Origin of the sequence: Streptomyces iranensis (genome assembly GCF_017874715.1) — a bacterium.
Lineage (GTDB): Bacteria > Actinomycetota > Actinomycetes > Streptomycetales > Streptomycetaceae > Streptomyces > Streptomyces iranensis.
Map to the genome: position 1 here is coordinate 172757 of NZ_JAGGLR010000020.1, position 86571 is coordinate 259327.

At 71.3% G+C, this 86571-nt stretch carries 63 protein-coding genes and 2 pseudogenes (1 of these 65 running past the window's edge); 40 read left to right on the forward strand and 25 right to left on the reverse strand.

The genetic code is table 11. The features are described from left to right. The 3 genes in view from fdh to nrfD are tightly spaced (each overlapping or abutting the next) and all read left to right on the forward strand, a layout consistent with a single transcriptional unit that may run on beyond the window. Positions 1 to 1291, forward strand: the 3' end of a protein-coding gene (fdh, locus tag J2Z30_RS33045; protein ID WP_044567678.1) for a formate dehydrogenase. Its footprint begins 1973 nt before the window's first position; only the last 1291 of its 3264 coding nucleotides appear in the window; its start codon lies beyond the left edge, outside the window; it ends in the stop codon at positions 1289 to 1291. Then, positions 1288 to 2307, forward strand: coding sequence for a 4Fe-4S dicluster domain-containing protein (locus J2Z30_RS33050; protein ID WP_044567681.1), 1020 nt, complete (start codon positions 1288 to 1290; stop codon positions 2305 to 2307). The genes fdh and J2Z30_RS33050 overlap by 4 nt, the downstream gene beginning before the upstream one ends. Further along, on the forward strand, positions 2307 to 3356 hold the full coding sequence (gene nrfD / locus J2Z30_RS33055; protein WP_044567683.1) for an NrfD/PsrC family molybdoenzyme membrane anchor subunit: 1050 nt from the start codon (positions 2307 to 2309) through the stop codon (positions 3354 to 3356). Before J2Z30_RS33050 ends, nrfD begins: the two co-directional genes overlap by 1 nt. A 302-nt stretch (positions 3357 to 3658) precedes the next feature. On the opposite strand, the gene J2Z30_RS33060 is transcribed toward nrfD, so the two are convergent. Next, complete coding sequence (locus J2Z30_RS33060; protein WP_044567685.1) at positions 3659 to 5698, reverse strand: sulfatase-like hydrolase/transferase; 2040 nt, start codon at positions 5696 to 5698, stop codon at positions 3659 to 3661. Between the two features lie 216 nt (positions 5699 to 5914). On the opposite strand from J2Z30_RS33060, the gene J2Z30_RS33065 reads away from it, so the two are divergent. The 4 genes from J2Z30_RS33065 (at position 5915) to J2Z30_RS33080 (ending at position 7692) form a co-directional block, all read left to right on the forward strand. Further along, the gene (locus J2Z30_RS33065; protein WP_044567687.1) at positions 5915 to 6286 is read left to right on the forward strand and encodes a MerR family transcriptional regulator; all 372 of its coding nucleotides are present in this window, start codon (positions 5915 to 5917) and stop codon (positions 6284 to 6286) included. A gap of 19 nt (positions 6287 to 6305) precedes the next feature. After that, positions 6306 to 6656: a VOC family protein gene (locus tag J2Z30_RS33070; RefSeq protein WP_044567689.1), complete on the forward strand. Its 351-nt coding sequence runs from the start codon at positions 6306 to 6308 to the stop codon at positions 6654 to 6656. A 42-nt stretch (positions 6657 to 6698) separates the two neighbouring features. Next, a complete protein-coding gene (locus J2Z30_RS33075; protein WP_044567690.1) occupies positions 6699 to 7214 on the forward strand; it encodes a DinB family protein in 516 nt (171 codons plus the stop codon). Positions 7215 to 7347: 133 nt separating this feature from the next. Further along, a complete protein-coding gene (locus J2Z30_RS33080; protein ID WP_044567692.1) occupies positions 7348 to 7692 on the forward strand; it encodes an NADase-type glycan-binding domain-containing protein in 345 nt (114 codons plus the stop codon). On the opposite strand, the gene J2Z30_RS33085 is transcribed toward J2Z30_RS33080, so the two are convergent. Continuing rightward, positions 7619 to 8377 (reverse strand): GntR family transcriptional regulator, encoded by a 759-nt coding sequence (locus tag J2Z30_RS33085; RefSeq protein ID WP_107073237.1) that lies wholly within the window; start codon positions 8375 to 8377, stop codon positions 7619 to 7621. The genes J2Z30_RS33080 and J2Z30_RS33085 overlap by 74 nt on opposite strands. A gap of 107 nt (positions 8378 to 8484) precedes the next feature. Between J2Z30_RS33085 and manD the strand changes: the two genes are divergently transcribed. The 6 genes from manD to J2Z30_RS33115 all read left to right on the forward strand — a co-directional run bounded on the left by manD (position 8485) and on the right by J2Z30_RS33115 (position 18013). Then, positions 8485 to 9702, forward strand: a complete 1218-nt coding sequence (gene manD / locus J2Z30_RS33090; protein WP_044567693.1) for a D-mannonate dehydratase ManD — start codon at positions 8485 to 8487, stop codon at positions 9700 to 9702. Beyond that, a complete protein-coding gene (locus tag J2Z30_RS33095; RefSeq protein ID WP_044567695.1) occupies positions 9699 to 11138 on the forward strand; it encodes a mannitol dehydrogenase family protein in 1440 nt (479 codons plus the stop codon). The genes manD and J2Z30_RS33095 overlap by 4 nt, the downstream gene beginning before the upstream one ends. 33 nt (positions 11139 to 11171) lie before the next feature. Further along, on the forward strand, positions 11172 to 12551 hold the full coding sequence (locus J2Z30_RS33100) for an MFS transporter (RefSeq protein ID WP_044567697.1): 1380 nt from the start codon (positions 11172 to 11174) through the stop codon (positions 12549 to 12551). Positions 12552 to 12676: 125 nt separating this feature from the next. Continuing rightward, complete coding sequence (locus J2Z30_RS33105) at positions 12677 to 13882, forward strand: RNA-guided endonuclease InsQ/TnpB family protein (RefSeq protein WP_044567699.1); 1206 nt, start codon at positions 12677 to 12679, stop codon at positions 13880 to 13882. A gap of 48 nt (positions 13883 to 13930) precedes the next feature. After that, the gene (locus tag J2Z30_RS33110; protein WP_044580856.1) at positions 13931 to 14353 is read left to right on the forward strand and encodes a YchJ family protein; all 423 of its coding nucleotides are present in this window, start codon (positions 13931 to 13933) and stop codon (positions 14351 to 14353) included. A gap of 153 nt (positions 14354 to 14506) precedes the next feature. Continuing rightward, positions 14507 to 18013, forward strand: a complete 3507-nt coding sequence (locus J2Z30_RS33115; RefSeq protein WP_044567701.1) for a phosphodiester glycosidase family protein — start codon at positions 14507 to 14509, stop codon at positions 18011 to 18013. 84 nt (positions 18014 to 18097) lie between these two features. Here J2Z30_RS33115 and J2Z30_RS33120 read toward each other — a convergent pair whose 3' ends face one another. Further along, positions 18098 to 18652: a tyrosine-type recombinase/integrase gene (locus J2Z30_RS33120; RefSeq protein WP_308280183.1), complete on the reverse strand. Its 555-nt coding sequence runs from the start codon at positions 18650 to 18652 to the stop codon at positions 18098 to 18100. Between the two features lie 96 nt (positions 18653 to 18748). On the opposite strand from J2Z30_RS33120, the gene J2Z30_RS33125 reads away from it, so the two are divergent. The 4 genes from J2Z30_RS33125 (at position 18749) to J2Z30_RS33140 (ending at position 22000) form a co-directional block, all read left to right on the forward strand. After that, the gene (locus tag J2Z30_RS33125) at positions 18749 to 19252 is read left to right on the forward strand and encodes a metallophosphoesterase family protein (RefSeq protein WP_044580857.1); all 504 of its coding nucleotides are present in this window, start codon (positions 18749 to 18751) and stop codon (positions 19250 to 19252) included. Positions 19253 to 19340: 88 nt separating this feature from the next. Further along, positions 19341 to 20732: an MFS transporter gene (locus J2Z30_RS33130; protein WP_044567705.1), complete on the forward strand. Its 1392-nt coding sequence runs from the start codon at positions 19341 to 19343 to the stop codon at positions 20730 to 20732. A 91-nt stretch (positions 20733 to 20823) separates the two neighbouring features. After that, entirely contained in the window at positions 20824 to 21387 is a 564-nt protein-coding gene (locus tag J2Z30_RS33135; RefSeq protein WP_044567708.1) for a DoxX family protein, read from the forward strand. A 121-nt stretch (positions 21388 to 21508) separates the two neighbouring features. Further along, positions 21509 to 22000 (forward strand): hypothetical protein, encoded by a 492-nt coding sequence (locus J2Z30_RS33140; RefSeq protein ID WP_044567710.1) that lies wholly within the window; start codon positions 21509 to 21511, stop codon positions 21998 to 22000. Positions 22001 to 22300: 300 nt separating this feature from the next. Here J2Z30_RS33140 and J2Z30_RS33145 read toward each other — a convergent pair whose 3' ends face one another. After that, entirely contained in the window at positions 22301 to 23365 is a 1065-nt protein-coding gene (locus tag J2Z30_RS33145) for an alpha/beta fold hydrolase (protein WP_044567714.1), read from the reverse strand. Positions 23366 to 23603: 238 nt separating this feature from the next. Here J2Z30_RS33145 and J2Z30_RS33150 point away from each other — a divergent pair, with 238 nt between their 5' ends. From J2Z30_RS33150 to J2Z30_RS33160, 3 genes are all read left to right on the forward strand, one after another. Beyond that, the gene (locus J2Z30_RS33150; protein WP_308280185.1) at positions 23604 to 24278 is read left to right on the forward strand and encodes a response regulator transcription factor; all 675 of its coding nucleotides are present in this window, start codon (positions 23604 to 23606) and stop codon (positions 24276 to 24278) included. Continuing rightward, positions 24275 to 25321 (forward strand): sensor histidine kinase, encoded by a 1047-nt coding sequence (locus J2Z30_RS33155; RefSeq protein ID WP_044567716.1) that lies wholly within the window; start codon positions 24275 to 24277, stop codon positions 25319 to 25321. Before J2Z30_RS33150 ends, J2Z30_RS33155 begins: the two co-directional genes overlap by 4 nt. 254 nt (positions 25322 to 25575) lie before the next feature. Beyond that, positions 25576 to 26571, forward strand: coding sequence for a TerC family protein (locus J2Z30_RS33160; protein WP_044567718.1), 996 nt, complete (start codon positions 25576 to 25578; stop codon positions 26569 to 26571). A 373-nt stretch (positions 26572 to 26944) separates the two neighbouring features. On the opposite strand, the gene J2Z30_RS33165 is transcribed toward J2Z30_RS33160, so the two are convergent. After that, on the reverse strand, positions 26945 to 27844 hold the full coding sequence (locus J2Z30_RS33165) for a MurR/RpiR family transcriptional regulator (protein ID WP_063790849.1): 900 nt from the start codon (positions 27842 to 27844) through the stop codon (positions 26945 to 26947). Positions 27845 to 28196: 352 nt separating this feature from the next. Here J2Z30_RS33165 and J2Z30_RS33170 point away from each other — a divergent pair, with 352 nt between their 5' ends. Beyond that, complete coding sequence (locus J2Z30_RS33170) at positions 28197 to 29081, forward strand: polysaccharide deacetylase family protein (RefSeq protein ID WP_044567722.1); 885 nt, start codon at positions 28197 to 28199, stop codon at positions 29079 to 29081. Positions 29082 to 29112: 31 nt separating this feature from the next. Next, positions 29113 to 30048, forward strand: coding sequence for a polysaccharide deacetylase family protein (locus J2Z30_RS33175; protein ID WP_052701185.1), 936 nt, complete (start codon positions 29113 to 29115; stop codon positions 30046 to 30048). Between the two features lie 92 nt (positions 30049 to 30140). Here J2Z30_RS33175 and J2Z30_RS33180 read toward each other — a convergent pair whose 3' ends face one another. From J2Z30_RS33180 to J2Z30_RS33200, 6 genes are all read right to left on the reverse strand, one after another. Beyond that, complete coding sequence (locus J2Z30_RS33180; RefSeq protein ID WP_044567723.1) at positions 30141 to 30809, reverse strand: ABC transporter ATP-binding protein; 669 nt, start codon at positions 30807 to 30809, stop codon at positions 30141 to 30143. Next, positions 30802 to 31779, reverse strand: a complete 978-nt coding sequence (locus J2Z30_RS33185) for an ABC transporter ATP-binding protein (protein ID WP_044567725.1) — start codon at positions 31777 to 31779, stop codon at positions 30802 to 30804. Before J2Z30_RS33185 ends, J2Z30_RS33180 begins: the two co-directional genes overlap by 8 nt. Further along, positions 31776 to 32621, reverse strand: coding sequence for an ABC transporter permease (locus J2Z30_RS50010; protein ID WP_044567727.1), 846 nt, complete (start codon positions 32619 to 32621; stop codon positions 31776 to 31778). Before J2Z30_RS50010 ends, J2Z30_RS33185 begins: the two co-directional genes overlap by 4 nt. Next, positions 32614 to 33579 (reverse strand): ABC transporter permease, encoded by a 966-nt coding sequence (locus J2Z30_RS33190; RefSeq protein ID WP_044580864.1) that lies wholly within the window; start codon positions 33577 to 33579, stop codon positions 32614 to 32616. The genes J2Z30_RS50010 and J2Z30_RS33190 overlap by 8 nt, the downstream gene beginning before the upstream one ends. 17 nt (positions 33580 to 33596) lie before the next feature. Then, positions 33597 to 35186, reverse strand: coding sequence for an ABC transporter substrate-binding protein (locus tag J2Z30_RS33195; protein ID WP_209468936.1), 1590 nt, complete (start codon positions 35184 to 35186; stop codon positions 33597 to 33599). 157 nt (positions 35187 to 35343) lie between these two features. Further along, entirely contained in the window at positions 35344 to 35550 is a 207-nt protein-coding gene (locus tag J2Z30_RS33200; protein ID WP_245388712.1) for a hypothetical protein, read from the reverse strand. An 86-nt stretch (positions 35551 to 35636) separates the two neighbouring features. Here J2Z30_RS33200 and J2Z30_RS33205 point away from each other — a divergent pair. The 3 genes and pseudogenes from J2Z30_RS33205 to gnd form a co-directional block, all read left to right on the forward strand. Beyond that, positions 35637 to 35879 (forward strand): annotated as a pseudogene (locus tag J2Z30_RS33205) (MFS transporter); the annotation flags it as partial. A gap of 227 nt (positions 35880 to 36106) precedes the next feature. Then, entirely contained in the window at positions 36107 to 36586 is a 480-nt protein-coding gene (locus tag J2Z30_RS33210) for an HIT family protein (protein ID WP_044567729.1), read from the forward strand. 265 nt (positions 36587 to 36851) lie between these two features. After that, entirely contained in the window at positions 36852 to 38306 is a 1455-nt protein-coding gene (gnd, locus tag J2Z30_RS33215) for an NADP-dependent phosphogluconate dehydrogenase (RefSeq protein ID WP_044567732.1), read from the forward strand. A gap of 84 nt (positions 38307 to 38390) precedes the next feature. Here gnd and J2Z30_RS33220 read toward each other — a convergent pair whose 3' ends face one another. Beyond that, complete coding sequence (locus J2Z30_RS33220; RefSeq protein WP_044567734.1) at positions 38391 to 39734, reverse strand: MFS transporter; 1344 nt, start codon at positions 39732 to 39734, stop codon at positions 38391 to 38393. Positions 39735 to 39811: 77 nt separating this feature from the next. Further along, positions 39812 to 40963: an XdhC family protein gene (locus J2Z30_RS33225; RefSeq protein WP_044567736.1), complete on the reverse strand. Its 1152-nt coding sequence runs from the start codon at positions 40961 to 40963 to the stop codon at positions 39812 to 39814. Positions 40964 to 41013: 50 nt separating this feature from the next. On the opposite strand from J2Z30_RS33225, the gene J2Z30_RS33230 reads away from it, so the two are divergent. The 5 genes from J2Z30_RS33230 (at position 41014) to J2Z30_RS33250 (ending at position 46446) form a co-directional block, all read left to right on the forward strand. Further along, positions 41014 to 41601 (forward strand): (2Fe-2S)-binding protein, encoded by a 588-nt coding sequence (locus J2Z30_RS33230; protein WP_044567738.1) that lies wholly within the window; start codon positions 41014 to 41016, stop codon positions 41599 to 41601. Further along, positions 41598 to 42599 (forward strand): FAD binding domain-containing protein, encoded by a 1002-nt coding sequence (locus tag J2Z30_RS33235; RefSeq protein WP_044567739.1) that lies wholly within the window; start codon positions 41598 to 41600, stop codon positions 42597 to 42599. The genes J2Z30_RS33230 and J2Z30_RS33235 overlap by 4 nt, the downstream gene beginning before the upstream one ends. After that, the gene (locus J2Z30_RS33240) at positions 42596 to 44758 is read left to right on the forward strand and encodes a xanthine dehydrogenase family protein molybdopterin-binding subunit (protein ID WP_044567741.1); all 2163 of its coding nucleotides are present in this window, start codon (positions 42596 to 42598) and stop codon (positions 44756 to 44758) included. Before J2Z30_RS33235 ends, J2Z30_RS33240 begins: the two co-directional genes overlap by 4 nt. A gap of 10 nt (positions 44759 to 44768) precedes the next feature. Continuing rightward, positions 44769 to 45416: a TetR/AcrR family transcriptional regulator gene (locus tag J2Z30_RS33245; protein WP_044567743.1), complete on the forward strand. Its 648-nt coding sequence runs from the start codon at positions 44769 to 44771 to the stop codon at positions 45414 to 45416. 82 nt (positions 45417 to 45498) lie between these two features. Continuing rightward, the gene (locus J2Z30_RS33250; protein ID WP_245388713.1) at positions 45499 to 46446 is read left to right on the forward strand and encodes a lysozyme; all 948 of its coding nucleotides are present in this window, start codon (positions 45499 to 45501) and stop codon (positions 46444 to 46446) included. Positions 46447 to 46457: 11 nt separating this feature from the next. On the opposite strand, the gene J2Z30_RS33255 is transcribed toward J2Z30_RS33250, so the two are convergent. The 3 genes from J2Z30_RS33255 to J2Z30_RS33265 all read right to left on the reverse strand — a co-directional run bounded on the left by J2Z30_RS33255 (position 46458) and on the right by J2Z30_RS33265 (position 50661). Then, positions 46458 to 47063, reverse strand: a complete 606-nt coding sequence (locus J2Z30_RS33255) for a hypothetical protein (protein WP_044567745.1) — start codon at positions 47061 to 47063, stop codon at positions 46458 to 46460. A 170-nt stretch (positions 47064 to 47233) separates the two neighbouring features. Beyond that, positions 47234 to 48484 (reverse strand): acyltransferase family protein, encoded by a 1251-nt coding sequence (locus J2Z30_RS33260; protein WP_044567747.1) that lies wholly within the window; start codon positions 48482 to 48484, stop codon positions 47234 to 47236. After that, positions 48481 to 50661 (reverse strand): glycosyltransferase, encoded by a 2181-nt coding sequence (locus tag J2Z30_RS33265; RefSeq protein WP_308280186.1) that lies wholly within the window; start codon positions 50659 to 50661, stop codon positions 48481 to 48483. Before J2Z30_RS33265 ends, J2Z30_RS33260 begins: the two co-directional genes overlap by 4 nt. 884 nt (positions 50662 to 51545) lie before the next feature. Here J2Z30_RS33265 and J2Z30_RS33270 point away from each other — a divergent pair. After that, positions 51546 to 52727 carry an FAD-dependent monooxygenase gene (locus tag J2Z30_RS33270; protein WP_044567748.1) on the forward strand — a complete coding sequence of 394 codons (1182 nt, stop codon included), beginning with the start codon at positions 51546 to 51548 and terminating at the stop codon, positions 52725 to 52727. Between the two features lie 83 nt (positions 52728 to 52810). On the opposite strand, the gene J2Z30_RS33275 is transcribed toward J2Z30_RS33270, so the two are convergent. Together J2Z30_RS33275 and J2Z30_RS33280 are read right to left on the reverse strand one after the other, a co-directional pair. Continuing rightward, the gene (locus J2Z30_RS33275) at positions 52811 to 53674 is read right to left on the reverse strand and encodes an ABC transporter permease (RefSeq protein WP_044567750.1); all 864 of its coding nucleotides are present in this window, start codon (positions 53672 to 53674) and stop codon (positions 52811 to 52813) included. Next, positions 53671 to 56475 (reverse strand): alpha/beta fold hydrolase, encoded by a 2805-nt coding sequence (locus J2Z30_RS33280; RefSeq protein WP_044567752.1) that lies wholly within the window; start codon positions 56473 to 56475, stop codon positions 53671 to 53673. The genes J2Z30_RS33275 and J2Z30_RS33280 overlap by 4 nt, the downstream gene beginning before the upstream one ends. 168 nt (positions 56476 to 56643) lie before the next feature. Here J2Z30_RS33280 and J2Z30_RS33285 point away from each other — a divergent pair, with 168 nt between their 5' ends. Together J2Z30_RS33285 and J2Z30_RS33290 are read left to right on the forward strand one after the other, a co-directional pair. Further along, entirely contained in the window at positions 56644 to 57912 is a 1269-nt protein-coding gene (locus J2Z30_RS33285; protein ID WP_044567754.1) for a VWA domain-containing protein, read from the forward strand. Further along, positions 57912 to 58787, forward strand: a complete 876-nt coding sequence (locus J2Z30_RS33290) for a hypothetical protein (protein ID WP_044567756.1) — start codon at positions 57912 to 57914, stop codon at positions 58785 to 58787. Before J2Z30_RS33285 ends, J2Z30_RS33290 begins: the two co-directional genes overlap by 1 nt. A 114-nt stretch (positions 58788 to 58901) precedes the next feature. Here the strand turns inward: J2Z30_RS33290 and J2Z30_RS33295 are convergent, their stop codons facing one another. Further along, the gene (locus J2Z30_RS33295) at positions 58902 to 59483 is read right to left on the reverse strand and encodes a TerD family protein (protein WP_245388714.1); all 582 of its coding nucleotides are present in this window, start codon (positions 59481 to 59483) and stop codon (positions 58902 to 58904) included. Between the two features lie 107 nt (positions 59484 to 59590). Here J2Z30_RS33295 and J2Z30_RS33300 point away from each other — a divergent pair, with 107 nt between their 5' ends. Further along, complete coding sequence (locus tag J2Z30_RS33300; RefSeq protein ID WP_044567759.1) at positions 59591 to 59959, forward strand: BlaI/MecI/CopY family transcriptional regulator; 369 nt, start codon at positions 59591 to 59593, stop codon at positions 59957 to 59959. A gap of 230 nt (positions 59960 to 60189) precedes the next feature. Then, positions 60190 to 60873 (forward strand): M56 family metallopeptidase, encoded by a 684-nt coding sequence (locus J2Z30_RS33305; RefSeq protein ID WP_308280189.1) that lies wholly within the window; start codon positions 60190 to 60192, stop codon positions 60871 to 60873. Between the two features lie 77 nt (positions 60874 to 60950). Here J2Z30_RS33305 and J2Z30_RS33310 read toward each other — a convergent pair whose 3' ends face one another. The 4 genes from J2Z30_RS33310 to J2Z30_RS33325 all read right to left on the reverse strand — a co-directional run bounded on the left by J2Z30_RS33310 (position 60951) and on the right by J2Z30_RS33325 (position 63391). Further along, on the reverse strand, positions 60951 to 61619 hold the full coding sequence (locus J2Z30_RS33310; RefSeq protein ID WP_044567763.1) for a DUF305 domain-containing protein: 669 nt from the start codon (positions 61617 to 61619) through the stop codon (positions 60951 to 60953). A gap of 71 nt (positions 61620 to 61690) precedes the next feature. Continuing rightward, the gene (locus J2Z30_RS33315; protein ID WP_052701186.1) at positions 61691 to 62245 is read right to left on the reverse strand and encodes a hypothetical protein; all 555 of its coding nucleotides are present in this window, start codon (positions 62243 to 62245) and stop codon (positions 61691 to 61693) included. A 99-nt stretch (positions 62246 to 62344) separates the two neighbouring features. Next, positions 62345 to 62824: a YflT domain-containing protein gene (locus tag J2Z30_RS33320; protein ID WP_044567765.1), complete on the reverse strand. Its 480-nt coding sequence runs from the start codon at positions 62822 to 62824 to the stop codon at positions 62345 to 62347. A 261-nt stretch (positions 62825 to 63085) separates the two neighbouring features. Beyond that, positions 63086 to 63391, reverse strand: coding sequence for a hypothetical protein (locus J2Z30_RS33325; protein ID WP_044567767.1), 306 nt, complete (start codon positions 63389 to 63391; stop codon positions 63086 to 63088). A gap of 122 nt (positions 63392 to 63513) precedes the next feature. Here J2Z30_RS33325 and J2Z30_RS33330 point away from each other — a divergent pair, with 122 nt between their 5' ends. After that, entirely contained in the window at positions 63514 to 63882 is a 369-nt protein-coding gene (locus tag J2Z30_RS33330) for an arsenate reductase family protein (RefSeq protein WP_044567769.1), read from the forward strand. Positions 63883 to 63984: 102 nt separating this feature from the next. Here the strand turns inward: J2Z30_RS33330 and J2Z30_RS33335 are convergent, their stop codons facing one another. Continuing rightward, entirely contained in the window at positions 63985 to 65619 is a 1635-nt protein-coding gene (locus J2Z30_RS33335) for an AMP-binding protein (protein WP_078956470.1), read from the reverse strand. A gap of 337 nt (positions 65620 to 65956) precedes the next feature. Here J2Z30_RS33335 and J2Z30_RS33340 point away from each other — a divergent pair, with 337 nt between their 5' ends. Continuing rightward, positions 65957 to 67990, forward strand: coding sequence for a M6 family metalloprotease domain-containing protein (locus tag J2Z30_RS33340; RefSeq protein ID WP_044567772.1), 2034 nt, complete (start codon positions 65957 to 65959; stop codon positions 67988 to 67990). Between the two features lie 79 nt (positions 67991 to 68069). Here J2Z30_RS33340 and J2Z30_RS33345 read toward each other — a convergent pair whose 3' ends face one another. Then, a complete protein-coding gene (locus tag J2Z30_RS33345; protein ID WP_044567774.1) occupies positions 68070 to 69467 on the reverse strand; it encodes a M28 family metallopeptidase in 1398 nt (465 codons plus the stop codon). A gap of 257 nt (positions 69468 to 69724) precedes the next feature. On the opposite strand from J2Z30_RS33345, the gene J2Z30_RS33350 reads away from it, so the two are divergent. The 3 genes and pseudogenes from J2Z30_RS33350 to J2Z30_RS33360 all read left to right on the forward strand — a co-directional run. Further along, positions 69725 to 70384, forward strand: a complete 660-nt coding sequence (locus J2Z30_RS33350; RefSeq protein ID WP_052701187.1) for a hypothetical protein — start codon at positions 69725 to 69727, stop codon at positions 70382 to 70384. Positions 70385 to 70425: 41 nt separating this feature from the next. Beyond that, positions 70426 to 84750: a type I polyketide synthase gene (locus tag J2Z30_RS33355; RefSeq protein ID WP_044567775.1), complete on the forward strand. Its 14325-nt coding sequence runs from the start codon at positions 70426 to 70428 to the stop codon at positions 84748 to 84750. A 47-nt stretch (positions 84751 to 84797) separates the two neighbouring features. Beyond that, positions 84798 to 86571, forward strand: a pseudogene (locus J2Z30_RS33360) (type I polyketide synthase); the annotation flags it as partial.

Genomic DNA, 86571 nt, shown 5'->3' on the forward strand with positions numbered 1-86571 from the left:
CACCAACCGGATGCTGCAGTGGCATTTCGCCGCCAAGGAGCCGGACGGCGAGGCGCGCAGCGATCTGTGGTTCATGTACCACCTGGGGCGGCGGATCAAGGAGCGGCTGAAGGACTCCACCGACCCGATGGACCGGGCCGTCCAGGATCTGGCCTGGTCCTACCCCACCGAGGGGCCGCTGGACGAGCCCAGCGCCGAGGCGATCCTGGCCGAGATCAACGGCCATGACGCGCGCGGCGAGCCGCTCGGCGCGTACACCCAGCTGAAGGACGACGGCTCCACCTCCTGCGGCTGCTGGATCTACTGCGGGGTGTACGCCGACGGCGTCAACCAGGCCGCCCGCCGCAAGCCGCACACCGAGCAGGACTGGATCGCCGCCGGATGGGCCTGGGCCTGGCCCGCCAACCGCCGCATCCTCTACAACCGCGCCTCGGCCGACCCCGACGGCAACCCGTGGAGCGAGCGCAAGGCGCTGGTGTGGTGGGACGAGGAGCGGGAGCGGTGGACCGGCCATGACATCCCGGACTTCATCCCCGACCGGGCGCCGTCCTACCGCCCGCCCGAGGACGCCCAGGGCCCGGACGCGCTCAGCGGAGTGGATCCGTTCATCATGCAGGCCGACGGCAAGGGGTGGCTGTACGCCCCGGCCGGGCTGGTCGACGGCCCGCTGCCGACGCACTACGAGCCGCAGGACTCGCCGGTGCGCAATCCCCTCTACCCGGAGCAGCAGCGCAACCCGGTCCGGGAGGTGATCTCCGATGAGCACAACGTCTTCCACCCCAGCGGGGGCGAACCGGGCAGCGAGGTGTTCCCGTACATGATCACCACCTATCGGCTCACCGAGCACTTCACGGCGGGCGGGATGAGCCGCTGGACACCGTATCTGGCCGAGCTGCAGCCGGAGTTCTTCTGCGAGGTCTCCCCCGAGCTGGCCGGTGAGCGGCATCTGGAGCACACCGGCTGGGCGACGCTCATCAGCGCGCGCGGGGTGATCGAGGCCCGGGTGATGGTCACCGAGCGGATGTCCCCGATCAGGGCCGGGGGCCGCACGGTGCATCAGATCGGGCTGCCGTACCACTGGGGTCCCAATGGCTACACCCGCGGGGACGCCGCCAATGAGCTGTCCGCCATCGCCCTCGACCCGAATGTCCACATCCAGGAGGTGAAGGCGCTGAGCGCCGACATCCGTCCCGGCCGCCGCCCCCGCGGCCCGGAGCTGACGGCCCTGCTCGAAGAGTACCGGCGGCGCGCCGGTATCACGGTGCGGACCGGAACGGAGGTGCGGGGATGACCGACACCTCGAAACGCTCATCGCTGATCGGCCGCAATCTGCTCGCCGGAGCCGAACCGGATGTCGCCGGAGACGCCGGGCACGAGGACCATCCACCCCGGGTCGGCTTCTTCACCGACACCTCGGTCTGCATCGGTTGCAAGGCGTGTGAAGTGGCGTGCAAGGAGTGGAACGCCGTCCCGGAGGACGGCCTGGACTTCACCGGCATGTCCTTCGACAACACCCAGGGCCTCTCCGCCTCCACCTGGCGCCATGTGGCCTTCATCGAGCAGAACAAGCCGCTGGGCCGGGCCGAGACGGGCGTCGACCACGGCGACGTCGATGTGCTGGCCCTCGCGGCGCGGGGCTCCGGGACCCCGGTCGGGGAGGCGGCGATCACCCCCACCTCCCCGGCGTCCCCGTCCGACGCCGGGCAGAACGGGCTGCGGTGGCTGATGTCCTCGGACGTGTGCAAGCACTGCACCCACGCGGCGTGCCTGGACGTGTGTCCGACCGGTGCGCTGTTCCGCACCGAGTTCGGCACCGTGGTGGTCCAGGACGACATCTGCAACGGCTGCGGCTACTGCGTGCCCGCCTGCCCGTACGGGGTCATCGACGTACGCCCCGAGGACGGCGGGGCCCACAAGTGCACCCTGTGCTACGACCGGCTGGGCGCCGGACAGGAACCCGCGTGCGCCAAGGCGTGCCCCACCGACTCCATCCAGTTCGGCCCCCTGGACGAGCTGCGCGAGCGCGCCGCCGCCCGGGTCGAGGAGCTGCACCGGGTGGGGGTCGAGGACGCGCGGCTGTACGGACACGACCCGGAGGACGGCGTCGGCGGCGACGGCGCCTTCTTCCTGCTGCTGGACGAGCCGGAGGTGTACGGGCTGCCGCCGGACCCGGTCGTCACCACCCGCGACCTGCCCTCGATGTGGCGGCACGCGGGTGCCGCGGCCCTGACCCTGCTCGGTGGCGTGGCCGCCGTGTTCGCGGCCCAGACCGGCGTCAGCGGGCGCCGTACCGGAAGGAGGCGCTGATGAGCGAGTCGGACGTCACCCGTGACGGCATCCGCGGCGCCCGGCCGGGCCGGGACGCTCAGGTCGGCAAGGGGATGGGGGACGGCAAGCGGCGCGGCCGCAAGGGCGGGAAGGGCCGCAAGGGCGATCAGCCGATGGTCCCCCGGGCGGAGTTCACCTCCTACTACGGGCGGCCGGTGCTCAACCCGCCCACCTGGCGTCCCCTGGACATCGCGGGCTACTTCTTCCTCGGCGGGCTCGCGGGCGCCGGGTCGGTGCTCGCGGCGGGCGCCGAACTGACCGGCCGTCCGGCCATGGCCCGCGCGCTCAAGGTGTCCTCGATCGCCGCCCTGACCGGCTCCACCGCCGCCCTGATCCACGACCTCGGGCGCCCCGGGCGGTTCGCCAATATGCTGCGGGTCTTCAAGCCCACCTCGCCGATGAGCGTCGGCTCATGGCTGCTGGCGGCCTACGGCCCGATGGCGGGTGCGGCCGCCGCCTCGGACCTGGCCGGGCGGCTGCCGCGGGCCGGCCGTGCGGCCACGGTGGGGGCGGCGCTGCTGGGCCCGGCGGTGGCCTCGTACACGGCGGTGCTGGCCGCCGACACGGCCGTCCCCGCATGGCACGACGGCTATCGCGAACTGCCGTATCTCTTCGTCGGCTCGGCCGCCATGGCGGCGGGCGGTATGGCCCTGCTGGCCTCGCCGGTCGCCGAGAACGCCCCGGCGCGGGGCGTGGCGCTGCTCGGCACGGCGGTGGAGACCGCCGCCGTCAAGGCCATGGAACGGCGGCTCGGGGTGGTCGCCGAGACCTACCGCGAGGGCCGGGCGGGCAGGCTGATGCGCGCCGCCGAGGCGCTGTCGGTGGCGGGCGCGCTCGGCGGCGCCCTCCTCGGCCGCCGCAGCCGCGCCGCCGCGGCCCTCAGCGGTGCCGCCCTGCTGGCGGCCTCCGCGTGCACCCGTTTCGGGGTGTTCCACGCCGGGATGCGGTCGGCGGAGGACCCGAAGTACACGGTCCTGCCCCAGCGGGAGCGGCTCGAGGCGCGGCGGGAGCGGTCGGAGGACGACTGACCCCGCCGCGCCGTACGGCCTTCCGCGGTCTCTACCTCAGCGACGAGACCATTCGATTTCCCCCTCCCCGACGCCGACCACCGCTGTCTGCTGTGGGACCGCTCCCTGGGCACCGTCCTCCCCCGCTCCACCGATCTGGACCTGGACTTCTGCGCCGAGTCCTTCGAGCTGGCCGGCGGGCCGACTGACCCTGGCCTCGGAGTTCGGCCCGTACACGTCCCTGCTGACGGACTGACTGACGGGCTGACGGGCTGACGGGCTGACGGGCTGACTGACGGACGGGCGCAGTGCCGCGTCGAGGGCTATCGCTCAGCCGAAGCCGACGGTGAGGTCGACGGCCTGGTCGACGGCGAAGCGGGGGCGGTTCCGCCGCCGGGGTTCGGACCGTAGGCGTCCAGGAAGCGGTCGCGGAAGGAGCTCATCTTCCACACCGGGGCCTTCGCGCCCGGCATCAGACCGTCGTCCCAGTCCCAGTGGGAGATCCGGTCCAGTACCGCCTTGTCGTGCGCGACGATCGCCACCGGCACGTCCCGGCTGGCGTTGTCGCCGCTGACCCGGGCGAGCGGCTGGTGGTCGCCGAGGAAGACCAGCACCGTGTTCTTGTTGCCGTACTTCAGCACATAGTCGATGAGGCTGTTGACCGAGTACTGGATGGACCTTCCGTACTCGGTCTTCACCTTCTTGGAATCGGTGAACACGTCCGCGGGCTTCTTGCCCGCCTTCTGGATGGCCTTGTAGACCGAGCCGTTGCCGACCTCGCTCCAGGGGACCGTCTTGGGGATGGGCGCCCAGGGCTGGTGGCTGGAGGTCAGGATGATCTCCGACATCAGCGGCTTGTCGTGCTTCTTGCCGTGCTCCAGGCGCTGGAACGCCTTCAGGGCGTACTGGTCGGGCATGGTCGACCAGCTGAACTTCGGGCCCTTGTAGCCGAGTTCCCGGGAGTCGTAGACGTGGTCGAGGCCGTAGAACTTGCCCTCCGGCCAAGCCTTCTGCACCCCCGGCATGATGCCGACGGTCCGCCAGGCGCCGGTGCGCTGGAAGGCGCGGGTGATGGACATGTGGTCGCCCGCGGTGACGGTTCGGTAGCGGTTCTGGTTGTCGATCCACAGGCCGGTGAGGAAGGTGGAGTGACCCAGCCAGCTGCTGCCGCCGTACGTGGCCGAGGTGAGCCAGCCGCTCTTGGCGGCGAACCCGGCCTTGCCCAGCCGCTTGGTGGCGTTCTTGAGCGTCTTGTCGACACCGGGCGCGATCGCCGGGTCCTCGATGGCCGAGCGGCCGTAGCTCTCGATGAAGGTGAAGATCATGTCCTTGCCGCGCAGCCCGGTCAGCAGCTGGTCGCCGGGGGTGTCGCCGTAGGTGTCCACGGCGGCCACCTTGGCGAACTCCCGCTCGTCCCTGAGGGTTTTGCGCACCCGCTCGGCCCGGTCCTGGAGCAGCGCGGTGGTGCTCCTGGACGCGAACGGCGCCCCGGCCACCTGCACCCCGAGCGCCGCGCACATCACCCAGACGGTGCCGAGCACCAGGGTGGTACGGGTGGCCACGGCGATGTTCCGCGCCATGACATTGCTGACCCGCAGGACGGCGAGCGCCATCAGGACGAGCAGTGCGACGGCGAGCACCACGACCCCGATCACGGCGACGGTGGCGGCCGTCCCACCGACCGAGTCCTTGAGGTACGACTCGGCGTCGTCCAGCAGTATCCAGTCGAGCACCACGTTGAACCCACGGCCGAGGAACTCGTTGAAGCCGATATCGAGGAGGTTCAGGATGGTCAGCGCCCCGAGGGCCGCCCCGGCGAGCACCGCCACCACCCGCCGCGCCATCGTCGGCAGCATGAGCAGCAGCGTGGCGCCGAAGATGCCCTCCACCGGGATGCGCATGAAGGCGCTGGGTTCGACGAGGGTGAGTTTGGTCGGCAGGAGGAGAGCGATGAACACGAGGGCGAGGGACAGTGTCGTGACCGTCCACGCCACCGTCCGTGCCGCGACGGGGTACTTGGCGCGCCATCCCTTGCGGGCGGGGGCCGCGTCGGGGGCGGTGCCGACCAGGGGGCCGGTCACGGTGGTCTCCTCCGGGTCCTCCTCCGGGTCCTCCTCCACGTCCGCGACCGCGCCCTGGGCGGTGTCGGCGCCCCGGGCGGTGTCCGCGCCCTGGGCATCCGCGGCGGTGTCCGCCGCCTGGGCGGGGGCCGTATCCGGCTCCCCCGCGTCATCCCGCCCCTGGACGGGGACATCCGGTGTGCGCTCAGGTGGACCCTCCGGTGACGGGCCCTCCGTCAGGCCCTCCCCCGTGGTTCCCTTGTCCGATTCCGACCGCTGACGAGAGCTCGATTGGCGCGACAACCCGAAGGTCCTTCCCTGCGAAGCCCGGTGGTGGCACGGCGGACCCGGCTCGGGTGGCCGGTGCCCGTCGTTATCCGTACGGCGTGCCAGGGGTCCGCGTTCAATCACCTGGCACTTTTTCCCGGCGCCTCCCGCCCCTCGCGAGCGCATCCACCCCACGATACGCTGACTCCTTCACATGGATGTGAAGGATGCGGGGGTGAGAGGACGGGGCATATGCGCATCGGAGAGCTGTCGGAGCGCACCGGCACACCGCGCCGGCTGCTGCGCTACTACGAGGAGCAGGGGCTGATCCTGCCCGACCGCTGCGCGAACGGCTATCGCTCGTACGACGAGCGTCTCGTCGACCGGATACTGCAGATCAGGGGCCTGCTCGACGCCGGGCTCCCCACCCGCATCATCAAGCAGATCCTGCCGTGCCTCGACAAGCCCCGGCTCATCCACTTCTCCGATGCCACACCGGAGATGGTCGCCACGCTGGAGAACGAGCGGGATCGCATGACCCGGCGCATCGAGTGCCTGACCCGCAACCGGGAAGCGATCTCCCAGTATCTTGACGCCGTGCTCGGCAACCACGCCACCAGCTGACTCACCCAGGGAGCGCGAGATGACCGTCCGCCGTGTCGTACCCAACATCCGGTCCGAAGCGATGCGGGAGAACCGGGAGTTCTACGGCCTCCTGGGCTTCGAAGAGGTGATGAACCAGGGCTGGATCATGACGCTCGCCTCCGCCACCAACCCCACGGCCCAGATCAGCGTGCTGACCCATGACGAGACCGGTCCGGTGGTCCCCGATGTGAGCGTCGAGGTGGACGACGTGGACGCGGCCTACGCGGCGATGTGCGACAGCGGCGCCGAGATCGTGCACTCCCTGCGGGACGAGGAGTGGGGCGTCCGCCGCTTCTTCGTCCGCGACCCCAACGGCCGCGTGATCAATGTGCTGAGCCACCGCCGATAACCCGCTGCGTGCCGCCCGCACACCGCGCTAGCGTCATCCCTCATGACGACGCCACCGCGCATCCGCCCGCACCGCTCCGCCGATGAGCGCACCCAGCTGCTGGGCTGGCTCGATATGCAGCGCGCCATCATCGCGTGGAAATGCGAGGGCCTGTCCGAGGCGGACGCCCACCGCTCCCTCCTCCCCGCCTCGCCCCTGATGACTTTGGCCGGGATCGTCTCCCATTTACGCTGGGTGGAGCACCTGTGGTTCGAGATCGTCCTGCTCGGCCACCCGGCCCAGGGACCCCGGTTCGACGATGACGTCGAGCACGCCGGCATGAGAGTCGAGGGCATCCCGCTCGCCCAGCTCCTCGAGGACTACGCCCAGCAGTGCCAGGTGTCCAACGAGATCACCGCGACCCACGCCCTGGACGACACCGGCCGCCACCCGGACTCCAGCGCCACCTCCACCAGCCTGCGATGGATCCTCTTCCACATGATCGAGGAAACCGCCCGCCACGCCGGCCATATGGACACCATCCGGGAACTCGTCGACGGCGAGAAGGGCTACTACTGACGCCCGGCTACGGTGGCCGGAAGACGTACAAGGAGCGCGTACGGGCGGACATCCGGCACGCCCTGGACTGTCCGACGTCTTCACCTTCACCCAGGACCAGACCGGCGATCCGCAGGCGCTGCACCCCTCGACCGTGCGCGGCTCCAGCCAGGCGCCGGCCACCGCGGGCCCCGGTACGGGCGAGTATCCGGAGGCCGACTTCGACCGGCCGGTGCGGCTGCGGAAGCCGCTGATCACCTCGGGGCGCGCGGCGAAGGCGGATGAGTTCCTGACCCAGGCGCGGCCCTCGGAACTCGCCCTCACACTGGTCGACTCCGGGGGCGAGCGCACCCCGAAGGGCGTCAACCTCCAGGACCGGGCCGGTCAGCAGAGTTTCGATGTAGGCCCGGCGCGCGGCGGCCGGGTCAGCGGTCCCCCCGGGCGGCGGTGCGCCGGGCGCTGTCGCGGCGGGGCCGCAAGGGAGCGTCCTCGTCGCTGAAGAGCTCGGGGTGCTTGGTGCGGATCTTCTCCACATCGCTGAAGACCAGCCGCAGATGGGAGCGGAGCGACTCGTCGGCGCGGTCCAGATCGCCCGCCTCCAGCAGGTCGACCACCTCGCGGTGCTGGCCGATGAGCAGGGACATCTGCTGGGTCATCGGCAGTGACAGCCTGCGGGCCCGGTCCAGCTGGGCCTTGGCCTGGCTGACGACCGGCCAGGCCGAGGCGTGTCCGCTGACGGCCATCAGGCGGGCGTGGAACTCCTCGTCCAGCTGGAAGAAGCCCTCCATGTCGGACTGGCGGTCGGCCTCCTCCTGCGCGGTGAGCAGCACCCGCAGCTCGGCCACGTCCCGCGCGCCGGCCTTGCCGACGGCCTCCCGCAGCGCGGCGCACTCCAGCGCCTCCCGGATGAACTGGGCGGAGGCGACAGCGCGCTCCCGGATGCGCGAGACGAACGTGCCCATCTGGGGATAGATGTCCACCAGCCCCTCGTCGGCGAGCAGGATCAGGGACTCGCGGACGGGAGTGCGGCTCACCCCGAGCTCGGCCGCCAGATCGTTCTCCGAGACGGCGGAGCCAGGCTCCAGCTCCAGGCCGACGATGCGCGAACGCAGCACCTCATGGACCAGTTGCCGGGTGTTACGCCCCCGGGAGCGTGCCGTGTGCAGTCCCTCCGCCGATACCATCCGGCTCCTTCCGAACCCTTGACTCCGCTTGCTGACGTACTTGTATGGTAGCCGACCGACAGCCCGGACTCCACCCCGGGAGCCCGCTCAGTGAGGAGCACGCACGCATGGCCACGATCACGGAGGCCAAGGTCATCGTCACCTCGCCGGGTCGCAATTTCGTGACCCTGAAGGTGACCACCTCCGACGGCGTGACCGGTCTCGGTGACGCGACCCTGAACGGCCGCGAGCTCGCGGTCGCCTCATATCTGGAGGACCACCTCGTACCACTGCTGATCGGGCGCGACCCCGCCCGCATCGAGGACACCTGGCACTACCTCTACAAGGGGGCCTACTGGCGCCGCGGCCCGGTGACCATGACCGCCATCTCGGCCGTGGACACCGCACTGTGGGACATCAAGGGCAAGGTCGCGGGCCTTCCGGTGTACGAACTGCTGGGCGGCAAGGCCCGCGAGGGCGCCCTGGTCTACGGCCACGCCAGCGGCGGCGACGTCCCCGAGCTGCTGGACGACGTGGCCCGCTTCCAGGAGATGGGCTACCGCGCGATCCGCGCCCAGGCCGCCGTCCCCGGCTCACCGGGCACCTACGGCATCCGCCACGGCACGGTCGCCACCGTCTACGAGCCGGCCACCGGCGCGCTGCCCGAGGAGCAGCCGTGGTCCACCGAGGCGTATCTGGACTTCGCACCGCGCTATCTGGAGGCGGTCCGCGAACGGTTCGGCTTCGGCTTCCACCTGCTGCACGACGTCCACCACCGGCTCACCCCCACCGAGGCGGGGCGGCTCGGCCGCAGCCTGGAGGAGGTGCGGCTGTTCTGGATGGAGGACCCCACCCCCGCCGAGCTCCAGGAGTCCTTCCGCCAGATCCGCCAGTCCACCACCACCCCGATCGCGGTCGGCGAGGTCTTCAACTCCATCTGGGACTGCCAGCAGCTCATCACCGAGCGGCTCATCGACTACATCCGCGCCTCGGTGGTGCACGCCGGAGGCATCACCCATCTGCGGCGGATCTTCCACCTCGCCGAGCTGTACCAGGTGCGCACCGGTTCACACGGCGCCACCGACCTGTCCCCGGTGAGCATGTCGGCGGCCGTCCACCTCGATGTCACCGTGCCCAACTTCGGCATCCAGGAGTACATGGCGCACGACCCGCTCACCCACGAGGTGTTCCGGCCCGGCTACGAACTGATCGACGGCGCCCTGCACCCCCAGGCCGTGCCCGGCCTCGGCATCGAGCTCGACGAGCAGGCGGCCGCCCGCTTCCCCTACGACCCGAAGTACCTCCCGGTGAGCCGCCGTACCGACGGGTCGGTGCACGACTGGTGACCGCCGACTCCCCGCCGCGCCTGTCGCTGGCCACCCTGCCCCGCGTCCCCGCCGAGAGCCGCCCGCCCATCGACCCGGGGGCGCTGCGCCCCCGGATCGTGCACCTGGGCATCGGCGCCTTCCACCGCGCCCACCAGGCCCTCTACACCGAAGCCGCCGAGGCCGCGCACGGCGGCGGCTGGGGCATCGCCGGCGTCACCCAGCGCAGCCGGTCCGTCGTGGACGCGCTGCGCCCACAGGACGGGCTGTACTCCTTCACCGAACGGCGCCCCGACGGCCCGGCCACCCGCGTGGTCGGCACCGTGACCGAGGTGCTGCACGCCACCGACGACGGCACCCGGCTCGGCGCGCTCCTCGCCTCCCCCGAGGTCACCGTCGTCACCCTCACCGTCACCGAGAAGGGCTACCGGCGCGACGCCGCCACCGGCGGACTCGCCCTGGACGACCCGCTGATCCGGGACGACCTGGCGGGACGGCCCGCGCCCGTGAGCGTGGCCGGGCAGCTCGCCGCGGGGCTGCGCGCCCGGCTGCGGGCCGACGGCGCCCCGGTGTCGCTCGTCTCCTGCGACAACATGGCCGACAACGGCGCGGTACTGCGGCGCCTGGTACGGGAGTTCATCGCCGCCACCGCATGGGACGACCGCGACCGCCTGCTGGACTGGATCACCGGCTCGGTCGCCTTCCCCGCCACCGTCGTCGACCGCATCGTCCCCGCCACCACCGACACCGACCGGCGGACCGCCGCCCGCGCCCTGACCCTGGACGACGCGGGCGCGGTCACCGGCGAACCGTTCACCCAGTGGGTCCTCCAGGACATCTTCGCCGCCGACCGCCCGCACTGGGAGGCGGCCGGGGTCCGCTTCGTCCCCGATGTGAGCCCCTACCAGCTCGCCAAACTCCGGCTGCTCAACGGCGCCCACTCGCTCATCGCGTATCTCGGACTCGGACTCGGACACGGATGCGAGACCGTCGCCGATGTCCTGGCCACCCCCTGGGGCGAGGAGACCGTACGCGCCTACTGCGCCGAGGCCGCGCAGAGCCTGCCCCCCACCGAGGGTCTTGACCTCCCCGCCTACATCGACAGCCTGGTGGACCGCTTCGCCAACCCCGCGATGCACCACCGCATCCAGCAGATCGCCATGGACGGATCCCAGAAGATCCCCGAACGGTGGCTCGCCCCGCTGCGCGAACTGCGCGCCGCCGGACGGGACACCCCGCTCCTGGCCACCGCCCTCGCCGCCTGGGCCCGCCGCACCCGCGACCGCCCCCTGGACGATCCCCGGGCCGAGGAGCTGCGCCGCGCCTGGGACGGCCCGCACACCGAGGCCCCGCGCCGGCTGCTGCGGCTGCTGGGCGCCGAAGACCTCGCCGACGACACCGCCCTCGTCGCGTCCGTACGGGCGGAGCTGGACCCCGGCGCCCGGCCACCGCGCTGACCCCACGCACCGCCCCTTCAAAGGAGAGCCGCCTTGAAGACCCCCAGAGCCGTCCCCGCCACCGACCAGCCACCCGCAGCCCAGGACGAGGCCACGACCGGACCACCGCGCCCCCGCGGACTGCGCCACAACACCCGCTGGCTGATGGTCTTCCTCTGCTTCCTGGGCATGACCGTCAACTACGTCGACCGCGCCACCATCTCCATCTCCCTGCCCTATATGACCGATGACCTGCACATCGGCCCCGAGTGGCAGGGCGTCATCCTCAGCATGTTCTTCGTGACCTACGCGCTGGGCCAACTGCCCGCCGGGGCACTCATCGACCGCTACGGCGAGAAGCGCATGTTCGCCATCGGCGGGCTGATCTGGTCACTGGTCACCGTGAGCACCGGATTCGTCCGGGGCATCGGCAGCCTGCTCTTCGCCCGCCTCGCCCTCGGCGCGGGCGAGGCCCCCGCGTACCCCTCGTGCGCCAAGTCCGTCTCCCGCTGGTTCCCGGTCCGCGAACGGGCCCTGGCCAACAGCGTCTGGGACAACGGCGCCCGCGCCGGCACCGCCGTCGCCGCCCCCGTCGTGACCGCGCTCATCGCCTGGCAGGGCTGGCGGATGGCGTTCTGGGTCACCGGCGCCGTGGCCCTGCTGTGGGTGGCGCTGTGGCTCAAGACGTACCGCGAACCCTCCGCGCGCGGCGGACTCAGCGCCGAGGAACGCGCCTACGTAACGGCGGGCGGCGCCCGGCTCGAGGAGAACCCCGCCCAGGAGACGGCGGCGCCCCAGGAGCCCGCCGTCCGCTGGCGCGACCTGTTCCGGCACCGCACGGTCTGGGGCATGATGATCGGCTTCTTCTGCCTCAACTACGTCATCTACTTCTTCATCACCTGGTTCCCCAGCTACCTCGTCGACGCCCGCGGCTTCGACCTGCTCAAACTGGGCTTCTACGGCGCCCTGCCCGGCATCGTCGCCATCGGCGGCAGCCTGCTCGGCGGCTGGACCAGCGACACCCTGCTGCGCCGCGGCTGGTCGGTGACCCGGGCCCGCAAGACCTGTCTGGTGTGCGGGATGCTCTTCTCCTCCGTCATCGCCTTCGCCGTGCTCGTCCCCGGCGCCATGTGGGCCCTGGCCCTGCTGTCCGTCAGCTACGCCAGCCTGGCCTTCTCCGCCGCCTCGGTGGCCAGCCTGCCCGCCGACGTCGCGCCCACCCCGCGCCATGTCGCCTCGCTCGGCGGCATCCAGAACTTCGCCTCCAACCTCGCCGGGGTGCTCGGCTCGACCACCACCGGACTGCTGCTGGGCTTCTTCAACCACTCCTTCGTCGCCCCGCTGATGCTGTCCGGCGCGCTGTGCATCGTCGGCGCCCTCACCTACGGCCTGGTCATCAAGCGCGTCGAACCGCTGCGGCTGACCGCCGCCTGAGCCCCCCTCCCCTGGTTCCTCCGAGGGCACCCCGGCCTTCACTTCAGGCCGGGAATCGGACTCCTGCGAGGCAGGGCGCACAGACCGGAATCCAACTGTCGTACCTCTCGGTTAGATTGGCGATTGTGACGTCGGAAGCGAAGACAAGCGAGGGCACTGGGTATGCCCGGTGTACCTACCGGCTTCGTGTATCCGCCTGCGCTCGCGCGGCGCTTGAGGCAGAGTGGGGCCGGTGCCGGTGGGTGTGGAACGAGTGCGTTGCCCGTTCAAAGAAGGCCCACCAGGGCAGGGAGACGTGCGGATCGGCCGCGCTGGACAAGATGCTGACCGAAGCCCGCCGCATCACCCACTGGCTGAGGGAGGGCTCCTCGGTTCCTCAGCAGCAGGTCATCCGCGACTTCTGCAGGTCCCGCTCGAAGGCGCTGAAGGACATCACAGACCGGCTGCCCATGCGCCGGCGGGCGGGGATGCCCAGCTGGAAGAAACAGCGGGACGCCGCCCCGACGCTGAACTACACCCGGCGCGGCTTCCGGCTGAAGGGCGGATGCCTGCATCTCGCGGGCGGCATTGTGGTGACGGTCGTGTGGTCACGCGAGCTTCCCGCCGACCCGTCCAGCGTGCGCGTCTACCGGGACAGCCTCGGCCATTGGTACGCGTCGTTCGTCGTCCCCGCCCAGGTCGAGCCGCTTCCCGGAACCGGCCGCGTGCTGGGCGTGGACTGGGGCGTGCGCGAGACCGCCACCACCACATCCGACGCCCACGACCTCCCCTACGCCGGACACGGCAGGAAGGCCATGGCGAAGCTGGGCCGCTACCAGCGGATGATGGCCCGCCGCCGCGCGCCGAAGGACAAACCCCGGTCGAACGGCTACCGCGCCGCCAAGCGGCAGGTGGCGAAGCTGCATAGGAAGATCGCCCGGCAGCGGCAGGACACCGCTCGTAAATGGGCCAAGAAGGTGGTCCGTGACCATGACGCGGTGGCGGTGGAGGACTTCCGTCCGAAGTTCCTCGCCAGAACGTCGATGGCGCGTAAGGCGGCCGACGCCGCCATCAGCGCCACCAAGGCGGCCCTGATCGAGATGGGCCACAAGCACCAGCGGGATATCCGGCTGGTGCACCCTGCGCGCACCACCATGGAGTGTGCGCGGTGCGGAGCGGGAACCAAGCACGCACTACCTCTCTCGGAACGTACCTACACCTGCACCGTGTGCGGAGCCGTGTCCCCCAGGGACAAGAACTCCGCCCGCGTGATGCTCGTCCGGGCTGGTCTGAACCCGGCTGGTGTCGAGGGCGTAAGACCTCCCGGGCCGCCGGTCCGGAAGGCAGCCTGAGCCAGGAATCTCCCGCCTTCAGGCGGGGGAGCAGTCAAAATGGGGATCATGTCCCGACGTACCCGACGCCCGCGGCCGACCAGCACCACCCCGGCCTCCTGCCCCTGCGGGCTGCCCGCGGCCTACGACGACTGCTGCGGCCGACTGCACCGCGGCCAGGCCCCGGCGGCCAACGCCGAGCAGCTGATGCGCTCGCGCTACAGCGCCTTCGCCGTCGGGGACGAGGCGTATCTGCTGCGCAGCTGGCACCCCACCACCCGGCCACCCGGCGCGGACCTCGACCCGGGGCTGCGCTGGGTGCGCCTGGAGATCCTCGGCACCACCGAGGGCAGCGCGTTCCACACCACCGGCACCGTCGAGTTCCGCGCCCACTACACCCAGGGCGGCCGCGCGGGCTCGCTCCACGAGAACAGCCGCTTCGTACGCCACGAGGGCGCCTGGGTCTATCTCGACGGTGTGACCGAAGACTGACCCCACCCCGCGTCAGCGATCACCGTCCGCACCGACTTGGTCATTTGTTTCCCGTGTCGTCGCCGACGCCTTCTGGTGCCCGGTCAACTCCAGGGCGATGCTGGGGCGCTGTGCGTGTGAACCACGCGTGTCCCCTGGCCCCAAGGAGTTGCCGTGCCTCCTGTCGCGTGTCCCAGACCACTGGCGGCCCTGGTCGCGGTGTCCGCCCTCGTACTGGGCGCCGCCGGCCAGGCCACCGCCGACAACACCCCCGCCCCGGCGCCCGAACCCGCCCCCAGGTCGTCCTCGGAGATGCTGCGCCCGGTCGCGCCCCCGGCCGCCAGCGGTGCGACCGGCACCCGGTCCGTGGCCGACGGGGACGGGGTCCAGACCGCCCGCTCCTCCCGGCCGGTCGCCCCGGGCGTTCGGCTCACCTCGTACGACCGGCTGGAGTCGGACAAATGGCTGCGGGTCGACTCGCTGTCGGTGGACCTGGCCGGCGGCACCAAGGTCGACTACCTCCACCCCGACAAGGTCGCCAAGCGCCAGACCGTCTCCCAACTGGCCGCCGAACACGACCCCGGGCCGGGGCGCCGCACCGTCGCGGCCATCAACGGTGACTTCTTCGACATCAACCAGACCGGCGCCCCCGAGGGCAACGGCATCGGCGACGGCCGCCTCGTCAACTCCGCCTCCGCGGCCGGGCCCGCACGGGCCGTCGGCATCGGCCCGGCCGACGCGGGCCGCGTCCTCCAGCTCTACTTCGACGGCACCCTGACCCTCCCCGACGGCCCCCACCCGCTCGCGGCGCTCAACGCCGCCAACGTCCCGGCCACCGGGATCGGGGCGTACACCGCCCAGTGGGGCGAGGCGGACCGCGCCCAGACCGTGGACGGCGCACGGCGCACCGCCGAGGTCACGGTCGCGGACGGCAAGGTCACCCAGGCGGCCGGCGCGCCCGGCAAGGGCCCGGTCCCGGACGGTGCCACCGTGCTGGTCGGCCGGGACGCCGGGGCCGACACGCTGTCCGAACTGGCCGTCGGCGACGCGGTGTCGATGGAGTACCGGCCCCGCACCGACGGCGGCGACCTGCCGAGCACCGCCCTCGGCGGCCGGGAACTGCTGGTGGTGGACGGCAAGGCGGTCGGCCACGAGGGCGAGGGCAACAACGTCACGGCGCCGCGCACCGCGGTCGGCTTCTCCCGCGACGGCCACACCATGCGGATCCTCACCGTGGACGGACGGCAGGCCGACAGCGGCGGCGTCACCCTCACCGAGCTGGGCCTGATGATGAAGGACGCGGGCGCCTACAGCGCGCTCAACATCGACGGCGGCGGCTCCTCCACCCTCGTCGCCCGCGAGCCGGGCAGCGACACCACCCGGGTGGAGAACAGCCCGTCCGACGGGGCCGAGCGCACCGTACCCAACGGCCTGGCCCTCACCGCCCCCGACGGCAGCGGCCGCCTCAAGGGCTTCTGGGTGGACACCGCGATGGACCGCGGGTCCGCGCCCACCGCCGATCCGGTCCGGGGCGGCCACCCCGAGCGGGTCTTCCCCGGGCTCACCCGCCGCCTCACCGCCGCCGGTTACGACGAGACGTACGGCCCCGCCGAGGGCGCGCCGCAGTGGCGGACGGACGATTCCCATATCGGCCGGGTCGATTCCGACGGCACCTTCACCGCCCGCCACGGCGGCGACACCACCGTCACCGCCCGGCGCGGCGCCGCCCATGGCGACCTCGGCCTCACCGTCCTGGACCGGCTGGACCGGATCCAGCCCACCAGCCGGCTGGTCGGCCTGGCCGACGCCGAGGCCACGGGCCGGTTCGGCATCGTCGGCCTGGACGCACACGGCACCAGCGCCCCCGTCGAACCGTCCGATGTGCGACTGTCGTACGACCACGCGCTGTTCGACATCGCCCCGGACCCCAGGACCGGCACCTTCACCGTCAAGGCGCGCCACGACCAGGCCGCGGGGCAGGTCAAGGCCGCCGTCGGCGGCACGACCACGGTGCTCGCCGTCACCGTCGGCCTGACCGAGCGGCAGGAGGCGTCCTTCGACGACGCCGACCGCTGGACCTTCAGCCAGGCCCGCGCCTCCGGTTCCGCCGAGGCCACGCCCGACGGACACACGAGCACCGGGCTCAAGCTGGACTACGACTTCACCCAGTCCACGGCGACCCGCGCTGCCTATGTCACCCCGCCCCAGCAGATCGCGGTGGACGGACAGCCGCAGTCCTTCGGCCTGTGGATCAAGGGCGATGGCAAGGGGGCATGGCCCACCCTGCACCTCAAGGACGCGGCGGGCTCGGACCAGTTGCTCCGCGGGCCGTATGTGACCTGGACCGGATGGCGACATGTCGACTTCGCCGTACCGGCCGGGGTCGCCTACCCGCTGAAGGTCAACCGCTTCTACCTCGCCGAGACCTCCGCCACCCGCCAGTACACCGGCAGCGTGGTCATCGACGACCTCACCGCCCGGGTGCCGCCCTCCGTCGAACTGCCCACGGAGAGCGTGCGCCCCGATCCCCTGATCTCCACCGCCGCCCGGACGCGGGGACGCGACTGGCGGTTCGCGGTGATGTCCGACGCGCAGTTCGTGGCCCGCGACCCGAACAGCCCGATCGTCGCCCAGGCCCGCCGCACCCTCCGCGAGATCAAGGCGGCCGAGCCCGACTTCCTGGTGATCAACGGGGACTTGGTGGACGAGGGCTCCCCCGCCGACCTCTCCTTCGCCCGCACCGTGCTCAAGGAGGAGCTGGGCGATGAGCTGCCCTGGACTTACGTCCCCGGCAACCACGAGGTGATGGGCGGCTCCATCGACAACTTCACCGCCGAATTCGGGCCCGCCCACCGCACGTTCGACCACCGGGGCACCCGCTTCCTCACCCTGGACACCTCACGTCTGGGGCTGCGCGCCGGTGGCTTCGACCAGATCAAGGAGTTGCGCGCCCAGCTGGACGCGGCCGCCGAGGACCCGGACATCGGCTCGGTGATGGTGATCGAGCATGTGCCGCCGCGTGACCCCACCCCGCAGCAGGGCAGCCAGCTCGGCGACCGCAAGGAGGCGGCGCTGCTGGAGGGCTGGCTGGCCGACTTCCGCCGCACCACGGGCAAGGGCGCGGGCCTCATCGGCAGCCACGTCGGCACCTTCCACGCCTCCCGGGTGGACGGCGTGCCGTATCTGATCAACGGCAACTCGGGCAAGAACCCCGCCACCCCGCCCGGCCAGGGCGGTTTCACCGGCTGGTCGATGGTCGGCGTGGACCACGTCCCGGCGCGGGATCAGGCGGCCGCGCGCCACGCACCGTGGCGGGGCGGCCCGGACTGGGTGTCCGTGCAGACCCGCGCCCATGTGGACGGGCTGACCGTCACCGCCCCGGCCGAACTGCGCACCGGGCAGGACGCGGATGTCAGCGCGACCGTCCTCCAGGGCGAGGGAACCGCTGCCCGCCGGGTGCCGGTCGGCTTCCCGCTCAGCGCGGACTGGACCGGCTCGCCCAACCTCCACATCGGCGATCCGGCCGACGCCGGGCGCCGCGATGTGGCGGCGTACGACCCGGCGACCGGCAGGCTGACCGCGCTGCGCCCGGGAACGGCCACTCTCGCGGTGAGCGTGAACGGCGCCATCGCACAGGCGCGGTTCACCGTCACCGCGACGGCCGCGGCACCCGCGGCCTAGCCGGACCGGTGGGGGCGGGGCCGCCTGAGCCCCCCGCCCCCACCGGGCCCAGTCGCCCTGCGGGGCCCAGTCGCCCCGCCAGGCTCAGGTGTCCCAGACGCGGCGGACCTGCTCGAAGCGGGTGGGCAGCGGAGGGCGGCGAGCGGCGTACCGGGCGTTCGTACGGTGGACGAACCGGCGCCAGGAGAGCACCAGCCCCTGCCGGGTGATGGGCAGTCCGGCGGCCACGGTCACGCCGTTGTCATGGGTGTGGTGCACCGTCAGCAGCAGCGCGGCCGGCACCGAACCCTCCAGCTCGGCGCAGAGCTCCTGACGCACCCGCAGCCAGCGGCGCAGCATCAGCACGGTGCCGCGGTCCAGTCCGTGCCGGCGCGGCACGCGGTGTTTGCCGTGCTCGATGGTCACCCATCCGGAGTCCAGGTCCAGCGCCGACAGGGTGCAGCGCAGCAGCCCGCCGTACCGGGCGCCACTGGCCCGCGCCAGGCCCACCACCACGGCGAGCCGTACGGTCTCCGGCTTCGCGCCGTCCTCCATCGCCTCCACCGACAGCCGGCGCCAGATCCACTCCGCCTCCGCCGTCGTCACCACCGGTCGCGGATAGCGGTCCTGCGCCGCTTCCCTCGCCGTCCGCGCTGCCACCTCTACCCCCTGGAAACCTTCCGATTGAGCCGCTTGGCACACTATTTCTCCCGTTGCCGCCCTCGTCAAGGGATGCGCGGCGGTACGGTCGTCCGTGTGCGTCTTCTGCTGATGTCCGACACCCATCTCCCCCGGCGCGCCAAGGCGCTTCCCGAGGAGCTGCTGGAGCGGCTGCCGGACGCCGATGTGGTGATCCACGCGGGCGACTGGGTCGACCTCGCCACCCTCGATCTGCTCGAGGAGCGCTCGCGGCGGCTGATCGGGGTGTACGGCAACAACGACGGGCCCGAGCTGCGGGCGCGGCTGCCCGAGGTGGCCCAGGCCGAGCTGGCGGGGGTGCGGCTGGGTGTGGTGCACGAGACGGGCCAGTCGAAGGGGCGGGAGCGGCGCTGCGCCGAGCGGTTCCCCGACCTCGATGTGCTGGTGTTCGGCCACAGCCACATCCCGTGGGACACCACGGCCGAGGGGCGGCTGCGGCTGCTCAACCCCGGCTCCCCCACCGACCGGCGCCGGCAGCCGTACTGTACGTTCATGACGGCCGCGATCGAGGCCGGGCGGCTGACCGCCGTGGAGCTGCACCGGCTGCCGCCCCGCCGCTGACCGATCGCCGTTTCCCTCTTCAACTCGCTCGTCTCACTCTTCAGCCCCGGTATCCGACCTGTCCTTTTGGGGTGCCGAGGAGTGAGTGATGACGACGGCGAGCGGTGGACCCGCATGGCGATGGGCGTCGGCGGCGGTGGCCGCGACCGTGTTCTGCGTGCAGTTGGACGCCTTCGCGCTGAACCTGGCCCTGCCCGGGATCGGGCGCGATCTGGGGGTGGCGGGAGGCGGCCTCCGGTGGGTGGTGAGCGGGTATCTGCTCGCGGCCGGCTCGCTGATGGCGGGCGCGGGGCGGCTCGGCGATCTGTACGGCCGCCGCCGGTTGCTGACGGCGGGCCTGGCGGTGTTCGGCGGCGCGTCGCTGGTGTGTGCGCTGGCCCCGTCGCTTCCGGTGCTGGTGGCCGCGCGAGTGGTGCAGGGTGCGGGTGGTGCGGTGGCCATGCCGGCCGGGCTCGCCCTGCTGACGAACGCCTGCCCGCCCGGTTCGCGGGCGCGGGTCATGGGGCGGGCGCTGGGCATCGGGGGCGTGGCCACCGTATGCGGGCCGTATGTGGGCGGGGTCCTCACCGAGGCGGTGTCCTGGCGGGCGGTGTTCTGGCTGAACGTACCGGTCGCGCTGGTCGCCGGGGTGTGCGCGGCACGGGCCGGGGAGTCGCGGGACACCACCGCGCCGCCGTCCGTGGACGTGGCGGGGCTGGTCACGGCCACTGGCGCACTGGCGGCGCTCGCGGTCCTGGTCGACCGGGGGCCGCTGTGGGGCTGGGCGTCGGGCCGCTCGGCGGCGGCCCTGGCACTGGCCGTCGCACTCGGGTACGTCTTCGTACGGCATGAGCGGGCGGCGGCGGATCCGCTGGTGGATCTCGCCCTGTTCGGCAACCGGCCGTTTGTGGCTCTCACGGTGGCCGGGGCGGCGGCCAATGCGGCGACCGTGATCGTGCTGTTCGCCGTGCCCCTGGCGCTCCAGGGGCCGTGGGGGCTGTCGGCCACGGGCGCGGGGGCCGCCTTCCTGGCCCCGGCGGCGGCGATGGCCGTGGCCGGGCCGGTGGCAGGGCGGATCCGCACGGCGGACGCGGTGCGGGTGATGGCCGGGGCCCTGGGGCTGGGGGCGGCGTCGCTCGGCGCCGCCCCCATCGCGACGACCCTGCCGGTCTTCCTTCTGGCGATCACGGGGTGCGGGGCGGCGCTCGGGGTCGCGGGCGCCCTGACGCTCATCGCCACCCAGGCCGTGGTGCGGCCCGAGCGCGCCGGGGAGGCGTCGGGGGTGACCAAGACGGTCATCACCACCGCGGCGGGGCTGGGGGTGGCCCTGTCCCAGGATGCCGCCGGGGCACGGAGCAGCGCTGCCGTCGACGCGGCCCTGATGGCGGCCGGGGGCTGCTGTCTGGCCGGGGCCGCGCTCCTGGTCATCACGCTGCTGACGCGGATACGGCCCGGAGGCTCCCCCGGAGGCCGGTCCGCCGCCGACGGGCGTCCGGATTGAACCCGGCACCCCGGTGGAATAAAGAGTACTTAAGGTGCATATCGCATATCGGCTCGGCGATCCGCGCCGAGCCCGACCAGACGAGGGCGCCATGTCTCATTCCCGCTACGACAACGGCCCGGAGAACTCCTCCGCACCCGCCCCACACTCGCCCAGGTCCGCGGCGCACGTACTCCTCGCCCATGACGTGGGGCTGCTGGTCATCCGGCTAGGCGTCGGGCTGGTCGTCGCCGCGCGCGGCGCACAGCACCTCTTCGGCTGGTGGGGCGGCCTCGGCCTCGACAAGACGGCGGTGGCGTTCGCGCAGTTCGGCTATCCGGCGCCCAAGGCCATGGCCGTGATCGCCGGGATCGCCGAGACCTTCGGGGGCCTCGGCCTCGCCGTGGGGCTGCTCACCCCGCTCGCCGGTGCGGCCGTCGCGGGCACGATGGCCAACGCGGTGGCCGCCTCCACGCCGCTCGGCTATTTCGGCGGCTTCGAGTTTCCGCTGCTCCTGGGGGTCGGCGCGGCCGGGCTCGCGCTGTCCGGCGCCGGCCGGATCTCCCTCGACGCGTTCCTCCCGGTCCTGCGGTCGCAGCGGCTGATCTACGGCATCGCCCTACTGGTGCTGGCGGCGATCCTGGCGGCGGTGACGATCGTGCTCAGCAAGAACTGACAGCCCTCCGGCTGCCAGGTGAACACGCGGCGCCGGTTCTCCGTATGGCTCTGTGCGCGTCCTGCCCATGGGGGCACGCGCCGCCCGCACAGGCCGAAACCGAGACCGGAGGCCCCGTTCCATGAATGACCGGTTCATCCCTCCCATCCAGGCGCTGCCGGATGGCGACGCCGAAGTCCGCCTGGTGCTCCATCTGCCCTGGGACGTGGTCGCCGCCCTGGGCCAGGAGGCCGGCCGGCTGGCGGCCCAGGCACAGCGGCCGGTGAGCCTCGACGAGGCGGTCAGCCATCGGCTGCGCCACGGGACGGCCCAGACCATCGGCGTCCACGCCAAACCCGAGCGGGAGCGGAACCAGCCCGCGCCCACCGCGCCCCACACCTCGCCCCCGCTGGCGGCCCGCTCCCCCGGTGAGCAGGCCCGGCAGGCGATCGAGAAGATCAACGGCTCGGCGCATCCGCACAACGGCGCCGCGAACGGCTCCGCCGAGTCCACGGGCCCGCAGCACACCACCAGCGCGCCCGATCCGGCCCCGCCCGATGCCCGGGGCATCCTGGAGCGCCCGACGCGTGCCACCGGAACGGTGAACGGCACGGCGACGGAGACGCCGAGATAACACCGGACCCCGGCATGGGGAAACGGCCGGAAAGGCCGCGGATACGGGGGTGCCGTCCCCATCCGGACGGCACCCCCGTATGCGCGGCACCCTCGTATGCGCGGCACCCTTCACAGACACGTGCGAACGAGCCATTCGTCGGAGTTGTACGCGTCTCTCGCCGAATCCGGCACCGTGGCCGGCCTTTCCTCGACCATGTCCTCCGCGCGAACGCGCTCCGGCAGTGTGCCGAACCTGGCACGCCGCCTGGTCTCGTCGGCATCGGAGGGCCTGGGCCTTTCGGATGTCATGTCATCCTCCTCAGAATCGGTCGACGTCGAGGACGGCTTGGGCGAACGCCTCGGGCGCTTCCTGCGGCACGTTGTGGCCGATGCCATCGAGCGTCCGGTGGTCATAGGGGCCGGTGAACTTGTCCCGGTACGCCGCGCCGTCCCCGGCCGGGGTGAAGGGGTCCAGCTCGCCGTCGAGGGTGATCGTGGGCACCGCGATGTCGGGCGCGGCCGCCAGGCGTGCTTCGAGCCTGTCGTAGCGGGGGTCGCCCTTGGCCAGGCCCAGCCGCCAGCGGTAGTTGTGCACCACGATGGGGACGTGGTCGGGGTTGTCGAATGCCGCCGCCGTGCGATCGAAGGTGGCGTCGTCGAAGTTCCACGTCGGGGAGACATTGCGCCAGATGAGCTTTGCGAAATCGTGTCGGTACTCCTCGAAGCCCAGCGCACCACGTTCGGTCGCGAAGTAGTACTGGTACCACCATGCCCACTCGGCCGACGGCGGCAGCGGGAGCTTGTTCTTCTCCCGGTTGGTGATCAGGTAACCGGTCACGGAGACCAGGGCCTTGCACCGCTCCGGCCAGAGCGCGGCGATGATGTCGGCGGTCCGCGACCCCCAGTCGAAGCCTCCGAACACGGCCTTCTCGATCTTCAGGGCGTTCAGCAGGGCGATGATGTCGAGGGCGATCACCGATTGCTGCGCGTTGCGGAAGGTCTTGGGCGAGAGGAAGCCCGTGGTGCCGTGGCCGCGCAGATGGGGGACGATGACGCGATAGCCCCGGGCCGCCAGCAGGGGCGCGACCTCCACATAGCTGTGGATGTCGTACGGCCATCCGTGCAGGAGGATGACGGCCGGTCCATGGGCCGGACCTGCTTCGGCGTAGCCGATGGTGAGCTCACCGGCCTTGACCCGCTTCAGCGCCGGGAAGGACCCACCGCCGGTGTGTGACGCCGGCGCCGTTGCCGCCCTGTCGGCGCCCGGCCCGGATGACGACGAGGCCGCCGCCGACGAGGGGCCGCTCAGACCGGTGAGTGATGCGGCAGCCGTTCCCGCCGCCCCCACGCCGATGGCCTTGCCGAAGGTACGCCTGTCGATCATCTGTGAACCTGAACCGTTTCTGTCCGTGTCGGCAGAGCGGGCGCATCTTCGCCCGACTGAGTTCCCTGAGCAGCCATAGTGGTGCTCCGGCGGCTTCGGGGCCTCGGTGTCCGTCCGCAGGCATCCTGCGGGTTTCCCGCAGCCGCCGCGCTCCGGAGCTCGTCCGGGACCTCGTCCGATCGCTCCACCGCTGCCCTGGGCCCCGGACCGGCCGGCCTCGCCGAGTACCTTTACCCCCGTGAATGCCGACCGCCCTGAACAGGGAATGGATGCCGTGTCGCGCCTCAGCGTGGTGATCGCCGACGATCATCCTGTGGTCCGTGCGGGCATGCGCGTGCTGTTGTCCCAGGACGATTCCCTGGAGGTCGTCGCCGAGAGCTCCACGGTCCCGGAGACCGTGGAGACCGTGACAAGGCACCAACCGTCAGTGCTGGTCCTGGATCTCACCATGGCCGGCCAATCCAGCCTGCCCTCCATACCGGACCTGCTCGCGGCGTCCCCCGGCACCCGCGTTCTGATCCTCACGATGCAGGAGGATCCCGCGTTCGCCCGCGCGGCCCTGCGGATCGGGGCGGCCGGATATCTGCTCAAGGAAGCGGCGGCGGAAGAGCTGGTCGGTGCGGCTCGCCAGGTCGCGAAGGGAGCCACATACCTGCAACCCGCCATGGGCGCCCGACTGGCCATCGCGGACTCCGGCGCTCCCGGCACCGCTGGAGATGCCGCTTTGACAGCGCGCGAGCTGCAGGTTCTCTCGCTGCTCGCCCTGGGCCACACCAACCAGGAGATCGCGCGGCGTCTCTACGTTTCCGTTCGGACGGTGGAGACCCACCGCGCCAGGGTTCGGGACAAGCTCAAAACCGAGACCCGGGCGGAGCTCATCGCCGCTGCTCGCGAGCGCGGACTGCTGGGATGAACGGCTCGCCGCGGGCCAAGGCCGGCCCGATCATGGAGGCCGCCGGTGCGGCGCTGCTCGTCATCGCCTTCGCGATCGAGGTCCTCCAGCAGCAGCCTCGCTGGGTGATGCGGCTCTCCCTCGGCGCGGCCGTCGTCCTCATCATCGCGGCGGCACTGAACACCGCCGTCCGGCGGGCATGGCTGGCGGCCCTGTGCGGGCTCGCGCTCATCCTCGCCGTGTCACAACTGGTTCGCATGACCAAAGAGCCGCTTTTCAACGGCTTGAACATCGTGCCTCTCCTGCTGATCGGCTGCGCCGCCATGCTGGGCCGCGGCGCGGTGGCACGCCGCCGCAGTCTCGCGCGGGAGCGGGCTCAGGCTCGCAGCGACGGCGAAGAACGAGAACGGCGGCGCTGGGCACGTGAGTTGCACGATGAGACGCTGCAGGAACTGGTCGCTGTCCAGATCGTTCTGTCCACCGCCGTCGGCAGTGGCGAGCCTGCCGCCATGAAGGAGGCCATCGACCAGGCGCGCGGCCTGGTCGCGAACCAGATCACATCGCTACGGCACCTGATCGTGGAAATGCGCCCCTTCGCCCTCGACCAGCTCGGCCTCGCACCCGCCCTCGAGACGCTGTGCCGGCGCACCGGCGAAACCTTCGGGCTGGAGGTGGAACTGCACGTCGGAGCGGAATGGAGCCGGCTCGGGGACGAACTGTCGCCAGAAGCCCAGGCCCACATCTACCGCATCGTGCAGGAAGCGGTGAACAACGCGGCCAAGCACGCCCAGGCGAGCCACCTTCTGGTGGAACTCGGCAGCGACGATCACGCGATCAGGGTGGCGGTCAGGGACAACGGCCGGGGAATGGCCCATCAGGCTTCCACACCGGTCAGCCGATCCACCCTCCGCACGGCGGTCTCCACAGGTACCGGCCTGTCGGCCATGCGCGAGCGCGGCCACCTGCTGAACGGACACCTCACCGTTGATTCCACCCCCGGTGAGGGAACCCGCGTCTCCCTCCTGATACCCCGCCATACCAAGCGACGCTCCACGCCGCCTTGAACGGCAGCACGGGCGAGCGGAGCAACTGCTTGGTGAGCCGGACCTGGTTCGAGCCCTCCGGGTCGTACACGACCACATCCTCGCCCGCTCCGGTGTGGCCTCCGTGGCCTCCGTGACCTACGGGCAGACCGTCCGGAACGGACCACCAGCCCCGTTGGCCGCCTGCGACGGTGTCGGGAAGACAACCGCCCTCGGATGCTCCAGACTCGAATGAAGGCTGCCGATCGATCGCCCTTGAAAGGTCGGACCCGCGCATGGACGTGCCGCTCTGGCTCTGGGTGGCGTTCGCCGCCACCGTGCTGGTGTCGTTGACAGTCGATCTGCTCGCGCACCGGCAGGCACACGTCATCGGGTTCCGGGAGGCCGCCGCCTGGAGCGGAGCCTGGGTGGGGCTCGCGATCGCCTTCGGCGCGGTCGTCTTCCTCGTGGTCGGCACGACCGCCGGTGTGGAATACACGACCGCGTGGCTGCTGGAGAAGAGTCTGTCGGTCGACAACCTCTTCGTCTTCGCGCTGATCTTCGGCTACTTCAAAGTACCGCGCGCGTACCAGCACCGCGTGCTGTTCCTCGGCGTCCTCGGCGCACTGGTCTTCCGCGGCCTTTTCCTCGCCGCCGGCGTCGCCGTGGTCAGCCGCTTCACCGCCGTCCTGTTCGTCTTCGCCGCCATCCTCTTCTACAGCACCTACAAGATCCTCAAAGAGGAAGAAGATTCCTTCGACCCTGGTAAGAGCATCGCCGTACGGCTGCTCCGCAAGATCATCCCCGTGCGGGACGATTACGCCGGCGCCCACTTCTTCGTCAAGGAAGCCGGCAGACTCGTCGCCACTCCCCTGCTCGCCGTCGTCGCGGCCATCGAAGCCGCCGACCTCGTCTTCGCGGTCGACAGTGTGCCCGCCGTCCTGGCCGTCAGCAATGACGCCTTCATCGTCTACACCAGCAACGCCTTCGCCATCCTCGGCCTGCGCGCCCTCTACTTCATGCTCGCGGGCCTTCTCGACCGCTTCCATTACCTCAGCAAGGGCCTGGCGCTCATCCTGGCCCTCATCGGCGTGAAACTCGTCCTCCAGGCGTCCCACAAGACAATCAGCCCGGCCGTACCCGAAGTCCCCTCGCTTCTCAGCCTCGCCGTCATCGTCACCGTCCTCGCCATCTCCGTCGGGCTCAGCGTGCTGCGTCCCCCGCCGTCCGGCCACGCCGACGGCCGACCCCGGACGGAAGCCTCACGCCATCGCAACCAAAAGGCCAAATAATCACCAAAAGATCTTAAAGTTATTTTAAAATGGCGTGCATGGGAAGCTTTCAAGGACGAGAGGCGATCTCGTCACTCAGGCATATCTGCCGCTCGTGCAAGCAGGAGGTGGACACCGTTGTGGAGCGGCGCAAAACCATGGGCATCTTCGTCCCTGTCTGGACCGCGGGCCCCTGCCACAACCCGCTCTGCGAGCAGTACGTGCCAGAGCGGGAGCCGATCGGCTCAGCGCGTCCGTCACGTGGCAGGACCTGACCGGTCGGTACGCGCCGCCGGGTCCTGAGGCTGCGACCCCGTCGGCGTACGCCTCGATCGACAGGCTGCGGCTGCCACCCCGTCGGACTGCGTCACCGGCGTGACCCCGTCCACACCCATCACTCGTCGCGGCCGTGCCGGGGGCTGTTGGGCGGCAGGAAGTGGCCGCGGAGGCGGGTCAGCAGCTCGGAGGTCTCCAGCGCGCGCTCGCCCAACCGGGAGGCCACGGCCAGGGCCAGGGCGTCGACCACGGCCAGTGAGCCGAGTGTCTCGCGGGTGGCGCCGGAGGCGGAGAGGGTGGCGAGGAGGGTGACGGCCACGCGGTCGCCGAGCGCCGGGCCGAGGGCGTCGGTGATCAGGACGACCGGGGCGCCCACCTCCTCGGCATGGTCGATGATGACCTCGATCTCCTTGAAGAGCCGGGCCGGGGCGAAGATCACCACGATGTCGTCCGCCGAGAGCCGCACCAGCGCGTCCGGCAGCCTGAAGCCCATGTCCGCCGTGTGACGGGCCTTGAGCCCCAGCCGGTTGAGCCTCAGCGCGAGGTACTCGGCGATGATGCCGGACGGGCCGGCGCCGAAGGTCATGACCTCCTTGGCGGGCAGAAGCCGCTCCACGGCCGCGGCGAAGGCGTCGGCGCGCAGGCTGCGCCGGGTCTCGTGGATGACCTCGGCGGCGTCTTCGAAGACCCGGTCCAGCAGCTCCTCGGTGGATCCGGCCATGTGCTCGACGCGGCTGCGCAGCCGCGCGGAGGGCCGCATCAAGGTGGCGAGCGACCGGGCCACGGCGTGCTTGAGACCGGTGAAGCCGCTGTAGCCGAGCGCCTTGGCGGTGCGCACCACCGTGGCGTCGCTGGTGCCGGTGAGCGCGCCGAGTTCGCTGGCGGAGGAGAAGCCCACCTCCTGCGGATGCTCTTTGAGGAACGCCGCGACCTTCTGCTCGGCGGGAGCGAGCCTCGGCCAGGCGGCCGCCACCCGCTGCTGGAGCGGCGCACCCTCCGGGAGCTCCGCCATTTCCATCGGTTGTCCCCTCTTGACGTTTGCTGATGGCACATCTTACGTTCCCCTCGTCGCGGTTACGACGAGTTCGTAGTGAATCTTACCGGCGCATTACGGCTCGGCACATCCCTAAGTCCGAGCGGGCAGGGCCGCCCGCATCCCACCGATCGCACCGATCGCACCGGCGGCACATCACAGGACTCGGAGAGGGAGCGGTATGAAGCGATCCATTCCGCGCCGCCGCCCGGCGGGCGGGCGCCGCAGACGCGGTAAACGCCTGCGGGGACTGATCGGCGGTGAGCGGTCCGCCGAACGGCAGGGGCGGCACGAACGGCACCCTGGTGTTCGCCGTCAACACCAAAGAGGAGCACGCATGACTTCCGCCATCCCCGCCGGGAGCTACCGGCCCCGACCGGGGGCGGTCGACCGCCCCCGGTGGCCGGGCGGCGCCCGCTGCGCCGTGATGCTGAGCTTTGACGTGGACGGCCCGGCGCTGCTGGCCAACCTCGGCCACGCCCCCGACATCTGGCGCTCCCCACGGCTGTTCTCGCTCGGCGCCTACGGCCCGCACCGGGGCACCCCCCGGATCGTGGACCTGCTGGAGGACTTCCGGATCCCCGCCACCTTCTTCGTCCCCGGCTGGACCGCCGAGAGCTGGCCCGACCTGCTGAGGACCATCGCGGACCGCGGCCATGAGCTGGGCCACCACGGCTATATGCACGAGCTGTACTACTCCAGGACCATCGCCGAGCAGCGCGCGCTGATCGAGCGCAGCCAGGAGATCTTCCAGCGGGTGGCCGGCACCACGGCCGTGGGGTTCCGCACCCCCTCCGGCGACTTCCGCGCCGACAGCCCCCAGCTGCTGCGCGATCTCGGCTTCTCCTACTCCAGCTCCATGCGCGGCGACGACCGCCCGTACCGCTGGCGGATCGACGGGCGCGACACCGACCTCATCGAGATCCCCGCACAGTGGGAGCTGGACGACTTCCCCCAGTTCGCCTACAACGACGCCCCGGCGGAGCCGCGCAGCCAGGACCGGATCGCCGGCACCGAGCTCACCCTCGACAACTGGCGGCGGGAGTTCGACGGCTACTACCGCTACGGGCTGTGCTACGTCGTGATGATGCACCCGGAAGTCATGGGCAAGCCGAGCCGGGTGCTGCTGCTGCGCCGGCTGATCGAGCACATCCGCTCCCATGACGACGTGTGGTTCGCCACCGGGAGCCAGATCGCCCAGTGGTGGCGGACCCACCACTGAGACACCAGGGACGAGACGGAAGGAGAACGCGGTGAAGAGCGAGCAGGCGCGGCCGCGGCTGGAGGAGAACCCGCTCTGGCCGGACGGCGCCCGGTGCGCCGTCGTGGTGACGGTGAACCTCGACGCGGAGCTGTTCTGGCTGCGCCTGGACGAGTCCTGCCATGAGCGGCCCAAGACCCTGTCCATGGGCGAGTACGGTCCCAAGCGCGGCGCTCCCCGGATGCTCGACGCCCTCGAGGCGGCCGATGTGCGCGCCAGCTGGATGATCCCGGCGGCGGTGGCCGAGCGCTACCCCCGGACGGTGCGGGACGTGGCCGCCCGCGGCCATGAGATCGCCTCCCGCGGCGATGGCCTGGAGGACTACGCGACCCTCGACGCGGAAGGGCAGCGCAGCGCCATCGAGCGTTCCGCGCGGGTGCTGGAGGACATCTCCGGGCGGCGGCCCACCGGCTTCCGGCCGCCCTCCGCGGAGATCAGCGACGACACCGCCGGGGTGCTGGCCGAACTGGGCTTCACCTGGACCTCCCTGGCCCGGGGCGACGACCGGCCGACCCTGCTGCACCCGGCCACCGGCCCCGGCGCCACCCCGCTGGTGGACGTCCCGGCCCACTGGGAGCTCAATGACTTCCCCCGCTTCATGTTCAACTACGGACCGGCCTACCCCGCCGGTCAGGTGCGGATCGCCGGATACGGGCAGACCCTGGACGACTGGTGCGCCGAGTTCGACGCGTACCACAGCTACGGGCTGTGCTGTGTGATCACCCTGGAGCCGTCCTGCATCGGCAAACCGGGCCGGATCGGGGTGCTGGAGGAGTTCCTGGCGTACATGCGGCGGCGCCGGGACGTGTGGTTCGCCACCGGCGCCGAGGTGGCAGGGTGGTGGCGCTCCCTGGACCGCCCGAACGACCCCGGGGCCTCGGAGGAGGTACGCCACCGAACCGATCCGCGACGCACCACGGCCATCTGACGGCGCCTCTCCCCGCTGCCCGCCGGGCCGCACGTTCAACGTGGCGAGGCAGCGCCCGAATCATCCGAACCCGGTGTTCCCGGGCCCGGTCCTTACCGCGATGTCGCGATGAGGGCCGGTGGCAGCTGGATGATCCGGTCGCACCAGCGGGTGAGCAGGTCGCGGTCGTGGCTGACCGCGAGGAGACCGGCGCGGGTGCGGTCCCGGTAGGTCTCGACGGTGGCGACCAGTGCGGCGGTGGTCGAGGCGTCGAGCATGGAGGTCATCTCGTCGCAGACCAGCCAGCGGGGTTCGTGGACCAGCGCGCGGGCGAGGCAGGCCCGCTGGAGTTGGCCGTCGCTGACCTCGTGGGGGCGCCGGTGGAGCAGTTCGGCGGTGAGGCCGACGGCCTCGGCCAGTTCCGCCGTACGGTCCTTCGCCGCGGCGGCGAGGCCGCAGGCGCGCAGCGGTTCCGCGATGGTGTCCGCCAGCCGGAGGCGGGGGTCGGCGGCCGCGCGGGGTTGCTGGAAGGTGATGCCTATGGCGGTACGCAGATGGCGGGGCGCCCGGTGCCGCCAGCCGCGTACCCGCTCCCCGTCCACGGTCACGATGCCCGCCCGGGGCGGGTGGAGCAGGGCGACGATCCGGGCGAGGGTGGACTTGCCGCAGCCGCTCGGGCCCAGCAGCCCGACCGCCTCGCCCGGCGCGATGGTGAGAGAGACGTTCTCGAGGACGGGGGCGGCGGGCCCGTAGCCGGCGGTGATGTCCCGCAGTTCAAGCACCGGCGGCCTCCGGGAGGGGGAAACGGGGGTGGTGGCAGGCGAGGCCGTCGTACTGGGGTGGCTGCTCATGGCAGGCGGTGGTGGCGTGGGGGCAGCGTGGGGCGAAGGCGCAGCCGTCGGGCAGTCGGCTGAGTTCGGGTGGCATGCCGGGGATGGGGCGGAAGGCGCGGGTGGGGAGCGCCTCCAGCAGGCCGTGGGCGTATGGGTGGCGTGGGCCGGGTGTGCCGAAGAAGTCGGCGGCGGGGGCGACTTCGACGATCCGGCCCGCGTACATGACGGCGACCCGGTCGGCGACCCGCTGGGCGGCGGTGAGGTCGTGGGTGACGATGAGGACCGCGCGGCCGGAGTCGGCGTGGCGGCGGAGTTCGCCGGTGGTGGCGTCGACGAGGTCGCGGTCGAGTCCGGTGGTGGGCTCGTCGGCGAGGAGCAGCGGGGCGTCGCCGACGAGGGCGAGGGCGGTGGCCGCGCGTTGGGCGAGGCCACCGGAGAGCTGGTGGGGGTGGTGGTCGAGATGGTCGGCGGGGAAGGAGGCGCGGGCGGCCGCTTGCCGCACCAGGCCGGGCAGGCGGTCGCGTGGCGGGTCGAGGAGTTCGCGGACCGTCTCGTGGAGCTGGGAGCGTACGGTGCGGACCGGGTTGAGATGGGCGGCCGGGCTCTGCGGGACGAGACCGATGAGCCGGCCGCGTACCCTCCGGGCGAGGGTACGTTCGTCGGCGGCCAGTACGTCCACGCCACCGATGAGGGCGGCTCCGGTGACCTCGGTGTTGGCGGGGAGCAGCCCGAGGAGGGCGGCGGCGAGCACCGACTTGCCGCACCCGCTCTCACCGACCAGTGCGAGGCACTCCCCCGCGGCGAGGTCGAGGCTCGCGCCCGTGACGGCGGCCACCTCCACGCCGTGGCGGAGCCGGAAGCGCACGGTGAGGTCGCGCAGGCTCAGGAGCGGTGCTGCGGGCGGCGCGTCGGCGTTCACAGCATCAGCTCCGATCGGCGGCGCGGGTTGAGCCGTTCCCGCCACAGCCCGGCGAGACCGGCGATGGCCAGGGTGGGCACGATGATGAACAGCCCGGGGAAGAGAGTGGGCCACCAGTCGCCGGTGAGCAGTGATCCCCGCCCCGTCTGGATGAGTGTGCCCAGACTGGCCTGGTGGGTGGGTATGCCGAGGCCGAGGAAGGAGAGCGCGGATTCGTGCCAGATGGCGTGCGGCACCATCAGTACGGCCGCCAGTCCGGCCTGGGGCAGGGCGCCGGGCAGGAGGTGCCGGACGGTCACCCGCCACCGGGACGCGCCGCCCGAGATGGCGGCGTCGACGTAGGGCCGGGAGCGCAGCGAGAGGATTTCGGCGCGGACGATACGGACGGTGGAGAGCCAGTGGGTGAGGGCGACCGACATCACCACCGGCCAGACGCCGGGCCGGAACATCGCCACGATGAAGATGCCCAGCAGTAGGTGGGGTACGGAGGCGAAGGCGTCGACGAGCCGCATCAGTAGACGGTCCGTCCAGCCGCCCAGCGCACCGGCCAGCGCGCCGAACGCCGTGCCGAGCACCGTGGCCGCGAGAGCTGCGACCACGCCGACCAGCAGCGAGACCCGCAGACCGTAGACACAGCGCAGCAGCAGGTCGCGGCCGACGTCGTCGGTGCCGAACGGGTGCGCCCAGGACGGCGGGCGCAGCTTCTGCGAGAGGTCGACGAGCTGCTGGTCCAGGCCGGTCAGTGGCGGGACGAGGAGCACGGTGAGGAGCACGGCCGCGGTGACACCGAAGGCGGCGTACCGGCGTACGGCCCTGGTCGAGAGGGTCGTGGGGTCAGCCATCGAAGGCCACCCTGGGGTCGGCGAGCCCGTAGAGGAGGTCGGCGAGCAGATTGCCGAGCAGCACGGCCGCGGTCGCCAGGACGGTGGTGGCGGCGAGGAGGGGGAAGTCCACGGCGGTGGCGGCGCGTACGGTGGCCTCGGCGATGCCCGGCCAGCTGAAGACCGTCTCCACCAGCAGTGCCCCGGTGATGAGTTCGGGGACGCGGGAGCCGATCAGGGTGAGAACGGTGAGCAGCGCGGAACGCAGCGCGTGGTGTACCAGGACGGTGCGTTCCTTGAGGCCGCGGGCGCGGGCACCGGTCACGTGGTCCTCGGCGTACGCGTCCACGACGCCCTGACGTACGTAGAGCACGAACCACGGCATCTGGGAGACGGCCAGCACACCGGCGGGCAGGACCAAGTGCGCGGTGACCTGGCCGGGCGAGACCACCGCACTGCGGGTGTCGGTCAGCCCGCCGGCCGGGAGCACATCCAGCTGGAGGGCGAACGCCCAGATGGCGAGCAGTCCGAGCCAGAAGACCGGTGCCGCCTCCAGCGTATAGGACAGCGAGGTGATGACCCGGTCGAACCAGCCGCCCGGCCGCCGGGCCGCGAGCACGCCGAGCACGGTGCCCAGCGGCACCGTGACCGCGAACGCCGTCGCGCAGAGCAGCACCGTCCAGCCGGTCCGCTCCCCGATGACCTGGGCCACGGGCTGGCGCAGGGAGAAGGAGTCGCCGAGGTCACCGGTGAGCGCGGCACCGAGCCAGTGCCACCAGCGGACGACGAACGGCCCGTCGACGCCGAGGTTCGCGCGCAGTTCGTCGAGGGTCTGCTGGGAGGCGCTGAGCCCGGCGGTCCCCGCGTACTGCGCCACCGGGTCGAACGGCGAGGCGGCGGCGAGCGCGAAGACGCCGAGGGTGACCAGGAGCAGTACGGGCAGCGCGAACAGCAGCCGCCGCCCCACCATCCGGAGCATGGCGCGCCAGGGGAACGTCACGAGCGGGGCTTCCAGTCCTCGACGTTCCACCAGGGTCCGGCAAGCCCGTGGTCGTGCGGCTCGACCCGGGTGGTGACGCCCGACCAGTCGTCGTTCACCACGTACATATGGTCGATGAGAGTGAGGAAGGTGTAGCCGGGGTCCTCCACCAGCGCGCGCTGGACCTGGGTGTAGGCGGCGCGGCGCTCGGTGTCGTCGGCGGTGCGGCGGGCGGTGTCCAGGGCCTTGTCGACGGAGGCGTTGTCGTAACGGGCCATGTTGTTCCAGCCGTTCCCCGCCAGTGAGGAGTGCAGCAGCCCGTACAAGTCGTAGTCCGGGTCCACGGGGTTCCCGTTGCCCATCAGCATCGCGTCCCGGTCGAGCCGCGGCCTGACCACCTCGCGGGTACCGGCCTGCACCTTCACCTCGACGCCCACCTTCTTGGCGTCCGAGGCGTAGGCGAGCGCGTGGTCCTGGCGGAGCTTGTCGCCGGAGAAGTACCAGAGGGTGAACGAGGCGCGTGTCCCGCCCTTGGCGCGGATCCCGTCCGATCCCCGCTTCCAGCCCGCCCGGTCGAGGATCTCCCGGGCCCGCCGCGGATCGTGATCGCGTTTCGTGCCGTCGGCGTGGTAGGGGCTGGTGGCCGACAGCGGGCCCGCCGCGGGGTGCCCGGCCCCGTCGAGAACACTGTCGACGATGGCCTGCCGGTCCACCGCGATGTCGAGTGCCCGCCGGACGGCACGATCACCGGTGACCTTGCCTCCCTGCGGGAGGGTGACGGCGCGGTAGTCGGCCGATTCCGCCGTGAAGACCTTCCTCGACGTGTCCTTTTCGAAGGTGCCGGCGAGATGGGGTGGCAGGATCGCCGCGTCCAGGTCGCCGGAGCGCAGCCGGGTGGCGCGCACGTCGTCGTCGGCCACGATCGCCAGAGTCAGCTTCTTCACCTTCGGCGCGCCGCCCCAGTAGTCGGGGTTGGCCTTGAAGGTGAGCTTCTCGCCCTTGGTCCAGCCGGTGAGGACGTACGGGCCGGTGCCGATGGGCTTGGTGTTGAACGAGCCGGTGTTGACGTTCTGTCCGTCCACCGCGTGCTTGGGCACGATCGGCAGCACGGTGCGTCCCGCGAAGGGCGCGTAACGGTACTTGAGCCTGAAGACGACCGTGCGGTCGTCCTTGGCACGGACACTTTTGATCGCGTCGAGCTCCGCGCGTGAGGGGTTGTTCGTCTTCGCATCGAGGATCGTGTCGTAGGTGAAGACCACGTCGTCGGCGGTGAGCGGTTCGCCGTCGCTGAAGGTGACACCGTCGCGCAGCGTGTAGGTGTACGTGAGGCCGTCGTCGCTGACGCCCGGCAGCGTGGCGGCGAGTGCGGGCTTCAGTTCCAGGTCGGCATTCTGGGTGAGCAGTCCGTCGAAGATCTTCGAGCTGCCGTCCTTGCCGTATCCGAGCAAGGGACTGAGCGTCTCGGGCTCGTACGCGATGCCCACCGCGAGCGAGGCACCCGCATCCGAGTCGCTGCCACCGTCGCCCGGCGCCGAACACGCCGGCACCCCGATGAGCACGGCAGTTGCCGCTATCGAGGCGATCCGACCCTTCGTACCACGCACCATCGCCACACCGTTCCCTCATGTACATGCTGTCGCCGGGCAGCGATTGTTGCATGCCAGGTGCAACTGCGAACAGATCGCATTAAGTTCCGTCGTGGCACGTCTCCGCGCGACTCGGCCGCCGGGGGCTACGGAGTCGGCGCGTTCCGTTCGGCGTCGCTCACGAAAACCGCGTAGGAGCCTGCGTGCGCCGAGTCGCCACCGAACCTGTGGCGAGCAGTCCGTTGATCACGAGCGTCGCCAGCGATTCCGCCGTGGCCGTGAGCTGTTCCGGTGATGCGGGCGCGGGTCGGCCGAGGCGCCGCGCCAGAGGCACCTCCACCATTCCCGAGATGGGTGGGATGACGGCGAAGAAGAGCACGTCCATCGGGATGGGCGCCATGCGTCCGGATGCGACGAGCCGGTCGATGCTGGGCATCATGGTCTGCAGAGTCGGCGCGATGTAGTGCTCGTATCGGCGGCTCCCTGGGCACCGCCCTGCTCAACACCCTCTCCACCAGCGCCGCCACCGACTACCTGAGCGGGAAGAACCCCAAGGACCCCGCCGTCCTCGCCCACGCCGCACTCGAGAGCTACTCCACCGCGTACTGGTGGTCGGCCGCCTTCTTCGCCGCCGGCCTGATCATCAGCGTGCTCCTCTACCGGCGCGGTGCACCCGTCCAGAATCCCGACGCGGCACCCGTGGTCCATATGTGAAGCCCCGGCCGGCGACGTCAGATGCTCGGCCTGGGCACCCTGGCCCCGCTGCGGCACCCGGACCAACTCGCCCTGCTCCGCGACGACCGTGGACGGCACGCTGGTCCGGTGCGACGACGTCCGTTGTGGCTGGTCATGGAAGCTGACGCACCAACAGGTCGCGGGTCCGTACCCCCGCCTCACGGGCGAGCACACCCGGCTTGAACGCCTGCGGGTAGGTTCTGGCCATGACTGGTGACTGGCGGATAGATCGGATCGGGGCCGCACTGCGAGGGGAGAACCCAACCGTGCTGCGGCGGCTCGAGTCGGGGTTCGCGGTGATCGGCGACGTTCAGTTCCTGCCGGGCTACTCGGTCCTCCTCGTGGACGAACCCGGTGTTCAACGGCTGTCCGACCTGCCGAAGGCAAAGCGGCTGGCGTTTCTGTCCGACATGGACCAGCTCGGGGAAGCGGTTGAACGAGCCTGCCGACGGCTGGACCCCGATTTCCGCCGGGTCAACCTGGAGATCCTCGGTAACACAGACCCGTTCCTGCATGCCCACGTGTGGCCGCGGTTCGAGTGGGAGCCTGCCGAGTTGGTGGGCAAGCCTGTGTGGCTGTATCCGCATGGGCGGTGGAGTGATGAGCGGTTCAGGCTCGGTCCGCAGCATGACGTGCTGCGGGCTGCGATCAGCGGTGAACTGGACCGGTTGCGTTCGACGGCCTGACGGTACGGGCCCGCCGACGGACCCACCGCACATCCACCACCCGTCCACCACGCCCCTTGTGAATACCCCACAATCCGGTGCGCCGCCCGGACGGGAGAAAAATGACACACCCCGGCCGCTTTCTTGAGACACTCATCCGCCGTCGCACACATCGTGCAACTATGGCCGGGCGATATCCGGCTGATCGCGAGGGAAGATCCCCGCTCCCCTCGGCGTTGCTGCCTCGCATAAGGATTCGATGCGCGTGACAGGAGTGGAACACCGTATGCCCAGCCCTTCCACCGCCCAGCCGACCGCCCAGATCGGCGTCACCGGGCTCGCCGTCATGGGGAGCAACCTCGCCCGTAACTTCGCCCGGCACGGGCACACCGTCGCTCTCCACAACCGCACGTTCGCCAAGACCAAGGCGCTGATGGAGGAGCACGGCCACGAGGGGAACTTCGTGCCGACCGAGAGCGCCGAGGAGTTCGTCGCCGCACTGCAGCGGCCCCGGCGGCTGATCATCATGGTCAAGGCGGGTGCGCCCACCGACGCCGTCATCGAGGAGTTCGCACCCCTTCTCGAAGAGGGCGACGTGATCATCGACGGGGGCAACGCCCACTTCGAGGACACCCGGCGCCGGGAGAAGTCCCTGCGCGAGCGCGGGCTGCACTTCGTGGGCACCGGCATCTCCGGCGGCGAGGAGGGCGCGCTCAACGGGCCCAGCATCATGCCCGGCGGGTCGGTGGAATCCTACAAGTCGCTCGGCCCGCTGCTGGAGTCCATCTCCGCCAAGGTGGACGGCACACCGTGCTGCACCCACATCGGCCCGGACGGCGCCGGCCACTTCGTGAAGATGGTGCACAACGGCATCGAGTACGCGGACATGCAGCTCATCGCCGAGTCGTACGACCTGCTGCGGCGGGCGCTCGGCATGTCGCCGGGTGAGATCGCGGAGGTGTTCCGCACCTGGAACGGCGGCCGGCTGGAGTCGTATCTGATCGAGATCACCGCCGAGGTGCTCGGGCACACCGACGCCGCCACCGGCAAGCCGTTCGTGGACGTGGTCCAGGACCAGGCGGAGCAGAAGGGCACCGGCCGCTGGACCGTGCAGACCGCGCTGGACGTGGGCGTGCCGGTGAGCGGGATCGCCGAGGCGGTGTTCGCCCGTTCGCTGTCCGGCCACGCGGATCTGCGGGACGCCTCGCAGGGGCTGCCGGGGCCGTCCGGCAAGGGGCTCACGGGGGCCGCCGCGGAGCGGTTCGCCGACGATGTTGAGCAGGCGCTGTACGCCTCGAAGATCGTGGCGTACGCGCAGGGCATCCACCAGATCGAGGCGGGCAGCCAGGAGTACGGCTGGGACATCGACCCCGGTGCGGTCGCGCGGATCTGGCGCGGCGGCTGCATCATCCGGGCGCGGTTCCTGAACCGGATCACCGAGGCGTACGCCAAGGAGCGCAAGCCCGTCACGCTGCTGACCGACGACCACTTCGCCGAGGCGCTGGGCGCGGCGCAGGACGCCTGGCGGCGGGTGGTGGCCACCTCGGTCGAGCTGGGCGTGCCGGCACCGGGCTTCTCCGCGGCGCTGGCGTACTACGACGCGCTGCGCTCGGAGCGGCTGCCCGCCGCGCTGGTCCAGGGGCAGCGGGACTTCTTCGGCGCGCACACCTACCGGCGGGTGGACCGCGAGGGTTCGTTCCACACGATGTGGGGCGGCGACCGCGACGAGCGTACGGCCTGAGGGCCGCGACGGCCGTGCCCCCGCCCCGGATTCCGGCGGGGGCACGGCCGTCGTGCGTTCGCCTGTCCGTTCGCGGCCGCCTCGTCAGGGCGTGTAGCGGCGGAAGGCGGGCACCGCGACGGCGAGCCCGAGTGCGCTGACGGCCACCAGCAGCCCGCCCGCGGCGACCGCCGCGCGGGCCCCGAGGAGGGAGCCCGCGGTGCCGTGCAGCAGATCGGCGATGCGCGGGCCGCCCGCCACCACCACGGTGAACACGCCCTGCATCCGGCCGCGCATGTCGTCGGTGGCGGCCGCCTGGAGGATCGTCCCGCGGAAGACCATCGAGACCATGTCGGCCACGCCCGCGAGGGCGAGGAAGGCCACCGCCCACCACAGGTTGCGGCTGAGCCCGAATCCGGTGATGGCCACGCCCCAGGCCACCACGGCGGCGATGAGCATCAGACCGTGGCGGCGGGCGCGGGAGAAGGTTCCGGACAGCAGACCACCGGCCACCGCGCCGAGCGGGATCGCCGCGAAGAGCAGGCCGAGCGCGAACCCCTCGCCCCAGGGGGCGTAGGTGTGCGAGGCGAGTTGGGGGAAGAGCGCGCGGGGCATGCCGAAGACCATGGCGATGATGTCCGCGAGGAAGGACAACAGCAGGATGCGGTGGGTGGCGATGTACCGGAAGCCGTCGGCCACATCGCGCCATCCGCCCCGCCGCGCGCCGCCCGTGGCGCCCTCGGTGAGGGGCGGCAGGGCGGGCAGCCGCCAGACGGCCCACAGGGTGACGCACAGCGCCACGGCGTCGATGAGGTAGAGCGCGGGCAGGCCGAGGACGGGGATCAGGGCGCCCGCGAGCAGCGGGCCGAGGATCATGCCGGTCTGGGCGACGGTGGACTGCAGGGCGCCCGCGGCGGGCAGTTCGTCGGCGGGGACGAGACGGGCGACGGAGGCGCTGCGGGCCGGGGAGTTCATGCCGAAGAAGCCCTGCTGGGCGGCGAGCAGCACCATGAGCAGCGCCACCGAGTCCAGACCGGCGAAGGACTGGGCCCAGAACAGTACCGAGGTGACGGCGATGCCGACGTTGGTGACGAGCATCAGGGTGCGCCGGTCCATCCGGTCGGCGACCACCCCGCCCCACAGCGCGAAGACCACCAGCGGGAGGAGCCCGGCGAAGCTGGCGTAGCCGACCCACGCCGATGAGCCGGTGATGTCGTAGATCTGCTTGGGCACGGCGACGGCGGTCAGCTGGCTGCCGACGGCGGTGACGGTGGTGGAGCTCCACAGCCGGCGGAAGGGGCGGTGGCGCAGCGGCCGGGTGTCCATGACCCAGCGGCGCCAGCCGGGTCTCGGCGGCGGGGCGGGGGCGGCGTCCCCGGTGCCGAGGGGCGTGTCATCGTCGGCGGCGGTGGGTTCTATGTCGTCGTCGCTGCTTCGAGCGGTCTCCACGGCTGGTTCGATTCCTCCTACATCCATTCGGGCCGGGAACCATTGTGACGATCTCCGGCCCGAGCCGTGGCCCCGTCTCAGCCTCCGGCCGCGGGCCGCATCGGCTCCTGACCGTGGATGCTGCCGCTGAGGGAGGCCAGCCGGGTGCCGCTGCCGCCCCAGCGGTCGGCGATGATCTCGGCCGCGATGCTGACGGCGGTCTCCTCCGGGGTACGGGCGCCGAGGTCCAGACCGATCGGTGAGGCGAGCTTGGCCAGCGCCTGCTCGCCGAGACCGGTGGCGCGCAGCCGGCGGAGCCGGTCGTCGTGGGTGCGGCGGGAGCCCATGGCGCCGACGTAGGCCAGCGGCAGGCGCAGGGCGACCTCCAGCAGCGGCACGTCGAACTTGGGGTCGTGGGTGAGCACACAGACCACCGTGCGTTCGTCGATCCGGCCCGCCTCCGCCTCGGCGCGCAGATAGCGGTGCGGCCAGTCGGTCACCACCTCGTGTGCCTCGGGGAAGCGCCGCGGGGTGGCGAAGACCGGCCGGGCGTCGCACACGGTGACGTGGTAGCCGAGGTACGCGCCGATCCGGGCCATGGCCGCCGCGAAGTCCACTGCGCCGAAGACCAGCATCCGCGGCGGGGTGGCGTGGACCGAGACGAACAGGGTGAGCTCCTCGTCCATGCGGACGCCGTCGTAGCCGTAAGCCAGGGTCTCGGTGCGCCCGCCGGCCAGCAGTCCGCGCGCGTCCTCGGCAACGGCCGCGTCCAGCCGCCCGGAGCCGAGGGATCCGGAGGTGGACTCGGGCCGTACGACCAGCCGGCGGCCCAGCCGTCCCTCCGGGTCGGGCCCGTCGACGGCCACGCAGATCACCTCGGCCACCGGCTCCCCGGCGGCCACCGCCCCGGCCACCTCGCCCAGTTCGGGGAAGCCCGCGGGGTCGATCCGCTCCACATAGACATCGATGATCCCGCCGCAGGTCAGCCCGACCGCGAAGGCGTCGTCGTCGCTGACGCCATAGCGCTCCAGCACGGGCCTGCCGCTGTCGGTCACCTCCTGGGCCAGTTCATAGACGGCACCCTCGACACAGCCGCCGGAGACGCTGCCGATCGCCGCGCCGTCTGGGCCGACCAGCATGGACGTCCCGGGCGGCAGCGGCGAGGAATGCCAGGTCGCCACCACCGTGGCACGGGCGAACGGCTCGCCCTGGCCCCACCATCGGTGCATCTGCGCTACGACGTCCCGCATGGAATTCATATCTCCTCGCCACGGATGTAAGAGGTTGATACATTCAATGTATGAGCCTCTCACATCACTCACCGAGTAGCGACATCACCTTGCGGATCAACGGCACGCCCCACTCCCTGACCATCGACAACCGGACGACCCTGCTCGATGTGCTGCGCGAGCGGCTGGGCCTCACGGGCACCAAGAAGGGCTGTGACCACGGTCAGTGCGGGGCCTGCACGGTGCTGGTGGACGGTGAGCGGGTGAACAGCTGCCTGATGTTCGCGGTGACCGCCGAGGAGCGCGAGATCGTCTCCATCGAGGGCGTGGCGGCCCTCTCGGAGGGCGGGGAGCTCCACCCGGTGCAGCGCGCCTTCCTCGACCACGACGGCCTCCAGTGCGGCTATTGCACCCCGGGCCAGATCTGCTCCGCCATCGGGGCGCTGGGCGAGGCGGGGCGCGGCTGGCCCAGCCATGTCACCGAGGACACCGCCACCGGGGTGGCGGATGTCTCGGCGCTCGACGCGCGGGAGGTGCGCGAGCGCATGAGCGGCAACCTGTGCCGCTGCGGCGCGTACAACGGGATAGTCGAGGCCGTGCTGGAGGCCGCGGGCGCCCAGGACACCCAGGACACGGCCACCGTCGGAGGCGCCCGATGAAGGAGTTCGCCTACGCCCGCGCGGGTGACGCCGCCGAGGCGGCCACGCTGATCGCCCAGCGCCCCGATGCCACCTATCTCGGCGGTGGCACCAATCTGGTGGACCTGATGAAGCTCGGCGTCACCGACCCGGGTTTGCTCATCGACGTCTCCCGGCTGCCCTACGACCGGGTCGAGCACCGCGAGGACGGCTCCGTGCTCATCGGCGCCACCGTGCGCAACGGCGCGCTGGCGGGCGATCCGGGCATCCGTGAGCGTTTCCCGCTGCTGTCCCAGGCGCTGCTGGCGGGGGCCTCCGGGCAGCTGCGCACGGTCGCCACGGTGGGCGGCAACCTGCTGCAGCGCACCCGCTGCGGGTACTTCCAGGACGTGACCAAGCCGTGCAACAAGCGCGAGCCGGGCACCGGGTGTCCGGCGCTCCGGGGCGCGCACCGGGATCTGGCCGTGCTGGGCACCTCCGACCACTGCGTGGCCTCCCACCCCTCCGACATGGCGGTGGCGCTGGTGGCGCTCGACGCGGTGGCACACGTGCGGTCGGTGGACGGCGGCTCGCGCACCGTTCCGGTGGCGGAGCTGTATCTGCTGCCCGGCGACACACCGCACCGGGAGACCGTCCTGGACCACGGCGACCTCATCACCGCCGTGGAGCTGCCCCCGCCGCCGCGAGGTGCTCGGATGCGCTATCGCAAGGTGCGCGACCGCTGGTCGTACGCCTTCGCGCTGGTGAGCGTCGCCACCGCGGTGTCCGTGGCCGAGGACGGCTCGCTGCGGGACGTGCGGATCGCGCTCGGCGGGGTGGCGCCGCGGCCGTGGCGCGCAAGGATCGCCGAGGAGCGGCTGCGCGGCGCCCGGCCGGACGAGGAGACGCTGCGCGAGGCGGCGATGGCCGAGCTGGCCGAGGCGCGGCCACTTCCCGACAACGCCTTCAAGGTCGACCTGGCCACTGATCTGATCGTCGCGGGCGTCCGCGACCTCGTCGCGAGGAGGGATCGCGCATGACCACCGTCGAACAGAGCATCGGCGCCCCGGTGACCCGGGTCGACGGCCTGGACAAGGTGACCGGCGCGGCGCGCTACGCCTATGAGTTCCCCACCCGGGACGTCAGTTACGTATGGCCGGTGCAGGCCACCATCGCCCGCGGCCGGGTGACGGAGGTGGACCCGGCCCCGGCGCTGGCCCTGCCCGGTGTGCTGACGGTGCTCGACCACACCAACACCCCGCGGCTGAACGCCGAGGCGGAGGCGAGCGCGGACCTCTTCGTGCTGCAGTCGCCTCAGGTGGCGTACCACGGTCAGATCGTGGCCGCCGTGGTGGCCACCTCGCTGGAGGCGGCCCGCGAGGGCGCGGCGGCGGTCCGGGTCGGCTATGAGCGGGAGCCGCACGATGTGGTGCTGCGCGCCGACGACGAGCGGCTGGAGGTCGCCGAGACGGTGACCGACGGCAGTCCGGGCCTGGTGGAGCGCGGTGACGCGGATGGCGCCTGGGCCACTGCCCCGGTGCGGGTGGACGCCACGTACACCACTCCGGTGGAGCATCCGAGCCCGATGGAGCCGCATGCCACCATCGCGGTGTGGGACGAGGACCGGCTGACGCTGTTCAACTCCGACCAAGGCCCCTATATGAGCGCGCAGCTGATGTCCGCGCTGTTCGGGATCGAGCTGGGCGCGGTGGAGGTCGTGGCCGAGTACATCGGCGGGGGCTTCGGGTCCAAGGGCATCCCGCGCTCGCCGACGGTGCTGGCGGCGCTCGCCGCGCGGGCCGTCGAGCGGCCGGTGAAGATCGCCCTGACCCGGCAGCAGATGTTCCAGCTGATCCCCTACCGCTCCCCCACGATCCAGCGGGTGCGGCTGGGCGCCGAGCGCGACGGCCGGCTGACGGTGATCCAGCACGAGTCGGTGCAGCAGCGCTCGGCCCAGGTGCCGTTCGCCGACCAGACGGTGTCCTCGACGCGGATGATGTACGCGGCGCCCCACGCACGTACGACGGTGAAGGTGGCACCGCTCGATGTGATGACGCCCGCCTGGTTCCGTGCCCCCGGCCACACCCCGGGGATGTTCGCGCTGGAGTCGGCCGTGGACGAGCTGGCCGGGGCGCTGGGCATGGACCCGGTCGAGCTGCGGATCCGCAACGAGCCGGAGACCGACCCGGAGAGCGGCAAGCCGTTCAGCAGCCGCAATCTGGTCGCCTGTCTGCGCGAGGGCGCGGCCCGCTTCGGCTGGGAGCGCCGCGATCCGGCGCCCGGGGTCCGGCGCGAGGGGCGCTGGCTGCTCGGCACCGGTGTGGCCGCCTCGCATCACCCGGACTACACCTTCCCCTCCTCCGCGGTGGCGCGTGCCGAGGAGGACGGGACGTACCGGGTGCGCATCGGCGCGGCCGACCTCGGCACGGGCGCCCGTACCGCCCTCACCCAAGTGGCGGCGGACGCGCTCGGCATTCCGCTGTCGCGGCTGCGGCTGGAGATCGGGCGTGCGTCGCTGGGCATGGCGCCGTTCGCGGGCGGTTCGCTCGGCACCGCCTCATGGGGCTGGGCGGTGGACAAGGCGTGCCGTGCGCTTCTGAAGGAGCTGGACGCCTACGGAGGTGTGGTCCCGGACGGCGGTCTGGAGGTGGTGGCCGACACCGCCGAGGATCTGGCGCGGCGGGCGGATCTGTCGCGGCACACCTTCGGGGCGCAGTTCGCCCAGGTGCGGGTGGACGGCGACACCGGTGAGATCCGGGTGGACCGGATGCTGGGGGTGTTCGCGGCCGGGCGGATCGTCAATCCGCACACCGCGCGCTCCCAGTTCCTCGGGGCCATGACGATGGGTCTTTCGATGGCGCTGCTGGAGATCGGCGAGGTCGATCCGGTCTTCGGCGACTTCGCCAACCATGACTTCGCGGGCTATCACATCGCCGCCCACGCCGACGTTCCGCGACTGGACGTGGTGCTGCTGGAGGAGGACGACAACACCACCAATCCGGTGGGCGCCAAGGGCATCGGCGAACTGGGCATCGTGGGCGCGGCGGCGGCCATCGGCAACGCCTTCCACCATGCCACCGGAGAGCGGGTGCGGGATCTGCCGATCCGCATCGAGCGCTCGCGGGACGCGCTGCGGGCCGCCCGCCGCACCGAAAGGCGCAGGCCAGGGGCGGGTGAGCCGGAATCAAGGGTCGGGTAGGGTCACCCGAATGGCACCCACCCCGAAGGGACGCGCCACCTACCACCACGGCGACCTGGCCGCCGCCCTGGTGCAGACGACCCTGGAGATCATCGACGAGGTCGGAGTGCGCGGCTTCTCCGTGGCGGAGGCCGCGCGCCGCACCTGTGTGAGCCCCGGTGCGCCGTACCGCCACTTCGCCGACCGTGACGCGCTGGTCGCGGCCGCCGCCCTGGAGGTCTCGCGGCGGCTGCGGGCCATCTACCTGGACAGGGTGGCCGACGTCGGATCCCCCCAGGAGCGGCTGGCGACGGTGGCGGGCACCTTCGTACGCGCGGCGGCCCGCTACCGCGGCGGGCTGGACATCCTCTTCGCGCCGGAGCTGCGGGCCATCCATCCGGAGCTGCGGGACAGCAGCAGGGAGTTCGTGGACCTGCTGCTGCCGAGCGCCTTCGAGGTGGTCGCCCCGGGCGAGGCCGCGGCGACGGCCGTGGCGCTGCTCGACGCCCTGCACGCGCTCGCCCGCGGCTATGTCGCCCAATTGCTGGAAGGGAAGTTCGGCGATCCGGATGACGTGGTCGAGGAGGTCGCCATCCGGGCGACCCGGGCCGCGAGGGCGCTGGTGGCGGGCTACGGCGTGCCGTCCGGGCCGGTCGGCGAGGAGGGCCGGGACCGCTGACGGAGGGGCAGAATTTCCCGTTCCGCTTCACGTTCTTCGTTCGGCGCGCATACCGTCGATGCGGAACGGATCGGAGGAACAGATGTCCCTAAAATCCGGTAAGGGCCTGTTTCGTATCCCCGGCCGGGGATACGAAACAGGCTCCAAGGGCGCCCACCGGGCGCCTTCGCGTCTGCGCTCGCCCTACGCCATCGGCGGACTCGGAGTGGCGGTCACCGCCGCCGTCCTCGCCACCCTCGTACCGGCCACGGCCTCGACGACCGACCCCGACCCCGACGCCGACGCCGGCAACGGCCCGGCCCCCGCAGCGTCCGTCCCGCACCCCGAGCGGGACTGGATGGGCTCGACCATCGCCCGCCACGAGAAAACCGACCCCGGGGCCACGCCCCGGGCCACCAGAGCGGCCTCGGTGGAGGGCGTGGACGTCAGCGACCACCAGGGTTCGGTCGACTGGGCGGCCCTGTGGGACGACAACGTCCGATTCGCCTATGTGAAGGCCACCGAGAGCACGACGTACAAGAACCCCTCGTTCGCCTCGCAGTACAACGGATCCTTCCAGCAGGGCATGATCCGCGGCGCCTACCACTTCGCCCTGCCGGACCGCTCCAGTGGCACCCGTCAGGCGGACTTCTTCGTCACGGGCGGCGGCGACTGGTCGGACGACGGCAGGACGCTGCCACCCGTCCTGGACCTCGAGTACAACCCGTACGGAGCAACCTGCTACGGCCTGACCGCCTCCCAGATCGTGAACTGGATCGGCGATTTCACCACGCGGGTCAAGGAGCGCACCGGACGCCAACCGGTGATCTACACGGCCACCGGCTGGTGGCAGACGTGCACCGGCGACAGCGCCGCCTTCGCCGAGCGGAACCCGCTGTGGCTGGCGCGGTACGCCGCCACCCCCGGGCCGCTGCCGGCCGGCTGGAAGACCCACACCCTGTGGCAGTACACCTCCAGCGGACCGCTGGTGGGTGACCACAACCGGTTCAACGGAAGCCTGGCGGGCCTCAAGGCGCTGGCCACGGGGTGAGGCGGCGGCGCTCAGCCGCCGAGCACACCGCCGACCCCGCCGAGCACCCCGTCCAGGGTGTCGCCGACACCGTCCACCAGTCCGCCCACTACGCCCTTGCCGTGATGACCGTCCTGGCCGGGGGTCTGCGACGGCTGACTGGGCTGCTGCGACGGGGTGGTCGGGTCGGCGCTCGGAGTCGTCTCGCTCGGTGAGGAGGGCGACGAGGGCACCTGGTCGTCCCGCTGCGCGGGGGCGGTGTGCGCCATGGTGGGCGCGGCCTTGGAGGGGGCCGCGTCCGGGGTGGCCGGGGCGGCGTGCCGCGGTGTGCCGGCGCTCCGGTCCGCACGACCGCCACCGGGGGTGGCGGCGTCGGTGTGATCGGAGATCAGCTTCGGCTTGGTGGACTCGCTGGGCGCGACATGGCTCTGCGAGGGCGTGTTGTCAGCGGTGGGCTCGATCTCGGGCGCCTGCGCCTGCTGTGCGTTCACATCGGAGCGGGCCTGCACGGACTTGTCACCGTCGAGCGTCGAGTGGAGACCGATGGCTATGGTTCCGGCCACTCCGAGGGCAGTGGCCGCCTTGAGCGTCGTGGTGCGCGCCTGCTGTGCGGCGGTCGGTCGGCTGTGTCGACCCATTTCGCTGGTCTCCCCGTTATGGCATGAGTTGGGTGGGGTGCCCCGGAAGCCCGATTCCCAGCGGAACTGATGTCCGACGCACACGTGTTACAGAGTAAAGAACCAGCCAGATGATAACCACCGCCCCCCGGTGTACGGCCACCCGTACACCGGGGAACGTGTGTTCCTGGCTAGCGCGCGGCTTCCGGATAAAAGTCGCGCGGACGGCCCTTGCCGTCCTTGAGCTTCCCGAGCAGGCTCGCCGGGTACTCGATGGCCCAGTAGCTCACCGCGGCGGCGGCCACGGCCACCACCAGCACGATGACCACAGCCGACGGGAAGCCCGACTGGCCGTCGGGCGGCAGCAGCCCCGCGTTGTACAGGCCCAGCATGATCGGCTCATGCCAGACGAAGAGGCTGTAGCTGGCGAGGCCGACACCGGTGAGCCAGCGGGCCGTGAGCCATGAGTGCCACCGCCCCTGCCGCCGCACATGGATGGTGCTGTACAGCAGCAGCATCCACAGCAGGGCGGACAGCGGATGGTAGAAGGTGGTGGGAAAGTCCTCCGCCTCCGTACCGGAGTAGGACAGCATGTACAGCCCTACGAGGGCGGCCGCCCGCAGCGGGATCGCCACCTTCGCGTCGAGCCGTCCGCGGTCGCCGAGGGCGATCATCGCCACGGCGAGGCCCATGCCCGCCGCGAACCCGCCGAAGCGGGCCTGCGGTCCGAAGTACACCGGCCATTCGGTGTGCGGGATATCCAGCCCGTAGCGGGCGACCGCGATCCAGATGAACGGACCGATGTACAGCAGGGCACAGCCCACCGCGCACACCGCCACCCGGGAGGCCCTCCGGCGCAGCGGACGGCAGGCGCGGACGGCCAGCGGGCCGAGCCCCACCAGCGCCACATAGAACATGATTTCCAGTGACAACGACCAGGTGGGCCCGATGGTGTAGAAGATCTGCTCCTGGTCGAAGACCTGGGTGAAGGTGAGATGGTGCAGCAGATCGGACCACTCGCCGGGCAGCGTGGGGTTGCGGGTGGCCCAGACGAACGTCACCGCCAGGAAGTACAGCGGGACGATCCGGATGGCCCGCCGGAAGAGGAAGACCCGGCCGGGCCGGGTCGAGCCCCCCTCGATGGCCGCCCGTGCGTAGGACAGTGTCAGCAGATACGCGGACAGCACGAAGAAGAGGTCGATGACCTCCAGCGACACCAGAGCGTTCGCGTACCGGTTGGGCACCGGTGAGTGGGCGCCGTCCCGGTCGTAGGTGTAGTACTGCTGCCAGACGTGGAAGACGACGGTGAGGAGCGCCGCCATTCCCCGCAGGCCCTGGATCTCCTGGCTCATCCGGTTCCGCGAGGGCGCGCCCTTGGCGGGTGTGCCGTTGACCGCCCGGGGTGCGGTGGTGGGCGCGATGGCCGTGGACACCGTGCTCATGTCCGCTTCACCGCCTTGTCACCGGGGCGCGGAGTGACCCGCCACTGGCGGTCCCGCAGCAGCTCCTTGAGGAGCGACTGACGGGCCACGATGTTCTTGAAGTGGCTGTAGAAGACGGTGGACACCAGCAGATACCGCCAGAACCACGCCTTGCGGCGGCGCAGTTCGGGCACCGCGAGCCGCCACGCGAACAGCGCCTGCACCAGCCCGGCGGACAGCGTGAACAGGGTGGCCAGCAGGCAGACCGGCACCGCCCAGTCGAGATGGTCCACTCCCCCGGCGCGCCACGCCGAGTACAGCAGCACGGGCAGGATCTGCAGGGTCAGCCACGGCTGGATCTCCCGCCACCCCAGCAGCACCAGCAGCCCCGCCTTCTGGCGGGTGGTGAAGGCCGGGGAACGCAAGCCCCGCCACAGGTACTTCAGCGACACCTGGAGCCAGCCCTGGGCCCAGCGCGACCGCTGGTTCCACAGCGCCTTGAGGGTGGTGGGCGCCAGCTCGCGCGAGATGAGCGTGCGGTCGGTGGCGATCCGGGCGCCCTCGTGCAGGGCGCGCATCGTGGAGTCGATGTCCTCGGTGAGCATCGTGCCGTGCATCCGGGTCCGGGCGAGCAGATCGGTGCGCCAGAAGCCGTTGGAGCCGCCGAAGACACCGAAGGTGTAGAGCCGGGTCCGGCCGGGGTGGCTGACCGCGTAGATGGCCTCGAACTCCACGCCCACCAGCTTGGAGACCCAGGAGCTCTCGCCATTGCGGATCACGCAGTGGCCCTGGACCACGTCGTAGCCGCCTGAGAGCCAGTGCCAGGCGTGCTGGAAGGCGTCCGGCACCGGATGGTGGTCCGCGTCGAAGATGCCGACGAACTCACCGCGCACCCGGGTGACCGCGGCGTTGACGTTCTGCGCCTTGGAGGTGCTGCCCGCCACCGGCATCAGCACCAGCCGCGGATCGCGGCGGGCCATATCCCGCAGGGTCTCCTCGACGGGCATGGGGTGCGGCGTGTTGTACGCGAGCACGATCTCCAGCTCGTTGGGGTAGTCCAGGCGCAGGAAGGACTCGATGGTGTCGACGATGGTCGCGGCCTCATTGGGCAGATACGCGGCGATGACGGCGCTGGCCGGTGGATACGGCTGCGCCGGGCGTTCGGGCCGGGGTTTGGCGTCGAGCGAGAAGAGGCACTCCAGCACGATCAGCACGGCCGAGAGCACCAGACCGGACACCACGACCCAGTACGCGGCCGAGCCGACGTCCCAGCCCAGTTCGTACATCTGCTGGTAGAAGACGAACGGGATGCCCACTCCGAAGAGGAGCACCAGGACGGGCGAGAGCGCCGACAGCAGGGTGCGGAGCGCGGTGGCGAGGGTACGGCGGCTGCGCCGGTGGGTGCCGCGCATCCACGCCGCGTACTTGACCGGCCGCAGATCCCGGTGGCAGATCGACTCCTCGACCGCGTTCCGGGCGTTGGCGACGGCCTGGGCGCGGTCCGCGCAGTCGGCCAGCGGGGTCCATCCGATCGCCGGGGTCAGCCGCACGTTCTCATCGGCGACCACGAAGCGGGTCCCGGCCACGGCGTTGGCGAAGTTCTGCAGTTCGCGGCGCGCGGTGTCCTCGTCCACACCGGGCATCAGCATCAGCAGATGGCCTTCGTCGTCCCAGCCGAGCCGGTCGCAGACGCCGCCCAGCTTCTCGGCGACTCCCGCGAGACGTTCGGCGACCTCACGGCGCACCCGCGGCCCCAGCCGGGCCTCGAGGGCGGCGCTCTCGGCCACGCCCACCATGGCGACGACGCCACCGGTGCGGCTGTCGTCGACCCGCTTGAGCTCCCGGTCGAGCTCACCCAGGAAGTGGGGCTGGGAGTACAGGCCGGTGCGCGGGTCGAGCAGCAGGTTCTCGACGGGGACCGGGACCCGGCGCAGCTTGGCCTCGATGCGGGCGGAGAGCTCGACCGGGTCGGAGGTCTCCGCCACACAGTCGTCGGCGCCGCCGCGCAGCATGTCGGCGACACCGGTGGGACCGGGGTCGGAGGTGACCATCAGCAGGGGGAGCGCCCGTCCCGCGGGGACGGCGCGGACCTCGCGTATCAGGTCCAGTCCGTCGTCGGCGTCGTCCAGGGCGACGATCGCGTCCGGCGGGGAGTGCCGCATCTGTCGGCTGACATCGCCGGGCTCCGCATGGCTCACCTCATGCCCGGTGGAGACGAGTGTCCGTGTCAGCCGGTCGAGCCTGGGGCCCGGTTCGCCAACCGCCAGCACGTGCCCGCTCGGTCCCGCCACGCCGCCGCGAGCGGCGGGCACGGGTTGCTGGGGTTCGCGTGATCGTGGGTGGTGCGAAGTAAGCACCTGAGGGGTTCCTTTCGTGGGGGGTGCGTCACCGAACGGGCCGTGGGCACGCGGACGTTCCGGCCGGGGTCATGACAGACCGCGTGGCCATACAGACCACATGGCCATGACAGACGCGTGGTCATGACAGGCCACGTGGCCATGGCAGACCACGTGACCCGCAGGCATGTGCACAGGTGCGGGCGCCTACGGGCAGGCCGGAGGACGGCGTCGCCGGGAAGGCCGGGGCGATCCGCCGTTCGGTGAGTGGTGAGAGGCGGCTACGCCGCGACCGTGTCCGATCCGCGCGGGGAGAGGTGAGATCTCCGGCGGGGTCTCGGACAGACGGGCACGACGGCGGCGGGGATCACGCGGGCGTGCTCCAGCGAATTGCGCATTAGGTCCCATCCTGTTCGGATCGTGGGGGGCGGACCGAACATCACCAGTGCGGGGCGACCGATCTTTTGGGCTGACCGGTCGGAATCCCCAGTCTCATCGATCACTACGGAACCACACAACACATCGAAGTAACACTCTCATTAACCGATGAGAGAGTTCCGTTCGCCCACCGATCGACCCCGGCCACGCCCAACTCCCCCGCGACACCGGGGTGTCGGAGCCCTGTCGGTACCGCGTCGGCGTGTCATCGACCCGGTGTCGGTGCCGCGTCGGTGCGGTGTCGGCGGCTCCGGCCAGTCTTTTTCGAGGCACCACATTCGGTGGTTGAATTCGGAAGGGACAACACCATGCGGAATGCACGGGTTCTGATTTCCGGGGCCAGTATCGCCGGGCCCGCGCTCGCCCACTGGCTGGATCGTTACGGCTTCCAGGTCACCGTCGTGGAGCGCGCCGCGCGGCCGCGGCCAGGCGGGCAGGCGATCGACGTACGGGGCCCGGCGCTCGAGGTGTGCGAGCGGATGGGCGTACTGGAGGAGATCCGGGCGCGCCGCACCGGGCTGCGCGGCATGTCGATGGTCGACGACGACGGAAAGGAGTTGTTCAGCACCACCGAGCGGACCGCGAGTGGCGGGGATCTCAACAGCTCCGACATCGAGATCCTGCGGGACGATCTGTCCTCGGTGCTGATGGCCGCGGGCGGCGACGGGATCGAGTATCTCTTCAACGATTCGATCGCCTCGCTCGTCCAGGGGCCCGACGAGGTGGCGGTCACCTTCCACCGGGGCGGTGCGCGCGCCTTCGACATCGTGGTGGCGGCCGACGGGGTGCACTCCTCCACCCGGGCGCTGGTCTTCGGCCCGGAGGAGGACTTCCTCCGCCATCTGGGGGGCTATCTGGGCGTGTGGACGGTGCCGAACTATCTGGGCCTCGACCGCTGGGAGGTCATTTACCAGATGGCCGGGGACGTCTGGGACGGCATGATGATGAGTGTCCGCGACAACGCCGAGGCCCGGGTCTACATCGGTGTCGACTCCGAGGAACCGCCCGCCACGTTCCTCGGCTCCCGGTCCGTCTCGGAGCAGAAGCAGCTGGTGGCGGAGCGGTACCGGCACGCGCGCTGGGAGATGCCACGGCTGCTGGAGTACATGTGGGGGGCGCCGGACTTCCACTTCGACGCGACGGCCCAGATCCACATGGACTCCTGGTCCCGTGGCCGGGTGGCCCTGGTCGGCGACGCCGGATACTGCGGCTCGCCGGCGTCCGGGCAGAGCACCAGCGTGGCCGTGGTCGGCGCCTATGTACTGGCGGGCGAGCTCAAGGCCGCGGGCGGCGACCACACCGCGGCCTTCGCCGCCTACGAGCACGAGCTGCGGGGCTATGTGGCGGCCAACCAGCAGCTCGCGCTGGACAACATGGCCCGGAAGCAGGCGCAGGACGCAGCGGCCGGGCAGGAGCCCGACACCAACCCGACCAATATCGACGACAGCTTCTACGAGGTGGTCAACTCCTACGCCCTCAAGGACTACTGACCCGGCCCGGCGCCGTGGCCGGGCCATGAGCCGGAGCCGGGCCGAGAGCGGGAGCCGTGGCCGGGTCAGCATCCGTGGCCGGGCTAGGACACCACGTCCTTGCGGCCGAAGCCGCGGAAGGCGAACGCGACGAGCACCAGGGCGTACGCGACGGACACCGAGACGCCCTTCACCATTCCGCCCCACTCCATATGGGGCTGGAGTGCGTCCGCCCACGCGAACTGCCAGTGCGCGGGCAGGAAGTCGCGCCAGGAGCCGAGCGCCGTGACCGCGTCCAGCACATTGCCCACGATGGTGAGCCCCACCGCCCCGCCCACCGCGCCCAGCGGCGCGTCCGTGACGGTCGAGAGCCAGAATGCCAGGGCGGCCGTGACCAGCTGGGACAGGAAGATGTACAGCACCACCAGGGCCAGCCGGACGAGGGCGTCCCCGACCGGCAGCTCGCCGCCCGTGGGCATCCGCAGCGGCCCCCAGCCGTACGCCACGGTGCCCACCGCGAGCGCGACCAGCGGCAGCAGCACCATGGCGGCCGCGCTGAACACCAGGGCCACCGTCAGCTTGCTCACCAGCAGCCTGGCCCGGGGCACGGGCGCGGCCAGCAGATAGCGCAGCGAGGACCAGCTGGCCTCTGAGGCCACGGTGTCGCCGCAGAACAGCGCGACCGGCACCACCAGCAGAAAGGCGGCCGAGACGAACAGCGCGGTGGCGGCGAGATTGGCGCCGGAGGCGGTGGCCGTGGTCATCAGGGTGACCCGGTTCTCCCGCCCCTCGGGGGCGCCGCCGATGGCGAACGCGACCACGAGGACGACCGGCAGCAGGGCCAGCACCAGGCCCATCACCAGGGTCCGGCGACGGCGCAGCTGCCGTACGGCCTCGACCCGCAGCGGCAGGGTGTGGCCGGCCCGGTAGCCGGGCGCGACCTCGGTGACCTGCGAAAGGGAGCTCACGCGGATCCTCCTCCGATCAGCGTCAAGAAGGCGTCTTCCAGGCGCCGGTTGGGCCCGAAGGTGGTCACCGGGACCTCCAGCCGCACCAGCTCGGCGAGCAGCCGCGCCGGGGTGGTCCCGTCGAGCTGGACGAGCAGGCCGTCGGTGGTGCGGCGGGCGGAGAGGACCCCGGGCAGCGCGCCCACCTTGCCCATCAGGGCCTCGCTCAGCTCGCCGTCGTGGCCCACCAGCACACTGCCGCCGTTACCGGTGATCTCGCCGACCGGGCCCGCCTGGACCAGCCGGCCGCGGTCCATCACGACCAGATGGGTGCAGGACTGCTCGACCTCCGCCAGGAGATGGCTGGAAACGATCACCGTACGCCCCTCGGCGGCGTACCGGATCATCACCTCGCGCATCTCACGGATCTGCGGCGGGTCGAGGCCGTTGGTCGGTTCATCGAGGATCAGCAGATCGGGCAGGCCCAGCATGGCCTGGGCGATGGCCAGCCGCTGCCGCATGCCCTGGGAGTAGGTGCGTACGGCACGCTCCAGCGCGCTGCCCAGGCCCGCGATCTCCAGGGCCTCCTCGATATGGGCGTCGGCGGCGGGACGGCCGGTGGCGCGCCAGTACAGCTCGAGGTTGGCGCTGCCGGTCAGATGCGGCAGGAAGCCCGCCCCCTCGACGAAGGCGCCGACGCGGGAGAGCACGGGCGCGCCGGGCCTGATGGCCTGGCCGAAGACCCGGATCTCGCCGTCGTCGGGGGCGATGAGCCCCATCAGCATCCGCAAGGTGGTGGTCTTGCCCGCGCCGTTGGGCCCGAGCAGCCCGAGCACCTGCCCCTTCTCGACGCGGAAGGACAGGTCGCGGACCGCGTAGCGGTCGGCGGACTTGGCGTAGCGCTTGCTCAGACCGGTGATCTGCAGGGGTACGTCGGCGAGTTCGGGGTCGGGCGGCGGAGTGGCCGTACGCCGTCTGCCGGTCAGCAGCAGCGCGAGCGCCACCACGGCCGCGCCGAGCGGCAGCCCCCACACCCATGCGGGCAGCGGGGCGGGCTGGGTGTGCACCCCGGGTGCGGTGGGCACCGTCAGACCGCCCTCCGCGAGCCCGACCGTGTAGGTGGCGGGCTCGTCCGGGGAGGCGTAACCGAGGTCGGTGGAGGCGAGCACGAGCCGCAGCCGGTGGCCCGCGATGAACTCGTGGTCCACGGCGGGCAGCCGCACGGTGACGGTACGGCCCTGCTTGGCGCCGTTGACGCGCAGCGGCTCGACCAGCTGCTCGGGCAGCACCTGCCGTCCGTCCGGTCCCACGTCGTAGACCTTGGCGAAGAGCACGGCGTCGTCCGTGTCGGCCTTGACCCGCACCTTCACCTCGGGCGATCCGGTGATCCGCAGGGGCCGGTGCAGCGGCTCCGAGTCGAACCGGGCGAACTGGCCGGGGATGTCGAGGGCGAGACCGACACCGAGCGAGGACGCCTGGGACAGTCCGGCGATGCCCGGCACGTTGGAGATGGAGGGCGGCCCCGCCCCGGGCGGGTTGGCGAACGACTGCTCGCGTCCGCGCAGCGCCACCGGCCGGCCGCCGTCGCCGAGGCCGGGGTAGCGGTCGCCGGTGGCGCCGCGCAGCTGGACCGCGCCGTTGGTGGTGTCGATGCCGCCGGTGCGGCTGACCCGGAAGGCGGGTCCGGTGTCGGTGCCCTTGTCGCCCTTGAGGTAGCGGTCGAACCAGGCGTCGGTGCGGGCCGCCACCCGCGAGGTCTCGCGGTCGCCGCCGTCATGTCCGCCGGCCGTCCAGTCGACGGCGACCGGCGCCCCGGTGGCCCGGATCGCCTTCGCCATGGCATCGGCGTGGCCGAGGGGGAAGAGGGAGTCGGCCTGCCCCTGGAGGATCAGCGTGGGGACCTTGATCCGGTCGGCGACGGCGGACGGGCTGCGGGCCTCGAGCAGCCGGCGGGCGGCGGCGTCGGGCTTTCCGGCGACCGCGACCCGCTCGTACATCTCGCAGAGCTGCTTCTCGAAGCGGCCGCAGCCCTGGCCCTGGCCCGTCCCGGCCGCTCCCCCGCCGTCCGCGGCTCCGGGGTCCGTCCGGGCTCCTTGGCCCGCCCCGCCGTTCGCGCCCGACTGGCCGCCCTGGCCTCCCGGGCCCATCCCCCCGCTGCCGCCGCCCGCGCCGCTGGTGTCGCCCTGGCCGTCCTGAGCACCGCCGAAGGGGGCCGAGCCGGTGGTGAAGAACAGCCCGGCCCAGAGCTTCTTGTAGACGCCGTTCGGGAAGAGCGCGTCGGCGAGGTTCCAGTAGGTCATCTCGGGCGCGATGGCGTCCACCCGGCGGTCGTATCCGGCGGCGAGCAGGGAGATCGCCCCGCCGTAGGAGGCGCCGGCGACGCCCACCCGGGGGTCGCCCTGGTGGTCGAGCCGCACCTCGGGACGTTTCGCCAGCCAGTCGATCAGCCGCCGGACATCGGCCACCTCGTGGTCCGGGTCATTGAGCCCGATCTTCCCAGTGGATCGGCCGAAGCCACGCGCCGACCAGGTCAGCACGGCGTATCCGTCGCGGGCGAGTTCCTCGGCGTGGTCGCGTACGTCCTCCTTGCTGCCGCCGAAACCGTGGCCGAGCAGGACCGCGGGCCTGCGGCCGGTGCCCGCGGTGAAGTACGAGGTGTCGATGCGCGCGCCCGGCATGTCCAGCACGCGGTCCTGGCGGTGCACGGCCGGCCGGCCGCCGGAGGCGGCGACCGCCCAGGTGCCCGCACCCGCGAGGAGGACCGCGGCGGCCACGGCGGCGACCAGGCGCCGGCCCCTCGGCCGGGTCTTTCGGAGATCCATGTCTGAAACCCTAAGAGGAGGAGTCAAACGCCGCGGCTGACACCAGACGGATTCTCGTCCACTCCCCGGGGAGTACCCGGACACCGCCCGTACACCCGGCGCGGTATGCCCCCGACCGTGGCGCTCGGGCTTTTGGATCAGTCGGACGATCCTCCATAGGATGCGCCGGTGATCATAAAGAAACGTCTGGCGACAGGCGCGTTGGGGCTGCTCGCGGCCCTCGCCTGCGGCCTGATATCCCCTCCGGCCGCCATGGCCGGCGAACCGGCTTCCGATTCCCCCAAGGTCGAGCTGGTGCTCGATGTCAGCGGCTCCATGCGGGCCCGCGACGTCGACGGCGACACCCGGATGGCGGCGGCGAAGCAGGCGTTCAACGAGGTGCTGGACGCCACACCCGAAGAGGTGCGGCTGGGCATCCGCACCCTCGGCGCCAATTACCCCGGCAAGGACCGTAAGGCCGGCTGCCAGGACAGCGAGCGGCTCTACCCGGTGGGCCAGGTGGACCGCACGGAGGCCAAGGCGGCCGTCGCCACGCTGCGCCCCACCGGCTGGACGCCCATCGGGCTCGCGCTGCGCGGCGCGTCCAAGGACCTCTCCGGCGGCGAGGGGACCCGCCGGATCGTGCTGATCACGGACGGCGAGGACTCCTGCGGTCTGCCGGACCCGTGTGATGTGGCCCGGGAGCTGGCCGCACAGGGAACCCACCTGGTCGTCGACACGCTCGGGCTGACGCTGGACCCCAAGGTCCGCGAGCAGCTCAGCTGTATCGCCGAGGCCACCGGTGGCACGTATACGGCGATCCAGCACCGGGACCAGCTCTCCAGCCGTATCAAGCAGCTGGTCCGGCGCTCCGCCGACACGCCCGTGGAGACGCCCACGCCGGTGCGGGGCGCCGCACAGTGCGCGAAGGCCCCCTACCTGGGCTCCGGCCTCTACAGCGACCGGGAGAGCTTCGGGGAACACCGCTGGTACCGGATGCGGGTGGCGCCCGGTCAGGAGCTGCGGGCAGCGGCGAGCGTGGCCGTGGACCGCGCCGTCGACCCGGACTACGGCGTGCTGGTCCGGGCGGTGACCCCGGGCGGCCGGGAGCTGGTGCGCGGCAGCGAGGCGGGCAGTGGCCGTACGGACGTCATCTCCAGCGGTCTGCGCTATCCGGTCGCCGATGTGGACGACGACGAGGACGGGACGGCGCGGACGGTGTGCGTGGAGCTGAGCCAGTCGTTCTCCGCGCCCGCCTCCGTCAAACGCGCTCCGGGCCTTCCGGTGGAGCTCGCCGTCGACGTGGTGGACAACGACGATCCGCCCGCCGACGTGGCCGCCTTCGGCCTGGGCCGCGGCTGGGTGCTGCTGGGCGTGCTCACCGTGGGCGGGCTGCTCGTGGGATTGCTGTGGGGCCGGCTGGCCCGCTGGCGTGTCACCGTCTGGAGGTCCAACTGATGCGAGCCCTGCGTACCCTGGGCGCCGCGCTCACTCTGTGCGCCGCCACCTGGCTGACCGCCGCCGCACCGGCCGCCGCGGACGGTAAGGACGGCACGGACGGCAAGAGCGGCACGGAGGCGCCCACCGAGGCGGGGACGAGCTTCCGCACCGCCACCGAGCTCGAGCCCGGTCAGCAGGCCACCGCGGCGGCCTCCACCGGCGACTATCTGTACTGGGTGTTCCCGGCCGCCGCCGGGCAGGTCCCCGAGGTCGAGGCGGAGCTGAAGCTGCCCGACGCCTCGAGCCGGCACGGCAGCGCCACCTGGCAGCTGGATGTCTACGACGGTCTGCGCCGCCATCAGCCGTGCGCCTCGGGCACTCCGGCGCGCCGGGCGGCCCAGCAGGACCGGACGGTCACCGTGAGCTGCACCCTGCGCCAGGTGCGGTCCTGGTCCGAGCGCTGGGCCAACGACCCTCTGCAGGGCGCGTATTACGTGCGGCTCACCGTCGCCGATCTGCCCGCCCAGGATCTCGGGCTGCCGATCGACGCCGAGGTCGAGGCGTCCGTACGGGACGCGGGCGGGGCGCATGCCGACGGCGGGGACATGACACCGCTCAATCCGGTACTGCGGGCCGGAACGGCCCCAGGGACGGACTCCGAGCCGCCCGACGGCAACACGGCCTCGGATTCCCCGAACGACAAGGGCGGGGAGGTCCCGCACGCGGTCGCCGAACCGGAGGACGGCTGGGGCTCCGGATGGTGGTCGGACCGGTGGGTGTGGACCGTGATCGGCGCGGCGCTGGCGGCGCTCGCCGGGGTGGGCGGTTACACCCTCACCCGGGGGCCGCGCTCTCCGGGCCGCCCGCCGATCGGTCCCGGATCCGACATCTGACCTGATGTCCGGAATCGGCGCGGGGCCCGCACGACGATCGTGCGGGCCCCGCGCCGCATCGGGCCCCGGTGGCCCGGCCGCTCAGGAAGCTCTCGGGAAGTCCCCCCGGGACGCTCAGGAATAATCCTTGCCCATGAGCTGCCCAAAGCCTTCGGGATCCGCGTCGAATCCACGAATAGCGCTCTGAATTCCCCATTCCCCCGCGTCGTCCCGGGTGAATACCGCGACCGTGGCGGAAGTGGCTTCCGGGACACCGGTGAAGTCACTCGTCATGAGTTCGGTGTATCCGTTGAGAATCCGGACACTGGTGTTCGGGACACCCCCGAAGGTCTTCCGCCCCGAACCCTGCTGGATGGTTATCCCGACGACCACCCGGACGTATTCGGACGACAGCCGTTCGAGCTCGAGGGTCATGGATTCGTCGGTGCCAAGGCCCTGGCCGGTGCGGCTGTCCCTGTTGAGGTTGATGGTGCCGTCCGGTGAGCGGCTGTCGAAGTGGACGAGGTACGCGGGCGCACCGTACGGATCGGCGGCGCGGTACGTCCCGGCCACGATGTCGAGATCATGGGGCGGCTCACCTATGGGGCTCGGATCCCACTTGAGCGCCACCTCGATTTTCTGAAGCCCCTTGTTGAGACCAGTCACCCGGACTCCCCTTCCCTCGAACCGTGCGGATTTGAATGCGCGTGGCGTCAAGCCTATCGCGGGCAGGGCGAGTTGAGGATTTTTCCACAGCCGCGTGCGGAGCCCCGCCGAGGGGTCTCTACTATGGGCCTCCGTACTAACGGCGGAAGGAAGCGTCCATGCGACGGTTGGGGGAGCTCGAGGCGGAGATCATGGACCGTCTCTGGGCTTGGCAGCGTCCCACGACGGTGCGGGAGATCGTGGACGACATCAACGAGCACCGCCCGGTCGCCTATACCACGGTGATGACCGTCGCCTCCATCCTCTACAACAAGGGCTGGCTGCTGCGCGCCAAGGAGGGCCGGGCATGGGTGTACTCACCGGTCCGCAGCCGCGAGGAGTACACCGCGGCGCTGATGGAGGACGCCCTCGGCACCAGCGAGAACCGCTCCGCCGCCCTCACCCACTTCGTCGAGCAGATGGGCCCCGATGAGGTCAGCGCGCTGCGCAAGGCCCTGCGGACCGCGGGGCGGCGGACCAAGGCGTGACGGCCGCCCTCGCCCTGGCCTGCTACGCCGCCGTGGTCGGCTCAGCGGCCCCCAAGGCGCTGACGCGCAGCGCCTGGCCGCATCGCGCACCCGCCTTGGCGGTTGCCGTTTGGCATGGGTTGGTCCTGTCGTTCACCATCGCGCTCGCTCTGACCACTTATCACCTCGTCACCCCAACTTGGCATCTTCATAATGGAATGTCCGGCTTGCTCCGGTTCTGTGGGTTGACGTTGAACGCCCGAATCCCGGGCACGGGCCCGATCGGCGTCCCGGCCATCGCCGTACCGGCCGCGGTGGCGTTGGTTCCGCTCGTCTGCTTCGGCCATGAGGTGCTGCGGGCCCGGCGCGCCCGCGCCCGCCACCGGGGCGTTCTGGACATGGTCGGCCGACGCTCGGCGCGGCTGCGCGCCACCGTGCTGGACCATGACACGCCCGCGGCCTACTGCCTGCCCGGCCGCCGGCCGCGGATCGTCGTGAGCGCGGGCGCGCTACGGCTGCTCTCCCCCGCACAGCTGGAGTCCGTACTGGAGCATGAGCGCGCGCATATCGCGGGCCGCCACCATCTGGCGCTGGCGGCCACGGAGGCGTTCGCCCGGGTGTTCCGGTGGCTGCCACTGGCGCGCGAGGCCAGGGCGCAGACGGCGCTTCTGCTGGAGATGGCCGCGGACGACCGCGCACTGCGCCGCCATCCGCGCCAGGCGCTCGTCTCCGCCCTCTACACGATGGCGGCGGGCCACGCCCCCCACGCCCCCGGCGGAGCCTTCACCGTCGGCGGACCGGGCGCCGTGGTCCGGCTGCGGCGGATGCTGGACGCCCGGCGGCGTCCGCATCCGGCGCTGTGCGGCCTGGCGGCGGCGGTCGCGGTGGGCTTACCGCTGCTGCCTCCCCTGCTGGGCTGCGCCCCCGGGATGTAGCACTCCGGGCACGCCTCATGGGCCCGCCCCGGGCCATGCGGAGGGACCGCGGGGCCCGGGGCGGGGTGTGACGTGACTCAGAGCCGGTCGAGCAGGGTCCGCAAGGTGGCGACCTCGGTGGACTGGTTCTTCACGACGTCGTCGGCGAGTTCCTTGGCCTTGGCGTTACGGCCGTTCTTCTTCTCGTCCTTCGCCATGGCGATCGCGCCCTTGTGATGGTCGATCATCATGCTCGCGAAGGCCCGGTCGAAGGCGGGCCCCTTGGCGGCCTCGAGCTTCCGCATGTCCTCCTCGGACATCATTCCGCCCATAGCGCCCTTACCGCTCGCGCCATGGTGCATTCCTGGCATCTCGTCCGAGGGTGCCTTCTCCGGCTTGCCCCAGCCCTTGAGCCAGGACTTCAGGGTGACGATCTCCGGGTCCTGAGCCTTCTCGATCTGCCCCGCCAGGCTCTTGATCCGCGCGTTCGAGGCCCGGTCGTCGGCCAGTCCGGCCATCTTCAGGGCCTGCTCATGATGCGGGATCATCATCTGCGCGAAGCTGACGTCCGCGTCGTTGAACGCGCCCGCGGCGGAGCTCGCGGTCGCCTCGGAGGCGGCGGACTCCTTCGCGCTCGTGTGGTCCGTGCCCTCCATGTCGTCGTTCCCGCCACAGCCGGCGAGCAGCAGCCCTCCGGCGGCGACGGCGCCCACGAGCGCCAGACGGCGGTGGAGCGGCCGACGCGGGACACGCGTGAATGCGGTCATGTCGATATACCTCTTTTTGCCAAGTGTTGACTGTCCCATGGGGCGTACCGGCGCTTTACGCGCGGTTCGGCCTATATCCGCAGAACAGCCAGGGCAGTGAGGTCGGGGCCGGGCGAGGGAGGATCGGGCCGCGCGAGGACGGCCGCGGCCGCGTAAAGCCTCGGCGGCGGACCGCTCCGGCGGGTGGGCACGGCGTACAGGAGTGCCCCGAGCACCCAGACGCCGAGCACCGCGACGCACAGCGAGGCCATGTCCATACCGGTCATGGGTTCGCGCGGCTTGGTCTCGGGCGCGGCCGGGGCATGCCCGGCCTCGGCGGAGGGGGCGGGAGCGGCCCGCTGCGGCCCGGTGCCGGTGGCGGCCGTACCGCCGCCGTGATCGCCGCCGTACGACGCGGGGTCGCCGTCGTACGTCCCGGGATCGCCGTCGTACGTCCCGGGATCGCCGTCGTACGCCGCGGGGCGCATCTCACCGGGCGCATGGCCCGCCGAGTGGGTCATGCCCGAGCCGGAGCCGCCGCCGGGATGGCCCAGGGTGTGCATGACGAAGACCCCGAGCGCGAGCACGACGACGAGCAGAAGCCGCGGAAGGACTCCGTCCGCGCGCATGCTCCCGCCGGTGGCCACCGTCGCTCCTCGGGGTCGGTGTGATCTCTCTCGGAGCCACACCCTACTCCTAATGTCATTAGTACGTGTGCGGACCCCTCCGAAAGCCCCCGGAGCCGCTCAGCCCTCCCGCATCGCCAGCCTGGCCAGCATGTTCTTCGCGTCGTCGGCGACCTGGGCGTCCGCGACCACCTCATAGCGCGCGGCCACGATCTGGCTCCGGGACGAGAAATCGCGCCGCCCTCCGGTCATGGCGTGCCCGACGAAACCGAAGATCGCCCCGAACACCGCGCCATAGACCAGACCGCTCACGAGCAGCACGACCACGTTGTGGGCACCCGCCGCGAACACCGACAGCAGCAGCCCGATCAGCAGCCCGAACCACGCCCCCGTACCGGCACCCGCGAGCGCCGCACGGCCCCTGGTCAGCCGCCCGAGCACGGTCTCGACCATCCGGAGGTCCGAGCCGATGATCGCCGTGTGCTCCACCGGGAACTTGTTGTCGGCCAGGAAATCCACCGCGCGCTGGGCGCCGGCGTAGGTCGGGTAAGAGCCGACGACCGTGCGGTCGACCACCTCCGACGGCGGTTGCTGGGTCATCGCTGACTCCCTCCGTCAAGGAGAGCGTGCGCCCGCGCCTGCCCCCTCGCAACGGGAGAGGCGCGGCAGAGCGCGGAGAAATCCGCCGAGGGTCCGCGCAGCCGGATATCCGGAACGGCCACCGCGGCTCTCCGTGGAAGATTTCCCCGGCACTCTTCGCCCCTCAATTCCACCCGGCCCGACACCGCCGCGATTCCCGGAAGCCCCCGGTTCCTTTCCGGCGAGCGAAAGGAACCGGGGGCGGGACGGACCTTACGGGGATCAGCCGCAGGCGGCGCGGTCGGTGTGGTCGGTGCGGTCGGTGCGGATGAGGGAGCGCACCATCCGGCAGGTGGTGTCGGACGGCGGATGCACCCCGATCCGGGCGGCCGTGGACCGTATCTTGCGGTTGGACGCCTGCTCGGGGCGGTAGACACCGGAGTTGAGCAGCGCGATGGCCAGGCGCATGGCCTTCAGACGGCGGTTGTGGGACTCGTACCACTCACGCGGGCGCCCGGCCGGCATCCGCTTCTTCGGCAGGGTCGGAAAGGTCGGAAGATCCTGAAGAGGGGGTCCGGCAACGGCCATCGGCAACCTCCTGAGTTGGTCGGGAAACCTTCCCTTCAACTCCCTCCATTCTACGGCCGGGTACTGACAAAGGCCCCTGGTCAGACCCCATTCCAAGGCGATCTCGCGGTACCGTGTGCGGCATGGAGATCTGGATCAATCCGGCATGCTCGAAGTGCCGTAGCGCGCTCACCCTGCTCGATGCGGAGGGCGCCGGTTACACAGTGCGCCGCTATCTCGAGGACGTACCGAGCCAGGACGAGATCCGCGCGGCGCTCGACCGGCTCGGGCTGGAGCCGTGGGACATCACCCGGACCCAGGAGGCGGCCGCGAAGGAGCTGGGTCTGAAGGACTGGCCGCGTGAGGAGAGCGCACGGGACCGCTGGATCGCGGCGCTCGCCGAGCACCCCAAGCTGATCCAGCGGCCCATCATCACGGCGGACGACGGTTCGGCGGTGGTGGGGCGCACGGAGGAGGCGGTGCGGGAGGCGCTGTCCCGGTCCCGCGGCTGACCTCAGAGCCAGGCCACCGGAGCGCGGAAACGCCCCGGCGCCCCGTGTCGTACACGGGGCGCCGGGGCGTCCGTGGTGCTCGGTACCTCGGGCCGGGCCGGCTCAGCCGCTCCGCGGTGCGGCCTGCTGCGGGCGCAGCAGGAACCGCTGCGTCTTGCCGCTGGAGGTCTTCGGCAGCTCGGCCACGAAGTGCACATGCCGCGGATAGGCGTGCTTGGCGTACCGCTCCCGGACCAGCTGCTGCAGCTCGGCCGCGAGCGTGTCGTCCGCCTCGATCCCCGGGCGCGGCACGACGAACGCCTCCACGACCTCGCCGTACTCGTCGTCCGGAATGCCGACCACGGCGGCCTCCCCCACCGCGGCGTGCTCCAGCAGCACGGTCTCCACCTCGAAGGGGCCGATGCGGTAACCCGCCATCAGGATGATGTCGTCGCCGCGTCCGGAGAAGAACAGATGGCCCTCCTCGTCGCGGGCGGCGGTGTCACCGGTGTAGAACCAGCGCCCGTCGGGGCTGAACTTCTCGGCGGTCTGCTCGGGGGCGTCGCGGTAGCCCTTGAACCACATCAGCGGGCTCTCGGCGATGTCCACCATGACCCGTCCGGGGATGTCCACGCGGGCCAGCGCGGAGTTGGTGTCCTCACGCAGCACCTTCACGCTCCAGCCGGGCAGCGGACGGCCCATGGAGCCGGGCTTGATCTCGTCGCGCAGGTCCGGGTGCCAGGCATGGGCGACCACCATGCCCATCTCGGTCGAGCCGTAGTGGTCGCGCACGGGGACGCCGAGCGTCTCGAGCGCCCAGTCGACGACGTCCGGGGGCAGCGGTTCGCCCGCCGCGGAGCAGCAGCGCAGCCGCAGATCGGCGGGGGCGGGGATGCCGGAGGCGCGCAGCTTGCGGTAGACGGTGGGCCCGGCGGCGAAGTTGGTGACGCCGAAACGGGACAGCACCTCCCAGGTGGACTCCGCGGAGAACAGGCCGTTCAGCAGCAGTCCGCGCTGCCCGAGGGCGAGGGGCCCGATGAGCGCGTAGTACAGGCCGTACGCCCAGCCCGGGTCGGCGGCGTTCCAGAAGACGTCGGTGGGCCGGTGGTCCAGGCCGAACTGCTGGTACATGGTGAAGCCCGCGACCGCCCGCAGCGGGATCGGGACGGCCTTCGGCGTGCCCGCGGTGCCCGAGGTGAACAGCTCCACGATGAGCCCGTCGCCGCCCACGGCCACCGGCTCGGACAGCGGCTCGTGCCCCTCGGCCAGCTCCGCGAAGGACAGATCGTCCCCGGTGGCCGGCCCGGTGGTGACGATCCGCCAGGGACGCTCGCCGGGAAAGCCCGACTCCGGGTCCAGCTTGGGGCGTTGGTCGGCGTCGGTGATCACGACCTTGGTGTCATTGCCCGTGATCCGCAGCGCGATGGCCGGTGAGGCGAACGCGGTGAACAACGGCACCTGGACGGCCCCGAGCCGCCAGATCGCAAGGCTCGCGACCAGCAGTTCGGCGGATTTGCCCATCAAGGTGGCGACACGGTCGCCCACTCCGACTCCCCGGGCGGCCAGGGCACCGGCCATGCGCGAGGAACGGTCCCGAAGCTCCCCGTACGTCATGTCATGGCCGGTCATGTCCTTGTCCACCACCGTGAACGCGACGGCGTCGTCCGGGTGCCTGTCGCACAGCAGGTACGCGGTGTTCGCCGCAGGCTCACCGAAGGTCTTGAGCAGGTCAGCCATGCGCTGTTCTGGGCTGGTCAAGAGGGCTCCTAGTGCTGGTATCCACGAGTCGCGCCGGACGGGAGGGGCCGGTGCCCGACATCGGGCGAGCGCGGACGCACCTCGGGGGCGCGAGCGCACCTCGCCTTCCGGGGCGGGCTGTTCCCGGGTCGTGCTGACGAAGTCCCAGGCGACGGCAGCTCCCGTTGGCCGGTACACGCTATCGCGCTTTCCGACCGGCCCGTCAGCCGACGCGTTCTTACGTCCCGAGGCACTCTGGCGTCCCTCCTTTCCCCGTCCTACCTTTGGGCAGCGGTAGGCATACCGCTCGCACGGCTTGTCATGTCTGAGCTCCGAGATGCCCGACACGAGGTGAGCCTTGTTCCTCCCCCGAAGACCCGTCGGCCGGTTGACCGTCGTCGCCACCGTCCTCGCCACCGCGGCGGCCATCGCCGCCGGACCCGCGCGGGCCACCCCCGACGGCACACCGTCCGCCGACCCCGCCGGGCCGTCGCCGGCGCGGCCGATCGATCCGCAGCAGTGGCGCAACCCCGACGACATGACCTGGGCCGACTACCGCGCGGTCCCCGGTACCCACTGGGCGGACCCCGGCGTCAAGCCCACCCGGCGCACCTTCAAGGGCGCGCTGGTGCTTCTGGACTATCCGGACGAGGAGTTCACGGTCAGCCGGCCGGCCGGGTCCACGCTGTTCGGCAATCCGCAGCCGAGCGCCTCCGGTATCCCGCGCGACCGCCTCCCGCGCTTCTACCAGGACTTCCTGAACACACCGGGGCCGCTGAACAGCGGTCACACCATCAACGAGTACTGGATGGAGGACTCCGGCGGCCGCATCGGCGTCGATCTGACCGCCTTCGGTGTGTACCGCATGCCGGGCAAGTCCTATCAGTACGGCGTCGAGGACTCGATGAACCCGGGCGCCTGCCCGGCCGGGGACACCTGCGGCAAGGACATCCGGGAGGACGGCAAGGCCGCCTGGGTGGCCGACGTCGGCGCCGACAAGGCGGACTCGTTCGACTTCGTCTTCTATCTCACCGCCGGACAGGACGAGTCGTCCACCTGGCAGGAGTTCGGCCCGATGAAGTTCCCGGGCGCACCGGACATACCCGCCGCCTGGGGGCCACCGGCGTCCGCGGGCGACAACTCCGCCCGGACCCGCTATGTGCCGTGGACGTCCTGGCAGGCCGCCGCCCGTATCTGGCCCAACGCCGCCGACGGGTCGTCGGTGCAGGCCGAGAGCTCCGGCATGGCCGTGTACGCCCATGAGCTCAGCCACATCCTGGGCATCGGGGACAACTACAACAACCCGTACGGCACCCCCCTCAGCCGTTCGTACACCGGTATCTGGAGCATGCTCTCCCGCGGCTCCTTCAACGGCCCCGGCGGACCGCACACCCGCTGGCGAATACCCGCCACGGCCGGGGGCTCGATGGGCTCCCAGCATGTGCTGCGCGACAAGCTGAAGCTCGGCATCGTGGACGAGAAGAACGTGCTGCGGCTGGACCGCGACGCGCTGAAGAGCTCCGGACTCGTCGTCGCCCGGGTCACCGCACGCTCGGCGCCACCGGGCGAGAAGGGGCTCTCCGGGGTCAACATCACCATGGGCGGCGATCTGTCGGAGCCGTGCGACAACGGCACCGACCCGCTGTGCGACGGCGGCGGCTACGACAACTACACCGTCGAGGTCGTCGACCGCATGGGGATGGACTCGTTTACCCCGGATCACGGGGTGCTGCTGGCCAAGACCAAGAACAAGGACCGGGCCCCGTTCGCCTGGGTGGTCGACGCCCACCCCGAGGACATCGACCTGGTGGACTTCCGGCGCCCCGACGGCACCGACCAGAAGATCACCATGGGCGACTACCGGCAGCTCAGCGATGCCCTCTTCCACGCCGGAGCCGACTCCGGCAGCCAGTACGAGTACATCGACCCCGCCAACCGGCTGCACTTCTATGTGCTCGGCCTCGAGCGCGACAGGTCCGGGGTGCTCTCGTACACCATCGCCGTGAAGTCCCTTGACGGCGCCGGACCGCAGCGCCGCGGAGTGGCCCTGCACCGCGGCGAGGCCAAGGGGGATCCCTCCCGCTCCCGGGCCATGTGCACCTTCGGTCTCGACAACACCGGACGCGCCACCAGGGACCGGGCGACGACTCCGGCCACATCGGTGGATTCGGATGTCTACCGGCTGTCGGCGAGCGCGGTCGGCCGGGGCTGGTCCGCCTGGCTGCCCAACCGTCTCGCCACCGCCAGGGCCGGTGAATCGGTCGATGTGGAGGTCGCCGTGGCCGCGAAGAAGGGCGCCGAGCGGCGAGGCGCGATCGTCCTCACCGCCCGCTCCGAGAGCGATCCGCATCGAACCGCCAAGGCGCTGTGCCGGCTGTCGGGTCGCCGGTAGGGCGACGGGGGCGGCCCGTCGGAACTCGGCGGGCCGCCCCCGTTCGGCGGACCCGGCGGGCCGCCCCCGTTCGGCGGTCCTACTCGGGCTCGTCGGCCGCGGTCTGGATCGGCACCCGGAGGGTGTCGGGCTCACAGCCCGCCGTACCGGCGATGATCCGCGCCGCCCCCTTGGTGAGCGGCACCAGGCTCTGCTCGTCCACCTTGTCCGGGGTGTCCCGCGGATCGAAGATGTACATGGGCGTGGTGATCAGCTGCACCAGCGGCACGCCCGTGTAGTAGAAATAGGCGCCGTCGGTGGCCGGGTTCGGCGCGAAGGCGGTCGGCGACAGGATCCACGAGCGGCGCAGGTCCTCCGCCGCGAGCGACTCGGCCACCAGCTGTTCCAGCTGGGGCGCCTGGGTGGTGAACCACCAGCGCACCTCGGGGTCGTCGGTGGGCACGACCTCCCCGTCCACCACCTCGGCCTGGCGTGCGGCGTGTTCCAGATGCATTTCGAGGACGACCCGGGGGAACAGCTCGGGGTGCGCCGCGATGAACGCCTGGGTGCCCGCGGCACCCGCCATGTGGCCGGACGTCAGCACGAACAGCATGTTGTGCGGCCGCAGTTCCTGGGGCATCGACGCCCAGAACTTGGCCTGCGCCAGGACGAGCGCTACCCCGGAGGCGTCCTCCACCGCGGATGCCCAGGGACCGTCGTGGTGTGAGCCGACGATCACCCAGTGGTCGGAGGCCCCGGGCAGGGTGCCCACCACATTGTGGGTGGTCTCCTCGGTGATGGTGGCATCGGAGACGATCCGGCCCTCGCACTCCCCCGACGCCATCAGCTCGCGGACCCGCTGCCCGTCCTTGCCGCTCAGCCAGATGCCGGGGACGGAGCGCCGCTCGGCATCGTAGGGCCAGTAGAAGTCGCTGGTCTCCCAGGGCAGTCCGGTGAGCAGGCCGACATAGGCCGTGGCGCCGTCCTTGATGGCGATGTCGAAGTCCAGCACATGGGGAAGGTCGAAGGGCACGGTCTGGACGAGGTCGGGGAAGACGCCCTCGGGGTCGTAGGAGCCGGTGGCTCGGGCCTGCACCTCGGTCTGCGGCAGCCGGGTGAAGCCGATCTCCTGGACCGCGATGGAGCCCCGCACCTCCCCGTCCTCCATCCGCGCCAGCCGGCCCTCGGTGCCCTCGGTCGGCGTGGTGTACGGCAGGGCGAGTCCCTCGAAGCGGATGACCTCATCGGGCCGACCGGTGGGCCAGATCTCGAAGGCGGCGGACCGCGGCCGCCAGATGGGCGTGTCCAGCGGCTCCAGCCGTACGTCCTCCAGGCCGGTATCCCGGAATTGTTCGGCGGCCCACTCCTCGGTCCAGCCGTCGGCCGGATAGCCCGCCCGGCGAATGCCCTGGCTGACGATCAGTTCGATCCAGGCCATCATCTCCTTCGAGGTGGGCGCCCGATCGATGTACTTCTCCAGCTCCGGCCAGCCGCTCATCGTCATCCTCCTCGTCGCCATGGTCGGCATTCATGGTCGGTGGGCGGGCTAAAGCTGGGCTAATGCGAGGCCGGCACTCCTCTTTCGCGGCGCCCCTTTTCTCATCCGGGGGAGGCCAAGTCTCTTCCGGGGGAGGCCAAGCCGGGCGTTAGACCCACTTTGGTGACGGCACAAATGATGGTCGCCGTATCCGGACAAGCCGCCGATGAGGTGGCTCAGCCGCAGGTCAGCGCCCGATTGACGGTTGGGAGTCGAGTGTGCGTACCGAAAGCTCGGAGGAACGGGAGCGGGAGTGGGAACCGCGGGGCACGGCCCGGCGGAGGAGGTGGACCCGGCGGGTCCCGGCCGGTGTCGTGGGTGTGGCCGCGGTGAGCCTGATCGCGCTCACGGTCTCCCCGGTGAACGCCGAGCCCGATACCAGAGCCAAACCGCCGCGCGGCAGGAATCCGCTCCCCGCTCCCCCGCAGATCCGCGATCTGGACTTTCTGCTCGGCTCCTACACCTGCGACTACACCCCACCGCCGGGCGGAAAGCCGGCGGTGCTGAAGCTGAACACCAAGCGGGCCCTGGGCGGGCATTACCTCTATACGGACGCCACGCTCGAACCCGGAAGCGTGGTCGGCCGTTCGTCCTTCGGCTGGAATCCCGTGGACGGGAATTTCATCACCCAGTACCACGACAACTGGGGTTCCTCCGGGAACTACACCTCGTCCGGCTGGAAGGACGGCCATCTGATATTCAAGGGGCCCCTCACCCAGGTGATCACACCGAATGCCTCGGGGCAGACAACGGGCGTGAAGCTGGACCTCAAGGATGACTACCAGGTCCTCGGGCCGGGGCATTTCAAGGACACCACGAGCTTCACTTTCCCCGACGGCAGTACTTTGCAAGGCAGTTACGACTGCCGCCGCCAATAGCGTTCAGCGTTCCGGACCGAGGGAAGTGGGGGTGGCAGACCATGGCGAGCGATGAAGAGAAGCTGCTCGACTATCTGAAGCGGGTGACGGCGGATCTCCGGCAGACGCAACGCCGTCTGAAGGATGTCGAGTCCGCGGGGCACGAGCCTGTCGCCATCGTGGGAATGTCCTGCCGCTTCCCCGGAGGCGTACGGTCCCCCGAAGAGCTGTGGGAACTCGTCGCCACGGAGCGGGACGCCATTTCGGAACTCCCCACCGACCGCGATTGGGATCTGGAGAATCTCTTCCACCCCGACCCCGAGCACCCGGGGACGAGTTATACGCGCGAGGGCGGCTTCATCGACGACCCCGCGGGATTCGACGCCACGTTCTTCGGCATCAGCCCCCGCGAGGCGCTCGGAATGGCACCGCAGCAGCGGCTGGCCCTCGAGGCGTCCTGGGAGGCCATCGAGCACGCCGGGGTCGACCCGGAGTCGCTGCGGGGCAGTCGGACCGGCACCTTCATCGGCTGCGATCACCTCGACTACTGTTCCGACGCCTCCCAGGTTCCCGAGGGCTCGGCCGGCTACTTCACCATCGGCAACTCCGCCAGCGTGGTGTCCGGCCGGGTGGCGTACACCCTCGGTCTGGAGGGTGCCGCGGTGACGGTGGACACCGCGTGCTCCTCCTCGCTGGTCGCCATGCATCTGGCCTGCCAGGCGATCCGGCAGGGCGAATGCGATATGGCGCTGGCCGGGGGCGTGGCCGTGATGTCCTCGACGGCACCGTTCATCGGCTTCAGCGAGCTGCGCGGGCTCGCGCCGGACGGCAGGTCCAAGGCGTTCTCGGCCAACAGCGACGGCATGACCCTGGCCGAGGGCGTGGGCGTCCTGCTGCTGGAACGGCTGTCGGACGCGCGGCGCAACGGCCACCAGGTGCTGGCCGTGATCCGGGGCACGGCGGTCAACCAGGACGGCGCCAGCAACGGCCTGACGGCCCCGAACGGGCCCTCGCAGCAGCGGGTCATCCGGCAGGCGCTCGCCAACGCCCGGCTGTCGGCGTCCGAGGTGGACGCGGTGGAGGCACACGGTACGGGTACGTCGCTGGGCGATCCGATCGAGGCGCAGGCGCTGCTGGCCACGTACGGGCAGGAGCGGCCCGAGGGGCGCCCGCTGTGGCTGGGGTCCATCAAGTCGAACATCGGGCACGCGCAGATGGCCGCGGGTGCGGCCGGGGTCATCAAGATGGTGATGGCGATGCGCCACGAGGTGCTTCCCGCCTCGCTGCACGTCGACGAGCCGACGCCCCATGTGGACTGGAGCGCGGGCGATGTCCATCTGCTGACCGAGGCCCGGGAGTGGCCACGGGGCGAGCATCCGCGACGGGCGGGGGTCTCGTCGTTCGGCATCAGCGGGACGAACGCCCATCTGATCCTGGAGCAGGCCCCGGAGGGGGGCGCGGCGGTGCGGGGGGACGCCGAGGCGGGACCGTCGGACCACGTGGGTGTGGCAGTGCCGTGGGTGGTGTCGGCGCGCGGTGCGGAGGCGCTACGGGGCCAGGCACGGGCGCTGGCGACACGGGTGAACGCCGACCCGGGGGCGATTGCCGCTGAGGTGGGGTGGTCCCTGCTGCGCTCCAGGACGCTCTTCGACCACCGGGCGGTGGTCATCGGCCAGGACCGCGACGAGCTGGTGGCAGGGCTGGAGGCACTGGCCGCCGGAGAACTCCATCCGGGCCTGGTGCACCCCGGCGGAAGCGCTGAGGCGGTCGGGCAGACAGTGTTCCTGTTCAGCGGGCAGGGCAGCCAGCGCCCCGGCATGGGCGCCGGACTCTACGACCGCTTCCCCGTCTTCGCGGCGGCTTTCGACGAAGTCTGCGCCCTCCTCGACCCGCACCTGGAACACCCGCTACGGGAGCTGGTCTTCAGCCGCGACCCAGAACAGACGGCGCTTCTGGACCATACGACCTACGCCCAGGCGGGGTTGTTCGCCCTGCACATCGCCCTGGCACGGCTCCTCGACTCCGTCGGCGTACGACCCGACGCCGTCATCGGGCATTCGATCGGGGAAATCGCGGCCGCCCATATCGCCGGAGTCTTCGACCTACCCGACGCCTGCCACCTCGTCGCCACCCGCGCCACCCTCATGGGAGGACTTCCCGAGGGCGGAGGCATGGCCACCATCGCCGCCACGGCCGACGAACTCACCGACGACCTCGCTGCACACAACGGCCAAGTGAGCATCGCCGCCCTCAACACCCCCACCAACACCGTCATCTCCGGACCCCTCGACCTCGTCACCGAGATCAGTGCCACCTGGGCGGCCAAAGGCCGCAAGACCAGGACACTGACCGTCAGCCACGCCTTCCACTCACCCCTGATGGACCCCATCCTGCAGCCCTTCAAGGAAGCCATCAGCGGACTCACCTACCACCCACCCACCATCCCCCTCATCAGCAACCTCACCGGACAACCAGCCGACGAGCAGGTCGCGACGCCCGACTACTGGGCCCAGCACATCCGCCAACCCGTCCACTTCCACCCCGCCATCACCCACACCACACCCCACACCAGCATCTACCTCGAACTCGGCCCCGACCCCATCCTCACCACCGCAACCCACCACACCCTCCACCACCACACCACCACCACCGAAACCAACCAACCAACACCCCTCATCACCTCCACCCTCACCCACAAACAACCCGACACACACGCCCTCACCCACACCCTCGCCCGACTGCACACCGCCGGTGCCGATGTCGACTGGACCAGCTGGTACCCCGCCGACCCGGCCCCCCAGGTCGTCGGGTTGCCGACGTATGCCTTCCAGCACCAGCGCTTCTGGCTGGCCCCGCCCGCCGCCCGTACGAGCTTCGAGGGGGCTGCCGGGGACCCGGCCGAGGCTCAGCTCTGGCATGCCATCGAGGAGCTCGATGTCGAGGCCCTCACCAGCACACTCCAGCTGGACAAGGACAGCCCCGGCATCGATGCGCTGCTGCCCGCACTCCCCGTACTGTCCGCCTGGCGGCGGCAACACCGTGAACGTTCCACCATCGACTCCTGGCGCTACCGGGCCACGTGGCAGCAGCTCCCCGACCCGGCCGCCCCGGCCCTGACGGGCAGCTGGCTGGTGGTCGTCCCGGCCGGGCAGGAGGAGCAGGCCGCGGTCCAGGTCACCCTCCAGGCGCTGCGGGCACACGGCGCGACGGCGCTCCCGTACGCGGTCGACGCTCATGATGTCGATCGCGCCGGGCTCCGCGAACGTCTCGACCGGCTGACCGAGGAGTCCCGGCCCGCCGGAGTCATCAGCCTGCTCGCACTCGACCAGGAACCGCTCGTCGGCCACTCCGCGGTGTCCGCCGGGCTCGGCGCCACCACCGCCCTCCTCCAGGCTCTCGATGACGCCGGATTCAGCGCGCCCCTGTGGTGCGTCACGCAGGGCGCCGTCGCCACCGGCCGCGGCGACCTCCTCCCCCACCCCGAGCAGTCGCAGATCTGGGGTTTCGGCCGCGTGGCCGCGCTGGAACATCCGCGGCGCTGGGGCGGTCTCATCGATCTGCCCGCCACCATGACCCACCACACCGCGGGCCGGCTGGCGGCCCTGCTCGTCCCCGGGCAGTCCGAGGACCAGGTCGCCATCCGCACCACCGGTACGTACGCACGCCGCCTCGCCCGTGTGCCCGCCGCCGACACCGCCCCCGCTCCCTGGGAGCCGTCGGGCACCACGCTCATCACCGGTGGCACCGGCGGTCTCGGCGCCCAGATCGCCCGCTGGCTGGCCGACCGGGGCGCACCCCGTCTCCACCTCGTCAGCCGTTCCGGGCCCGGCGCGCCCGGCGCGTCCGAACTCAGCGAGGAGCTCACCGCGCTGGGGACGGACGTCACCATCACCGCCTGCGATGTCTCCGACCACGCCGCGCTCCGGCGGCTCATCGACAGCGTCCCCGCCGAACACCCCCTCACCGCGGTCATCCACACCGCCGGCACGATGGAACTGGGTCAGATCGGCGAGCTGGACCCCGGGCGATTGCAGCCCGTTCTGCGGTCCAAGGCCCTGGCCGCCGCTCATCTGCACGACCTCACCCAGTGCCTCGATCTCACGGCCTTCGTTCTCTTCTCGTCGAACGCCGCGACATGGGGCAGCGGGCAACAGGCCGCCTACGCCGCCGCGAACACCTACCTGGACGCGCTCGCCGAACACCGCCGGGCCCGGGGCCTGCCCGCCACCAGCCTCGCCTGGGGGCCGTGGGGCGAGGCGGGCATGGCAGCCGACCAGCACACACTCTCCCACCTCAAGCGGCGGGGCCTCTCCCCACTCCCGACCGACCTCGCCATCGCGTCATTGCAGCACGCGCTGACACACGACGACACCGCCGTCACTATCGCGGATGTCGACTGGGAGAGGTTCGGCCGTACGTTCACCGCGCAGCGCCCGAGCCCCTTCCTCACCCGGCTGATGCCGTCGAGCGCGGAGCCCGCCACGCCCACGGCCACCGCCGACGACAATCCGCTGCGGCAACAGCTCAGCGCGGCGCCCGCCACGCAGCGCCATCAGATCCTGGTCCGCCATATCCAGACCCTGGCGGCGACGATCCTCGGTCACTCCGGCCTGGACGCGGTTCCCCCGGGGCAGCCCTTCCAGGAACTGGGCTTCGACTCCCTCACCGCGGTCGAGCTGCGCAATCAGCTCGCCGCCACGACCGGCCTCGTCCTCGCTCCGGCACTGGTCTTCGACCATCCGACGCCGAACGCTCTCGCCACGTATCTGGGCGCCGAACTCACGGGGCAGAAAGCCGCCGTCACCACCCACACGTCGTCCGTGGCCGCCGACGACGAGCCAATCGCGATCGTCGGCATGGCCTGCCACTACCCGGGCGGTGTGCGCTCGCCGGAGGAGCTGTGGCAGCTGGTCGTCGCGGGCCGGGACGCCATCGGGGAGATGCCCGCCGACCGCGAATGGGATCTGGACACCCTCTTCGATCCCGACCCCGAGCGTCTGGGTACCAGCTATGCGCGCGAGGGCGGTTTCCTCCACGACGCGGCCGGGTTCGACGCGGCGTTCTTCGGCATCAGCCCGCGCGAGGCGCTCGCCATGGACCCCCAGCAGCGGCTGCTCCTGGAAACCGCCTGGGAGACCTTCGAGAGCGCGGGCCTGGACCGGGACACGCTCGCCGGGAGCAACACCGGCGTCTTCGCGGGCGGCACCTATCAGGGCTACGGCGCCTCCGGCGGTTCCTCGGCGCGGGAGGTCGAGGGCTATCTGCTCGCGGGCGGTACGCCGAGTGTCATGTCGGGCCGGGTGGCGTATGCCTTCGGCCTCGAGGGCCCGGCGGTGACGGTGGACACGGCGTGCTCGTCGTCGCTGGTGGCGATGCATCTGGCCGCCCAGGCGCTGCGGCAGGGCGAATGCGCGATGGCGCTGGCGGGTGGCGTGACGGTGATGGCCACGCCGACCACCTTCATCGAGTTCTCCCGCCAGCGCGGTCTGGCGGCCGACGGCCGGTGCAAGCCGTTCGCATCGGCGGCCGACGGCACCGGCTGGGGCGAGGGCGCCGGGCTTCTGCTGTTGGAACGGCTGTCGGACGCGCGGCGCAACGGCCATCGGGTGCTGGCCGTGATCCGGGGCTCCGCGGTCAACCAGGACGGCACGAGCAACGGCCTCACCGCCCCGAACGGGCCCTCGCAGCAGCGGGTGATCGGCCAGGCGCTCGCCAACGCCCGGCTGTCGCCATCGGAGATCGATGTGGTGGAGGGACACGGCACCGGCACGACGCTGGGCGATCCGATCGAGGCGCAGGCGCTGCTGGCCACGTACGGGCAGGAGCGGCCCGAGGGGCGTCCGCTGTGGCTGGGGTCCATCAAGTCCAACATCGGCCACACGCAGGCCGCCGCCGGAGTGGCCGGGGTCATCAAGATGGTGATGGCGATGCGCCACGAGGTGCTTCCCGCCTCACTGCACATCGACGAACCGACACCCCATGTGGACTGGAACGCGGGCGATGTCAGCCTGCTGGCCGAGGCGCGGGAGTGGCCACGGGGCGAGCATCCACGCCGGGCGGGTGTCTCGTCCTTCGGCATCAGCGGGACCAACGCGCATGTCATCGTGGAGCAGGCGCCCGAGGAGCCGGTGACGGCGGCCGGAGCCGTCGAGGCGGGGCCGGTGGACTCGGCGGACTCGCCGGAGCTGATGGGTGGGCCCGTGCCGTGGGTGGTGTCGGCGCGCGGTACGGAGGCGCTACGGGGCCAGGCACGGGCGCTGGCCCAACGGGTGAACGCCGACCCCGAGGTGAGCGCCTCGGAGGTGGGGTGGTCCCTGCTGCGCTCCCGGACGCTCTTCGACCACCGAGCGGTGGTCATCGGGCAGGGCCGCGAAGAGCTGGTGGCAGGGTTGGAGGCACTGGCCGCCGGAGATCCCCATCCGGGCCTGGTGGAGCGCAGGGAGACGGCCGATACCACCGGTCAGACCGTGTTCCTCTTCAGCGGACAGGGCAGCCAGCGCCCCGGTATGGGCGCCGAACTCTACGACCGCTTCCCCGTCTTCACCGAAGCCTTCGACGAGGTGTGCGCCCTCCTCGACCCGCACCTGGAACACCCGCTGCGGGAGCTGGTCTTCAGCCGCGACCCAGAACAGACGGCGCTACTGGACCACACCACCTACGCCCAAGCCGGACTCTTCGCCCTGCACATCGCCCTGGCACGGCTCCTCGACTCCGTCGGCGTACGACCCGACGCCGTCATCGGCCACTCCATCGGCGAAATCGCCGCCGCCCATACCGCCGGAGTCTTCGACCTACCCGACGCCTGCCACCTCGTCGCCACCCGCGCCACCCTCATGGGCCAACTCCCCACCGGCGGAGGCATGGCCACCATCGCCGCCACCCCCGACGAACTCACCAACGACCTCGCCACACACAACGACCAAGTGAGCATCGCCGCCCTCAACACCCCCACCAACACCGTCATCTCCGGACCCCTCGACCTCATCACCGAGATCAGTGCCACCTGGGCGGCCAAAGGCCGCAAGACCAGGACACTGACCGTCAGCCACGCCTTCCACTCACCCCTGATGAACCCCATCCTCGAACCCTTCAAGGAAGCCATCAGCGGACTCACCTACCACCCACCCACCATCCCCCTCATCAGCAACCTCACCGGACAACCAGCCGACGAGCAGATCGCGACCCCCGACTACTGGACCCAACACATCCGCCAACCCGTCCACTTCCACCCCGCCATCACCCACACCACACCCCACACCAGCATCTACCTCGAACTCGGCCCCGACCCCATCCTCGCCACCGCAACCCACCACACCCTCCACCACCACGCCACCACCACCGAAACCGAGCAACCAACACCCCTCATCACCTCCACCCTCACCCACAAACAACCCGACACACACGCCCTCACCCACACCCTCGCCCAACTCCACACCGCCGGTGCCGATGTCGACTGGACCAGCTGGTACCCCGCCACCCCCACCCCCCGCACCATCGACCTCCCCACCTACGCCTTCCACCACCAGCACTACTGGCTGTCGTCCGGCACCTCCTCGAACCCGGCGCCCACGGAGGCGGCGGCTCTGGTCGACAGGGAGTTCTGGGAGGCCGTGGAGCGCGAGGATCTGGAAGCCCTGGCGGCGACCATCGATTCACCGGCGAACCAGCAGACCATGCTGGGCGCTGTTCTTCCGACGCTGTCCGCCTGGCGGCGGCAGCACCGGGAGCGGTCGGTCATCAATTCCTGGCGATACCAAACCACTTGGAAGGGGCTTCCCACTCCTTCCACCCGTCCGGACCTCTCCGGCACCTGGCTGCTGATCATCCCCGCCGGTCAGTCCGACCACCCTGCCGTTGCAACCGCCACTCAGTCCCTGACCGCACACGGCGCCACCCCGCTCCGCCATGTGCTCGACACCCGTACCGTCGATCGTGACGCCTTGGCGGACCACCTCACCCGTCTGGCCACGGAGGGCGAACCCACCGGAGTACTGAGCCTGCTCGCCCTCGACGAGGAGCCGCACCCCCATTACGCTGCCGTGCCCTCCGGGCTGACCGCGACCACCGTTCTCGTGCAGGCCCTCGGCGACGCCGAGATCCCTGCACCCCTGTGGTGTCTCACCCAAGGCGCCGTCGCCACCGGCCCCGGCGATCCGCTCCCCAGCCCCCGGCAGGCGCAGATCTGGGGACTTGGCCGAGCCGCGGCCCTGGAACACCCTCGCCGCTGGGGTGGCCTGATCGACCTCCCGACCGTCATCGACCACCACACCGCGGACCGTCTGGCCGCCCTGCTCGCTCCCGGTGGGCCGGAGGACCAGACCGCCATCCGCGCCACCGGCAGCTACGCCCGGCGCCTCCGTAGGGCCGGTGCGCCCACCACTGCCCCCAGGATCTGGCAGCCCACCGGCACGACGCTCATCACCGGCGGCACCGGCGGTCTCGGCACCCATGTCGCCCGCTGGCTCGCCCGCCACGGCGCACCCCATCTCCACCTCATCAGCCGTTCCGGCCCCGACGCCCCCGGCGCCGCCCAACTCGCCCAAGAACTCACCGATCTGGGCACGACCGTCACCATCACCGCCTGCGACGCCTCCGACCGGGCCGCACTCCGGCACCTCCTCGACACCATCTCCGCCGAACACCCCCTCACCGCCGTCGTCCACGCAGCCGGAACGTCGGATACCGAGCTCATCGCCGACCTCGGGCCGGAGCGGCTGCAGCATGTCCTCGGGGCCAAGGCTCTGGCCGCCGCGCATCTGCATGAGCTGACCCAGGGGCTCGACCTCCGCGCCTTCGTGCTCTTCTCGTCCGGCGCGGCCTCGTGGGGCGGCAGTCGGCAAGGCGCCTACGCCGCCGCGAACACCTATCTCGACGCCCTCGCCGAGCACCGCCGGGCCCGGGGACTCCCCGCCACCAGCCTCGCCTGGGGCCCCTGGGGCGATGCGGGCATGGCCGCCGACGAGACCGCGCTCGCGTTCTACGGCCGACGCGGCCTGTCTCCGCTCGGCCCGGACCTGGCCGTGGCATCGCTCCAGCACGCCCTGGACCACCGTGACACCACGGTCACCGTGGCGGACATCGACTGGGACAAGTTTCCGACGGCGTTCACCGCCCAGCGCCCCAGCCCGCTGCTCGACGACTTGGTCACGGCCGCCGACAACTCCACCGGGCGAACCGCCAGCACATCCGCAGGCACCTCGCTCCAGCAGCGGCTCTCCGCCGCCACCCCCGAGCAACAGCACCAGCTCCTCCTCGAGCGGATCCAGTCCCTCGCGGCCTCGATCCTGGGGCATTCCGGACCGAACGCCATTCCGCCCGCCCAGCCGTTCCAGGAGCTCGGGTTCGACTCCCTGACCGCCGTGGAGCTGCGCAACCAGCTCGCCACCGCCACCGGAATCGACCTCGCGCCCGCGCTCGTCTTCGACCACCCCACGCCCAACGCCCTCGCCACATATCTGTGCGCCGAACTCACGGGCCGGCAACTGGCCGTCGCCGCTCACACCCCCATCACGGCCGTCCAGGACGAACCGATCGCGATCGTCGGCATGGCCTGCCGCTACCCCGGCGACGCACACTCACCGAAGGAGCTGTGGGACCTGGTCATGGCGCACCGCGATGCCATCGCGGAGATGCCCACCGACCGCAACTGGGATCTGAACGCGCTCTACGACCCCGACCCCGACCGCACGGGAACGAGCTACGTCCGCGAGGGCGGATTCCTCTACCAGGCGGCCGAGTTCGATCCCGGGTTCTTCGGCATCAGCCCGCGCGAGGCGGTCGCCATGGACCCCCAGCAGCGCCTGCTGCTGGAAACCGCCTGGGAGACCTTCGAGAGCGCGGGCCTGGACCGGGACACGCTCGCGGGCAGCAACACGGGCGTGTTCGCGGGAGTGACGTCGCAGGACTACATCTCCCTCACCGGCGATACGGCGAGCGACGTCGAAGGCTATGTCGCCACGGGCAATATCGGCAGTGTGGTGTCCGGCCGGGTGGCCTACTCCTTCGGCCTGGAAGGCCCGGCGGTCACGGTGGACACGGCGTGCTCGTCCTCGCTGGTGGCGATGCATCTGGCCGCCCAGGCACTGCGGCAGGGCGAATGCACGATGGCCCTGGCCGGCGGGGTGACGGTGATGGCCACCCCGGGCGCGTTCATCGAGTTCTCCCGCCAGCGCGGTCTGGCGCCCGACGCGCGGTGCAAGCCGTTCGCGGCCGCGGCGGACGGCATGGTGTGGGGCGAGGGCGTCGGTCTCGTCCTGCTGGAACGGCTGTCGGACGCACGGCGCAACGGCCACCGCGTGCTGGCCGTCGTCCGGGGCTCCGCCGTCAACCAGGACGGCACCAGCAACGGCCTCACCGCCCCGAACGGGCCCTCGCAGCAGCGGGTGATCCGGCAGGCGCTCGCCAACGCCCGGCTGTCACCGTCCGAGGTGGACGCCGTCGAGGCACATGGCACCGGGACCACCCTCGGCGATCCGATCGAGGCGCAGGCGCTGCTGGCCACGTACGGGCAGGAGCGGCCTGAGGGACGTCCGCTATGGCTGGGGTCCATCAAGTCCAACATCGGCCACACGCAAGCCGCCGCCGGAGTGGCCGGGGTCATCAAGATGGTGATGGCGATGCGCCACGAGGTACTGCCCGCCTCACTGCACATCGACGCACCGACCCCGAATGTCGACTGGAGCGCGGGCGACCTGAGCCTGCTCACCGAACCCGTCCCATGGCCCCAGGGCGAAAGGCCCCGCCGGGCGGGAATCTCCTCCTTCGGCATCTCCGGTACGAACGCCCATCTCATCCTTGAGCAGGCCCCCGAGCCGATCGAGCCCGCCCCCGTACCGGACGTCGCTGGTGTGGTGCCCTGGGTGATCTCCGCACAGAGCGACGCGACGCTACAGGGTCAGGCAGCGGTCCTGGCCGGGCACATCACCGGCGAGCCCGAGGTGAGCGCCTCGGAGGTGGGGTGGTCCCTGCTGCGCTCCCGGACGCTCTTCGACCACCGAGCCGTGGTCATCGGCCAGGACCGCGAAGAGCTGGTGGCAGGGCTGGAGGCACTGGCCGCCGGAGAACCCCATCCGGGCCTGGTGCACCCCGGCGGGAGCGCTGAGGCGGTCGGGCAGACCGTGTTCCTCTTCAGCGGACAGGGCAGCCAGCGCCCCGGCATGGGCGCCGAACTCTACGACCGCTTCCCCGTCTTCACCGAAGCCTTCGACGAGGTGTGCGCCCTCCTCGACCCGCACCTGGAACACCCGCTACGGGAAATGGTCTTCAGCCACGACCCCGAACAGACAGCGCTTCTGGACCATACGACCTACGCCCAGGCGGGGTTGTTCGCCCTGCACATCGCCCTGGCACGGCTCCTCGACTCCGTCGGCGTACGACCCGACGCCGTCATCGGGCATTCGATCGGGGAAATCGCCGCAGCCCATATCGCCGGAGTCTTCGACCTACCCGACGCCTGCCACCTCGTCGCCACCCGCGCCACCCTCATGGGCCAACTCCCCACCGGCGGAGGCATGGCCACCATCGCCGCCACCCCCGACGAACTCACCAACGACCTCGCCACACACAACGGCCAAGTGAGCATCGCCGCCCTCAACACCCCCACCAACACCGTCATCTCCGGACCCCTCGACCTCGTCACCGAGATCAGCACCACCTGGGCCGAACGCGGCCGCAAGACCCGCACCCTCACCGTCAGCCACGCCTTCCACTCACCCCTGATGAACCCCATCCTGCAACCCTTCAAGGAAGCCATCAGCGGACTCACCTACCACCCACCCACCATCCCCCTCATCAGCAACCTCACCGGACAACCAGCCGACGAACACATCACCACCCCCGACTACTGGACCCAACACATCCGCCAACCCGTCCACTTCCACCCCGCCATCACCCACACCACACCCCACACCAACATCTACCTCGAACTCGGCCCCGACCCCATCCTCACCACCGCAACCCACCACACCCTCCACCACCACACCACCAAAACCAACCAACCAACACCCCTCATCACCTCCACCCTCACCCACAAACAACCCGACACACACGCCCTCACCCACACCCTCGCCCAACTCCACACCAACAGCACCACCATCGACTGGACCAGCTGGTACCCCGCCACCCCCACCCCCCGCACCATCGACCTCCCCACCTACGCCTTCCACCACCAGCACTACTGGCTCGCCCCGCCCGCTCCGCGCGCCGACAGCCACCTCAACGGCCATCACCCGGCCGAGGCCAGGCTCTGGGACGCCATCGAGGAGCTCGACGTCGACGCCCTCACCAGCACACTCCAGCTGGAGAAGGACAGCCCAGGCGTCGATGCGCTGCTGCCCGCGCTCCCCGTACTGTCGACCTGGCGGCGTCGGCACCGCGAGCGGTCCACCATCGACTCCTGGCGCTATCGCGTCGCGTGGAAGCAGCTGCCGGATCCCGCCACCGCGCCGACACTCAGCGGGACCTGGCTGCTGCTCGTGCCTCCCGGGCTGGAGGAGCACCCGGCCGTCCATGCCACCGCCCAGGCGCTGGACTCCCATGGCGCGGCCTATGAAGTCCTGTCGCTCGACGGCGCGGACGCCCGACGCGACGCCCTCGCCCCACTGCTCTCACACCTCCCCGATGGCAGCACACCCGAGGGCATTCTGAGTCTGCTCGCGCTCGATCAGACGCCCCACCCCGACCACCCGGCCATCCCCAACGGGCTGGCCGCGACGGCCGCCGTTGTCCAGGCCCTCAGCCAGACGCCGCTCCTCGCGCCCCTGTGGTGCGTCACCCAGGGTGCGGTGGCCGCCACCGCCACCGATCCGCTTCCCCACCCGCACCAGGCCCAGATCTGGGGTATGGGCCGGGTCGCGGCGCTGGAGCACCCTCACCTCTGGGGCGGTCTCATCGACCTCCCGGCCGACGTGGACGCCCGTACCCCCGCCCGTATCGCCGCCGTACTGACGCCCGGCCGGCCCGAGGACCAGGTGGCGATCCGCGCCACTGCCCTGGCCCGCCGTCTGGAGCGCGCCGCCTGCCCGGACACCGCGCCCACCGCGTGGCGCCCCGCCGGTACGACCCTGATCACCGGCGGCACCGGCGGTCTGGGCGCCCAGGTGGCCCGCTGGCTCGCCCGCCAGGGCGCACCCCATCTCCACCTCGTCAGCCGCTCCGGCCCCGACGCCCCTGGTGTGAACCAACTCACCGCAGAACTGACTGCGTTGGGCACGGCCGTCACCGTCACTGCCTGCGACGTGTCCGACCGCGCCGCACTCCAGCACCTCCTCGGCACCATCCCCACCGAACACCCCCTCACCGCCGTCGTCCACGCCGCAGGGCTCGCGGAGAACACCCCGCTCGCCGAGCTGGACCTTCCGGGGATCGAGGCCGTGCTGCGGCCCAAGGCGCTCGCGGCCGCCCATCTCCATGAGCTCACCGAGGATCTCGACCTCAGCGCCTTTGTGCTCTTCTCGTCCGGCGCGGCCTCGTGGGGCGGTAGCCGACAGCCCTCGTACGCCGCCGCCAACGCCTATCTGGACGCCCTCGCCGAGCACCGTCGCGCCCGTGGCCTGCCCGCCACCAGCCTCGCCTGGGCGCCATGGAGCGATGCGGGCATGGCCGCCGACGAGACCGTCATCGACTACTACCGCCGGCGCGGGATGCGTCCCTTGGACACCGATCTCGCCATCGCCTCGCTCCAGCACTCCCTGGACCACGGCGACACCACGATCACCATCGCGGACATCGACTGGGAGAGGTTCCCGGCCGGTTTCACCGCACAGCGGCCCAGCCCGCTGCTGTCCGACCTGGCCGCCACCGCGTCGCCGGGTGCCGATGCCACCCCGGACGCCGACGCGGTGCTGAGCAACTCGCTTCGGCGGCAACTGGCCACCGGCTCCCCCGCCCAGCAGCATCAGCTCCTGCTCCATCACATCCAGACGCATGCCGCCGCGATCCTCGGCCACCCGACCATCGACGCGATCCCACCCGCCCAGCCGTTCCAGGAGCTGGGGTTCGACTCCCTCACGGCCGTCGAATTCGGCCATCGGCTCTCCGCCGCCACCGGTCTCGACCTTCCGCCCACTCTGGTCTTCGACCACCCCACGCCCAAGGAGCTGGCCGACTGTCTGCGCGAGCGGCTCGTCGAGGGGCAGCTGACCTCCGAGGGACATCTGCTGTCGGAGCTCGACCGGTGGGACTCGGTCTCGGAGCCATCGACGGTGGACGAGGCGGCCCGCCGCCGGATCACCGGGCGACTGCGGCTGCTGCTGGCCAAGTGGAGCGACACGGAACGGGAAACGGAGCGTTCCGCGGCCCACAGCGCGCTCGAGACGGCGACGGCAGAAGACATTTTCGACCTCATCTCCGACGAGTTCGGAAAGTCCGACGAGCTCGGAAAGTCGTGAGCCCGATGACCCCCATCCTCCGCGACGCGCCAAGGAGCCTCCGCCAGATGTCGAACGAAGAGAAGCTGCTCGACCACCTCAAGTGGGTCACGGCCGAGTTGCGCCAGACCCGTGAGCGTCTGCGGGAGGCCGAGTCCGCCGAGCCGGAGCCCATCGCGATCGTGGGCATGGCCTGCCGCTATCCGGGTGGGGTGCGGTCGCCGGAGGAGCTGTGGCGGCTGGTGCGGGACGGCGAGGACGCCGTCTCCGGCTTTCCCACGGACCGGGGCTGGGGCGTTGAGGAGCTCTTCGACCCGGATCCCGAAAGCTATGGGAAGTCGTATGTGGACCAGGGCGGATTCTGTTACGAGGCGACCGAGTTCGACGCGGCCTTCTTCGACATCAGCCCTCGCGAGGCGCAGGCCATGGACCCCCAGCAGCGGCTGCTGCTGGAGACCGCGTGGGAGGCGTTCGAGCGCGCCGGGCTCAACCGGGCGTCGCTGGGCGGCAGTAACACCGGGGTGTTCGCCGGGGTGGGTTCGCACGACTATCTGTCGGTGATCGGCGACATCACCAGCGAGGTGGAGGGCTATGTCGGCCCCGGGAACCTCGGCAGTGTGGTGTCCGGGCGGGTGGCGTACTCACTCGGCCTCGAGGGACCCGCGGTCACGGTGGACACCGCGTGTTCCTCGTCGCTGGTCGCCATCCATCTGGCGTGTCAGGCGCTGCGCAGCGGCGAATGCGATCTGGCCCTGGCCGGTGGTGTGGCCGTGATGGCCACGCCCGGCGCGTTCATCGAGTTCTCCCGTCAGCGCGGCATGGCCCCGGACGGCCGCTGCAAGCCGTTCGCGGCGGCTGCCGACGGCACCGGATGGGGCGAGGGCGCCGGGTTGATCGTCCTGGAGCGCCTGTGTGAGGCGCAGCGCCGCAACCGCCGTGTCCTCGGGGTGATCCGGGGTTCCGCAGTCAACCAGGACGGTGCGTCGAATGGTCTGACGGCGCCGAACGGGCCCTCGCAGCAGCGGGTGATCCGGCAGGCCCTGGCCAACGCGCAGCTGTCCACCGCCGAGGTGGACGCGGTCGACGGACACGGCACCGGGACCACCCTCGGCGATCCGATCGAGGCGCAGGCACTGCTGGCCACGTACGGCCAGGGCAGGCCGGAGGACCGCCCGCTGTGGCTGGGCTCCATCAAGTCCAACCTGGGGCACACCCAGGCCGCCGCCGGTGCGGCCAGTGTGATCAAGATGGTGATGGCGATGCGGCATGAGCTGCTGCCCGCCTCGCTGCACATCGACGAGCCGACGCCGCACGCCGACTGGGCGTCGGGTGCGGTGCGGCTGCTGACCGAGCCGGTCGCGTGGCCGCGTGGGGAGCGTCCGCGCCGGGCCGGTGTGTCCGCGTTCGGCATCTCCGGTACGAACGCCCATCTCATCCTGGAGCAGGCACCCGCCCCCGCCGGGACGCCGTCCGTCGCGATGGTGCCGACCGACGGCGACAGCGATGGTGTTTCGGCGGGTGGTGTTTCGGCGGGTGGTGTGGTGCCGTGGGTGATCTCCGGGCGTGGCGCCGAAGCGTTGCGCGGTCAGGCACGGGCACTGGCCGAACGACTGGCCACCAACCCCGAAACATCAGCGGAGGAAGTCGGCTGGTCACTCATCGCCACCCGATCCGTCTTCGACCACCGCGCCGTCATCATCGGCCAACACCGCGACGAACTCCTGACCGGACTCAACGCCCTGGCCACCGGCCACACCCACCCCACCATCACCGAACCAACCACCACCGCCACGGGCGGCCTCAGCGGCCCGGGAACAAACGGCATCGGCCCCGTCCTGGTCT

Excerpts from the sequence above, each read along its gene's own strand:
- J2Z30_RS33050 (WP_044567681.1), top strand. The coding sequence starts at position 1,288 with ATGACCGACACCTCGAAACGCTCATCGCTGATCGGCCGCAATCTGCTC.
- nrfD (WP_044567683.1), top strand. The coding sequence starts at position 2,307 with ATGAGCGAGTCGGACGTCACCCGTGACGGCATCCGCGGCGCCCGGCCG.
- J2Z30_RS33065 (WP_044567687.1), top strand. The coding sequence starts at position 5,915 with ATGCGCATCGGAGAGCTGTCGGAGCGCACCGGCACACCGCGCCGGCTG.
- J2Z30_RS33070 (WP_044567689.1), top strand. The coding sequence starts at position 6,306 with ATGACCGTCCGCCGTGTCGTACCCAACATCCGGTCCGAAGCGATGCGG.
- J2Z30_RS33075 (WP_044567690.1), top strand. The coding sequence starts at position 6,699 with ATGACGACGCCACCGCGCATCCGCCCGCACCGCTCCGCCGATGAGCGC.
- J2Z30_RS33085 (WP_107073237.1), bottom strand. The coding sequence starts at position 8,377 with ATGGTATCGGCGGAGGGACTGCACACGGCACGCTCCCGGGGGCGTAAC.
- manD (WP_044567693.1), top strand. The coding sequence starts at position 8,485 with ATGGCCACGATCACGGAGGCCAAGGTCATCGTCACCTCGCCGGGTCGC.
- J2Z30_RS33110 (WP_044580856.1), top strand. The coding sequence starts at position 13,931 with ATGTCCCGACGTACCCGACGCCCGCGGCCGACCAGCACCACCCCGGCC.
- J2Z30_RS33130 (WP_044567705.1), top strand. The coding sequence starts at position 19,341 with ATGACGACGGCGAGCGGTGGACCCGCATGGCGATGGGCGTCGGCGGCG.
- J2Z30_RS33135 (WP_044567708.1), top strand. The coding sequence starts at position 20,824 with ATGTCTCATTCCCGCTACGACAACGGCCCGGAGAACTCCTCCGCACCC.
- J2Z30_RS33140 (WP_044567710.1), top strand. The coding sequence starts at position 21,509 with ATGAATGACCGGTTCATCCCTCCCATCCAGGCGCTGCCGGATGGCGAC.
- J2Z30_RS33145 (WP_044567714.1), bottom strand. The coding sequence starts at position 23,365 with ATGATCGACAGGCGTACCTTCGGCAAGGCCATCGGCGTGGGGGCGGCG.
- J2Z30_RS33155 (WP_044567716.1), top strand. The coding sequence starts at position 24,275 with ATGAACGGCTCGCCGCGGGCCAAGGCCGGCCCGATCATGGAGGCCGCC.
- J2Z30_RS33160 (WP_044567718.1), top strand. The coding sequence starts at position 25,576 with ATGGACGTGCCGCTCTGGCTCTGGGTGGCGTTCGCCGCCACCGTGCTG.
- J2Z30_RS33165 (WP_063790849.1), bottom strand. The coding sequence starts at position 27,844 with ATGGAAATGGCGGAGCTCCCGGAGGGTGCGCCGCTCCAGCAGCGGGTG.
- J2Z30_RS33170 (WP_044567722.1), top strand. The coding sequence starts at position 28,197 with ATGACTTCCGCCATCCCCGCCGGGAGCTACCGGCCCCGACCGGGGGCG.
- J2Z30_RS50010 (WP_044567727.1), bottom strand. The coding sequence starts at position 32,621 with ATGGCTGACCCCACGACCCTCTCGACCAGGGCCGTACGCCGGTACGCC.
- J2Z30_RS33190 (WP_044580864.1), bottom strand. The coding sequence starts at position 33,579 with ATGCTCCGGATGGTGGGGCGGCGGCTGCTGTTCGCGCTGCCCGTACTG.
- J2Z30_RS33195 (WP_209468936.1), bottom strand. The coding sequence starts at position 35,186 with ATGGTGCGTGGTACGAAGGGTCGGATCGCCTCGATAGCGGCAACTGCC.
- J2Z30_RS33200 (WP_245388712.1), bottom strand. The coding sequence starts at position 35,550 with ATGGACGTGCTCTTCTTCGCCGTCATCCCACCCATCTCGGGAATGGTG.
- J2Z30_RS33210 (WP_044567729.1), top strand. The coding sequence starts at position 36,107 with ATGACTGGTGACTGGCGGATAGATCGGATCGGGGCCGCACTGCGAGGG.
- gnd (WP_044567732.1), top strand. The coding sequence starts at position 36,852 with ATGCCCAGCCCTTCCACCGCCCAGCCGACCGCCCAGATCGGCGTCACC.
- J2Z30_RS33225 (WP_044567736.1), bottom strand. The coding sequence starts at position 40,963 with ATGCGGGACGTCGTAGCGCAGATGCACCGATGGTGGGGCCAGGGCGAG.
- J2Z30_RS33230 (WP_044567738.1), top strand. The coding sequence starts at position 41,014 with ATGAGCCTCTCACATCACTCACCGAGTAGCGACATCACCTTGCGGATC.
- J2Z30_RS33235 (WP_044567739.1), top strand. The coding sequence starts at position 41,598 with ATGAAGGAGTTCGCCTACGCCCGCGCGGGTGACGCCGCCGAGGCGGCC.
- J2Z30_RS33240 (WP_044567741.1), top strand. The coding sequence starts at position 42,596 with ATGACCACCGTCGAACAGAGCATCGGCGCCCCGGTGACCCGGGTCGAC.
- J2Z30_RS33245 (WP_044567743.1), top strand. The coding sequence starts at position 44,769 with ATGGCACCCACCCCGAAGGGACGCGCCACCTACCACCACGGCGACCTG.
- J2Z30_RS33250 (WP_245388713.1), top strand. The coding sequence starts at position 45,499 with ATGTCCCTAAAATCCGGTAAGGGCCTGTTTCGTATCCCCGGCCGGGGA.
- J2Z30_RS33255 (WP_044567745.1), bottom strand. The coding sequence starts at position 47,063 with ATGGGTCGACACAGCCGACCGACCGCCGCACAGCAGGCGCGCACCACG.
- J2Z30_RS33260 (WP_044567747.1), bottom strand. The coding sequence starts at position 48,484 with ATGAGCACGGTGTCCACGGCCATCGCGCCCACCACCGCACCCCGGGCG.
- J2Z30_RS33270 (WP_044567748.1), top strand. The coding sequence starts at position 51,546 with ATGCGGAATGCACGGGTTCTGATTTCCGGGGCCAGTATCGCCGGGCCC.
- J2Z30_RS33280 (WP_044567752.1), bottom strand. The coding sequence starts at position 56,475 with ATGGATCTCCGAAAGACCCGGCCGAGGGGCCGGCGCCTGGTCGCCGCC.
- J2Z30_RS33290 (WP_044567756.1), top strand. The coding sequence starts at position 57,912 with ATGCGAGCCCTGCGTACCCTGGGCGCCGCGCTCACTCTGTGCGCCGCC.
- J2Z30_RS33300 (WP_044567759.1), top strand. The coding sequence starts at position 59,591 with ATGCGACGGTTGGGGGAGCTCGAGGCGGAGATCATGGACCGTCTCTGG.
- J2Z30_RS33310 (WP_044567763.1), bottom strand. The coding sequence starts at position 61,619 with ATGACCGCATTCACGCGTGTCCCGCGTCGGCCGCTCCACCGCCGTCTG.
- J2Z30_RS33320 (WP_044567765.1), bottom strand. The coding sequence starts at position 62,824 with ATGACCCAGCAACCGCCGTCGGAGGTGGTCGACCGCACGGTCGTCGGC.
- J2Z30_RS33325 (WP_044567767.1), bottom strand. The coding sequence starts at position 63,391 with ATGGCCGTTGCCGGACCCCCTCTTCAGGATCTTCCGACCTTTCCGACC.
- J2Z30_RS33330 (WP_044567769.1), top strand. The coding sequence starts at position 63,514 with ATGGAGATCTGGATCAATCCGGCATGCTCGAAGTGCCGTAGCGCGCTC.
- J2Z30_RS33345 (WP_044567774.1), bottom strand. The coding sequence starts at position 69,467 with ATGAGCGGCTGGCCGGAGCTGGAGAAGTACATCGATCGGGCGCCCACC.
- J2Z30_RS33355 (WP_044567775.1), top strand. The coding sequence starts at position 70,426 with ATGGCGAGCGATGAAGAGAAGCTGCTCGACTATCTGAAGCGGGTGACG.